Below are 113,581 nucleotides of genomic sequence, written 5' to 3'. Positions count from 1 at the left end.
AGTGGCTCAGCCTGCCGATGATCGCGATCGGACTGGCGCTGCTGGCATTCTCGAGGCGCGCTGCGCCGGTGGAGGAACGGAAATGAACCAGGTCGGTGCAGTGTTCGAACGCTTCCGGAAGGCCCGGAAGGACGCCCGCGAGCGGGCCGCACTCGATCAGCTGCTCGACGACGCGCGGCAGCTGATGACCGAGCGCGGCGAGTCGAACAGCATCGCGATCGCGACCCGCGCGCTCGGCCACTACCGCCATCTGGGCGCCGACGCGGTCCAGCGTTTCTTCGAGGTGCTGGCGAGCGAGTACGACCCCGACCCGGCCGAGATGCTGGCGCTCGCCCAGCAGTACGCCGAGACCCGCTCGCCCGAGGCGCTGATCGCGCTGCAGAGGGTGGCCGATCCGCCCCGCCAGGCGCTGCTGCGCAGGCTGAACCTGGCGCCCGGCGGCACCGGCACGCTGGTCGCGATGCGCGCCCGGCTGCTCGAGCGCCTGAAGGGCGACGCGTCGCTGAAGGCGGTCGACGCCGACTTCCAGCACCTGCTGTCGTCGTGGTTCAACCCGGGCTTCCTGCAGCTGGCCGAGGTCGACTGGAACTCTCCGGCGCAGCTGCTCGAGAAGATCATCCACCACGAGGCGGTGCACGAGATCGACGGCTGGGCCGACCTGCGCCGCCGGCTCGAGCCCGACCGCCGCTGCTTCGCCTTCTTCCACCCGGCGCTGCCCGACGAGCCGCTGATCTTCGTCGAGGTGGCGCTGCTCGAGGAAATGCCCTCGGCGATCGCGCCGCTGCTCGACCGCAAGGGGGAGCCGCAGGCCGACGCCGACCGCTTCCGGGTGGCGGCGTTCTACTCGATCTCGAACTGCCAGCCCGGGCTGCGCGGGGTCAATCTCGGCAACTTCCTGATCAAGCGCGTCGCGGATCGCCTGAAGCAACAGTTCCCGAAGCTGAAGACCTTCTGCACGCTGTCGCCGATCCCGGGCTTCGCGGGCTGGCTGGCCAAGGTCGAGACGCTCGAGTCCTCGCGGCTCAAGCCGGCAGCGGTGGCCGGCCTGCAGGCCGGGCTCGACGAACTGCGCGAGCGCTACGGCAAGGACTGGTCGCTGCTCGCCACGCCGCCCGAAGAGGGCGGCGCGCGCACCGCCGAGGCCAGGCGGCTGGACGCGGACCGTCAGATGCTGCACCGGCTGTGCGCGTTCTTCCTGCTGCACACGGCGCCGGGCGATGCCCGCGGCTCCGACCCGGTGGCGCGCTTTCACCTGAACAACGGCGCCCGGCTCGAGCGGATCAATCCGGCGGCCGACCTGTCGCGCAAGGGGATCAGGCAGTCGCACGGCCTGATGGTCAACTACCTGTACGACCTCGACGAGATCGAGGCCAACCACGAGAAGTTCGTCGACGGCCGGGTCAGCGCGTCGCGCGCGGTGCTGTCGATGCCCTGATCCCTGTCCCGCGCCCCGGAGCGGCTGCGCGGCCGGGTCCGCCCGCGCCCGGACGAAGCCCGGGCGGGCCCGCGATCAGATGACCTTGTTGGCGCGAAGCGCGGCGATCTCGTCGGCCGACAGGCCGAGCTCCTGCTGGAGGATCTCCTCGCTGTGCTGGCCCAGCACCGGCGGCGCCTTCGCGTACTCGACCGGCGTTTCCGAGAAGCGCAGCGGGCTGGCGATCAGCCGCGCCGTGCCGGCCAGCGGGTGCGGTATGTCGAACAGCGCGCCGCGCGCCACCGCCTGGGGCTCCTCGAAGGCCTGGCCGATCGTGTTGATCGGGCCGTTGGCCACGCCCGCCTCGTCGAGGATCGCGCACCACTCCTTCGTGGTCTTCCGCTTCATGATCCCGTCGAGGATCGGCGTGATGATCGCGCGGTTCTCGACCCGCTTGGCGTTGGTCGCGAAGCGCGGGTCGTCGGCGAGCTCGGGGTGGCCGGCCGCCGCGCAGTACTTGCGGTACAGGTTGTCGTTGCCGCAGGCCACGATGACGCTGCCGTCGGCGGTCGGGAACACCTGGTAGGGCACGATGTTCGGGTGCGCGTTGCCGATGCGGCCCGGCGATTCGCCGGTCGCGATCCAGTTCATGCCCTGGATCGAGGTGAGCGCCAGCGCCGAGTCGAGCAGCGAGATGTCCAGGTGCTGGCCCTTGCCGGTCTCGGCGCGGTGCGCGAGCGCCGCGCAGATCGCGATCGTTCCGTACATGCCGGTCAGGATGTCGATGATCGGCACGCCGAAGCGCACGCCGTAGCGGTCGGTCTCGGACTCGGGCGAGCCGGTGATGCTCATCAGGCCGCTCATGCCCTGCGCCATGAAGTCGTAGCCGGGGCGCTCCTTCCAGGGGCCGGTCTGGCCGAATCCGGTGATCGAGCAGTAGACGATGCCGGGATTCACCGCCTTGATGTCCTCGTAGCCCAGGCCGTAGCGCGCCAGGTCGCCGTACTTGTAGTTCTCGATGACGACGTCGCACTTCGCGGCGAGCTTGCGGATCATCTCCTGCGCTTCGGGCTTCGAGATGTCGGCCGTCAGAGAGCGCTTGCCGCGGTTGGCCGCGCAGAAGTAGGCCGCCTCGCTGGTGTCCTTGCCGTCGGCGTCCTTCATCCAGGGCGGGCCGAACGCGCGCGAGTCGTCGCCCTTGACCGGGCGCTCGATCTTGATCACGTCGGCCCCCATGTCGGCCAGGTTCTGGCCCGCCCAGGGGCCGGCAAGCACCCGGCTGAGGTCGAGAACCTTGATGTGGGAAAGGGGGCCGCTCATGTTCACTCTCCGGATTGGCGATCCGCGCGGATCGGGACGGGTCGGTTTCGAAGCCGGCGATGATAACGCCGAAGGCCGGCGCTCATCGCCCGCCGTGCGCCGACCCGGAACGCGGGGGATGCCCGAAGGCGCGCAATGCGCGGGCGAGCCGAACGCCCGAATGCGGCGAACGCCCGGTTCTGCCGAACGCTCGAGCGCGGCGAATGCCCGTCAGACGATCGGGCCGATCTGCCGGTCGGCCAGCCAGGCCTCGGCCCGGCGAAAGGCCAGCAGGCGCGCGTGGCCGTCGAGACCCGTGGCGAGTGCGCCCCGAGGATCGGGACGGGCCGGGGATCCGGCGCGGCCCTTGCGCACGGAATCGGAATGGAGGCTGCCGGCTGCCGGCCCGGCCGGATGGTCGGGCCCGGTGGAGCAGGCAGCGGGGGCGTCGGCGCTGGTCACGGCCGTCTCCCACGGGGCGAAAAGGGGGTAAGGGAGATTCTGCCCCCGTTCCTGTCTTTCCGCACCCCCTTTTCGGGTGATTCCCGGTCTTCGGGGCCCGCCCGGACCGCGGTGCCGGAGCCTGCCCGGACCTCGAGGCCGGCGCGAACCGGCCCGGGGCGGGACCGCCGGCGCCTGCCGGCCGGCCCCTTCGAGCGAGGTCAGCCCGCCAGGCCCTTCCAGAGCATGTACAGGCAGAGCGCGTAAAGCAAAAGCGCGAACACGCGCTTGAGGCCCGCCACCGACATCGCGTGGGCGGTCTTCGCGCCGAAGGGCGCGGTCAGCATGCTCGTGGCAACGATGCACACCAGCGCGGGCAGGTACACGTAGCCGACCGTGCCCGCCGGCAGCTCGAGGTTCCAGCCCGCGATGACGTAGCCGAGCGTGCCCGCCAGCGCGATCGGGAAGCCGCAGGCAGCGCTGGTGGCGACCGCCTCGTGGATCCTGACGTTCGAGCGGGTCAGGAAGGGCACGGTGACGAAGCCGCCGCCGGCGCCGACGATCGCCGAGATCACGCCGATGATTCCGCCGGCGCCGAGCATGCCGCGCGGGCCGGGCAGCACGCGGTCGGCCTTCACTTCGCGCTTGAACAGCATCTGCGTTGCCATGAAGCCGACGAACACCGCGAAGGAGATCGCGAGCAGGTTGCCCTTGAGCAGGTGCGCGACCTGGGCGCCGGCCAGCGAGCCGATCACCATGCCGGGAGCCAGCGTGCGGACCACGTCCCATCGGACCGCGCCGCGCTTGTGGTGGGCGCGAACGCTGGACAGCGAGGTGAACAGGATGGTGGTCAGCGAGGTGGCGATCGCGACCTTGACGACGATGTCGATCGGGAAGCCGCGCGTGGACAGCAGCATCGTGATGAAGGGAACCATCAGCATGCCGCCGCCGATGCCCAGCAGGCCGGCGGCGAAGCCGGTGAAGCTGCCCAGCAGCAGGAACCAGAAGAGCAGCGGGAAGTCGATCACGGGAAAATCTCCGGCCTGGCGAGGTGCGCGCATCGGGCCTGCCCCGGCTTTCCGGGCGGCGGCGCGCCGCGCAAAGCCGGCAATGCTATCACCGGGCCGCGCGGCGAGGGCAGGGCGGCAGCGGCCGGCGGCAGCGCGTCAGCGTTCCGGCAGCAGCACCTCGGTGACGAATCGCCACTCGGCCTCGGTAAGGGGCGTGATCGACAGCCTGTTGCCCCGCCGCAGCACCAGCATGTCGGCGAGCTCGGGGTGCGCGCGCATTTCGGGCATCGCGAGCAGGCGGGTCTTGCGCAGCGCGCGGACGTCGACCAGCAGCCAGCGCGGCGAGTCGGGCCGGCTCTTCGGGTCGAAGTACGGCGAAGCGGGATCGAACTGCGTGGGATCGGCGCGCGGGCCCGAGGCGACTTCGGCGATGCCGGCAATGCCCGGCTGCGCGCAGCCCGAGTGGTGGAACAGCACGCCGTCGCCCGGGCGCATCGCGTCGCGCATGAAGTTGCGGGCCTGGTAGTTGCGCACCCCTGTCCAGGGCACGGTGGCGCCCGGCGCCGCGAGGGCGTCGTCGATCGAGCACTCGTCGGGCTCGGACTTCATCAGCCAGTAGCGCCGGGTCATGGCAGGCAGGGCAGGGGGCTGCGCGCCCGGGCGGGCGCGAGACGTTTATTGCTCGCCCGAGCGGGCGCGCACTGTGAAGAGTAAGGAGACCCCGCCTGTGCCGGCGGACCGGCATCCTGAACCGTGAAGTTCAGTTCGGCCGCAGTAGGCGCCGCATCAGGTTCGTCCGGCGAAGGGACGATCACAACAGCAGCGCACCATGAACCGCGACCTGATGCATCGCATTGGTTCAAGGAATATATGGCCCAATCGAACACCGCAGGGTCTGGGACGCATTCTACCCGCTCGACGCCGGCAGGGGCCACCCGGCCATTGGTCCTAGAACAGGCTTTCCTGGCGCTTGATCTCGGCGTCGATGTCCTCGGACATCTTGCGGATGCGGTGCGCCATCTCGGCCGACTTGGGGCCGACGGCCGAGTTGTCGCCGCCCAGCAGCTCGTGCGCGAGCTGCAGCGCCGCCATCACGGCGATCCGGTCGACGCCGGAGATGCGGCCCGCGTCGCGGACCGAGCGCATCTTCTCGTCGACCATCCGGACCGCTTCGAGCAGCCGCGGCTTGTCGTCGTCCGCGACCGAAAGGCGGAATTCGCGGTCGAGGATCTTGACGTCGATCTGTGGCATCGGAGTCTCGCCGTGAACCGCGTCAGGGCGCGGCGGTATCGGAGCCTGCAGTGGCCGCGGGCGGCGCCGGCAGGCGGGACAGGGCCGCCTCGACCCGCGCGCGGGCCTCGGCGATTCGCTGCTGCAACTGCTCGTTGGCCACCTTCGCGGCGGCGAGCTGGTCGCGCAGCGTGGCGTTCTCGTCGGCAAGGCGGCGAGACAGCGAGAGCATGCGTTCGACGCGCTCGCCGAGTTCCTGCAGTTCCTGATCCATTGCGCGATGTTATGGAGCGGCCCGAGGGGGGTCAAGTCGGGCAGGATTCGGGCACGGCCGGGTCGCGCCGGCCGCCGGGAACAGCGCGCTGCAAGGGGCCGCGGCACCGTCCGACGCACGGCAGGCCGACGCTCGGGCCCCGCTCCGGTAGCATTGTCCGGCTTGGCAGTCCCTGTTCCCGAGATCCGCGATGTTCCCCTCCCCGGTTCGCCCCTCCATTTTCGCCTCCGATCGAGCCTCGGCTGGCCCCGCTGCGCGTGCGGGCTTGCGGCCCTTCTCCCGGCTTGGCGGGGCGCTCGCCTGGCTGGTGCTCGCCGCGGCCCTGCTGCTCTCGGCGCTGCCGGCGCCGGGCTTCGCGCAGGCGAGGGGCGCGCAGGGGGGTGCGGTTCGCGTCGAGGCGGTCGAGGTCGAACTGGTCGCGCGCGAGGCCGCCGTGGTGCCTGGCAAGCCGCTCACGCTCGGCCTGCGGATCCTGCACGATCCCCACTGGCACACCTACTGGAGGAATCCCGGCGACTCGGGCCTGGCCACCCAGCTCGAGCTGTCGCTGCCGGCCGGTTTCGCGGCGGGCCCGATCCAGTGGCCGGCGCCCGAGCGCCTGTTCATCCCGCCCCTGGCCAACTACGGCTACGAGGGCGAGATCGTGCTGCCGCTGCAGGTCGCGGTGCCGGCATCGATCGACGGCGATTCGGTGCGCCTGGCGGGCAAGGCCTTCTGGCTGATGTGCCGGGACGTCTGCATTCCCGGCGAGGCCGAGCTCTCGCTGGCGCTGCCGGTCGCGCGCGGCGCGGCGCCGCCGCCGTCACGCCACGCCGCGCTGTTCGAGGCCGCGCGGGCAAGGATGCCGGCGGCGGCCCTGCCGGTCTCGGTGTCCGTCGATGGCGACCGCATGTCGATCGGGTTCGACGACGCGCTCGCGTCGGCCGAGTTCTTTCCTTACCGGGAAGGACTGCTCGCCCACGCCGAGCCGCAAGCGCTGTTCGAGCTGCCGGCTGCCGGCAGGCCGGCCCGCCGGCTCGAGGTGCGTCTCAGCGCCGAGGGCGCCCAGGCTGCCGCCGACCCGGCGGCGCGCCAGGCGGCGGCCGAGGGCATCGTCGTGTCGGGCGACAAGGTCTTCGAGCTGAAGCCGGTTGCGGCCTCGTCACCGCTCGCCGGCGGCACCGAGATCTTCCGGGTGGCTGGAGCGCCCGCCTCGGCGGCGCCTGCCGGCGGCGGTTTCCAGCTTCCCGGGCTCGGCGGCCCGGGCGCTGCGTCGACCGGGGCGCCGGTGATCTCGCTGCCGGGCGGCGCCGCGGGACCGGGCAACCAGGCCAGCGCATCGGGCGCGGGGGTGCCCGCCGCCGGCCTGACGCCGATGAACCTGCTCGTGGCCGCGGTCTTCGCGGCGATCGGCGGGCTGATCCTGAACCTGATGCCCTGCGTCTTCCCGGTGATCGGGCTGAAGGTGCTCGGTTTCGCGCGGCACGGCGGCGGCGGCGACGCCGCGCACGCGCAGGCGGCGCGCGGCGCGTCGCGGGCCGGCGCCTTCGCGTTCTCGGCCGGCGTGGTCGTGTCGTTCTGGCTGCTGGCCGGCCTGCTCCTCGCGTTGCGCGCGGCCGGGCAGGCTGCCGGCTGGGGCTTCCAGCTGCAGTCGCCGGTCTTCGTCGCGGCGATGGCACTGCTCTTCGTGGCGATCGCGCTTAACTTCTCGGGCGTGTGGGAGTTCGGCGCGGCGATGACCCGGCTCGGTCAGTACGACCCGGCCTCGCGCGGGGCGCCGGCCGAGCGGCCGGGCGCCGGCGGCGGCTCGCCGCTGCTCGGTTCCTTCGGCTCGGGCGCGCTCGCGGTGCTGGTCGCCACGCCCTGCACCGCGCCGTTCATGGGTTCGGCGCTCGGGTTCACGCTTTCGGCCACGGCCCTCGAGACGCTGGTCGTGTTCACCGCGCTGGGCCTCGGCATGGCGCTCCCCTATCTGCTGCTCGGTCTCTTCCCCGCCTGGCTGCGCTGGCTGCCCAGGCCAGGCCGCTGGATGGAGAGCTTCCGCCAGGCGCTGGCCTTCCCGATGTACGCCACCGCCGCCTGGCTCGCCTGGGTGCTGGGCCAGCAGGCGGGGATCGACGCGGTGCTGGCGCTCGCGATCGGCGCGGTGCTGGTCGGTTTCGCTGCCTGGCTCTACGGGCGCTTCGTGCAGCAGGCCGCGCCGGCGCGAGTCGACCCGGCGGCGGCGCGACGGCGACGGGTGGTGGCGGCATCGCTCGCGGTGCTGTCGTTGGCGGGTGGCCTGCTGGTGGCCTGGCCGGACGATGACGTTGCCACCGGGGGCCAGGGGGCCTCGGGTGGGAGCGCCGTCCCGGCCGCGGTTTCCGATGCCGCGGCCTGGCACACCTGGTCGGCGCAGGCAGTCGCCGAGGCGCGGGCGGCCGGCCGGCCGGTCTTCGTCGACTTCACCGCAGCCTGGTGCGTCAGCTGCCAGGTCAACAAGAAGCTGGTGCTCAACGGCGACACGGTCGTCGAGGCGATGCACCGTGCCGGCGTCCTCAGGTTGAAAGCCGACTGGACCAACCGCGACCCCGAAATAACGGCCGAGCTGGCGCGCCACGGTCGCAATGGCGTGCCGCTCTACCTCGTTTACCTGCCGGGAGCCGAGCAGCCGCTGGTGCTGCCCGAACTGCTGACCAACGGGATCGTGCTCGATGCGCTCGCGGGCAAGGGGCGCAGCGGCTAGCGGTTCGCGGTTCGCGGCCGCGCCTGCGCGGCAGGAACGAGTGGCCGCCTGTGTGAACCGACCCAGGAGCCCCGAGCAATGAAGAACGACCTCGAGTCCATCGACCCCCTGCGCAGGCTGGCGATCGCCGGCGCCGCCGCGATGCCGGTCGTCGCGGCCTTGCCTGGAACCGCGCGCGCCGCGGTGCTGCCCGGAGCGCAGGCCCCGGACTTCGCGCTGCGGACGGTCGACGGAAAGGAGATCGGTCTGTCGGCGCAGCGTGGCCGCCACGTGGTGCTGGAGTGGACCAACCCGGGTTGCCCCTTCGTGCAGAAGCACTACGACTCGGGGAACATGCAGGCCCTGCAGAAGCGCTACCGCGAGCAGGGCGTGGCGTGGCTAGCAATCAGCTCGACCAACCCGTCCAGCCGCGATTGGCTCGAGCCGGCGAAGCTCGCGGCGCGCATGATCGGCGACTGGGGGGCGTCGCCCACCGCGCTGCTGCTCGACGAGGACGGCAAGGTCGGCCGGGCCTGGGGCGCGAAGACCACCCCGCAGATGTTCGTGATCGATCCGCAGGGCAAGGTCGTCTACGCCGGGGCGATCGACGACCGGCGGTCCACCGACCCGGCCGACGTCGCCCGGGCGAAGAACTGGGTGGTCGCGGCCTTCGACGACATCGCGGCGGGGCGCGCGGTGGCGACCGCATCCACCGTGCCTTACGGCTGCTCGGTCAAGTACTGACGCCAGGGTCACCGTCTACAATCGCGGCGCTTCCGGTGCCGCGCAGGCCTCTCTCGGCCAGGCGGTCAAACGGGAAACAGGGAGCGCATCGCCCAGCGCGAGCGCCAACCTGTGCTGCCCCCGCAACGGTAAGCAGCGGCGCCGCCTCGCGCGGCCCGCCGGACATCCAGCAGGCCACTGGTCGCGCGCGGCGTTCTGCGCCGGCGTTCTGGGAAGGCCCGTCCGGCGTACGCACCGGTCTGTTGGCCGGCGCGTTCCGCTGCCAGCCCGGATACCGGCCGGAAGGGAGGAATTCGCCCCGGGCGAATCCCGTTTCCTGAACCGCGCGCCTTACGGTGGGTAAGGCGCAGGAGGCCTTCCGTGTCCTTTCCCTCTGTGTCGTCGTTTAGAGCGCCGTCGGCGCGCCTCGCCCTGGCCGTCGCCGCCGGCTTCGTTCTGCCCCCATCGGCGGCAGCCCAGTCCCCGCTCGACGCGGTCGTCGTGACCGCCACCCGCAGCGACACGCCGGTCGAGCGCACGCTCGCCGACGTGACGGTCGTCGACGCGCAGGCGATCCGCGACGCGGGCGCTTCCACGCTGCCCGAGCTGCTGCGCAGCGCCGGCGGCATCGAGATCTCGCAGAACGGCGGGGCCGGGTCGGTGTCGGGCGTCTTCCTGCGCGGCGCGCGCACCTCGCAGACCCTGGTCCTGATCGACGGCATCCGGATCGAGAACCCGGCCAGCGGCGGCGGACTGACCGAGTTCCTGCCGCTGTCGGCGATCGACCGGATCGAGATCGTCAGGGCGCCGGCCTCGTCGCTCTACGGCTCGGCGGCGGTCGGCGGCGTGGTCCAGATCTTCACCCGCCGGCCGGCCGGCGACGGGATCGTGCCGTTCGCCTCGGCCGGCTTCGGCAGCCGCGGCACGCGCCAGCTGCAGGCCGGCGTGAGCGGGCGGCAGGGCGATACCGGCTTCAGCCTTTCGCTGTCGCAGGAGGCCACCGACGGTTTCGACGCCACCTTGCCCGGCAGTCCCGACCGGCAGGCCGACCGCGACGGCAACCGGGTCGGCGTGCTGACCGCCTCCCTGACGCACAGGCTGTCGGCCGACTGGCGCCTGGGCGCGAACCTGCTGGTGTCCGACGGGCGTGTCGAGTACGACGATGCCTTCTCGACGCCCGAGACGGCGAAGATGGACTACCGCTCGGCCGCGGTCTCGGCCTTCGTGACCGGCCGCCTGTCGTCGCAGTGGGAGAGCACGTTTCGCGTGGGCAACAGCTCGATCGACTACTCGTTCGCGGCCTTCACCTTCGCGCCGCGAACCGACTCGCGCACCGTCGCGTGGGAAAACCTGGTCGAGGCGGGCGGCTCGCGCTGGCAGTTCGGCCTCGAGACGGTCGAGCAGAAGATCGCCGGCGAGGGGATGACGGTCGGCGCCTTCGTCTACGCGCGCGACGAGCGCGACACCGACTCGGCCTTCGCGGGCTGGGAGAGGGACTTCGGCGCGCACCTGCTGCGCGCTTCGGTGCGCCACGACCGGATCGAGGCGGTCGGCTCCGAGACCAGCGGCTCGCTCGGCTGGGGCTGGCGGGTCTCGCCGCAGTGGCTGCTGCGCGCCGGCTGGGGCAGCGCCTTTCGCGCGCCGACCTTCGACGACCTGTACAACCCGTGGTCGCCGAACCCGACGCTGCGGCCGGAGCGCTCGATCGGCGTGGAGCTGGCCGCCGAGTGGCGGCGCGGCAGCGACCTGTTCAAGGCGACCGCCTTCTCCAACCGGATCCGCGACGCGATCGAGCTCGACGCCTTCTACACCGCGCAGAACCTCGAGGTGGCCAGGGTGCGCGGCCTCACGCTGGAGGGCCGGCGAAGCGTCGGCGATTTCGCGTTTCGCGCGAGCGTGACCTTCCAGGATCCCCAGGCCGAACGCACCGATTCGCTCACCGGCATCACGACCGACAGCGACCTGGCCCGGCGCGCGCGCCGGCACGCCACGCTCGGCGCGAGCTGGCGCCACGGCCCCTGGCGACTGGGCGCCGATGCGATCGCGCAGGGCGAGCGCGTGGACACCACGGGCGCGCGCATGGCCGGCTACGCCTTCGTCGACCTGTGGGGAAGCTATCGCCTGGACCGGCGCTGGCAGCTGTTCGGCCGGCTCGGTAACGTCGCCGACCGCGAGTACGAGACCGCCTCCGGCTACCGGGCCGCGCCCCGGGCGCTGTTCGTCGGCGTTCGCTACGAAGGACGCTGAAGCGGTGCGAGGCCGGTCGCGCGCCGCCCTCGCAGCCCTGGCGGTGCTCGCCGGGCTCGCGCTGCCGAGCGGGCCGGCGGCTGCGGGTGCGGGTGCGGGTGCGGCCGGGGCGGCGGGCGCGGCTGGCCCGGGGAGCGACGGCAGCGCTCCGATCTCGCTGGTCGACGATACCGGCGCATCGATCCGCCTCGAGCGCTTGCCGCGGAGGATCGTGTCCCTCGCGCCGCACGCGACCGAGCTGCTGTTCGCCGCCGGCCTGGGCGGGCAGGTCGTCGCGGTCGATCCGGACAGCGATCACCCGCCCGAGGCCAGGGGGCTGCCGAAGGTCGGCGCGCTGCCCGAGCCCGCGGTCGAGCGGCTGGTCGCGATGCGCCCCGACCTTGTCGTCGCCTGGGCGCCCGCGGTGCGGCCGGGTTTCGTCGGGCGCATGGCCCGGCTGGGCGTGCCGGTCTTCGTTTCCGATCCGCGCACGCTCGATTCGATCGCCGGCAGCCTCGCGCGCTTCGCGCGGCTGGCGCCCGACGGCGGCGCCGCGGGGCGCGCCGCTGCCGGGCGTTTCGCCGCGGAGCTGTCGGCGCTTCGCGCCCGCTGGGCGGGCAGCGTGGCGCTGCCGGTCTTCGTGCAGGTCTGGGGGAATCCGCTGATCACGATCAGCGATCGCGACATGATCGGCGACGCGATCGCGGCCTGCGGTGGCGTCAACGTGGCCGGGTCGCTGCCCGGCGCCGCGCCGCGGATCGACGTCGAGCGGGTGCTGGCGGCCCGCCCGGCGCTCGTCGTGGCCACCGACTCCCCGGGGGCGATCGCGCGGTGGCGACAGCTGGGGCTCGTGGAGCCCGCCGGGCCGGCGCGCTTCGCCTACCTGGACCCGGTCGTGCTGCAACGGCCGGGCCCCAGGGCCCTGGCCGCCGTCGCCGCGCTGTGCGAGGCGATCGACGCGGCCCGTTCGCCGCCGAGCGCCGGCCAGGGGCGGCCTGCGCGCTGATTTCCCGCGCGACCGGTCCGCGAAGCGATGCGACCGCGCAGCCTGCGCTAACATCGAACGCGTTGCCGCATTCGGGAGTTCGGGACATGCCGGTCGTGGCCGTGGTCAATCCGAAGGGCGGGGTCGGCAAGACGACCCTCGCGACGAATCTCGCCGGCTATTTCGCCGGCTCGGGGCGCCGGACGATGCTCGGCGATTTCGACCGTCAGCAGTCGTCGGTGCACTGGCTGCGCCTGCGCCCCGAGGCGCTCCCCGCCATCGAGACCTGGGCGATGGACGGCCGCGTGGCGCGGCCGCCCAAGGGCGTCACGCACGTGGTGCTCGACACGCCTGCCCAGATCGATGCCCGGCGGCTCGCCGACGTGGTGCGCGTGGCCGACCGGATCGTCGTGCCGCTTCAGCCCTCGATGTTCGACGTGCTGGCCACCGGCGCCTTCCTGGAGAACCTGCGCAAGGCCTTCCGGAGCCCGGGCGAGTATCGCGAGACCGTCGCGGTCGTGGGCATGCGGGTCGATCCTCGCACGCACTCGGCCGAGCAGCTCGGCCGCTTCGTCGAGACGCTCGAGCTGCCGGTGGCGGGCATGCTGCGCGACACGCAGAACTACCTGCACCTGGCCGCGCACGGCCTGACGCTGTTCGACGTGCCGAACCAGCGCGTGGAGAAGGACCTCGCTACCTGGCGGCCGCTGCTGGACTGGGTGGAAGGCCGGTCGGGTCGGTGACGAAGCCGATGTTCGTCACGCCGGCCGACCGTGCGGCGGACATCACCTCGGCGATCCGCTGGTAGCGCGTGTCGCGATCGGCGCGCAGGTGCAGTTCCGGCGGCGGCGTGCGCGTGGCCGCGTCGGCGAGCCGCGCCGACAAGGTCGCGATGCCGTCGAGCGGATCGTTGTTCCAGTAGAGCCCGCCCGCCGCGTCGATCGACAGCGCGATCGTCTCCGGCTTCTCGGCCGCGGGCGGCGCCTCGGCCCTCGGCAGGTCCAGCCTGATCGCATGGGTGAGCAGCGGCGCGGTGATGATGAAGATCACCAGCAGCACCAGCATCACGTCGACCAGCGGGGTCGTGTTGATCTCGGCCATCGGCTGGCCGTTGCTTCCAGAACCGAGCGATCCGAATGCCATTGCGCGTTCTCCTCGCGGCTCAGCGGACCATCGCGCCGCCGGTCAGCGGCGCCACCGGCCCTTTCAGGCCGTCGCGCTCGCCCGATTCCTTCAGCCTGCTGCCGGTGAGCAGCAGCGCCAGCAGGTCGTGCGCGAAGCCGTCGAGCTCGGCCAGCGCGATCCGGTTGACCCGCACGAAGGCGTTGTAGGCCAGCACCGCCGGGATCGCGACCGCCAGGCCGGCCGCGGTCATCACCAGCGCCTCGCCTACCGGGCCGGCGACCTTGTCGATCAGCACCTGGCCGCTGCTCGCGATCGCGATCAGCGCGTGGTAGATGCCCCAGACCGTGCCGAACAGGCCGACGAAGGGGGCGGTGCTGCCGACCGAGGCGAGGAAGGTCAGGCCGCTCTCCATCCTCGACGAGATCTGCGTGATCTCGCCGCGCAGCACCCGGGTCAGCATCTCCTCGCGGTCGACCGAGGCCGCCAGCGACTGGTCCGGCCGCATCGTCGCGGCGGCGACGGCCTTCTCGGTCATCGGCAGCAGCACGCGCTCGGTGTCGGTGTCGCGCATCGTGGCCAGCGCCTCGTCGAGAGAGCGCGCGTTCCAGAATCGCTCGAGCGCCGCCTTCGCGCTGCGCCGCTGGCGCCACGCGGTCCAGGCCTTCGACAGGATGAAGTACCAGCTGACCAGCGACATCGCCAGCAGCAGGTAGGCCACGCCGTGCGTGACCGCGTCGCCGGCCTGCCAGAAGTGCATCAATCCGAGTTCCCGTTCCTGCATTCGCTCTGTCCTCGATGAAGCCCGGTCGGTCGGGGCGCCTTGCCCGTCAGCCGTTCAGGCGGAATACCCATTTCCAGTCGCGATACCACTCGGCCACCGGCTCGCCGTCGACGGTGGCGGGCGTGAATCGCCACTGCCGCACCGTGTCGATCGCGGTCCTGTCGAGCAGCTCCGAGCCGCTCGAGCGCTTGAGCCGGACGTCGGTCACCCGGCCGTCGGCGCCCACCCGCACGTCGAGCAGTACCTCGCCCTGGTCGCCCATCCGCCTCGCACGCATCGGGTAGGGCGGCGGGGTGTTGCCGGCCCAGCTGGCGTCGACGCGCGGCGCGGTGCGGCGCGGCCCGGCCGGCGCCGCGGCGCTCGCGACCGCCGGGGCCTGCGCGGCCGCCCCTGCCGAAGGCGCAGCCGCGGGTCGCGATGCCGCGCTCGACGGCGTCTCGGCCGTCGGCGCCGGGGCGCTCGGCGTCGCCGTGCCCTCCGGGGGCGGTGCCGGGCTCGGCGCCGGCGTCGGCGCGGGCGCAGGCATCGGCGCCGGCGCGGGCCTCGGTTCCGGCGCGGGCCTCGGTTGCGGCGCGGCAGACGGCCGCGCCTGCGGGGCCGGCCGGAGTGTGGTTTCCGTCTTCTGTTCGGGCTTCGGCCTGGGAGGGGGCGTCGGCTCCTTCCGGACCGGGGCGGGCTTCGCCGTGAGCGGCGCCGGCTCCGGCTTCGGTGGCGGCGGCGGTTCCGACCTCGGTGCCGGCGGCGGCTCGGCCTGCCGAGGCTGCGGTGCCGCTGCGGCAGACGGGAGACCCGGCGCAACGGTCGGCGGAACGACCGGCGCAGGTTCCGGCACCGGCGGCGTCAGCAGGGTCACCCGCAGCGGCTCCACCGGCTCGGGCACGCCGGGCGCGTCGGCCAGCATCGCCACGCCGGCGAGCACCGCGAGGTGCAGGGCGACGGTGGCCGCGGCAGGGACGAGCGCTCGACGGTTCATCCTCGAAATCATATTGCAAACTAGAACCATTCTCGGTGATGGCGCGGGGGCACAGGTGCCGGATTCGCCGTCTGCCGCATACTTTAACGATGTGTCGGCCAACCGAATCCCCTCTCGCGCCTTCGCCCGCCGGCGAGCCGGCGCCCTGCGCGGTCCGCAGGCGCGCGCTCGGGTCGCTCGCCGGCCTCGCGCTCGCCGCCTGCGCCGCGCCGTCGCAGCGGTCCGTCGACGGGGTCGACGGGTCGCCGCCGCTGCCCGGGGCGCTGGCCTCGGCTCGGTTCGCGCTGCTCGGAGAGGTCCACGACAACCCGGCCGGCCATCGCCTGCGACTCGACTGGCTGCGCGAGATGACTGCCGCGCGCCGCTGGGCGATCGCGCTGGAGCAGTTCGACGCGCCCGCGCAGGCGCGGCTCGACGAGGCCCGCGCGAGGCTCGGCGGCCGGGTCGCCGCCGATCCGCGCGCGGCCGCCCGCGAGCTGGCCGAGTCGGCCGGTTTCTCGTTCGAAGGCTGGGACTGGGCCCTCTACGAGCCGGTCGTCGCGCTCGCGCTCGAACGCGGCCTGCCGCTGGTGGCGGCCAACCTCCCGGTGCGCCGGGACAGGCCGGTCGTCGAAGTCGGTCCGCCGGGCGGCTGGAGCGCGGACGATGCCGGGACGATGGCCGCGGCGATCCGCGACGGCCACTGCGGCTTGCTGTCCGAGCGGGCCGTGGCGGCGATGGTCCGCGTGCAACTGGCGCGCGACGCCACGATGGCCCGCGCGATGGTCGATGCGCATCGGCGCACCGGCCTGCCGGTGGTCCTGCTGGCCGGCAACGGGCACGTTCGCACCGACATCGGCGTGCCGCGCCATCTCGCCGACCTGCTGCCGGGCGAGCGAGGGGTGGCGGTGGGGATCGGCGAACGCGGCTCGGCTCCGGAAGGGCGCTTCGACCACTGGTTCGCGGTGGAGCCTGTCGAGCGCGAGGATCCTTGCGAGGCGCTGCGCCGCCGCTTCGGCGCCCGCAGCACGCCCGGCGGCGCGATGCGCTGACCCGGCCGGCCTCGGGGCGGCCCTAGCGCAGCCCCAGCACGTCCTGCATGTCGTAGAGCCCGGTGTCGCGGCCGGCCAGGAAGCGGCAGGCCCGCAGCGCCCCGTGCGCGTAGGTGACGCGGCTGGCCGAGCGGTGCGTGATCTCGATCCGCTCGCCGATGCCGGCGAACATCACCGTGTGGTCGCCGACGATGTCGCCGCCGCGCACCGTGGCGAAACCGATCGTGGACGGGTCCCGCTCGCCCGTGACGCCCTCGCGGCCGTACACGGCCACCTTCTTCAGGTCGCGGCCCAGCGCCTGCGCGACGACCTCGCCCATCCGAAGCGCCGTGCCGGACGGCGCGTCGACCTTGTGGCGGTGGTGCGCCTCGATGATCTCGACGTCGTAGCCGCTGGCGAGGATCTTCGCGGCGACCTCCAGGAGCTTGAAGGTGGCGTTCACCCCTACAGCCATGTTCGGCGCGAAGACCACCGCGGTGCGCTGCGCCGCAGCCTCGATCGCGGCCTTCCCGTCGGCGTCGAAGCCGGTGGTGCCGATCACCGCCTTCACGCCGTGCTTCAGGCAGGCCTCGAGGTGGCGCAGCGTGCCCTCTGGGCGGGTGAAGTCGATCAGGAAATCGGCGCCGGCCAGCGCCGCGTCGAGGTCGGCGGTGATCGCGATGCCGGTGGTGCGGCCGGCGAACTCGCCGGCCTCGCGGCCCAGCAGCGGGCTGCTCGCCACGTCGAGCGCGCCGACCAGCTCGGCGTCTTCGGCGTCGGCCACGGTCTCGATCAGCATCCGGCCCATGCGGCCGGACGCGCCTGCGATCGCGATGCGCATCGTCATCGGTCAGGATCCCTTCTTGTCGTCGGCGGGACGGAAGCCGGGCAGCGCCGGATCGCTCGGATCCTCGCGCAGCGGCAGCTCGTCGGCCTCGATTGCGCTGACCCGGTCGTTGGCGAAGCGCACGGTGACCCGGCGCAGCTCGGTCCGCCCGTTGGGGTGCTTGAAGCTGAAGACGTAGTCCCAGCGATCGGTGTGGAAGACGTGGCCGAGCAGCGGCGTGCCGAGCAGGAAGCGGACCTGGTCGCGCGACATGCCCTCGCGCACCTGGTCGACCTGCGTGCGGGTCAGGTAGTTGCCCTGCGGCAGGCCGCTGCGGTAAGGCTCGAACAGGCCGCTTCGCGAAGCGTCCTTCGACGCGCAACCCGCCGAGCCGAGCGCGACGCCGGCCGCAAGGCAGGCGATCGCCAGCCGGGCAGCGCGGCTGCGCGCCGTGAATGCAGTATCCGTGTTCATCTTGCCGGCAAGGGGCGGGCCCGAAACGAAAGTCGATATCATACGTCCACCCGTTTGCACGCCAGGCGACCGCCATGTCAGCCACCCTAGAACTGAAGAGCATGGGCCTGAAGGCCACGCTGCCGCGGCTGAAGATCCTCGAGATCTTCCAGCAGGGCAAGCAGCGCCACATGAGCGCCGAAGACGTCTACCGCGAGCTGCTGGCCGAGAACCAGGACATCGGCCTGGCCACCGTCTATCGCGTGCTGACCCAGTTCGAACAGGCCGGCCTGCTCAAGCGCAGCAACTTCGAGGCCGGCAAGTCGGTCTTCGAGCTCGACGAGGGCAAGCACCACGACCACCTCGTCTGCCTGCAGTGCGGGCGGGTCGAGGAGTTCTTCGACGCCGAGATCGAGAAGCGGCAGCAGAAGATCGCCCAGGAGCGCGGCTTCGAGCTGCAGGACCACGCGCTCGCGCTCTACGCGAACTGCGTCCGCAAGAACTGCCCGCATCGCCGCGGCTGATGCGGCCGGCCGCCTCGCGTCGTGGAGCCCGAGCAGCGGCGCGTGCCGCAGCCGAGTGCTGACAACGGGCACGCCGCTTGCTAAGTTGCGGGCATGAGCGCGACGAACCTGACCCCGATCCACCCGCCGCCGGGCATCTTCGACGAGATGCTCGATGCGCGCGGCGAGTGCCGGCCGCACTATGGCGCCTATGGCCGCTGGCTCGCCGCGACCAGCGCCGACTCCATGGCGGCCAAGCGGGCCGAGGCCGACCTGCTGTTCCGGCGCAGCGGGATCACCTTCGCGGTGTACGGCGACGAAGGCGGCACCGAGCGGCTGATCCCCTCGGATCCGGTTCCGCGGATCATCCCGGGCTCGGAGTGGTCGATGCTCGAGCGCGGGCTGGTCCAGCGGGTCACCGCGATCAACCGCTTCCTGGCCGACATCTACCACGGCCAGGAGATCCTGCGGGCCGGCGTCATTCCGGCCGAGCAGATCCTGGTCAACGACCAGTACCAGGTCGCGATGATCGGCACCCGCGTGCCCCGCGACATCTACGCGCACATCGTAGGCGTCGACATCGTCCGCGATGCCGACGGCCAGTACTACGTGCTCGAGGACAACCTGCGGGTGCCGTCGGGCGTGTCGTACATGCTGAGCAACCGGCGCACGATGATGCGCCTGTTCCCCGACCTGTTCCGCAGCCACGCGGTGCGCCCGGTCGAGCACTATCCCGCGCTGCTGCTGCACACTCTTCGTGCATCCACCGAGGTCGACAACCCCACGGTGGTGCTTCTCACCCCGGGCCGCTACAACAGCGCCTACTTCGAGCACGCCTTCCTCGCCCGGCAAATGGGCATCGAGCTGGTCGAGGGGCAGGACCTGTTCGTGCGCGACGGCTTCGTGTGGATGCGCACCACGTCGGGGCCCCAGCGGGTCGACGTGATCTACCGGCGGATCGACGACAGCTTCCTCGATCCGCTGGCCTTCCGGCCCGACTCGATGCTCGGGGTGCCCGGGCTGCTCGCCGCCTACCGGCTCGGCAACGTGGTGATCGCCAACGCGATCGGCACCGGCGTGGCCGACGACAAGTCGATCTACCCCTACGTTCCCGAGATGATCCGGTTCTACCTCGGCGAGGAACCGATCCTGAAGAACGTGCCGACCTGGATCTGCCGCAGGCCCGACGACCTGAAGTACGTGCTCGACCACCTGCCCGAGCTGGTGGTCAAGGAAGTGCACGGGGCGGGCGGCTACGGCATGCTGGTCGGCCCGACCAGCACCGCCGACGAGATCGCCCGCTTCGCGCAGGCCCTGAGGGCCGAGCCGGCCAACTACATCGCGCAGCCGACGCTGTCGCTGTCCACCTGCCCGACCTTCGTCGACGAGGGGATCGCGCCGCGGCACGTCGACCTGCGGCCCTTCGTGCTGGTCGGGCGCGATGTCCGGATGGTCGCCGGCGGGCTGACCCGGGTCGCGCTGCGCAAGGGCTCGCTGGTGGTCAACTCTTCGCAGGGCGGGGGCACGAAGGACACCTGGGTCGTCGACGAGCCGGGCAGCGCGGCGGCGCGCGATCACGCCGAGGCGGCGGCCGGTCTCGCGATCGAGCCGGTGCCGCCGGTCATGCCCGAGGAGGCCCACGAGCTGACGCCGCCCGAGCCGCCGGCGGGCATCGCGCCGACCGCGCACGGAGAGCGCTGATGCTGTCGCGCGTCGCCTCGCACCTGTACTGGATGTCGCGCTACCTCGAGCGCGCCGAGAACATGGCGCGGATCCTCGACGTCGGCCAGTCGCTCGCGCTGCTTTCGGCCGAGGACGGCGGCGACGCGATCGAGCCGCTGGTCATCACCGACACGCTCGCAGCCTTCGAGGCGAGCGGCCTGCCGGCCACTTCGGAGGGGGTCGCCCGTTTCCTGGCCTGGGACCCGCAGCATCCGTCGAGCATCGCCAACTGCCTGGAGGCCAGCCGCGAGAGCGCCCGCACCGTGCGCGGCGTGATCACCTCCGAGATGTGGGAGACGATCAACGACACCTGGCTGCAGCTGCAGCAGAAGCGCCGGGCCGGCGGCCAGCCGGTCGACTCGCCGTTCTTCGAATGGGTCAAGGAACGCAGCCACCTGTTCAACGGCGTCACGTCGGCCACGATCAGGCGCGACCAGCCGCACCTGTTCATCCTGCTCGGCGCCTACATCGAGCGGGCGGACAACACCGCGCGCATCCTGTCGGTCAAGCAGTACGCGGCCTCGCGCCGGGCCGCCGCGGCCGATGCCGAGACCGAGTACTCCGACTACTACCGGCTCACCTCGGTGCTGCGTTCGGTGTCGGCCTTCGAGGCCTATCGCGACACCTACCGCGACGCGGTCGACGCGCGCCGGGTGGCGGAGCTGCTGATCTTCGATCCGAGGCTGCCGCGCTCGCTGCGGTTCTGCTTCGACCGGATCGAGGGCATCCTGCGCCAGCTTCCCCAGCAGTCGGGCCGGCCCGCGCGCCGGCTGGCGGCCACGATCCACGCCAGGCTGGCCTACGGCGACGTGTCCGAGGTGCTCGCGCTGGGCATGCACGAGTTCCTCGAGATGTTCCTGCGCGACAACGTGCAGCTGGGCGAGGCGGTCCACGCGGCCTACCTCGAGATGAAGTGAGCGCCGTCCGACCATGCAGCTGACCGTCTTCCACGAGACCACCTACCGCTACGCGGACCCGCCGAGCCGCAGCACGCAGTACATCCGGCTCTCGCCCTATCCGTCGGCCCGCCAGCGCGTGCTCGAGTGGGCGGTCGAGATGCCGGCCCCCGCGCTGGTCATGAAGGACGCCTTCGACAACGTGACCCACGTGCTGGCGCTCGACGCGCCGCCGGCCGAGATCTCGCTGGTGGCCCGCGGCCGGATCGAGGTCGACGAGATGGACGACGGCGAGCCGGCCGGTCGCATCGATCCGCGCGTCTTCCTGCGCGAAACGGCGCTCACCGAGGCCGACGACGCGATCCGGGCCTTCGTCGAGCCGATGCGGCGCACCGTGGCCGGCAGGCCGCTGATCGGGATCACCGACCTGATGAACGCGATCGTCGACCGGATGCCGTACACGCCGGGCGTCACCGAGGTCCACCACACCGCCGCCGAGGCCTTCGAGGCCGGCGCCGGGGTCTGCCAGGACCACAGCCACGTCTTCATCGCCTGCGCGAGGGCGCTCGGCGTGCCCTGCCGCTACGTGAGCGGCTACGTCTACTCGTCCGATTTCGAGCAGGTCGCCAGCCACGCCTGGGCCGAGGTCTGGATCATGAACCGCTGGGTCAGCTTCGACATCAGCAATGCCCGCCATGCCGGCGGCGCCCACGTCAAGCTCGCGATCGGGCTCGACTACCTCGACGCCTGCCCGGTGCGGGGCGTGCGCCTGGGCGGCGGGCACGAGCGCCTGTCCACCAAGGCCTGGGTGCGCGCCGCCGACCAATGAACCCCATCCCGCCTCGATGACCTACTGCGTCGCCATGGCCCTCGACGAGGGCCTTCTCTTTGCCTCGGACTCCCGCACCAACGCGGGCGTCGACCACGTGTCGACCTTCTCGAAGATGTCGGTCTTCGAGACGCCCGGCGAGCGCGCGATCGTGCTGCTGAACTCGGGCAACCTGGCCACGACCCAGGCGGTGGTGAGCACGCTGCGCCAGGCGCTGCACACCGACCGGCCGAACCTGATGAGCGTGGCCACGATGTTCGACGCGGCCACGCTGGTCGGCGATGCGGTGCGGCGGGTGATCCACCACCACTCGACGAGCCAGCTGTCGCAGGCCGGGGTCGACTTCAGCTGCAACTTCCTGGTCGGCGGCCAGATCGCCGGCGACGCGCCGCGGCTCTTCCTCGTCTACGCCGAGGGCAACTTCATCGAGAGCAGCCCCGACACGCCGTACTTCCAGATCGGCGAGAGCAAGTACGGCAAGCCGATCATCGACCGGGTGATCCGGCCGTCGACGCCGATCGACGAGGCGATCAAGTGCGCGCTGGTCTCGTTCGATTCCACGATAAAGAGCAACCTGTCGGTCGGCCTGCCGATCGACCTGGCCTTCGTCAGGCGCGACGAGTGCCGGGTCGGCTTGCGTCACCGGATCGAGCCCGACGACGCCTACTTCGGCCACATCCGGGTCGCGTGGGGCCAGGGCCTGCGCAAGGTGTTCAACGAGCTGCCGGCGCCGGAGTGGCTGGCGGCCGATCGCGGCTGAGCCCGGAGCGCCGAAGACGCGGTGGCGGGCGCTCGGGGAGCGGGCCACCCCGGGGCGTTCAGCCCTGCGCGAGCATCTCCCGCGCGTGCTTGCGGGTGGTGGCGGTGATCTCGGCGCCGCCGAGCATCCGGGCGATCTCCTCCACCCGGCCCGGGCGATCGAGCGGCTCGATCCGGCTCACGGTGCGGCCGTCGGCGGTTTCCTTGGTGACCCGGTAGTGGCGGTGCGCCTTGGCCGCCACCTGCGGCAGGTGCGTCACGCAGAGCACCTGCCGGTCGTCGCCCAGCCGGCGCATCAGCGCGCCGATCGCGTCGGCCACCGCGCCGCCCACGCCCGCGTCGGCCTCGTCGAAGATCAGCGTGGGCACCGGGTTGGCCTGCGCCGCGAGCACCGAGATCGCCAGGCCGATCCGCGAGAGCTCCCCGCCCGAGGCCGCCTTGGCAAGGGGCCGGGGCGTGGCGCCGGCGTGGGCCGCCACCCGGAACTCGACCGAATCCGAGCCCGAGGCCGAGGGCTCGGCCGGCTCGCAGCGGATCTCCAGCCTGCCGCCTGCCATGCCCAGCTCGGACAGGTGCGAGGACACGCCGTCGGCCAGGCGCACGGCAGCCTTGCGGCGGGCCGCCGAAAGCTTGCCGGCGAGCGCGTCGTAGCGCTCGCGGGCCGCGCCGGCCCTGGCCCGCAGGCCCTCGATGTCCTGCGCGGCCTCGAGCTCGGCGAGCCGTCGCCGCATCGACTCGAGGGCGTCGGGGATCTCGTCGGGCGTCATGCGCATCTTGCGCGCGGCTTCGAAGATCGCCGAGATCCGCTGCTCGGCCTGCGCGAGCCTGTCCGGGTCGAGGTCGACCCGGTCGGCATACGCGGAGAGCGTCGAGGCGGCCTCGTCGACCTGGATCGCCGCGCTGTCGAGCAGTTCGATCGCCTCGCCGAGCCGGCCGTCGATCGCCGCGAGCGGGCGCAGTCGCTGGAGAATCTGGTGCAGCCTGCCGGCCAGCGCGTCGTCGCTGTCGGCCAGCGCATCGGCGGCGCCGCGCGTGCCCTCGATCAGCGAAGCCGCGTGCGCGAGTCGCTTCTGCTCCTCGTTCAGTTCCTGCCACTCGCCAGGCGCCAGCCGCAGCCTGTCGAGCTCGCCGACCTGCCAGGCCAGGCGGTCGCGCTCGAGCGCGAGCTCGCGCTGCCCGGTCTCGGCCGCCTCGATCTCGCGGGCCAGCGCCCGCCAGGCCGACCAGGCCTCGCCGAGCGCGCGCGCATCGTCGGTCAGGCCGGCATAGGCGTCGAGCAGCAGGCGCTGGCCGTCGGCCCGCAGCAGCGATTGCGCGGCATGCTGGCCGTGGATGTCGACCAGCCGCTCGCCGAGCTCGCGCAGCAGGGCGGCGGTGGCCGGATTGCCGTTGACCAGCGCCCGCGAGCGGCCGTCGGCGTCGACGACCCTGCGCAGCAGCACGCTGCCAGGATCGCCGGCGAGCTCGCGCTCGGCCAGCCAGGCGTCGAGCCCGGGCTCGCTGCTGAACACCGCGCAGATGTCCGCCCGGCTCGCGCCTTCGCGCACCACGCCGGCGTCGGCCCGTCCGCCCATGGCCAGGGCGAGCGCGTCGAGCAGGATCGACTTGCCGGCGCCGGTCTCGCCGGACAGCACGGTGAAGCCGGGGCCGAACTCGAGCTCGGCCTCGTCGACGATGACGAAATCGCGCAGGCGCAGGGCGAGCAGCATGGTCAGCGGCGTCGATGCTGCAGGATCGGCAGTTCGTGCCAGTTGAGCTTGCCGCGCAGCGTGGCGTAGTAGGTGTAGTCGGGCGGGTGCAGGAAGCGGCTGCGGAAGGGCGCGCGCTGGATGATGATGTCGTCGCCCACGTGCAGGTCGCTGAACACCTGCATGTCGCCTGCCACGCGGGGCTCGCGCCCTTCGACGACCCGGATCGTGATGGTGACGTCGTCGGGCAGCACGATCGGGCGGTTGGACAGCGCCTGCGGGGCCACCGGCACCATGACGATCCCCTGCACCTGCGGGTGCAGGATCGGGCCGTTGGCCGACAGCGCGTAGGCGGTCGAGCCGGTCGGCGTGGCGACGATCAGGCCGTCGGCGCGCTGGCTGTACATGTACAGGTCGTCGACGTGCACCTGCAGCTCGATCATGCCGGCGCGCGACGAGCGGTTGACCACCACGTCGTTCATCGCCAGCGCGTTCCAGACGATCTCCTGGTCGCGCACGACCCGCGCGGTGAGCAGCGTGCGCTCCTCGGCGTGGTAGTGGCCGTCGAGGATCATGCCCAGCGCGTCGTGCCAGTTCTCGAGCGCGATGTCGGTGACGAAGCCGAGCCGCCCGTGGTTGATCCCGACCAGCGGCACCTCGTAGGGCGCCAGCTCGCGGGCGAGGCCGAGCATGGTGCCGTCGCCGCCGATCGCGACCGCGAGGTCGGCGCGGTGGCCGATCTCCTCGGTGTCGGCCGCGTCTTCGGCCCGGCCGATCGACTCGGCGGTGCCGCGCTCGAGCAGCACCGAGAGCCCGCGCCCGCGCAGGTAGTCGCCGATCTGGGCGATCGCCGGCGCGACGCCTTCGGTCTGGTAGCGCCCGGCCAGGGCGACGGTGCGGAACGGGGGTCTCATCGGAGCGCATTACACCACAAGGACCGGGGCGGATCGCGGCCCTCGGCCTCGTGCATCGGGCCTAGGCCGAAAGCCCCCGATTCCGGAACTGGCTCTAAAATGAACGCATGCTCGACTCCCGCGCCCAGACGCTGCTCAAGACCCTGATCGAACGCTACATCGCGGACGGACAGCCGGTCGGCTCGCGCACGCTGTCGCGGCACTCCGGCCTCGACCTTTCGCCCGCCACGATCCGCAACGTGATGGCCGACCTCGAGGAAATGGGGCTGATCGCCAGCCCCCACACCTCGGCGGGGCGGATCCCCACGCCGCGTGGCTACCGGCTGTTCGTCGACACGCTGCTCACCGTGCAGCCGCTCGAGCACGAGCAGACCGAGCAGATCGAGGGCAGGCTGCGCGCCGACGAGCCGCAGAGGGTGTTGTCCACCGCGGCCTCGCTGCTCTCCAGCCTGTCGCACTTCGCCGGCGTCGTCATGACGCCGCGGCGAGCGTCGCTGTTCAGGCAGGTCGAGTTCCTGCGCCTGTCCGAGCGCCGCCTGCTGCTGATCATCGTCACCCCCGAGGGCGACGTCCAGAACCGCATCCTGACCACCGAGCGCGACTACACGTCGTCGCAGCTGATCGAGGCGGCCAACTACATCAACCAGAATTTCGCCGGGCTGGACTTCGGCGCGATCCGCGAGCGGCTGCAGCGCGAGCTGGCCACGCTGCGCGACGACATCACCGCGCTGATGCAGAAGGCGGTCGAGACCAGCACCCGGGCGCTCACCGAAGAGGCCGATCCGGTCGTGATCTCGGGCGAGCGCAACCTGGTCGGCGTGGCCGACCTGGCCGACAACGTCGACCGGCTGCGCCGGCTGTTCGACCTGTTCGAGCAGAAGACCGGCCTGGTGCAGCTGCTCGACGCCTCCAGCCGGGCGCAGGGCGTGCAGATCTTCATCGGCGGCGAGTCCGAGCTGGTGCCGATGGACCAGCTGAGCGTGGTCGTCGCCCCCTACGAGGCCGACGGCCGGATCATCGGCACGCTGGGCGTGATCGGCCCCACCCGCATGGCCTACGAGCGGGTGATCCCGATCGTCGACATCACCGCCAGGCTGGTGTCCTCTGCGCTGAGCCACGGCGCGGCGCCGACCCGAGGCCAAGACACCGGCTGAGCCACGGACGGCCCGGCCGGCCGCGCGCCGCCGCACATTGTTCCCTTCCCCCTTCCCCATTCCCCCTGCCCACCCAAGAAAATGCTGATCGACCACCGCACCTACCAGGTCCACCCCGGCAAGCTCAACGAGTTCCTGAAGATCTACGGCGAGCAGGGCCTGCCGATCCAGAAGCGCTACCTGGGCGAGCCCTTCGGCTGGTTCGTGTCGCACGACATCGGCCCGCTGAACCAGGTCGTCCACATGTGGAAGTACGAGAGCCTGGCCGACCGCGAGCAGCGGCGCGCCGGGCTGGCGGCCGACCCGGACTGGCAGGCCTACCTGGCGAAGGCCTCGCCGCTGCTGGCGTCGATGGAGAACAAGATCCTGCGCCCGGCGCCGTTCTTCCAGCTGGCCTGAGGCGGCGCGCGATGCCCTTCACCTCGGCTTCGGCCTTCGACCACTCGATGCCCGAGCGCACCGCGGTGCTGCTCGTGCAGCTCGGCACGCCCGATGCGCCCGAAACCGCCGCGGTGCGCCGCTACCTGCGCGAGTTCCTGTCGGATCCGCGGGTCGTGGAGATCCCCGCGGCGGTCTGGAAGCCGATCCTGCACGGCGTGATCCTGCGCACGCGCCCGGCCAAGTCGGCGCACAAGTACGCGACGATCTGGACGCCCGAGGGCTCGCCGCTGATGGTGAACACCGCGAAGCAGGCCACGCTGCTGCGCGGCTGGCTCGGCAATGCCGGTCACGAGGTCGACGTGGCGTTCGCGATGCGCTACGGCAACCCCTCGATCCCGAAGGTATTGCGCCAGCTGCGCGAGCGCAACACGAAGCGGATACTGGTCCTGCCGCTCTATCCGCAGTACGCCGGCTCGACGACGGCCACCGCGATCGACGCGGTCAATGCCGAGCTCGCCGGCTGGCGCAACCAGCCCGAGCTGCGCTGGGTGCGCGACTTCCACGACGACGACGCCTGGCTCGACGCGCTGGCCGCCCGGATCCGCGACCAGTGGGAGAAGGACGGCCCGCCCGATCGGCTGGTCATGAGCTTCCACGGGGTGCCGAAGCGCACCCTGCTGGCGGGCGACCCCTACCATTGCGAGTGCCTGGCCAGCGGCCGGCTGCTCGCCCAGCGCCTGGGGCTCGGCCGGTCGGACTGGACGGTCACCTTCCAGTCGCGCTTCGGCCGGGCCGAGTGGCTGCAGCCGTATACCGAGCCCACGCTTCGCGAGCTGGGCAAGTCCGGCGTCCGGCGGGTCGACGTCGTCTGCCCGGGCTTCGTGTCCGACTGCCTCGAGACCCTCGAGGAGATCGCGATCGAGGGCAAGCAGGCCTTCCTCGAGAGCGGGGGCACCGACTATCGCTACATCGGCTGCCTGAACGACTCGCCGGCCTTCGTCGACGCGCTCGGCAGGCTCGCCTTGCGCCACCTGTCGGGTTGGGACACGCTTCGGCCCGATCCGGAGCAGGCCGCCCGGCGCAGCGAAGCGCTGGCGCGCCGCCGCGAACGGGCGCTCGCGGCCGGCGCGAAGGCCTGACCCGGTTTACGGCCGGCGCGCGCGGCTGCGCGGGCGCCCGTGCCGGTCTCGGCCGCCGTTTCCGTGCCGGCGGCGTGCGCCGGGCGGCGGCGCGGCTTGAAATCGCCGGCGACCGCCCCGATATTTCGGTTTTGAGCCGGCGCAAGCCCGGCAAGTCTTTGATTTTTCTCGAGAGGATTGCATGACCGACGAGCAGCGAGCAGGGCCCGACGCGGCTCCCCAGCGTTCCGGAAACGAGACGGCAGCGCAGGCCGAGGCCTCCCGGCCGGCAGCCGGCTCGCAGCAGTCCGGCGAGGGGGCGCCGCCGCCGGGCGCCGACCGGCTCGCCGAGCTCGAGGCGAAGTGCGCCGAGCTCGAGGCGCGGTGCGCCGAACTCAGGGACCAGCACCTGCGCGCGGTCGCCGAGGCCGAGAACGTCCGCCGCCGCGGCCAGGAAGAGGTCTCGAAGGCCCACAAGTACGGGATCGAGTCCTTCGCCGAGGCGCTGCTGCCGGTGCGTGACAGCCTGGAGCTGGCGCTGGCCACCGAGTCGCCGTCGATCGAGAACCTGAAGGAAGGCGTCGAGGCCACCTTGCGCCTGCTCGCCTCGGTCTTCGAGAAGAACAAGCTGCTCGCGATCGAGCCGGCAGGCCAGAAGTTCGACCCGAACCTGCACCAGGCGATCTCGATGGTGCCGGGCAATACCGCCAATCCGCCGGTGGCGGCCAACCACGTGGTGGCCGTGCTGCAGAAGGGCTACCTGATCAACGACCGCGTGCTGCGTCCGGCGCTGGTCACCGTGGCGCAGGGCTGAACGGGACAGGCCGCCGGCGCGCAGCGGTTGCGACTTGAAATCCGGCCCCGAACACGCATCTTGAATCGCAAGTCATCCAGACACTGAGGAATCCACAGATGGGCAAGATCATCGGCATCGACCTGGGAACCACGAACTCCTGCGTCGCGATCATGGAGGGCGGCCAGCCCAAGGTCATCGAGAACTCGGAAGGCGCGCGCACCACGCCGTCGATCATCGCCTACATGGAAGACGGCGAGATCCTGGTCGGCGCGCCGGCCAAGCGTCAGGCGGTCACCAATCCGAGGAACACGCTGTACGCGGTCAAGCGGCTGATCGGCCGCAAGTTCCAGGAAAAGGAGGTCCAGAAGGACATCGCGCTGATGCCTTACGAGATCGTCAAGGCCGACAACGGCGACGCCTGGGTCAAGGTGCGCGACAAGCAGCTCGCGCCGCCGCAGGTGTCGGCCGAGGTGCTGCGCAAGATGAAGAAGACCGCCGAGGACTACCTCGGCGAGGAAGTCACCGAGGCCGTGATCACGGTTCCGGCCTACTTCAACGACAGCCAGCGGCAGGCCACGAAGGACGCCGGCCGGATCGCCGGCCTGGAAGTGAAGCGGATCATCAACGAGCCGACCGCGGCCGCGCTCGCCTTCGGCCTGGACAAGGGCGGCGGCAAGGATCGCAAGATCGCGGTCTACGACCTGGGCGGCGGCACCTTCGACATCTCGATCATCGAGATCGCCGACGTCGACGGCGAGCAGCAGTTCGAGGTGCTGTCCACGAACGGCGACACCTTCCTGGGCGGCGAGGACTTCGACCAGCGCCTGATCGACTACATCATCGCCGAGTTCAAGAAGGAGCAGGGCGTCGACCTGGGCAAGGACGTGCTCGCGCTGCAGCGGCTCAAGGAAGCCGCCGAGAAGGCGAAGATCGAGCTGTCCTCGGGCCAGCAGACCGAGATCAACCTGCCCTACATCACGGCCGACGCCAGCGGCCCGAAGCACCTGAACCTGAAGATCACCCGCGCCAAGTTCGAAGCGCTGGTCGAGGAACTGGTCGAGCGCACGATCGAGCCTTGCCGGATCGCGCTGAAGGACGCCGGCCTGAAGGCCTCGCAGATCGACGACGTGATCCTGGTCGGCGGCATGACCCGCATGCCCAAGGTGCAGGAGAAGGTCAAGGAGTTCTTCGGCCGCGAGCCGCGCAAGGACGTCAACCCCGACGAGGCGGTGGCGGTCGGCGCCGCGGTGCAGGGCGCCGTGCTGGCGGGCGAGAAGAAGGACGTGCTGCTGCTCGACGTGACCCCGCTGTCGCTCGGCATCGAGACGCTGGGCGGCGTCATGACCAAGATGATCCAGAAGAACACCACGATCCCGACCAAGTTCTCGCAGACCTTCTCCACCGCCGAGGACAACCAGCCGGCGGTCACGATCAAGGTCTTCCAGGGCGAGCGCGAGGTCGCCGCGGGCAACAAGCTGCTCGGCGAGTTCAATCTCGAGGGCATCCCGCCGGCCGCGCGCGGCACGCCGCAGATCGAGGTCGGCTTCGACATCGACGCCAACGGCATCCTGCACGTGTCGGCCCGCGACAAGGCCACCGGCAAGGAAAACAAGATCACTATCAAGGCCAATTCGGGCCTCTCGGAAGACGAGATCCAGAAGATGGTCAAGGACGCCGAGGCCAACGCCGAGGAAGACCACAAGCGGGTCGAGCTCGCGCAGGCGCGCAACCAGGCCGACGCGCTGGTGCACTCGGTGAAGAAATCGCTGGCCGAGCACGGCGAGAAGATCGACGCCGAGGAAAAGGCGAAGATCGAGGATGCGATCATGGCCGCCGAGCAGGCGCTCAAGGGCGACGACAAGGCCGAGATCGAGGCGAAGACCAACGCGCTGATGACCGCGTCGCAGAAGCTCGGCGAGATGATGTACGCCGACATGCAGCAGGCGGCCGGCGAAGCGGGCGGCGCCGAGGGCGCGGCCGAGGCCAAGCGTCCGAAGGACGACGACGTGGTCGACGCGGACTTCAAGGAAGTGAAGCGGGACGCTTGAGGAAGGGAAGTCCCTGGGCATCGCCGCCGGGTCGCTGTCAGAGCTCGATACGCTGATCGAGCTCGCGCAGCGACTCGGCTATTTGAACGACTCACAGGAGTTGAGGAAGACGGCGGAAGATGTGAGCGGGATGCTGATGGGTCTGCAGACGTCGATTCGGCGCCGTGCGGAAGCCTGAACCCCTTCTCCCTTCTCCCTTCTCCCTTCCCCGACAGAAATGGCCAAACGCGACTACTACGAAGTCCTCGGCGTCGCCAAGAACGCGAGCGACGATGAGCTGAAGAAGGCCTATCGCAAGCTGGCGATGAAGTACCACCCGGACCGCAATCCGGACAGCAAGGAGGCCGAGGAGAAGTTCAAGGAGGTCAAGGAGGCCTACGAGACGCTCTCCGAGCCGCAGAAACGCGAGGCCTACGACCGCTTCGGTCACGCCGGCGTCGACCCGAACGCCGGCTTCGGCGGCGGCCCCGGCGGTTTCGGCGCCGGCGCGGGCGGCTTCGCCGACGTGTTCGGCGACATCTTCGGCGACATCTTCGGCGGCGCCAGGCAGGGCGGCGGCGGTCGCGCCGGCGTCTACCGCGGCGCCGACCTGCGCTACGCGATGGAGATCACGCTGGAGCAGGCCGCGCGCGGCTACACCACCGAGATCCGCGTGCCGAGCTGGGAGGGTTGCGACGCCTGCGGCGGCACCGGCGCCAAGCCCGGCACCAAGCCGAAGACCTGCGGCACCTGCAACGGACAGGGCGCGGTGCGGGTGCAGCAGGGCTTCTTCTCGATCCAGCAGACCTGCCCGACCTGCCACGGCTCCGGCAAGGTGATCCCGGATCCCTGCACCGCCTGCGACGGCGTGGGCCGGGTCAAGAAGACCAAGACGCTCGAGGTGAAGATCCCGGCCGGCATCGACGACGGGATGCGGATCCGCTCGGCAGGCAACGGCGAGCCCGGGCTCAACGGGGGCCCGCCCGGCGATCTGTACGTCGAGATCAGGGTGCGCGAGCACCCGGTGTTCCAGCGCGACGGCGACGACCTGCACTGCGAAGTGCCGATAGGCATCACCACCGCCGCACTGGGCGGCAAGATCGAGGTGCCCACGCTCGACGGCAAGGCCGAGATCGAGCTGCCCGAAGGCACGCAGTCGGGCAAGCAGTTCCGGCTGCGCGGCAAGGGCATCAAGGGTCTGCGGTCCAGCTACCCCGGCGATCTCTACGTGCACATCGCGATCGAGACGCCGGTGCGGCTCACCGACCAGCAGAAGAAGCTGCTGCGCGAGCTCGACGCGTCGCTGAAGGACCCCCGCCACAGTCCCCAGCACAAGGGCTGGATGGACCGGGTCAAGGAGTTCTTCCAGTAAGCCTCGCCCGGGAACGGCCGAAGGAATCGCAGCGAGCCGCGCGGCAGGTTCACCTGGCCGTTCTCATTCGACGCGCGCGCCCGACTCCTTGACCACCTTCGCCCACTTGGCGATCTCGGCGGCCTGGAACTTCGCAAGCTCGTCGGGCGTCGAGAGGATCGGGTCGAGGCCCAGCTTGGCGAGGCGCTCGGCCACGTCGGGCAGCTTGTAGATCCGCTGCGCCTCGGCGGCCAGCCTGTCGACGACCGCCTGCGGCGTGCCTGCCGGCGCGAACAGTGCGAACCACGATGTCGCCTCGAAGCCGGGCAGGCCGCTCTCCGCGACGGTCGGCACGTCGGGTGCCGCGGCCGAACGCTTCGCGCCGGTCTGCGCCACGGCGCGGATCTTGCCGTCGCGCGCCATCGGCAGCGCCGAGGGCATGTTGTCGAACATCAGCTGGATCTGTCCGCCGACCAGGTCGGGGATCGCGAACTGTCGGCCCTTGTACGGCACGTGCGTCATCTGCACGCCCGCCATCGACTTGAAGAGCTCGCCCGAAACGTGGACCGAGGTGCCGATGCCGGGCGAGCCGAAGGACAGCTTGTTCGGGTTCGCCTTGGCGTAGGCGACCAGGTCCTGGACAGTCTTGACCGGCACGTCGTTGTTCACGACCAGCAGGTTCGGCGTCGAGGCGATCAGCGAGACCGGCGTGAAGTCCTTGACCATGTCGTAGGGCATCTTCGCGAAGACCGAGCCATTGATCGAGTGGGTGCCCACGGTGCCCATCACGACCGTATAGCCGTCGGCGGCCGACTTTGCCACGATGTCCGCGCCGATGTTGCCGCCCGCGCCCGGCTTGTTGTCGACGATCACCGGCTGGCCGAGCTGGGCCTTGTCGCTGAAGATCCGGGCCAGGATGTCCGGCGCGCCGCCGGTCGGGAAGGTGACGACGACCTTGATCGGCTTCGAGGGCCAGGCCTGGGCGCCGGCGATGGGGGCGGACAGGGCCAGCGAGGCGCCGAGCGCCAGGGCCGCTGCGCGGAAGATGCTCATCGGGATCTCCATGACGATGAATGCCGGGAATCGGCGATCGGCAATCTACCAGCGGCGGCATCGTGCGACCATTGAAGACCCGACAGGAACTGCCGACTTCGAAACGCCTCGACGATGAAGCTCACTTTCGCCGGCGCCGCCGACACCGTCACCGGCTCGCGCTACCTGATCGACACCGGCGAGGCGCAGGTCCTCGTCGACTGCGGCCTTTTCCAGGGCTTCAAGAAGCTGCGCGAGCGCAACTGGCAGCCCTTCCCGATGCCGCTCAGGCACATCGAGGAGGTGGTGCTCACGCACGCGCATCTCGACCACAGCGGCTGGCTGCCGGTGCTCGCCCGCAGCGGCTTTCGCGGCCGGGTGCTGGCCACGCGCGGTACCGCCGAGCTCTGCGGGATCCTGCTGCGAGACAGCGCGCGGCTGCAGGAAGAGGAGGCCGAGTACGCGAACCGGCACGGCTACTCGAAGCACGCGCCGGCCGAGCCGCTGTACACGGTGCGCGACGCCGAGCTCGCGCTGTCGCTGATCGAGCCGGTCTCGTTCAACGAGCCGTTCGGCCTGAGCGGCGGGCTCACCGCCGAGCTGGTCCCGGCCGGCCACCTGCTCGGGGCGTCGATCGTGAAGATCCGCCGCGGCAAGCGCTCGCTGGTCTTCAGCGGCGACCTCGGGCGCAGCCACGACCTGCTGATGAGGCCGCCCCGCACGATCGACGGCGCCGACACGCTGGTCGTCGAGTCGACCTACGGCGATCGCAGGCACGTCGACGAGGACACCGTCCAGCTGCTCGCGAAGGTGATCGTCGAGACCGCCGCGCGCGGCGGCACGGTCCTGATCCCTTCCTTTGCGGTCGGGCGGGCGCAGTTGCTGATGTACGCGATCTGGCTGCTCAAGCAGCGCGGCGAGATCCCCGATCTGCCGGTGTTCCTGGACAGCCCGATGGCGATCGACGCCACGAAGCTGTACCGGCGCTTCCGGCACTACCACCGGCTGTCGGCCGACGAAACCGCAGGCATGTTCCAGGTCGCGAAGCTCGCGAACACGCCCGAGCAGTCGAAGGCGATCGCGGGGGTGCACGTGCCGTCGATCATCATCTCGGCCAGCGGCATGGCCACCGGCGGCAGGGTGCTGCATCACCTGAAGCGGCTCGCGCCCGATCCGGCCAACCACATCGTGTTCGCGGGCTTCCAGGCGGGTGGCACCCGCGGTGCGCACATGGTGGGCGGCGCGAGCGAGGTCAAGATCCACGGGGAGTGGTTCCCGGTGCGGGCCTCGGTCACCCAGCTCGAGGGCTTCTCGGCCCATGCCGACGCCGACGAGTTGATCGATTGGCTCGCCGCGATCAAGCGCCCGCCCGAACAGGTCTGGGTCACCCACGGCGAGCCGGAGGCCGCCGACGCGCTGCGCCAGCGCATCAGCGAAACCTTCGGCTGGCGGGTGCGCGTGCCCGAGCATCTCGAAACGGTCGACCTCGCGTTGTGAGGGATTTCCCGGCGCTGCTAGAGTCCGGGAGATGGATCGAAAACCGCAGGGGAGCCCGCCGGTGCACCAGAATCGGCTCGACCAGGATAGCCCGTCCGCGTATCGCCGCCCGCCGGGCAAGCCGAAGGGGCGCCAGCCGGACGAGGGCGGCCGCGAGCGCCTGCGTGCGCTGCTCGGCGACGCCCCGCGCCGCCGCGACCTGCTGATCGAGCACCTGCACCGGATCCAGGATGCCGAGGGCTGCCTGAGCGCCTCGATGATCGCGGCGCTGGCCGACGAGATGCGGCTCTCGCAGGCCGAGGTCTTCGAGGTCGCGAGCTTCTACCATCACTTCGACCTGGTCGGCGACGGCGCGGCGCCCCCGCCGGCGCTGACGGTCAGGGTCTGCGAGTCGATCTCCTGCGCGATGGCCGGCGGCGAGGCCCTGGCGGACGCCTTGCCGGCCCTGCTCGGAGCCGGCGTGCGGGTTCAGCGAGTGCCCTGCGTCGGTCGTTGCGAGCAGGCCCCGGTGGCCGTCGTCGGCCGCTTCCCGGTCGGCGCGGCCACGACCGACTCGGTCCGCGCCGCGGTCGACGGCGGGCTGCGCGAGTGCCCGCTGCCGGATGCCCAGGACCTCGACGCCTACCTGGCTGCCGGCGGCTACCGTGCGCTCGCGGCGGTGCTGGCAGGCTCCGGTGCGCAAGGCGGGGCGATGGGCGGGGCCGGCCCGGCGATGACGCGCGAGCAGGTGATCGACAGGCTCGAGGCCGCCGGGCTGCGCGGCCTGGGCGGCGCCGGTTTCCCGGCGGCCCGCAAGTGGCGCGCGGTGGCCGGTGAGCCCGGGCCGCGAATGCTCGTGGTCAACGCCGACGAGGGCGAGCCTGGCACCTTCAAGGACCGTCATTGCCTCGAGACCGCGCCGCACCGCATGCTCGAGGGCATGCTTATCGCCGCCGCCGTCGTCGGCTGCGACGACTGCTGGATCTACCTGCGTGACGAGTACGCGGGCGTGCGCGCGCTGCTCGAGCGCGAGCTCGCCGCGCTGCGGGCGCGCCCGCCGGTGCCGGGCATGCGGCTGCCGGGCATCCACCTGCGCCGCGGCGCTGGCGCCTACATCTGCGGCGAGGAGAGCGCGCTGATCGAGTCGCTGGAGGGCAAGCGGGGCATGCCGCGGCTGCGGCCGCCCTACGTGGCGCAGGTCGGCCTGTTCGGCCGTCCGACCCTGGCCCACAACGTCGAGACGCTGGAGCGCGTGGCGGCCATCCTCGCCGAGCCGGCGGGCGCCGACGGCCGGCCCGACGGCTCGGGCTGGGCCGCGCACGGCCGGCGCGGACGGCGCGGCCTGCGATTCTTCTCGGTCTCCGGGCGAGTGCGCCAGCCCGGCGTCAAGCACGCGCCGGCGGGCATCAGTCTTCGGGAGCTGATCGACGAGCACTGCGGCGGCATGGCCGACGGGCACGAGCTCTACGGCTACCTGCCCGGCGGCGCATCGGGCGGCATCCTGCCCGCTTCGCTCGCCGACCTGCCGCTCGACTTCGACACGCTGCAGCCCTACGGCAGCTTCATCGGCTCGGCCGCGATCGTCGTACTGTCGCGGCAGGATCTCGCGCGCGAGGCGGCGGTCAACCTGATGGACTTCTTCCGGCACGAGTCCTGCGGCCAGTGCACGCCCTGTCGCGCCGGCACCGCGAAGGCCTCGAAGCTGCTCAGGGCGCCGGACTGGGACACCGGCCTGCTGGAGGAATTGTCCGGCGCGATGGCCGATGCCTCGATCTGCGGGCTCGGCCAGGCCGCGCCGAACCCGGTCCGGTCGGTGATCCGCTGGTTCGGCCACGAGCTCGGCGGGCAGGCCGCGCCCGACCGGGCGCGCGGGGCCGGCGATTCGCGCGGGCCCGGCGACAGCGGAGGGGGACGATGAGCCCGATCGCCTTCGAGCTCGACGGCAGGCCGGTCGAGGCGCTGCCCGGCGAGTCGATCCTCGAGGCCGCGCGCCGCCATGGCGTCGAGATCCCGCATCTTTGTCACCGTCCGGGGCTGCGGCCCGACGGCAACTGCCGCGCCTGCGTCGTCGAGATCGACGGCGAGCGCGCGCTGGCCGCCTCGTGCTGCAGGGCACCCGCGCCCGGCATGAAGGTCAGTGCCGCCGGCGAGCGGGCGCGCCGATCCCAGAAGATGGTCGTCGAGCTGCTGCTCGCCGACGCGCCCGGCGGCGGCCACGGCGAGGCCTCCGAGCTTCGGCACTGGGCCGATGCGCTGGGGGTCGGCGAGCCGCGCTTCGCGGCGCGCGAGCAGCCGGCCGCCGACTTCAGCCATCCGGCGATCGCGGTCCAGCTCGACGCCTGCATCCAGTGCGGGCGCTGCACCCGGGCCTGCCGCGAGGAGCAGGCCAACGACGTCATCGGCTACGCCTGGCGCGGCGACGCGGCCCGGATCGTGTTCGACCAGGCCGACCCGATGGGCGCGTCGAGCTGCGTGGCCTGCGGCGAGTGCGTGCAGGTCTGCCCGACCGGCGCGCTGCTGCCCAGAAGGCTCGACGCCCGGCCAGGCGTGGCCCCGCTCGCGCACGCCGCCGCCTCGGTACCGGCGGACGCCGCCGACGTCGCCGGCGTCGGTGCACCCGGACCCGCGGTCGTCGCCGGCCCCGGCGATCGCCAGGTCGACTCGCTGTGCCCTTTCTGCGGCGTCGGCTGCCAGCTGACCTGGCAGATCGAGACGGGGCCGGGTGGCGACCGGATCGTCCGCACCGACGGACGCGACGGTCCGGCCAATCGCGGCCGCCTGTGCGTGAAGGGACGCTTCGGCTTCGACTACGTGGCCAGTCCGGAACGGCTGACCGTGCCGCTGGTGAGAAGGCCCGGCGCGCGCAAGGAGCCGGAGTTCGGCCGCGTGCCCGAGAACTGGCGCGAGCAGTTCCGCGAGGCGAGCTGGGAGGAAGCGCTGGCGATCGCCGGCGGCGGGCTGGCGGCGATCCGCGACGTCCATGGCCCGCGCGCGCTGGCGGGCTTCGGTTCGGCCAAGGGCAGCAACGAGGAGGCCTACCTGTTCCAGAAGCTGGTGCGCACCGGCTTCGGCTCGAACAACGTCGACCACTGCACGCGGCTGTGCCACGCCTCGTCGGTGGCGGCGCTGCTCGAGGGCATCGGCTCGGGCGCGGTGTCGAACCAGGTGTCCGACGTGCTGAAGGCCGATTTCATCCTGGTGATCGGGGCCAACCCGACCGCCAACCATCCGGTCGCGGCCACCTGGATCAAGAACGCCGCGCGGCGCGGCGCCACGCTGGTGGTGGCCGATCCGCGCCGCACCGAGCTCGCCCGTCACGCGTCGCAGGTGCTGCAGTTCCGGCCCGACACCGACGTCGCGCTGCTAGACGCGATGCTGCACGCGATCATCGACGAGGGCCTTGTCGACGAGGCCTTCGTTCGCGAGCGAACCCGCGATTTCGACGCGCTGCGCGAGGCAGTCGCCCGCTGCTCGCCCGAGGCGATGGCGCCGGTCTGCGGCATCGACGCGGCCACGATCCGCTCGGTGGCGCGCGCCTACGCGACCAGCGGCGCATCGATGATCCTGTGGGGCATGGGCGTGTCGCAGCACGTGCACGGCACCGACAATGCGCGCTGCCTGATCGCGCTGGCGCTGGCCACCGGCCAGATCGGCCGTCCCGGCACCGGCCTGCATCCGCTGCGCGGCCAGAACAACGTGCAGGGCGCGTCCGACGCCGGCCTGATCCCGATGATGCTGCCCGACTACCACCGGGTCGCCGACCCGGGCGCCGCCGATCCGTTCGAGCGAGCCTGGGGCGTGGCGCTCGACCGCGAGCCGGGGCTCACCGTGGTCGAGATCATGCACGCGGCGCTGGCCGGCCGGATACGCGGCATGTACGTGATGGGCGAGAACCCGGCGATGTCCGACCCCGACCTGCATCACGCGCGCGAGGCGCTCGCGAAGCTCGACCTGCTGGTCGTGCAGGACATCTTCCCGACCGAGACCGCGGTGCTGGCCGACGTGATCCTTCCGGCCTCGGCCTTCCCCGAGAAGACCGGCAGCTTCACCAACACCGATCGGATCGTCCAGCTCGCGCGCCAGGCGCTCGAGCCGCCGGGGCAGGCGCGGCAGGACCTCGCGATCATCGTCGACATCGCGCGCCGCCTCGGGCTCGACTGGTCTTACGCCCACCCGCGCGAGGTCTTCGAGGAGATGCGCGCGCTGATGCCGTCGATCCGCGGCATCTCGTGGGAGCGGCTCGAGCGCGAGGGCGCCGTCACCTATCCGTGTCCCGACGACTCCTCGCCGGGCGAGCCGGTCGTCTTCCGCGAGCGATTCCCGACCGACGACGGGCGCGGCCGCTTCGTGCCGGCGCTGCCGGTCCCGGGGGCCGAGCTGCCCGATGCCGAATGGCCGATGGCGCTGATCACCGGACGGCAGCTCGAGCACTGGCACACCGGCGCGATGACCCGGCGGGCCACGGTGCTCGACGCGATCGAGCCGCAGCCGACCGCCTCGCTGAACCCGCGCGACCTGGCCCGTCTCGGGCTGGCCGCCGGCCAGCGCATCCGGGTCGAGTCGCGGCGCGGCGCGATCGAGCTGCTGGCGCGCGCCGACGACGGCGTGCCGGCGGGCAGCGTGTTCGTGCCCTTCGCGTACGCCGAGGCCGCGGCGAACCTGCTCACGCACCCGGCGCTCGATCCGTTCGGAAAGATCCCCGGCTTCAAGCACTGCGCGGTTCGGGTCGGGCCGGCATCGATCCATTAGACTTCGGGGGCTAGGCCCGCCCCGCGCGGGTCCTCTCCGCAACCCTTTCTTATTGCCTCTCGCATGAGCACCAACGCATCGGAATTCGAGCGCGCGCAGCGTGTCCTGGTCGGCGGCGTGAACTCCGCAGTGCGCGCGTTCCGCGCCGTCGGCGGCACCCCGCGCTTCATCGCCCGCGCCGAGGGCGCCTACATGTGGGACGTCGAGGGGCGCCGCTACATCGACTACCTGGGCTCCTGGGGGCCGATGATCGTCGGCCAGTCGCACCCGAAGGTCGTCGAGGCGGTCACGCGCGCGGCGCGCGACGGGCTCTCCTACGGCGCGCCGAACGTCATGGAGACCGAGCTCGCCGAGCGGATCTGCCAGATCTTCCCGCACGTGGAGCGGGTGCGCTTCACCAGCTCCGGCACCGAGGCCGCGATGTCCGCGCTGCGCCTGGCGCGCGGATTCACGAAACGCGATGCGATCGTCAAGTTCGAGGGCTGCTATCACGGCACCGCCGACAGCCTGCTGGTCAAGGCCGGCTCCGGCGCGCTGGCCTTCGGCACGCCCAGCTCGGCCGGCGTGCCGGCGGACCTCGCCAAGCACACGCTGGTCGCGCAGTACAACGACCTGGCCAGCGTCGAGGCGCTGTTCGCCGAGCACGGCGAGCGGATCGCCTGCGTGATGGTCGAGCCGATGCCCGGCAACATGAACCTGATCGTCCCGAAACCGGGCTTCCTCGAGGGCCTGCGCGAGCTGTGCACCAGGCACGGCGCGCTGCTGATCTTCGACGAAGTGATGTCGGGCTTCCGCGTCGCGCTGGGCGGCGCCCAGGAGCTGGTCGGCATCACGCCCGACCTGTCGGCCTTCGGCAAGGTGATCGGCGGCGGCATGCCGGTCGGCGCGATCGGCGGCCCGGCCAGGGTCATGGAGATGATGGCCCCGCTGGGTCCGGTCTACCAGGCCGGCACGCTGTCGGGCAACCCGATCGCAATGGCCGCCGGCATCGCCACGATCGACCTGATCCGCGAGCCGGGCTTCTTCGAGCGGCTGGGCCAGCGCTGCGGCCGGCTCGTCGCGGGCCTGAACGACGCCGCGCGCGAGGCCGGCGTGGCCTTCTGCGCCCAGCATCGCGGCGGCATGGCGGGCATCTACATGCTGTCCGCGCCGCCCGCCAGCTTCGCCGAAGTGCAGCGCCAGGACGTCGAGCGCTTCAAGCGCTTCTACCACCTGATGCTCGATGCGGGCGTCTACCTGCCGCCTTCGCCGGTCGAGGCCTTCTTCTTCTCGTCGGCACACTCCGACGCCGACATCGACGCCACGATCGCCGCCGCCCGCAGCGCGCTGAAGGCCGTGGCCTGAGCGATGGGCGCCGCGAGTCCGTCGGCGGGCGCCCCGGCGCCCGCCTCGTCGTCGTACCTGAAGGTCCTGCTGTTCGGCTGCGCGATCCTGGTCATCTCGACCGGGGCGCGCTCCTCGTTCGGCCTGTTCCTGCCCGAAATGACGATGGCGCGAGGCTGGTCGCGCGAGACCTTCTCGTTCGCGATCGCGATCCAGAACCTGATGTGGGGCATCGGCGGCTCCTTCCTGGGCGCGATGGCCGACAAGTACGGCTCGCTGCGCACGCTGCTGCTCGGCGGCGTGCTGTACGTGCTCGGCCTTCTGGGCATGGCCTGGGCCGAGACCGGACTGGGCCTGAACCTGTCCGCCGGCCTGCTGATCGGGGTCGCGATCGGCGGCACGAGCTTCGGCATCATCCTCGCCACGCTCGGCAAGCTGGTGCCGCCCGAGAAGCGCAGCCTCGCCTTCGGCATCGGCGTGGCCTCGGGGTCCTTCGGGCAGTTCCTGTTCCTGCCGCTGGCCGGCTGGATGATCGCCGACCTGGGCTGGCAGACGGCGCTGGTCCTGCACGCCGCGATCGTGGGCGCGATCGTCGTGCTGGCCTTCGGCGTGCGCGGCGACACGCCGGCCGCGGGGCAGGGCGGCGAGGTCAGGCTGGCCGACGGCATGCGCGACGCCTTCGGCGACCGCAGCTTCCACCTGCTGTTCTGGGGCTACTTCGTGTGCGGCCTGCAGATCGTGTTCCTGCAGCTGCACCTGCCTGCCTACCTGCTCGACAAGGGCATGCCGGCGAACGTCGGCGCGGCCGCGATCGCGCTGATCGGTTTGTTCAACGTGATCGGCTCCCTGGGTGCCGGCATGCTCGGCCAGCGCTATCCGAAGAAGTGGCTGCTGTCGGGCATCTACGTCGCCCGCTCGCTCGTCATCGGCCTGTTCCTGCTCGCGCCGCTGACCACCTGGTCGGTGTGGCTGTTCAGCGCCGCGATCGGGCTGCTGTGGCTGTCCACCGTGCCGCTCACCAACGCGCTGGTCGGGCAGGTCTGGGGCGTGAAGTACCTGGGCCTGCTCGGGGGCATCGTTTTCTTCGGCCACCAGATCGGCAGCTTCCTGGGGGCCTGGCTGGGCGGGCGCTTCTTCGACCAGTTCGGGAACTACGACCTGGCGTGGGCGCTGGTGATCGGCTTCGGGGTCTTCGCCGCGCTGGTGCACGCGCCGATCGACCAGCGGCCGCTTGGGGAGCGGCGCATCGTTTCGGCGGCCTGATCGCTCGCTAGTAGCAGTGCGCGGGCGCGGCGAGCCGGCAGCCCGGCGCCTGCCCCGGCGCGCTGTCGCCTTCGGCGAAACGCTTGGTCGCGCGGACGCTCAGCCCCGTCGCGGACCCCAATTCGCCGGCCCTTTGGGCCGGCTCAGACAAGGGTCCGCTCGCGCTTCGCGCGCCGGGTCTTCGCTGCGCTCCCGCGCCAGCGCACAGGGGCAGGCGCCGGGCTGCCGGCTCGCCGCGCTCGGACGGTGGGCGGCGCGATCAGGCTCGTGCCGCGGCTCGCGCTTGGCGAGCGTCCGCTGGTCGATCGACACGTGCGGTAGCGCGTGCTGCGAGTAATGGTCTTCGAGAGCAAGTCGCTGCCGGGTCTCGCGTGCCAACTACGCATCCTCGGCGGGCGGACGGCCTTCCGGGCTCGGGCCCTTCGGCGCTGGCGCGGGAGCGCAGCGAAGACCCGGCGAGCGAAGCGAGAGCGGAACGCTGTCTGAGCCCGCCGCAGGCGGGCGAGTTGCGTTCCGCGACGGGGCTGAGCGTCCGCGCGACCAAGCGTTTCCGCGAAGCGGACAGCGCCGCCGGGCCCGAGCCCGGAAGGCCGTCCGCCCGCCGCGCAACGCCGTCTCGCGAGCCCGCCGCGTGACACCGTCGCACGATGGGCGCGTGACGCCCGCGCGAAGTACGCGAGACGTCGTCGCCCCAGGCCACGAGCTCAGACGCGCTCGAAGATCGCCGCGATCCCCTGGCCGCCCCCGATGCACATCGTGACGAGCGCATAGCGCCCCTGGATGCGCTCCAGCTCGTACAGCGCCTTCACCGTGATCAGCGCGCCGGTGGCGCCGACCGGGTGGCCGATCGAGATGCCCGAGCCGTTCGGGTTCACCTTGGCCGGGTCGAGCCCGAGGTCCTTCGAGACCGCCAGCGCCTGCGCGGCGAAGGCCTCGTTGGCCTCGATCACGTCCATGTCCGAGGCCTTCAGGCCGGCCTTCTCGAGCGCCTTGCGCGACGCGGGCACCGGGCCGATGCCCATGTACTCCGGGTCGACGCCGGCGTGCGCGTAGCCGACCAGCCGGGCCATCGGTTTCAGGCCGCGGGCCTGCGCGGCCTTCGCTTCCATCAGCACCAGCGCGGCGGCGCCGTCGTTGATGCCCGAGGCGTTGCCGGCGGTCACGGTGCCGTTCTCCTTCGCGAACACCGGCTTGAGCTTGGCCATGTTCTCGAGCGAGGCGTCGGCGCGCACGTGCTCGTCGGTGTCGAACACGGTGACGCCCTTGCGGGTCTTCAGCTCGATGCCCAGGGTCTGCGAACGGAAGCGGCCCTCGGCGATCGCGGCGGCGGCGCGGCGATGGCTCTCGACGGCCAGCGCGTCCTGCTCGTCGCGCCCGATGCCCCACTTCTTCGCGACGTTCTCGGCGGTCACGCCCATGTGGATCGTGTGGAACGGGTCGTGCAGCGCGCCGACCATCATGTCGACGATCTTGCCGTCGCCCATCCGGGCGCCCCAGCGGGCGCTCGGCATGTGGTACGGGCCGCGGCTCATCACCTCGGCGCCGCCGGCCACCGCCGCGTCCGCGTCGCCCAGCAGGATCGCCTGCGAGGCCGACACGATCGCCTGCAGGCCGGAGCCGCACAGGCGGTTGAGCGTCATCGCGGGCACGTCCTTCGACAGGCCGCCTTCGAGGGCGGCCACCCGCGCCAGGTACATGTCGCGCGGCTCGGTGTTGATCACGTGGCCGAATACCACGTGATGGACGTCCTCGGCGCCCAGGCCGGCGCGCGAGACCGCCTCGCGCACGACTGCCGCGCCGAGCTGGGTGGGGGTGTGGTCCTTCAGGCTGCCGCCGAAGGTGCCGACCGCGGTGCGAACGCCGCTGACGATGACGACTTCACGAGTCATTGCAGAGTCTCCGATCGAAGGTAGGAAAAGGGAAGGCGTTTGCGCGAGCGGCCGCGGAACAGCGTCTGCAGCACGCGCGTGGTGCCGAGGTTCACGAGCGCCTGGCCGATCGCATGAGTTTCGTCGAGCGCGATGTCGAGCGACACGTCGGTGCCGGCCGCCCGCAGGTGACGGTAGCTGCGCTCGGAGTGGGCGGTCGGCACGACGCTGTCGAGCTCGCCGTGGATCAGGTGGATGGTCGGGGCGACGGTCTCGCCCTGCCGGACCGGCCGCGCCAGCCGCCCGGCGTAGGCGACGACGATGGCCGCCGAGCCCGGCGCGCGGCGCGCGAGCTCGAGCGCCACGGTGGCCCCTTGCGAGAAGCCGACCACGACCGTCTCGCTGCCGGCCAGTCCGGTGGCGGCCTGCAGCGCGTCGAGCCGGCGCGCGACCTCCTCGGCGGCTTCGACGACGCGCTCGGCGTGCCCGCAGGAGGCGCCGGCAGGGTCGTACCAGTCCTTGCCCGCGCTCGCGCTGGACGGGCGCAGCGCCTCGACCACCGCGGCCGTCGCGCCGGGGAACTTCAGCTGCCAGGCCAGCGCGATCGGCACGAAGGCCTCGGGCGAGGAGCCGGCGCCGTGCAGGAAGACGAGCAGCCGGCGGGGCGCCGACTCCGACATCGGCGGCAACTCGAGCCACAACTGCTCGCCCGGCTGGCGCCGATCGGCTTGCATCGGTCCGCTCCTACAGAAGCATGCGGCCGAGCCACCAGGCCACGGCGGCCATGATCGCCGAGGCCGGGATGGTCAGGATCCAGGCCCAGATGATCGTCCCGGCCAGCCCCCACCGGACGGCCGAAACGTTGTGGGACGAGCCGACGCCGACGATCGCCCCGGTGATCGTGTGGGTGGTCGACACCGGGATGCCGAAGCCCGAGGCCAGGAACAGCGTCATCGCGCCGCCGGTCTCGGCGCAGAACCCGCCGACGGGCTTGAGCTTGGTGATCTTCTGGCCCATGGTCTTCACGATTCGCCAGCCGCCGAACATCGTGCCGGCCGCGATCGCCAGGTAGCAGGAGATCACGACCCATTCGGGGGGGCGCTTGGCGGCCATGTCGGTCACGCCGGCGGCGATCAGCAGCAGCCAGATGATCCCCATCGTCTTCTGCGCGTCGTTGCTGCCGTGGCCCAGGCTGTACAGCGCCGACGACGCCAGCTGCAGCCGCCGGAACCAGCGGTCGGTGCCGCGCGGCGTGGCCTTGAAGAAGGTCCACGAGGTCGCCAGCATCAACAGCCCGCCCAGCAGGAAGCCGAGCGTCGGAGAGACGAGGATGAACAGGGCGGTCTTCGTGATCCCGCTGGCGACCAGCGAGTCGGCGCCCGAGCCCGCCAGCGTGGCGCCGATCATGCCGCCGATCAGCGCGTGCGAGGAACTCGACGGAATGCCGAACAGCCAGGTGATGACGTTCCACGCCAGCGCCCCGGCCAGCGCGCCGAAGATCACGTAGTGGTCGATCGACGCCGCCTCCACGATGCCCTTGCCGACCGTCGCCGCCACGTTCAGGTCGAACACGAACAAGGCCAGGAAATTGAAGGTCGCGGCCCAGGCCACCGCCTGGTAGGGCTTCAGCACGCCGGTGGACACGATCGTCGCGATCGAGTTCGCGGCGTCGTGGAAGCCGTTCATGAAATCGAAGGCGAGCGCCAGGACCACCAGGAACACCAGCACCGAGAAGGTGATCTGCACCGAGCTCATCGCGCGCGGCCGATCAGGCGTTCTCGAGGACCACGCCCTCGATGACGTTGGCCACGTCCTCGCACTTGTCGGACACGGACTCGAGCAGCTCGTAGATCGCCTTGAGCTTGATCAGCTGGCGCACGTCGGTCTCGTCGCGGAAGAGCTTGGACATCGCCGAGCGCATCACCCGGTCGGCGTCGGACTCGAGGCGATCGATCTCGGTGCAGACCTTCAGGATCGCCTCGGCGTTCTCCATGTCGTCGAGCATCCGGACCGCCGCCTGGACCCGCTCGGCGCACATCGCGTTCAGGTCGGCGAGCTGCTGGGCCTCGGGCGTGATCCGCTGCAGGTCGTAGAGGATCGCCGACTCGGCGACGTCCTGGATCAGGTCCAGGATGTCGTCCATCGTGGTGATCAGCTTGTGGATGTCGTCGCGATCGAAGGGGGTGATGAAGGTCTTGTGCAGCAGGATCACCGCTTCGTGGGTGATCTTGTCGGCGTCCTTCTCGGCCGCGTCGATCGCGTCGATCCGGGCGCGGCGCAGCGACACGTCGGCATAGTCGCTCATCAATCCGGCGAGCTCGCCGGAACCCGCGACGATGCGATCCGCGTGGCGGTTGAACAGGTCGAAGAACTTGCCCTCGCGGGGCATCAGGCGTCCGAACATCTCGGTCTTCCGTCGGGGTCTCGGTCTGCCGGGGAACAGTGTGGGAAACGGGGCCCGACTGCCGGCACGCGCTGCGGGCGGGCGGCCGAACCTCGAGTGCGAGCGGCCTGACCGGTGGGAAAGCGTAACAGAATCGTCATCCGGCCTGACGGCGGATGCATTCCAGGTAGGCCTGCGCGTCGGGCGTCGTGCGGTCGCGCTGGGCCCGCCAGATCGTCTCGCCGAGGCACTCCATGATCCGGTGCGCCGCCTCGTGCCGCGAGTCCAGCCTGCGGGCGAGCGCGTCGTGCGCCGCCCGGATGCCGGGCGGCTGGTCGATCTGCACTTGCTCCGAGATCGACAGGTGCATGGCCAGGTGCAGGAAGGGATTGCTGCGCCCGCCCTCCACCGGGTACTCGGCCGCGAGCGCCCGCTCGAGCGACTCGAGGTCGGGGTGGTACTCGGGGTGCTCGACGATCCAGTCCGCGGCGATCGTCTCGAGCGGCGTGAGCGGCAGCGCCTCGCGCTGCTTGCGCCAGGCCTCGCAGAAGAAGCGGCGGACGTCGTCGCGGGAGGGGTCGAACATGGTCGTCTTCAGTCGTCGGCGGCGCGCCGGCGGACGGCTTTCTCGCCCGGCGCCGGCGTCTTGCCGCGGTACTCGCACAGGTCGGCGATCGGGCAGCGCCAGCACTCCGGCTTGCGCGCCTTGCAGACGTAGCGGCCGTGCAGGATCAGCCAGTGGTGGCAGTCGCGCAGGAAGGGCGCCGGCACGAACTTCAGCAGGCCCTTCTCGACGGCCAGCGGCGTGGCGCCCTTCGCGATGCCTGTCCGGTTGGCGACCCGGAAGATGTGGGTGTCCACGGCCACCGTGGGCTCGCCGAACGCGGTGTTCAGCACCACGTTGGCGGTCTTGCGGCCCACGCCGGGCAACTGCTCCAGCGCCTCGCGGGTGCGCGGCACCTCGCCGCCGTGCCGCTCGACCAGGATCCTGCAGGCCGCGATCACGTGGCGGGCCTTCGAGCGGTAGAGCCCGATCGTGCGGATGTATTCGCACAGGCCTTCCTCGCCCAGCGCCAGCATCGCTTCGGGCGTCGGGGCCACGGCGAACAGCTTGCGGGTGGCCAGGTTGACGCTCTTGTCGGTCGCCTGGGCCGACAGCGTCACGGCCACCAGCAGTTCGAAGGGCGTCGAGTACTCGAGCTCGGTGGTCGGGTGCGGGTTCAGCGCCTGCAGGCGCCGGAAGATCTCGGTGCGACGCTCGCGGTTCATCGCGCACCCTCCAGCCTCTCGCGAGCGCGACGCATCGCCGCCTCGATCGCCGCGCGCTTGCGCGCCTGTGCGTCGTCGTGCGCGGCGGAAGCGCCGCGGGCCGCCAGCCGCTGCTGGCGGGCGCGCCGGTCACGCTCGAGCCGCAAGCCGCGCGCGCGATAGCGGCCGCGCGCCGCCGCCGCGTCGGTGTCGGTCCACCGGGCGTCGTCGGCCCCGAGGGGAAGCATCTCGATGCAGTCGACCGGGCAGGGGGGCACGCACAGGTCGCAGCCGGTGCACAGCGCCGCGATCACCGTGTGCATCCGCTTGCGCGCGCCGATGATCGCGTCGACCGGGCAGGCCTGGATGCACTTGGTGCAGCCGATGCACAGGTCGGGATCGATCCGGGCGACCCGCCTGGGCGCCTCGACGCCGCACTCGGGGTTCAGCGGCAGCTCGGGCCGCCCCAGCAGGCGGGCGAGACGCGCGATGCCGGCCGCGCCGCCCGGCGGGCAGCGGTCGATCTGCGCGCGCCCGGCCGCGATCGCCTCGGCATAGGGCCGGCAGCCGTCGTAGCCGCACTTCGTGCACTGCGTCTGCGGCAGCAGCGCGTCGATCGCGTCGGCCAGCGTCGCGCCGGACGGTTCTGCGGACATCGGGTCCGGGTCAGCCGACCAGCTTGAGCTGCCCCCCGTCGCGGCGGTGCTGCTGGATGAACGCGCGCACCTCGGGGCAGACCATCTCGCGCCAGCGCCGGCCGCTGAAGATGCCGTAGTGGCCGGCGCCCGGCACCACGAAGTGCTGCTTGTTCTTCTTCGGGATGCCCGAGCACAGTCCCTGCGCCGCCTCGGTCTGGCCGAGCCCCGAGATGTCGTCGAGCTCGCCCTCGATCGTGAACAGGGCCACGTCGGTGATGTCGGCCGGGTTCACGCGCCAGGTCTTGCCTTCGAACTCGACGTCCCAGGTGCCCAGCGGCAGCGCGTGCTCCTGGAAGACCAGCCGGATCGTGTCCAGGTAGTACTCGGCCGGCATGTCCAGCACCGCGTTGTACTCGTCGTAGAAGCGGCGGTGCGACTCGGCGTCGTCCATGTCGCCGCGCACCAGGTCGAGATAGAAGTCCCAGTGCGAGGTCATGTGCCGGTCGGGGTTCATCGCCACGAAGCCGGCGTGTTGCAGGAAGCCGGGATAGACTCGGCGGCCGGCGCCCGGATAGCGGCTCGGCACGCGGTGGATCAGCATCCGCTCGAACCAGTCGTGGCTGCGGGTCATCGCCAGGTCGTTGACCTTGGTCGGGCTGCTTCGCGTGTCGATCGGCCCGCCCATCATCGTCATCGTGCGCGGCTGGTGCGGGTCCTTCATCGAGGCCATCAGCGACACCGCCGCCATCACCGGCACCGTGGGCTGGCAGACCGACAGCACGTGCACCTCGGGCCCGAGGTGCCGGATGAAGCGGATCGCGTAGCCGATGTAGTCGTCGAGATGGAAGGGGCCGTGCCAGGTGGACACCATCCGCGCATCGACCCAGTCGGTGATGTACACGTTGTGATCCGGCAGCAGCGCGCGCACCGTGTCGCGCAGCAGCGTGGCGTGATGCCCGGACAGCGGCGCGAAGACCAGCACCGCGGGGTCGGTCGAGCGATGCGCCAGCGACTTCGGCAGCAGCCGCTCGAACTTCAGCAGCCGGCAGAACGGGAAGTTCATCTCGACCCGCTCGACGATCGGCACCTCGGTGTCGTCGATCCGGGTGGCGCTCAGCCCGAACTCGGGCTTCTCGTAGTCCTTGCCGAGCCGGTACAGCAGCTCGAAGCCGGCCGAGATCCGGTTGGAGAACGGGAACATCGCCATCGGGCTGTAAGGATCGCCGTACAGAAGGCTCATCGAGTCGGCCCAACTCGACAGCGGCTTGAGCACCGCCCGCTGGGCTTCGCGAATCTGGTAGAGCATGGTCGGGGTCCTGATTGCGAACGATTTCGGCAGGGGGTCTGCTGCAATGCGCAAACCCCCACGACTGTCATGAGTATGACACGAGGCCCCGGATCCAGCTCGCGGCGAGCTTTTCCTGCAGCGAGTTCTGGGCCAGCCGTTGTTGCAGAGCGGCGAAATCGACCCTTTCCAGCGGCTGGTCCTGCTCGAAGCAGGAGAAGACCAGTTCGATCTTTCCGGTGGCCGGGTCCTTCTGCGGCTGGAGGCACTGGCCGCAGATCTCCTTCAGCATGCACTGCATCGGCGAGTTGACCGAGCCGATGCCCCGGTGGCCGGGCTTCAGGAAGGGCTTCAGCGCGCCCTCGCGGGCGGCGGCGACCGCCGCCATCATCCGGTCGGAGCCGATCGCCAGGATCCGGTCGGCTTCCTGGAGCCGCGGCGAGCCGGCCTCCGGCGCCAGGCGGCCGTCCGCCCACGCCTGCATCGCTTCGACGATGTTGCCGACGAAGGCCCGGTCCTGCGGCCGGCCGGGCACGAAGCCGGGCGCCTCGTCGCAGCACCAGACCACCGCGTCGGCCGCCGACTCGATGTCGGCGACCCGGTAGCGGTCTTCCGCCCGCCGGTAGCCGGCGAAATACAGCACCCGGGAACCCGCGGCCCGGAACGCCGCGCCGATCGAGAACAGCACCGCGTTGCCGAGGCCGCCGCCCGCCAGCACCACGGTTTCGCCGGCGGCGATCTCGGTCGGCGAGCCGGTCGGCCCCATCAGGACCACCGGCTCGCCCGGCTGCAGCCGCTCGCAGAGGTTGGACGAACCGCCCATTTCCAGCACGATCGTCGACACCAGCCCGCGCTCGCGGTCTACCCAGGCGCCGGTCAGCGCCAGGCCTTCCATGGCCAGCCGGGTCGCCTGCGCCCCGCTGCCCAGCACCGGTGCCAGCGTCTCGTAGTTCTGCAGCCGGTAGAACTGGCCGGGCGCGAAATTTCGGGCTGCGAGCGGCGCGCGGACCACGACCTCGACGATGGTCGGCGTGAGCCGCTCGACGCGCTCGACACGGGCGCGCAACAGGTCGCCGATCCGCTCCGCGAACGCCTCGAAGCCGGCCGGATCGGCCGGGGCGCGCCGCCGCAGCACCCGGTCCACGACCGGATGGCCGCGCAACGCGGAGGCCATCGCCTTGACGACGTTGCCCGACCAGCCCGGATGCAGGTCGCCGAAGAAGGACATCATCCGGCCGTCGCCGGGCCCGGCCAGCAACACCTGCGGCGACTCGGGCTTCGGATTTCCGTGCTCGGGCCGGACCGGGCGGCCTTCCTCGTCGACCGCTGCGAAGTGCCGGCCGTCGAGCGAGAAGCGGCCCGGCGCCTCGCGCGCGGCGACCGTGTTCGGCCGGGTGCCGGCGGCGATCAGCACGGTGCGCGCGGGCCAGGACAGGCGCTCTGCGTCGGCGGCATCGGCGGCATCGGCGGCATCGGCGGCATCGCGGGCATCGCGGGCATCGCGGGCATCGCGGGCATCGCGGGCATCGCGGGCGTCGTCCGCGCCCGCGTCCACCCCGGTCCGCGCGAACACGATCGCGCTCGCCGCGCCGCTGTCGTCGACCTCGATCCGCCGCGGCTCGAGCCCCTCGGCGAAGTGAACGCCTTCCTCGAGCGCCTTCTCGAGCTCCTCGTGATTGAGCCGGTAGGCCGGACTGTCGACCAGCCGCCTGCGGTAGGCGATCGTCACGCCGCCCCAGCCGGCCAGCAGCTCGGCCAGGCGCGGCGCGCGGCCCTCGCGGCGGGCGGCCTCGCGCTCGGCCCGGATCGTCCGGCCGTGGGCCAGGAATTCGTCGGCCAGCGCCGCCTCCTCGGCGGTCCAGCCCGACCGCGTCGCCGCCTCCCCCTGGCGGGCGACCAGCGATTCGTGCCGCAGCAGGAACTTCTCGACCTGGGAGACGTAGTAGGCCTGCGCCTCGGTGGCGGCGTCGATCGCGGTCAGGCCGCCGCCGATCACCACGACCGGCAGCCGCAACTGCAGGTTGGCCAGCGAGTCGGCCTTCGCGGCCCCGGTCAGCTGCAGCGCCATCAGGAAGTCGCTGGCCGTGCGCACGCCGCGCGCCAGCCCGTTCGGGATGTCGAGCACCGTCGGGCGGCCGGCGCCCGTCGCCAGCGCCACGTGGTCGAAGCCGAGCGCGAAGGCGCCGTCGGCGTCCAGCGTGCCGCCGAAGCGCACCCCGCCGAACAGTGCGAAGCGCTCGCGCCGCTCGAGCAGCAGGCGGACGATCGTCAGGTTGTTCTTGTCCCAGCGCGCGGTGATGCCGTACTCGGCCACGCCGCCGAAGCCGGCCCCGATCCGGGTCTCGAGCGGCTCGCGCAGTTCGGCGACGTCGCGTACCGGCTCGAAGGGCACGCGATGGCCGTCCAGCGTCGTGCCCGACAGCCGCCCGGGAAGCGGCTCGATCTTCAGCCCGTCGATGCCGACGACACCGTGGCCGTCGTTCAGCAGGTGGTGGGCCAGCGTGAAGCCGGCCGGCCCCAGCCCGGCCACCAGCACCTTGCGCCCGCTGTCGGGGGCGGGCAGGGGCCGCGCCAGGTTCATCGGGTTCCAGCGGGTCAGCAGCGAGTAGACCTCGAAGCCCCAGGGCAGCGCGAGCACGTCGTTCAGCGTGCGGGTCTCGGCCTGCGGGATGTCCACCGGCGTCTGCTGCTGGTACACGCAGGCCTTGACGCAATCGTTGCAGATCCGGTGGCCGGTCGCCGCCACCATCGGGTTCTCGACGACGATCGCCGCCAGCGCGGCGATCGGATGGCCGGACTTCTTCAGCGTCTGGAATTCGGAGATCCGTTCTTCCAGCGGGCAGCCGGCCAGGGTCGTGCCGAGCGCGGAGCGGCGGAATCGCGAGACGCCGGCGGGCCCGCTGCCGTCGTGGGCGGCGCCTGCCGTGCCGGGGCTGGCTCCGCCGGGCGCCCCGGCCCGCCCGGCCGCAGCGGGCAGGCCGTGCGAGCAGGAGTCCGTGCCCTGCTTGTGGCAGAGCAGGCAGTAATGAATCTCGTCGAGCGCCGAGGCCAGCGTCGGCCCGGGGTCGGTCAGGCCGAAGCCGTCCCGGCGCCGGATCGCCTCGGGGCGGATCGTGTGGACCGTGGCGCCGCCGGCCAGCTCGCTGCGGGTCTGCTCGGGCAGCGCCCAAGGCTCGACCTGGCGCGGATGGCGGAACAGCACGCCTTTGCCGTGGCGCCGCCGGCCGGCCTCGGTCAGCACGGCCCAGGCGCTGTAGTGCCTGGCCGTTTCCAGCAGGGATTCGGCCCGGGCCCGCTCGGCCTCGCCGGCCGAGTCGTCGGCCGCCAGCGCCTGCCAGCCGAGCACCGCGCGCGCGAAGCCGGCTTCGTCGAGGTCGTCGCTGGCGGCGGGGGCGTCGGAATCGATCGGCGCGTGCGCGAGTGCGGCGCCGGCCGCGGAAGTGGCCGGGCGCAAGGCCGCGACGAGCCGCTCGCGCGCCGCGTCGGCGTCGAAGCCGGCCAGGTCGTCGAGCGTCAGCGACAGCAGGGCCTGCCGCTTCACGAACTTGTACTTGACGCGCCACAGGGGCGCCAGCGCCTGCTGCGACGCGACCAGGCCGGCCAGCGCGTCGGCGATGCCGAACAGCTCGGCGACGAAGGCTTCGAGGTGGGGCGCGAGCGCGATCAGCAGCGGCGCCTGTTCGCGGGCCGAAGCCGGCGGCGCGGCCCTGGCCTGGACGAGCCGTTCGGCCAGCGCCGCGTCGCGCGCGGCCAGCGAGTCGAGGAAGGCGCGGTCGAGCCTCAGCAGGCCGTCGCGGCGGTACAGGTCCTCGAAGGACAGCCCGAAGGCCAGGGACAGCCCGCCGGCCGGACTCAACGCTGCAGGTGCTCCAGCTTGCCCTTGACGTCCTTCCAGTCGTCGGCGTCGGGCAGGGAATCCTTGGTGCGGGTGATGCTCGGCCAGACCTTGGCCAGCTCGGCGTTCAGCTCGGTGAACTGGCGCTGGTCGGCGGGCACGTCTTCCTCGGCCACGATCGCCTCGACCGGGCACTCGGGAATGCAGACCGCGCAGTCGATGCATTCGTCGGGGTCGATGACGAGCATGTTCGGCCCTTCACGGAAGCAGTCGACCGGGCAGACGTCGACGCAATCGGTGTACTTGCACCGGATGCAGGAATCGAGGACGACGTGAGTCATGGCGGAGGGGATCTCGGAGCTGTGTCGGATTGGGCGGATTTTACTCCCGCCGTCAATGCGCGCCGACCACGACCGGCACCTCGGTGGCCGGGGGCGTGTTGCGGCTGCGCCCGCAGCGCACGATGCCGTCGATCATCACCATGCCGACGCCAGGGATGTCGCCGAGCTGCACGCTCTCGAGCAGCGTGCGGCCGGCCGTGTGCTGGGCGCGGTCCATGAACACGAAGTCGGCCGCGCGGCCCGGTTCGACCAGCCCGCAGTTCAGGTTGCGGATCCGGGCGGTGTTGCCGGTGGCGAAGCAGAAGACCAGCTCGGCCGGAATGCCGGCCATGCTCGAGAGCAGCGCGATCATCCGCAGCATGCCCAGCGGCTGCACGCCCGAGCCGGCCGGGCCGTCGGTGCCGAGGATCACACGGTGGGGGCACTTCAGCTGCAGCGCGGCCTGCGCGGCGGCGATCGCGACCTTCTCGTTGCCGTTGTGCACGATCTCGATCGCCCGCGACGACTTCTCGCAGAGCTCGCACACGTGCGCCTCGGGCAGCGAGGTGTGGCCGCCGTTGATGTGCCCGATCACGTCGGCGTCGGCCTCCAGCACCACGTCCTTGTCGATCAGCCCGGAGCCCGGGATCGAGGGCCCGCCGGTGTGGATCGTGCTCTGGATCCCGTGCTTGCGCGCCCAGGCGACCATCTGCTTCGCCTCGTCGCCGGCCTTCACCGATCCCAGGCCCACCTCGCCGAGCAGCTTCACGCCGGCCTGCGCCAGGTCGGCGAAGTCCTGCTCGGTCATGCCCTTCTCGATGACCGGCGCGCCGGCAAGCACCTTCACGCCGCCCGGCCGGAAGTTGTCGAAGGCCCGCTGCGCGGTGATCGCCAGCGCCTTCAGCCCGACGATGTCCTTGGGTCGGCCGGGCAGGTGCACCTCGCCGGCGGAGATCATCGTGGTCACGCCGCCGTTCATCGTGGAATCGATCCACCCGAGCTGGTTCTGGCGCGGGGTCCAGTCGCCGAAGACCGGGTGCACGTGGCTGTCGATCAGGCCCGGGCACACGCAGGTGCCGCGCGCGTCGATCAGCGTGTCGGGCTGGCCGGTGTCGCATTCGGCTTCGCGTCCGACCGCGGCGATGATGCCGTCGTTCACGACGATCGTGTCGGCGTCGAGGATCGGGCGATCGATGTCGCCGGACAGGAGCAGGCCGATGTTCCTGATGACGACCTTGCCGGATTTTCCGGCGCTCGCGGCTTCAGCCATGTTCGGTCTCCGATGCGGTGGGGCGGGGGGTGGACGGCGAGACGACGCGCAGCACCGAGTCGATGATGAATCGCTCCCAGTAGGCCAGCGCCTCGGGCGCCTCGAGGTTCTCGCCGAGGAAGGTCGACAGCGTGTGACGGTTCGACAGGTAGAAATAGCCGAGCGAGGCGATCAGCAGGTAGACGTCGCGCGCCCGCAGCTCGGCGCGGAAGCGGCCCCGTTGCGCGCCGCTTCGCAGCACCCGTTCGAGCAGCGAGATCGCCGGCGACGAGTACTCGCCCGGCCGGCGCGACTTGGAGATGTGCCGCCCGCGGTGCAGGTTCTCCGAGTTCAGCAGCGTGATGAACTCGGGGTGCCGGTTGTAGTAGGACCAGATGAACCGGATGATCGTCTCGAGCGCCTCGACCGGGCGATCGAGGTCGAGCGCGAGCTCGGACTCGGCCTCGTTGAAGCGACGGTAGATCTCCTCGATCACCGCGATGAACAGGCCTTCCTTGCTGCCGAAGTAGTAGTAGATCATCCGGTCGTGCGACCGGGCCGCCTTCGAGATCTGCTCGATCCGGCCGCCCGCGAAGCCGTGCCGGGCGAAGACCCTGATCGCGGCGCGCAGCAGGCTTTCCCGGGTCGCCTGCGCGGCGAGCTCGCGCGTGCCGGGCTTGCGGGCCGTGCCGGGCGCGGCGCGCTTCCTCGGGCCGGCGGCGCCCGGCCTGGACGCGGCCGGGCGCGCGGTGCCCGCCGGGGCGGTGGAGCGGGCCGGCCGGGACATCGGCTACTGCTCGGCGAACGCGCGCTCGATGACGAAGTCGCCGGGCGTGGAAGTGTTGCCCTCGGTGAACCCGCGCTCCTCGAGCATGCGCTTGAGGTCGCGCAGCATCGCCGGGCTGCCGCAGATCATCACGCGGTCCTCCTTCGGGTCGAGCGGCGGCACGCCGAGGTCCGCGAACAGCTTGCCCGACTCGATCAGCTCGGTGACGCGGCCCATGTTCTGGTACTGCTCGCGCGTCACCGTCGGGTAGTAGCGCAGCTTGCTCGACACCATCTCGCCGATGAACTCGTGGTGCGGCAGCTGCTCGACCAGCATGTCGTGATAGGCGAGCTCGTCGACCTGTCGCACGCCGTGCACCAGGATCACCGTGTCGAACTTCTCGTAGGTGTCCGGGTCGCGGATGATGCTCATGAAGGGCGCCAGCCCGGTGCCGGTCGACAGCAGGTACAGCCGCTTGCCGGGCAGCAGGTAGTCGATCACCAGCGTGCCGGTGGGCTTGTGGCCGACGATGATCGAGTCGCCCGGCTGGATGTGCTGCAGCCGCGATGTCAGCGGGCCGTCGGGAACCTTGATGCTCAGGAACTCGAGGTGGTCCTCGTAGTTCGGGCTCACGATGCTGTAGGCGCGCAGCAGCGGCTTGCCGTCGACCCTGAGCCCGATCATCGTGAAGTGCCCGTTCCTGAACCGCAGCGCCTGGTTGCGCGTGGTGGTGAAGGTGAACAGGCGATCGGTCCAGTGGTGGACGCTGAGCACGCGTTCTTCGTCGAAGGCGGCCATCCGGGCGGCTCCATGGTGCCGCGGGCCGTCGCTCTCGGGGCCCGGGGCGGGGGTTCGAAAAAGCCGTTGCGCGGGCGCCGGCTTTCGTGTTTAACTTTCCGCCAATGTAGCGTTCACAACATCAACGTTAAGTGAATCCTACATAAAACCGGGCGGCAGGCGCAACAGGCGCGCAGGCCGCCGCGGCAGGCGGCCGCGGCACGAAGCCGGCCGCTACGGGGGCACCCATCCAGGCCATGAAGGCGCGCAGGCGATGACCGAGCACACGAAGACCGACGGCTTGCCCGAGGTCGAGCCGATCCCGCAGGTACTCGAGAAGGCCAGGCCGCGCAACGAGCGCATGGCCGCCGACAAGATCGAGTGCAACGCCTGCCCGGTGCTGTGCCAGATCGGCGAGGGCAGGGTCGGCGCCTGCGACCGCTACGCGAACTCCGGCGGCACGCTGGTGCGCGTCGATCCGGTCGTGATGCTCCGGCGCACCGTCGAGGACGCGGGCGCGAAGCTGGTCCGGTTCGCGGGCCGGCCGGCGCTGCCTGCCGGCCTTGCCGAAGCCGCCGGGGCGGACGGCGATGCGAGCGGGCTCGACCCCGCCGGCGCCGAAGCCGGGGTCGCCGACTGGGACGGCGACCTGCTGCGCGCCAACGAGGTCTTCGTGACCGGCATCGGCTCGTCGACCACCTACCCCGACTACAAGCCGGCGCCCTTCATCGTGGCCTCGCAGGCCGACGGCGTCGACATGGTCACGGTGGTCACCGAGGGGATCTTCAGCTACTGCAGCCTGAAGGTGAAGATCGACACCGACCGCTACCTCGGCCCCGAGCAGGCGAACGTGCGTTGCCGCGGCGAGGTGGTCGGCCATGTCACCACCGCCGAGTACGGCTCGCAGATGCTGTCCCTCGGGGGCGTGCATCACCTGACCGGCGGCAGCAAGAAGGAAGGCCGCGTCACCGTCGAGATGATGCAGGCGCTGGGCAACCGCCAGCCGGTCGAGCTCACGATCGACGGCGGCGCGCAGCTGCTGGTGCAGGCCGGCAGGCCGCCGGTGGTCAACGGCGTCGAGGAGCAGCGGATGCGCGTCGGCTGCGGCTCGGCCACCATCGGCATCTTCGCCAAGCAGTTCTACGGTCGGGTCGACGAGGTCGTCGTCGTCGACGACCACATCACCGGCGTGCTGACCGAGCACCAGGCCGGCCGTTGCCTCGACATGAGGCCTTCGGGCCTGAGGATCCGCGGCCGGAAGTCCACGCCGGGCCGCTACTTCCAGGTCGCCAATCCCGGCACCGGCTGGGGAGGCACCGACATCGCCGACCCGCTGTCGATCGTCGAAGGCTGGGACCCGAAGCTGGCCTGGCCGGGCCAGCGCGTGCTGATGGTGTCGACCACCGGCGAGCACGCCGCCTGGTACGAGCTCGACGAGGCGCTGGCGCCGCGCGAGGCCGAGATGCCCGAGGCGGTGCGGCGGATCGTCGAGCGGATCGGCGAGAACTGCGAACCCTCGCTCACCTCGGTGCTGTTCCTCGGCGGCGCGGGCGGCAGCCTGCGCGCCGGCGTCACCGAGAACCCGGTGCTGCTCACCCGCTCGATCAAGCAGAGCCTGGTCAACGTCACATGCGGCGGCGCGCCGGCCTACGTGTGGCCGGGCGGCGGCATCACGGTGATGGTCGACGTGATGCGCATGCCCGAGAACGCCTTCGGCACCGTGCCGACGCCCGCGATCGTCGCCCCGATCGAGTTCACGATGCGGGCCGACGACTTCGCCGCGCTCGGCGGCCACGTCGAAGAGGTGCGCACGCTCGGGCAGGCGCTGCGCAGCGGCGCCTGGCACGACGAGGGCGCGCCGGTCGCGCGCCGCTGGCTGGCCGCCGACCCGGCCAACCCCTGGCCGATCGGCCATGCGCCGATGCTCGGCTGAGGACCGACCGATGACCGCGCAGCGCGCGCCGCTTTCCGGAAACCGCTGGCACTTCTCGCACGGCCCGATCGACCTGGTGATCGGCGCCGACGGCGAGCCGGCCGCCGTGCGGGCCGCCCACGAGGCCGCGTGGGCGCGCTTCGCCACGGTGCTGCAGGAGCTGGTCGGCGAGTTGCCGGCGCTGCGCGCGCCGTTGTTGCCGGCCGCGATCGAAGACGGGCAGGCCGGTTCGCGCTGTCCGCTTCGCGGGCCGGTCGCCCGGCAGATGTGGGCCGCCTGCCTGCCCTTCGCAGACGAGTTCATAACCGCGATGGCGGCGGTCGCCGGCGCGGTCGCCGACGAGATCGTCGCCTCGTACCGCCGCCCCGGCATCGCTCGCGCCTGGGTCAACAACGGCGGGGACATCGCGCTGCACCTGGCCGAGGGCAACTCGGCCAGAGTCGGCCTGTTCGCCGACCTGGCGCGCCTCGCCCCGCTTTCGGGCATCGTGCCCGGCCGCGGCGCACCGCTCGGGCTCGACGGCCGATTCGAGATCGGCGCCGCGATGCCGGTGCGCGGCATCGCCACCAGCGGTTGGCGCGGTCGCAGCTTCTCGCTGGGCATCGCCGACAGCGTCACCGTGCTCGCCGGAACCGCCGCGCAGGCGGACGCCGCGGCCACGATGGTGGCCAACGCGGTCGATGTCGACGATCCGCGCATCGTTCGCCGCGCGGCCAGCGAATTGCGCGACGATACCGATCTCGGCGACCGGCTCGTCGTGGTCGACGTGCCGACGCTCGGACGGACTGCGGTGGCGCATGCGCTGCACGCGGGCGTGCGGCGGGCACGGGACTTGCACGGACGCGGATTGTTGCGGGCGGCCGTGCTGGTCTGCCAGGGACAGGCGGCCGTCGTCGGCGAGCCCGGCGCCAGGCCCGACGCGGCGGCGTCCGGTGCGGTGGCCGGAGGGCGGGTCGACACGGCGGCCGGGCAGTCTGCACCGCCCGTGCGGTCCCGGGCCGGCGCGGCGGCGGCCGCTCCGGGCTTCGCCTGAACGGTGGCCACCAGGAGCGACGGGTGCGGGAACAGCGAGGAGTGATTCGGGAATGATCGAGATTCGTCGGGTCTTCACGCAGGTCGAGGACATCTTCCACGAGTTCGGGCCGCCGCCGGAGCGGCCCCAGCGGCGTGGCGCGATCGTCGCGGTGCTGCGCAACCCGTACTCGGGGCGCTACGAGCCCGACATCCTGCCGATGATGGACGCGCTGCAGCCTGTCGGCGTGCAGATGGCGCACCGGTTGCTGGCGGCGATGGACGAACCGGTCGAGCGCATCGAAAGCTACGGAAAGGGCGCGATCGTGGGCGCCGACGGCGAGCTCGAGCACGGCGCGCTCTGGCACGTGCCCGGCGGCTACGCGATGCGCGAGCTGCTCGGCTGGAAGGGTAACGCCGCCGCGTATGCCCAGGGTCAGGGCGCCGCCGAGGGCGGCCAGCCCGGCAACGCGCTGGCGATCGTGCCCTCGACCAAGAAGGTCGGCCCGCCGGGCGCCACGCTGGACGTGCCGCTCACCCACATCAACGCGGCCTACGTGCGAAGCCACTTCGACGCGTTCGAGGTCCGCGTTCCGGGCGCGCCGCTGCCCGACGAGCTCGCGCTGGTGCTGGTGATGAGCACCGGGGCCCGCGTGCACGCGCGGGTCGGCGGGCTGAAGGCGTCCGAGATCTCGCGCTGGGACGGCCAGCGCTGAACGCAGCAGACGAGGAGAAACCGAAGATGTCGGCAAGGATCAGGAAGCTCGTCGTGCAGGTCGACGAGACCCGCGTCGAGATGGGCAAGGCGATCGAGCCGCCGATCCGGCGCGCCGTGGCGATCGCCGTGATCGAGAACCCTTGCGCCGGGCGCTACGTCGAGAACCTCGACGAGCTGATCGCGATCGGCGAGGAGCTCGGCGGGCTGCTCGGCGAGAAGTGCGTGAAGGCGCTGGGCATCGAGCCGGGCCGGGCGCACAGTTACGGCAAGGCGGCGATCGTCGGCGAGGCCGGCGAGCTCGAGCACGCCGCGGCGATCCTGCACCCGAAGCTGGGCGCGCCGCTGCGCAAGGCGGTCGAGAAGGGGGCGGCGCTGGTGCCGTCCGCCAAGAAGCGCGGCGGCATGGGCACCGCGATCGACGTGCCGCTCGGCCACAAGGACGCCGCCTACGTGCGCAGCCACTTCGACGCGATCGAGGCGCGGGTGGGCGACGCGCCGCGCGCCAACGAGATCGTCGTGGCCGTCGCGGTCACCGACGGCGGCCGGCCGCTGCCGCGAATCGGCGGCCTGCAGGTCGGCGAAATCCAGGGCACCGACGGGTTGCGCTGAAGTTGTCTGATCCGATTTCATCCAGGGAGAGCAGGACGATGCACACGAAACGAATCCTCGCGGCCGGCATCGCCGCGCTGGCCGCCACGCTCGCCGCCCCGGCGAGCGCGCAGGGCGTCATCAAGATCGGCGAGGTCAACAGCTACAAGGCGCAGCCCGCCTTCCTCGAGCCCTACCGCAAGGGCATGGAGCTCGCCGTCGAGCAGGTCAACGCGGCCGGCGGCGTGAACGGCAAGAAGATCGAGCTGGTGATCCGCGACGACAACGCGAACCCGGGCGACGCGGTCCGCGCCGCCGAGGAGCTGGTCTCGCGCGAGCGCGTCGACCTGCTCACCGGGACCTTCCTGTCGCACATCGGCCTGGCGATCACCGACTTCGCCAAGCAGAAGAAGGTGTTCTTCCTTGCCGCCGAGCCGCTCACCGACAAGATCACCTGGCAGAACGGCAACCGCTACACCTTCCGGCTGCGCCCGTCGACGTACATGCAGGTCGCGATGCTGGTGCCCGACGCGGTGGCGATGAAGAAGAAGCGCTGGGCGCTGGTCTATCCGAACTACGAGTACGGCCAGTCTGCGGCCGCCACCTTCAAGCAGCTGATGAAGGAGGCGCAGCCCGACATCGAGTTCGTGACCGAGCAGGCGCCGCCGCTGGGCAAGGTCGACGCGGGCAGCGTCGTGCAGGCGCTGGCCGACGCGAAGCCCGACGGCATCTTCAACGTGCTGTTCGGCGCCGACCTGGCGAAGTTCGTTCGCGAGGGCAACACCCGTGGCCTGTTCAAGGACCGCGAGGTGGTCAGCCTGCTGACCGGCGAGCCCGAGTACCTCGATCCGCTGAAGGACGAATCGCCCAACGGCTGGCTGGTCACCGGCTATCCGTGGTACGGGATCGACACGCCCGAGCACAAGGCCTTCCTCGCGGCCTATCAGAAGAAGTTCAACGACTATCCGCGCCTGGGCACGGTGGTCGGCTACAGCTCGATCATGTCGCTGGCCGCGGGCCTGAAGAAGGCCGGTTCCGCCGACACCGAGAAGATGATCGCCGCCTTCCGCGGGCTCGAGGTCGACACGCCCTTCGGACGGATCACCTACCGCCCGCAGGACCACCAGTCCACGATGGGCGGCTACGTGGGCCGCACGAAGAACGAGGGCGGCAAGGGCGTGATGGTCGACTACCGCTACGTCGACGGCACCAAGGTGCTGCCGTCCGACGAGGTCGTCAAGAAGCTGCGTCCGGCCGACTGATGAGCTTCTCGGGCTTCATCGTCCAGTTGCTGAACGGGCTGGCCGGCGCGTCTTCGCTGTTCCTGGTGGCGGCCGGGTTGTCGCTGATCTTCGGCGTCACCCGGATCGTCAACTTCGCGCACGGCTCGTTCTACATGGTCGGCGTCTACATCGCCTGGTCGCTGGTCGAGCGGATGGGCGCCGGCATCGGGTTCTGGCCGGCGCTGCTGCTGGCCGCGCTGGCGGTGGGCCTGCTCGGCGCGCTCGTCGAGATCCTGCTCCTGCGCAGGATCTACCGTGCGCCCGAGCTGTTCCAGCTGCTCGCCACCTTCGCGCTGGTGCTGGTGGTCAAGGACGCGGTGCTTTGGCTGTGGGGCCCGGAAGAGTTGCTCGGGCCGCGCGCGCCGGGGCTGGCCGGATCGGTCACGATCCTCGGCCGCCAGTTTCCGGAGTACGACCTGTTCCTGATCGTGGTCGGGCCGGTGGTGCTCGGCCTGCTCTGGCTGCTGCTCACCAGGACCCGATGGGGGACGCTGGTGCGCGCCGCCACGCAAGATCGCGAGATGGTCGGCGCGCTCGGCGTCAACCAGGCCTGGCTGTTCACCGCGGTGTTCGCGCTCGGCGCGATGCTCGCGGGCCTCGGCGGCGCGCTGCAGCTGCCGCGGGAGCCGGCCAACCTGGAGATGGACCTGCACACGATCGGCGCGGCCTTCGTGGTGGTCGTGGTGGGCGGCATGGGCTCGATCCCCGGCGCCTACGTGGCCGCGCTGCTGATCGCCGAGCTCAAGGCGATCTGCATCTGGCTCGGCGTCGTCGACGTGTTCGGCTTCGAGGTGTCGTTCTCCAAGCTCACGCTCGTCGTGGAGTTCCTGGTGATGGCGGTCGTGCTGGTCTGGCGGCCATGGGGACTGCTCGGGCGCCCGCAGGGGGCGAGCCGGCACGCGGGCGCGGTCGAGCCGCCGCTTCGCGCGGCCACCCGGCCCTTCCTGTACGCGAGCCTCGCGGTGCTGGCCGGGCTGGTGGTGTTCCCGCTGCTGACGAAGGCCTCGCCCTACCTGACCGTGCTGGCGATCGACCTGCTGATCGCGGCGCTGTTCGCGACCAGCCTGCACTTCATCATGGGGCCGGCCGGCCTGCACTCGTTCGGCCACGCGGCCTACTTCGGGCTGGGCGCCTACGGCGCGGCGCTGCTCGTGCGCGCGCTGGGGGTGCCGATGGAGCTCACGCTGCTGCTCGCGCCGCTGGTCGCGGCGATCGGCGCGGTGATCTTCGGCTGGTTCAGCGTCCGGCTCTCGGGCGTCTACCTAGCGATGCTGACACTGGCCTTCGCGCAGATCGCGTGGGCGATCGTCTACCAGTGGGACGACTTCACCGGCGGCAGCAACGGGCTGACCGGGGTCTGGCCCTCGGAGTGGCTGTCGGACAAGGTCAACTACTACTACCTGACGCTGGCCTTCGTGGCGGCGGGCGTGCTGCTGCTGCGCCGGATGCTGTTCTCGCCCTTCGGCTACGCGATGCGCGCGGGCCGCGACTCGCCGACCCGGGCCGACGCGATCGGCATCGACGTCAAGCGCGTGCAGTGGGCCGCCTTCGTGATCGCCGGCCTGTTCGCCGGGGTGGCCGGCGCGCTGTTCGCGTTCTCGAAGGGCAGCATCTCGCCCGAAACGCTGCACGTGGCGCGCTCGATCGACGGGCTGGTCATGGTGCTGCTGGGCGGCCTGCAGACCCTGGTCGGACCGGTCGTGGGCGCGGTCACCTTCACCTGGCTGCACGACACGGTCGCACGCAACACCGACTACTGGCGCGCGATGCTGGGCGCGATCATCCTGCTGCTGGTGCTGCTGTTCCCGCAGGGGATCGCCGGCTTCGCCAGGCAGGTCGCGGCGCGCAGGCTGGGCGAGGAGGCCTGAGCGAATGAGCCTGCTGAAAGTCACCGGGCTGGGCAAGTCCTTCGGCGGCGTGCGCGCGGTCGACGGCATCGACTTCGAGCTCGCCCGGGGCGAGCTGCTTGCGCTGATCGGGCCGAACGGCGCCGGCAAGTCCACCACCTTCAACATGGTCAACGGCCAGCTGCGCGCCGACTCGGGCTCGATCCGGCTCGACGGCACCGAGCTGATCGGGCTGAAGCCGCGCGAGATCTGGCGGCTCGGCGTGGGCCGGACCTTCCAGATCGCCGAGACCTTCTCCTCGCTGACCGCGGTCGAGAACGTGCAGATGGCGCTGATGTCGGCGGACCGGCGGCTCTACTCGATGTGGGCGCGCGGCGCGCGGCACCGCCGCGCCGAGGCGATCGAACTGCTCGACCAGGTCGGCATGGCCGCGCAGGCCGACCGGCCCTGCAGCGTGCTCGCTTACGGCGACGTCAAGCGGGTCGAGCTGGCGATCGCGATGGCCAACGCGCCGAAGCTGCTGCTGATGGACGAGCCGACCGCCGGCATGGCGCCGAAGGAGCGCAACGACCTGATGGCGCTCACCAAGCGCCTGGTGGTCGAGCGCGACATGGCGGTGCTGTTCACCGAGCACAGCATGGACGTCGTCTTCGCCTATGCCGACCGGATGATCGTGCTGGCGCGCGGCCGGTTGATCGCGGAGGGGCAGCCGGCCGAGATCCGCGACCATCCGAAGGTGCAGGAGGTCTATTTCGGTTCCGGCAAGACCTTCGAGAAGAAGCGTCCGGCGGCCGGGCAGGGCGCCGGGCCGGCGAGCGTCGCGAGCGAGGCGATCCGATGAGCCTCGGCAGCGGGGAGGGGGGTGCAGTGGACGCGCGGATCGAGCGGAGCGAACGGGTCGCGCAGCGCCATTCGCCGCAGGACGGGTCGCTGCTCGAGGTCGACGGGCTGTCGGCCTGGTACGGCGGCGCGCGCATCCTGTTCGACGTGTCGCTGAACGTAAGCCGGGGCGAGGTCGTCGCGCTGATGGGCCGCAACGGCGCGGGCAAGTCGACCACGCTCAAGGCGATCATGGGCATGGTGCCGCGCCGGCGCGGCCGGCTCGCGTTCATGGGGCGCGACATCTCGAACGCGGAGTCCCACCAGGTCGCATCGGCCGGGCTGGGCTTCGTGCCCGAGGACCGGCGGATCTTCACCGACCTGACCGTCACCGAGAACCTCGAGGTGGGCAGGCAGCCGCCCCGGCGCTGGCCCGACGGCGCCGCCGCGCCTTCCTGGACGCCCGGCAAGCTGTTCGAACTCTTCCCGAACCTCGGCGAGATGCCGGATCGCCCCGGCGGCCGGATGAGCGGCGGCGAGCAGCAGATGCTCACCGTGGCGCGCACGCTGATGGGCAACCCCTATCTCGTGCTGCTGGACGAGCCCTCCGAGGGCGTCGCGCCGGTCATCGTCGAGCAGATGGCGCAGATGATCCTGGAGCTCAAGGCCCAGGGCGTCAGCATCCTGCTGTCGGAGCAGAACATGCACTTCGCCGAGATCGTGTCCGATCGCGCCTACGTCCTGGAGAAGGGGCAGATCCGCTACGAGGCGACGATGCAGGAGCTCTCCGACAACGAGGAAGTGCGCCGCGCCTACCTGTCGGTGTAGGGCGCGTCGGCGCGCCACGGGCGATGACAGCGAACGGCGAACCGATCGAGCTCACGGTCAACGGCCGCCGGCACGCGCTGCAGGTGCCGGCCGATGCGCCGCTGCTGGCGGTGCTGCGAAACGACCTCGGTCTGAACGGCCCGAAGTACGGCTGCGGCCTCGGGCAGTGCGGCGCCTGCACCGTGCTGGTCGACGGCCGGGCGGCGCGTGCCTGCGTGATGCCGGTGAGCGGCGTGGCCGGGCGCAGCGTGACCACGCTCGAGGGGCTCGGCAGCCGCGAGGCGCCGCACCCGGTCCAGCGCGCCTTCATCGAGGCGCAGGCCGCGCAGTGCGGCTACTGCCTGAACGGCATGATCATGAGCACGGTGGCGCTGCTCGCCCGGAACCCCGCTCCCACCGAGGCGCAGGTGCGCGACGCGCTGTCGCACAACCTGTGCCGCTGCGGCACGCACCTCGAGATCCTCGCGGCGGTCGGGCTGGCGGCGAAGCTGCTCGCCGATGCCCAGGAGCCGCTGCGATGACCCGGCGCGCCGCGCAGGCGCTGAGCCGCGCCGACTTCCGCGCGGCCGCCGGCGTGCTGCTGGTGATGCGCGACCCGCCGCCGCCGCCACCGCCGGCGCCGGGACAGCCGCCGGCGGTGCCCGGCAATCCGGCCGAAGGGCCCGAGATCCTGGTCGCGGTCTGGGACGACGGCAGCGTCACCGCGCTGAACGGCCACGTCGACCTCGGCACCGGCATCCGAACGGCGCTCGCGCAGATCGCCGCCGAGGAGCTCGACGTGGCGCTCGACCGCGTCGAGATGGTGCTCGGCGACACGACCCGGGCGCCGAACCAGGGCGCCACGATCGCCAGCGCCTCGATCCAGATCCACGCGGTGCCGCTGCGCAAGGCCGCGGCCCAGGCGAGGGCCTGGCTGGTCGACGAGGCGGCAGTGCGGCTCGGCGTGGCGCCCGACGCGCTCGCGGTCGAGGACGGCACGGTGCGTGTGGCCGGCGATCCGTCGCGTGCGATCGGCTACGGCGAGCTGGTCGCCGGCCGTCACGTCGAGCTGATGCTGGCCGCCGAGGTCGGGGTCAAGCCGCCCGAGGCCTACCGGATCGTCGGCCAGCCGGTGCCGCGGGTCGACATCCCTGCCAAGGCCACCGGCGAGACCGTATTCGTGCACGACGTGCGGGTGCCGGGCATGCTGCACGGCCGCGTCGTGCGGCCGCCCTGGTCGGGCGCCGACCACGGGCCCTTCATCGGCAATTCGCTCGAGTCGGTCGACGAGTCCTCGATCGCGCACATTCCGGGAATCGTCGCCGTCGTCGTGGTCCGCGATTTCGTCGGCGTGGTGGCCGAGCGCGAGGAGCAGGCCGAACGCGCGATGCGCGAGCTGAAGCTCGGCTGGAAGCCTTGGCCGGCGCTGCCGCAGCTCTCGGACCTCGAGCAGGCGATCCGCGACAACCCGTCGAAGCGCCGGGTCGTGGCCGAGCGCGGCGACGTCGACGCTGCGCTCGCCGGCGCGGCGGTCACGATGCAGCGCACCTACGTCTGGCCCTACCAGATGCACGCGTCGATAGGGCCTTCGTGCGCGCTGGCCGATTGGCGCGGCGACCGGATGACGGTCTGGGCCGGGACCCAGTATCCGCACGCGCTGCGCGCGGACCTGGCGAAGCTCACCGGCCTGCCCGAGACGTCGATCGACCTGATCCGGATGGAGGCCTCGGGCTGCTACGGCCGAAACTGCGCCGACGACGTCGCGGCCGACGCGGCGCTGCTGTCGAAGGCGGTCGGCCGGCCGGTGCGGGTGCAGCTCACGCGCGAGCAGGAGCATTTGTGGGAGCCGAAGGGCGCGGCCCAGCTGATGGACGTGTCGGGCGGGCTGAACGCCGACGGCACCGTGGCCGGCTACGACTTCCGAACCGCCTACCCGTCCAACGGCGCGGTCACGCTCGCGCTGCTGCTGACCGGCGCGGTGCCGCCCGAGCCGGTCGCCTACGAGATGGGCGACCGGACCTCGGTGCCGCCCTATCGCTACGACAACCTGCGCGTGTCGATCGACGACATGGCGCCGATCCTGCGCGCGTCGTGGCTGCGCGGCGTGTCGGCGCTGCCCAACTCCTTCGCGCACGAGTCCTTCGTCGACGAACTGGCCACCGCCGCGGGCGTCGACCCGGTCGAGTTCCGGCTGCGCCACCTCGACGACCCGCGGGCGGCCGAGCTGATCCGGGCGACCGCCGACCGGGCCGGCTGGGTGCCGCACGACCGCCCGATGCTCAGGCCGCCCGAGGGCGACATCCTGAAGGGGCAGGGCTTCGCCTACGCCCGCTACGTGCACAGCCGCTTCCCCGGCTTCGGCGCCGCGTGGGCTGCCTGGGTCGCCGACGTCGAGGTCAACCGGGTCACCGGCGACGTGCACGTGAGCCGCGTGGTCGTCGGCCACGATGCGGGGCTGATGATCAACCCGGCCGGGGTGAAGCACCAGATCCACGGCAACGTCGTGCAGACCACCAGCCGCGCGCTGAAGGAGCAGGTGCGGATCGACCCGGCGACCAACACGGTGGCGAGCCGGGAGTGGGGCAGCTACCCGATCCTCAGCTTCCGCGAGGTGCCGGTCATCGAGGTGATGATGATGCCGCGGCCCGACCAGCCGCCGCAGGGCGCCGGCGAGTCCTCGTCGGTGCCGGGCACCGCGGCGATCGCCAACGCGATCTTCGACGCGACCGGCGTGCGCTTTCGCAAGCCGCCGTTCACGCCCGAGGTGGTGCGCGCGGCGCTGAATCCGCCGCCCCCGGAGCGGGCCGATCCGCCGAAGCCGCGCCGGCGCTGGTGGGGAACGCTGGGCGCGCTCGCCGCGGGCCTGGTCGCGCTCGGCGGCGCGGCGCTCGGATGGAAGCCCGCGATCGCGCCGGTGAGCCGGCCCGATCCGTCGATCTGGACCGCCGCCGTGATCGAGCGCGGTCGCCAGCTCGCCGCGGCCGGCGACTGCGTCGTGTGCCACACCGCGCCGGGCGGCGTGCCGAATGCCGGCGGGCGCGCGATGGAGACGCCGTTCGGCATCGTGCATTCGACCAACCTGACGCCCGATCCCGAGACCGGCATCGGCAACTGGTCGTTCAGCGCTTTCCAGCGCGCGATGCGCGAGGGGATCTCGCGCGACGGCCGCCACCTGTATCCCGCCTTCCCGTACACCGCGTTCACCCGGGTCACCGACGACGACCTGACCGCGCTGTACGCCTACCTGATGTCTCAGCCGGCGGTGCGCGCCGAGCCGCCGGCCACGAAGCTCGCCTTCCCGTTCGGCGCGCGGCCGCTGATGGCGCTGTGGAACGCGCTGTACCTCGACCCCGGCCCGGTCGCGGCCGACCCGGCGCGCAGCGCGCAGTGGAACCGCGGCGAGTACCTGGTCAACGGCCTCGGCCACTGCGGCGCATGCCACACGCCGCGCAACGCGCTGGGCGCCGAGCGGCGCGGCGAAGCCTGGCTCGCCGGCGCGGTGATCGACGGCTGGGAAGCGCCGGAGCTGACCGCCGCCAGCCGCGCGCCGGTGCCCTGGACCGAGGGCGATCTCTACGACTACCTGCGCGAAGGCTTCAGCGACCGTCACGGCGTCGCGGCCGGCCCGATGGCCGCGGTGGTGCGCGAGCTGTCGCAAGTGCCCGACGAAGACGTCCGCGCGATCGCGCACTACCTGGCCTCGGTCTCGACGCCTGCCGGCATGCCGCAGGCGGCGGCCGCGGCGCAGGCGGCGGTCGATCGCGCGACGGCGCAGGCCGCGCTGCTGCGCGGGCCCGAGCAGCGGATGTTCGAGCGGGCCTGCGGCGCCTGCCACCACGACGGCGACGCGCCGGTCGAGACCGGCCGCAACATCCCGCTGGCGCTCGCCACCAGCCTGCACAGCGACCGGCCGGACAATCTGGTGCGGACGATCCTCGAGGGCATCCGCGAGCCGGCGACGCCGGCGCTCGGCTTCATGCCCGGCTTTGCAGACAGTCTCGACGACCGCCAGGTCGCCGCGCTCGCGGCCTGGATGCGCGCCCGGTTCGCGCCCGGTGCGCCGGCGTGGACCGGGCTCGACGCCGCGGTCTCGCGAATCCGCGCGAAGCCGTCGGCGCCGTGACCCGGTCGCGGCGATGAGCGAGGTCTGCGCGCTGGTGCTCGCGGCCGGGGAAGGACGCCGCTTCGACCCGGACGGCCGCGCCTGGAAGCTGGCCGCGCCGCTGCCCGACGGCAGGCCGGTGCTGCGGGCCGCCTGCGAGGCACTGGTCGGCGTGGCCGACGAGATCGTCGTCGTCTGCGGCGCGCGGCAGCAGGAGGCCGAGCGCCTGCTGGCGGGCCTGGCAGTGCGGCTGCTGCGCTGCCCCGAGGCCGCGCTCGGCATGGGCGCGACCCTGAAGTGCGGCGTGCGCGAGACCCGGCCCTCGCTCGGCTGGCTGGTCGCGCTCGGCGACATGCCCTTCGTTTCGCGCGCCACGCACGCTGCGGTCCGGGCTCGGCTCGAGGCCGGCGCGGCGATCGCGAGGCCCTTCGTCGAGGGTCCGCCCGGGCATCCGCTGGCGGGTCGGGCCGGCCATCCGGTCGGCTTCGCGGCCTCGCTGCGGCCGCGGCTGCTCGCGATCGGCGACGAGGCGGGGGCGGCGGCCCTGCTGCGCGAGTCGCCCGACGCGCTCGCGCGGGTGCGCTGCGACGACCCGGGGTGCGTGAGCGACGTCGACGTCCCTGCCGACCTGGCGCCGCCGGCCTGAGGCGGTCCTGACCGGGCCTCGCGCGCACGCCGGGCCGCGAGTAATGGGCGCCGGTCCGGGCGCGGGCGGGGGGTATCATCGCGACGGGGGAGCGCCCGCCGGGCGCCGAATGCGCCGCAAAGCGGCATCGCGCCGATTCCGATGATCATCACCTCGCTGCTCGACACCGACCTGTACAAGTTCACGATGATGCAGGTCGTGCTGCATCACTTCCCCGGCGCGCAGGCCGAGTACCGGTTCAAGTGCCGCACCCCGGGGATCGACCTCAGGCCGCACGTGCCCGAGATCGTCGAGGAGATCCAGAACCTGTGCTCGCTGCGCTTTCGCGAGGCCGAGCTGGATTACCTGCGCGGGCTGCGCTTCATCAAGAGCGACTTCGTCGATTTCCTCGGCCTGTTCCAGATGAACGGCAAGTACATCTCGATCGCGCCGTCCGCGCAGGACGACGGCGAGATCGAGATCACGATCCGCGGGCCCTGGCTGCACACGATCCTGTTCGAGATTCCTGTGCTGGCGATCGTCAACGAGGTCTGGTTCCGCAACCTCGCGCCCGAGCCCGACTACGCGGAGGGCCGCCGCCGGCTCGACGAGAAGGTCGCGATGATCACCGGGCGGCCCGAGCTGGCCGGCATGAAGATCGCCGACTACGGCACCCGGCGGCGCTTCTCGCGCGTCTGGCACGAGGAAGTGCTGCTGACCGCCGCCAAGGGCCTCGACGGGCAGCTGGCCGGCACCTCGAACGTGCTGTTCGCGATGAAGCACGGCCTGATCCCGCTCGGCACGATGGCACACGAGTACATGCAGGCCTGCCAGGCCCTCGGCCCGCGGCTGCGCGACTCGCAGGCCTTCGCCTTCGAGATGTGGGCGCGCGAGTATCGCGGCGACCTCGGGATCGCGCTGTCGGACACCTACGGCTTCGACGCCTTCCTGCGCGACTTCGACATGTACTTCTGCAAGCTGTTCGACGGCGCGCGGCACGACTCCGGCGACCCCTACGACTGGGGCGAGCGGCTGATCCGCCACTACGAGGCCAACCGGGTCGATCCGAAGACCAAGACGCTGGTGTTCTCCGACGCGCTGACCTTCCCGCTGATGGTCGAGCTGTACCAGCGCTTCCGCGACCGCGCCCGGCTGTCGTTCGGCATCGGCACCAACCTGACCAACGATCTCGGCTACCAGCCGCTGCAGATCGTCATCAAGATGGTCCGCTGCAACGGCCAGCCGGTGGCCAAGCTGTCGGACACGCCCGAGAAGACGATGTGCGACGACCCGGCCTACCTGAACTACCTGAGGCAGGTGTTCGAGATCGGGCGGTGACTATAATCCCCGGTCATTCGCCCGAGGGGGAGACGATGGACACTTCGAAAGCGCGCGGCGCGATCCTCGCGCGCATCCGCAAGGCGCAGGGCCGCCCCGAGGCGGTCGGCGCGCTGGAGCGCCACGAGGCCGAGGCCTGGGTCGCCAGCCATCCGGTGGCGCCGCAGCCCTCGATCGGCGCCGACACGGTCGCGCACTTCGAGGCGCAGGCCCTGCGGATGATGTGCACGGTCGAGCGGGTGCGCGCGGCCGACGATGCGCCCGCCGCGATCGCCGCCTGGCTGCGGGCGAGCGGACTGGGCGAGCTTGCCGTCTGCTGGCCCGCGCTCGGCGATCTGCCCTGGGCGCAGGCGGGGCTGTCGGTCGAGGCCCGCGCGCCCGGCGGCGACGACAAGGTGGGCATCACCGGCGCGTTCGCCGCGATCGCCGAGACCGGCACGCTGATGCTGCTGTCGGGCCCCGACACGCCGGCCGCCACCCACCTGCTGCCCGAGACCCACGTCGCGATCGTGCCCGCCTCGCGGATCGTGCCGCACTACGAGGACGGCTTCGCGCTGATGCGCTCCGAGCGCGGGCAGCCGCCGCGCGCGATGAACCTGGTGTCCGGCCCCTCGCGCACCGCCGACATCGAGCAGACGATCGTGCTCGGCGCGCACGGCCCTTACCGGGTCCACGTCGTCATCGTCGAGGAGGCCTGATCGATGGGCGCCAGGCCGAAGCTGCTGATCACGCGCAGGATCTTCCCCGAGGTGCTCGAGCGCCTCGACGCGAATTTCGACATCGTGTCCAATCAGGCCGACGACGAGTGGTCGGCGGCCGACCTGCTGGCGCGCGTCGCCGACCGCGACGCGCTGTTCGTCGTCGCGTCCGACCGCGTCGACCGCGCGCTGCTCGACGCCGCGCCGAAGCTGCGCGTCGTGTCGACCGGTTCGGTCGGCTACAACCACATCGACCTCGCCGCCTGCAAGGCGCGCGGCATCGCGGTCGGCAACACGCCCGAGGTGCTCACCGAGGCCACTGCCGACATGGCCTGGACGCTGCTGATGGCGGCCGCCCGGCGCGTGTCGGAGTCCGAGCGCTGGCTGCGCGACGGCCAGTGGAAGCGCTGGGCCTTCGACCAGTTCCTCGGCGCCGACCTGTTCCGCAGCACGCTCGGCATCATCGGCATGGGCCGCATCGGCTCCGCGGTGGCCCGCCGCGCGCGCGGCTTCGAGATGACCGTGCTCTACAGCAACCGCAGCAGGGCGGCCAACGAGGCCGAGGTCGGCGCGCAGTACGTTGAGCGCGACGAGCTGCTGGCGCGCGCCGACCACGTCGTGCTGGTCCTGCCCTACTCGCAGGCCACCCACCACACGATCGGCGAGCGCGAGCTGTCGCTGATGAAGCCCACCGCCACCCTGGTCAACATCGCGCGCGGCGGCATCGTCGACGACGCTGCGCTCGCGCGCGCGCTGAAGGCGGGGCGCATCGCGGCGGCCGGGCTCGACGTCTACGAGAACGAGCCCGCGCTGAATCCCGAACTGCTCGACGCGCCCGGCGTCGTGCTGACCCCGCACATCGGCAGCGCGACCCGCAGTTCCCGGGTCGGCATGGCCATGCTCGCGGCCGACAACCTGATCGCCTTCTTCGAAGGCAGGCCGATGCCGGCGCAGGTGCCGCTCGGCTGACGCGAACGGAGGGACCGGCGATGTCGAAGATCCACCTGCAGAGGCCCCACGTCCTCGGTCTCGACGGCGCGCGCCAGGCGGTGCAGCGCGTCGCCGACGAGATGACCGCGAAGTACGGGCTGCAGTGCGAATGGGCCGGGGACGTCCTGAGCTTCTCGCGCGCCGGGGTGTCCGGAACCCTGGCGGTCGCCGAAGCGGAGATCCTGCTCGAGGCCGAGCTCGGCGTCCTGCTGTCGGCCTTCAGGCCGCGGATCGAAGAGCAGCTTCAGAAGAACTTCGACCACTACTTCAGCTAGGAACGCGCGGGCGCGCTCGCCGGAGACCATCTTGACCGAAGCCACCCCGGCGCAGATCGTCGGCGCCGTCCTGTTCGCCGTCGCGCTCGTCCACACCTTCTCGGCGAAGTTCTTCGAGAAGCTCGCCCATCGCCATCCCGCCCACTCCGGCGTGCTGCACATGCTCGGCGAGGTCGAGATCGTGTTCGGCTTCTGGGCGATGGTGCTGGTGGCCTTCATCGCGATCGTCGGCGGCCCGCACCGGGCGCTCGAGTACCTGGATTCGCGCAACTTCACCGAGCCGATGTTCGTGTTCGTGATCATGGTCGTGGCGGCGAGCCGCCCGATCCTGCGCTTCGCCCAGGGCTCCGTGGCGCTCGCCTCGCGGGCCATGCCGATGCCCAGGCCGATGGCCACCTACTTCGTCGCGCTGTCGCTGGTGCCGCTGCTCGGCTCCTTCATCACCGAGCCGGCCGCGATGACGCTGGCGGCGCTGCTGCTGCGCGACCGCTACTACGCCACCGGCATGCTGTCGACGCGGCTGAAGTACGCGACGATCGGCGTGCTGTTCGTCAACGTCTCGATCGGAGGCACGCTGACGCCGTACGCGGCGCCGCCGGTGCTGATGGTCGCCGGCAAGTGGGACTGGGACCTCTGGTTCATGCTCACGCACTTCGGCTGGCGATCGGCGCTGGCCGTCGTGGTCAACGCGCTCGGGGTCACCCTGCTGTTCGCCCGCGAGCTGCGCAACCTGAAGCTGGCGGGCGACGAGAAGGTCGAGGGCGTGCCGCTGCCGCTGATGCTCGTGCACCTCGCGTGCCTGGTCGGCGTGGTGCTGGGCGCCCACCATCCGGTCGTGTTCGTCGGGCTCTTCCTGTTCTTCATGGGCATCGCCAGCGCCTATCCGCGCTGGCAGGACCGCCTGATCCTGCGCGAGGGCCTGCTGGTCGCATTCTTCCTGGCCGGCCTGGTGGTGCTGGGCGGCTACCAGCAATGGTGGCTGCAGCCGCTGCTGTCGTCGATGAGCCCCACCGCCGTCTACTACGGCGCCACCGCGCTGACCGCGATCACCGACAACGCGGCGCTGACCTACCTCGGGTCCCTGGTCGGCGGGCTGACCGACGAGTTCAAGTACGCGCTGGTCGCCGGCGCGGTGACCGGCGGGGGCCTGACGGTGATCGCGAACGCGCCGAACCCGGCCGGCTACTCGATCCTGAAGAGCCGCTTCGAGGACGAGGAGATCAGCGCGCTGGGCCTGCTGGCCTCGGCGGCAGTGCCCACGCTGGTGGCGATCGCGGCCTTCCGGCTGATTTGACGGGAGTCGGCCGCGACGGCAGGGCGGCCCGGATGGACGCGCGGCGGCGTCGGCGGGGGCGTCAGCCCTTCAGGTCGTCGACCAGCGCGATGTAACGCTGCATCGCGTCGGGCGCGCTGGTTCCCTTCAGCGCGGCCCAGGCGTCCCACTTGGCGCGGCCGACCATGTCGGTGAAGCCGGGTCGCTCGCCCTCGACGTCGCCGCTGCTCGCCTGCTTGTAGAGCGCGTACAGGCGCAGCAGCGTCATGTTGTCGGGACGCTCGGTCAGGGCCTTGGAATCGGCCACCGCCTGCTCGAACTGCTTCTGGAGATCCGCCATCTTCGCGCTCCACCGATCCGGGTCGTTGCCGGGCCTATGATATCAACCGGTATCCCTGCCCGGACGAACACGGGCACTGGCGAAACGGTGGAGCGACGATGAGGGAAGTCTGGCTGTTGGCGCATCTGGTCGCCGTCGTGGTCTGGATCGGCGGCATGTTCTTCGCGCATTTCTGCATGCGCCCGGCGGCGGTCGCCAGGCTGGAGCCGCCGCAGCGGCTCCCGTTCATGTCGGCAGCGCTCGGGCGGTTCTTCACCGCCGTCGCATGGTCGCTGGTTCTGCTCTGGGGCAGCGGCATCGCGATGTTCGCGCAGTTCTCGATGGCGGGCGGCAAGCCGCCGCTGTCCTGGAACCTGATGGCGGCGATCGCGGTGGTGATGACCGCGGTGTTCGCGGTGATCTGGCTGCGCAGGCATCCGGCGATGCAGTCGGCGCTCGCCGCCGGCGAGCTCAAGGCGGCGGCCGCCGCCCTCGACGGCATTCGCAGGCTGGTCACGCTGAACCTCGCGCTGGGCTTCGCCACGATCGCGGTCGCGACCGTCGGCCGGCTCGCCAACTGAGTCGCCGCGCCTCGCGCCCGGTTCCTTCGCCGCCGCCGCGCCGATGCCGCTGTCGATCCGCTTCGACAACCGACTCGACCGCCTTGCCGATGCGCTGATCGAGCGGGTCGCGGCCCCGGCTGCCGGCCATCCGCTCGCGCTGCACCCGGTCATCGTGCCGAGCGTGGGCGTCGGGCGCTGGCTGCAGCAGCGGGTCGCCGCGCGCCTCGGCGTGTGCGCCAGGCTCGAGCCCGAGCTGCCGGGCCGCCTGCTCTGGCGATGGCTGCGCGAGCTGATGCCCGCGCTGCCTGCCCGGTCGCCCTTCGAGCCGGAGGTGGTCCGCTGGCGCCTGCTCGCGATGTTCGATGCGTTGCCCGAAGACGAGGCCGCGCTCGCGCCGCTGCGCGAGCGGGTGGCCGGCGCGCCGGCGCGGCAGCGGCTGGCGGTGGCGACCGAGGTCGCGGGGCTGTTCGATCGCTATCTCGCCTGGCGGCGCGACTGGCTAGAGCGCTGGCGGCGCGGCGAGCCCGCGGCAGGGGCGCAGGCCGACCTGGGTCCGCACGAGGCCTGGCAGGCCTGGCTCTGGCGAGGCCTGCTCGATTCGATGCCCGGGCTCGCCGACGAGCATCCCTACGAGCGGCTCGAGCGGCTGGTGCTCGAGGACCCCGGCGCGGTGCGCGCCGCGCTCGGCGGGCGCCGCGTCAGCCTGTTCGGGATGCCGGGCATGTCGCCGGCCCAGTTCGCGCTGTTCGGACTGCTCGGCGAGGTCGCCGACGTGGCGTTCTTCGCGCCCGATCCGTGCCGCGAGTGGTGGGAGGACCTGGCCGACAGCCGCCAGCGCGCCAGGGTGCTCGCCGAGCGGCCCGACCAGGCCTGGCTGTACGACGGCGAGCCCGCCGTGCTGGGCGACTGGGGACGCGCGCAGCGCGACTTCGTCGCGCAGGTCGCCGCGCTGCAGGAGCGCTTCGGCGTGCAGGCGAGCGAGCCGTTTCGCGAGCTCGACGATCCCGACGGGCGCGCCGACGATCCGCCCGGCTGCCTCCGGGCGCTCAGGCAGTCGGTGTTCCTGCGCAGCGACGCGCCCTGGCAGCGGGTGCCCGGCCCCGACCACTCGATCGTCGTGCACGCGGCGCACAGCGCGACGCGGCAGGCCGAGGTGCTGCACGACTACCTGCTCGACTGCTTCGCGCGTCTGCCCGGGCTGCACCCGTCGGAGGTGGCGGTGTTCTGCGCCGACATCGAGAGCGCCGCGCCCGCGATCGACGCGGTCTTCTCCACTGTCGGCGAGGCCCGCCGCATCCCGGTGTCGATCTCCGGCCTGCCGCCCGGGACCGAGCCGCTGCTGCGCGCCGCGCGCGAGCTGCTGGAACTCGCCGGGCCCGGGCCGTCGCTGCCCGCCGTCGAGGCCTGGCTGCTGAACCCGGCGGTGGCCGAGGCGACCGGCCTCTCGGCCGACGACGTGGCCGAGCTGGTGCGGGTGTTCGACGCGGCGGGCGCGCGCTGGGGCCTCGACGCCTCCGACGGAGCGGTCAAGCACGGCTGGCGGGATGCGATCGACCGGCTGCTGATCGGGGCCGCGGTCTCGGACGAGCTGCCGCTGGTTGCGGGCATGGCGCCGGTGCAGGGCCTGCGCGGCAGCCGGGCCTTGCGCATCGAGCCGGTGCTCCGGCTGCTCGACACGCTCGCGTCGCTGCGCGCGTTCGCCGGGCGCGAGCGCCCGGTCGCGCAGTGGTGCGAACGTTTCGCCGCGGCGGTCGAGCGGATCTTCGGCCGCACCCGCCGGCACGAGGCGGCGCTCGCGCGGCTTCGCGAAGCGCTGGGCGGGCTGGCCGAAGCCGCCCGCGAGGCGGCCGAGGGCCCGACCTGGCCGGCCGGCGGCGAGGGCGCGCGGGGTGGCGAAACGCCGCGAATCGACGGCAGGGCCTTCGCGCTGGCGCTCGACGAGGCGCTTCGCGCATCGGCGCCGGCCGCCACCGCATCGGGGGCGGTCAGCGTCTGCCCGCTCGGATCTCTGCGTGGCGTGCCCTTCAGGGTGGTCTGCCTGTTCGGAATGGACGAGGGCGTCTTTCCGCGCCGCGGTGCGCGGGCGGAGGCCGACCTGATGCCGCGTGCGCCACGCTTCGGCGATCGCTTTCCCCGCACCGACGAGCGGGGCGTCTTCCTCGACGCGGTGCTCGCCGCACAGGACCGGCTCGCGATCCTGTTCCGCGGTCGCGACGTTCGCGACGACGCCCCGCTGAATCCCTCGCCGGTGGTCCTGGAGCTGATGGGCTGGCTGCGCGAGCGGCTCGGGCTCGACGCGCAGGCGCCGGCCCGGCGCAGGATGCCGGCCACCGCCGACGCGTCGACGATCGTCGAGCATCCGCTGCATCCCTTTTCGCCGCGGGCCTTCGCGCCGGCGCTCGGCGGCAGCCACGCGCGCGAGTGGCTGGGCGCCGCCGTCGCGCTGGCCGCGCCCTTCGCGGCGAGGGCCCGGCAGGCGGGGCCGGTGCGCGAGACCGGGGCGCAGCCGCAGATTCGCCCCGCTGCCGGCGCGACCGCGACCGCGGACGCGGGGGCGGTGCCGGAAGCCGGCCCGCTCGCCCTGGACGAATTGCGCTCGGCCCTCGCCGACCCGATTCCGTTCTGGCTGCGCCGACGGATCGGGGCGAGCCTGCCGTCGCTCGCGCCGCAGGCCGATGCCCGCGAGCCGCTGTGGCCGCGCGACGCCGACGACCGCGACCTGCTGGGGGCCACGGCGCGCCGTCTGCTGGCCGGCGAGGACCCGGCGCGCGTCGAATCGCTGCTGTGCGCCGCGCCGCGCACCGCCGGCGGCGCGGTCGGCGAACGACAGGCGCGCGCGATCGTCGAGCATGCGCTCGGGCTGGTCGAGCGTGCCGGCGGAGCGCAGTCGAGCCGGTCGGCCGAGATCGAGGTCGCGCTGGCGGACGGCCCGGCGATCCGCGCAAGGCTGCCGTTGCCTGCGCCCGACGGCCGCCTGCGTATCGTCAGCGGCTTTCCGCTCAATCTGCACGGCCTGGTCGAGGCCTGGCTCGCGCACGCGCTGATCGCGGCATGGCTGGGCGCCGACGACACCGCGGCGGCGGTGTCCGGCGGCGCGCCTCGCCGACCGCCGGGCCTCGCGCTGGCCGAGACCGTCGTCGCGGCGCCCGATGCGACCGCCGTCGTGCGGATCGACGACCCGGTCGCCGCGCTCCGGCACGCGGTCGACGCGGTCGACGCGATCCTCGCCGGGCCGCCGGCGGCCTTCCCTCGCGCCTGGCTCGCGGCGTGGCGCGAGTCGAGGCAGGGCGGGCCGCTTTCCTCCTGCCTCGACGCCGACCCCGAGCGCGCCGCAAAGCTGCTGCGCACGCTGCGCAACGCGATCGTCGGCGGGCCGTGGGCGGCAGGCGAGCTCGACAAGCCCTGGCAGGCCGTGTTCTGGCGCGACGCCGAGCCCGACCTGCGCAGGGTCGTGTCGGACGGCGACAGGCTCTGGGCGCCGGTGGTGGCCGGCATCGCGATCGAGGTGCTGCGGTGAGCACGCCGGCCGCGCTCGACGCCCATCCCGTCTTCGATCCGGGAATCCTGCGCGGTTTCCACTTGCTGGAATCCGATGCGGGCACCGGCAAGACCTGGACGATCGCCGGCCTCGTCGTGCGAGCGCTCGTCGAGGAAGGGCTGGAGATCGACAGGATCCTGGTCGTCACGTTCACCAACGCGGCGACCGCCGAGCTGGCGGCGCGCATCCGCGAGCGGATCGCCGCGATGGCCGCGCTGCTCGAGGCGTCGATCGCCGGCGCGCCGTCGCCGGTCGACGAGCTGTTCTGCCGCGAGTACCTCGCGCGAATCGACGATCGCGAGGCCGCGCTCAGGCGGCTGCGGATCGCGCACGCGCGGATCGACGAGGCGGCGGTTCGAACGATCCACGGCTTCTGCCAGCGCGTCATCGACGAGCACGGGCTGACGATCGGCCTGGCCGGCGGCGTCGAGGTCGGCGAGGGCGACGACGGCTGGATCGATGCGATGGTCGACGACTGGTGGCGCCGCCGCGTGGTGCCGGCAGACGCCGCCGGGCTCGCGCTGCTCGCCGAGAGCGGCGTGGACCCCGAGTCGCTCGCGCGGCGGGTCCGGGCGATCCACGAGAACCCCGACGCGCTGCGCGCGGTCCCGGCCGGCGACTGGCGGGCGCTGTCGGTCGAGATGTCCGGGCTGCGCGCGCGGCTGGCCGCCGCGCTGGCGGCCGAGGCGGCGCCGCTGCTCGACTGGATCGGTGCCAAGGGCAACGTCAGCGGGAAGTTCTTCCAGTCCGGCTGGACACGGGGCTGGCTGGCGAAGCTGGCCGACTGGGCGAATCGGCCGGCCGGCGTGCCGATGACCCGCAGCGCGCGCGGGAAGTTCGCCGATACGGTCGGCAAGCTGGCGCGCGACCGATTCGAGCAGGCGCTGGCAGGCCGGCCGATGCCGGCGTACGCGCTGCCCGATCTCTGCAGCGAGCTGCTCGGCCTGTTGCCCCGCTGCGACGACGTCGCTGCCGAACTTGCCGAGGAGGTCTGGCGCGACGGCGAGCCGCGCCGGCTCGCGCGCCGCACCGGCGGCGAGCGGCTGGCCTTCGACGATCTGCTCGCGATCGTCCACGACGCGCTCGACGCGCCGGGATCCGGCGCCAGGCTCGCGCGCGCGCTGCGCGAGCGCTACCCGCTCGCGCTGATCGACGAATGCCAGGACACCGACGCCAGGCAGTGGGCGATCTTCCGCCGGATCCATCTCGACGGGCCGGGCGCGCCCGGCGGCGGGAGCCATGGAGGCCTGGTGCTGGTCGGCGACCCGAAGCAGGCGATCTACGCGTTCCGCGGGGCCGACGTCTACTCCTACCTCGAGGCGCGCGACGCCGGCCCGGCCGGGCACGCGCTGCGCGAGAACCAGCGATCGGTGCCGGGCCTGGTCGAGGCGGTCAACGCGCTGTTCGAAGCCGGCGACGCCTTCGGCGTGCCCGGGATCGAGTTCCGGGCGGCTCGCGTCGGCACCCGCAGGCGCAGGGCCCTGGCGGGCGGCGAGGGCGGCGACGACCGGGCCGTCGCGGGTGCGCCGCGCGCGCCGCTCACCGTGCTCCGGCTGGCCGGCGGGCCCGGCGGCGCGGCGCTTTCGGCCGATCGCGCCGGCGACCTGGCGGTGGCGGCCACGGTGGCCGAGATCGGCCGCCTGCTGGCAGCGGGCCTGAGGCTCGACGACGCGCCGGTCGCGCCCTCCGACATCGCGGTGCTGGTCGATTCTCACCGCCAGGGCAGCCTGGTCAAGCGCGCGCTCGGCGCGGTCGGCATCGGGGCGGTCGAGGTTTCCCGCGAGCGGGTGGTGGACTCGGCGCAGGCCGAGGAGCTGGCGCGCTGGCTGGCGGCGGTCGCCGAGCCGGCCGACGGCGGCCTGGTCCGTGCGGCCCTGCTGGCGACGCCGGCGGGGCTGGACGCGGCGTCGCTCGAGGCGCTGCCGGCCGAGCCCGCGCGCTGGAATGCCTGGGTGGAGCGCTTCTCCGACTGCCGCGACACCTGGGCGCGACGCGGTCCGCAGGCGGCGCTGCGCGGCCTGCTGTTCGGCAGCGGCGCCGCGGCGCGGTTGGCCGGTCTGCGCGACGGCGAGCGGCGGCTGACCAACTTCCTGCACCTGTTCGAGTTGATCGCGGCGTCGCACGAGGCCGCCCAGGGGCCGCGCCAGGCCTGGCGCTGGCTGATGCGCGAGCGCGGCAGCGATGCGCGGGGCGGCGAGGCGCTCGAGCTGCGCCTGGACAGCGACGAGAACCTGGTGCGGATCCTCACGGTCCACAAGAGCAAGGGGCTCGAGTTCCCGTTCGTGTTCCTGCCCTTCGCCTGGCAAGGCCGGGAGGCGAAGGCCGAAGCGCCCTTCGTCCATCATCCGGACCCGGCCCCGGGCCCCGACCGCGCCGCCCGAAGGCGGCCGGTGCTGGAGTTGTCCGACCGCCCCGCCGACGAGGCGGTCGCCCAGCGCATGCACGAGATCCGGGCCGAATCGGTTCGCCGGCTCTACGTGGCGCTGACGCGCGCCGAGCAGCGCTGCTACCTGCTGTGGGGGCCGGTCGACGCGGCGGCCGACGCGCCGCTCGCCGGGCGCCTCGCCGCGCTGGGCGGCTTCGCCGGCGATCCGGAGAGATCCGGCGATCCGGTCGTGCTGTCCGGCGCGGTCGAGGCCTGGCGCGACGCGGCGCCGGGCGGCAGCGTGGCGGTGGTCGATCTCGCGGCGGCCGGGCTGCCGTTCACGGCCGAGGCCAAGGCGGGCGCCGCTGCCGAAGAGGACGTCGCCGCCGACGCGGACGCCATCGTTGCCGGCAGCCGCACGCCTGCCTCGATGCCGGTCGTCCGGGGGTTCCAGGGGCCGATTCCGGCGCCGTGGATCCGGACCAGCTTCAGCGCGCTCGCGCAGCGCATCGCCGACGCGGGGGGCCGGACGGATGCCGGGACCGGGCCGGTCGCCGACGAGCGTCCCGATCACGATCAGGTCGATGCCGGCGGGATCGGCGCCGGATACGAGGCCGGCATCGCCGAGCCCGAAGGCGGCAGCGCCGAATCCGAGGCCGGCATCGCCGAATCCGAGGCGACCCCGGGCTCCGGGGCGCCCGGCGAGGGGCGGGAGGCGGCAGAAGCCTCGGGGCAGGCGCTGCGCTTCGCCTTTCCCGCCGGGGCGCGCGCGGGCAGTTGCCTGCACGGCATCCTCGAGCACTGCGAGTTCGGCGCGCCGATCGATCGCCGCCTGGTGTCGGCGCAACTCGGCCGGGCCGGTTTCCCGCTTTCCGCGACCGAGGGCGTGGCCGGCTGGCTCGACGAGGTCCTCGACACCGGGCTGCGCGCACCCGGCGACGGCCGCGCGGTCTCGCTTCGCGGGATCGATTCCCGCGCCGCGGTGCGCGAGATGGATTTCCTGCTGCCCGGGCGCGACGTCGACGATCGCGCGCTGGTCGAGGCGGTCGCCGGCGAGTACCCGGTCGACGCGCTGGTCGCCGGCTCGCGCTGGAGCGGCTTTCTGCGCGGCTTCATCGATCTCGTGTTCGAGCAGGACGGCCGCTGGTACGTGCTCGACTGGAAGAGCAACCGGCTCGGCGGCGGCTTCGCCGACTACGGCGCGCCGGCGCTCGACGCGGCGATGCGCGACCACGCCTACTCGCTGCAGGCCTGCCTGTACCTGCTGGTGCTGCATCGCTTCCTGCGCCGGCGCCTGGCCGGCTACGACTGGGACCGGCACGTCGGCGGCGCCTTCTGGGTGTTCCTGCGCGGCGTGCGGCCGTCGCCCCCGGGCGGGTCGGTGCCCGGCGTGCACGCGAGCAAGCCGTCCCGGGCGCTGATCGAGCGCCTCGACCGGCTGTTCGACGGGGAGGCGCGATGAACGGGGCACGCGGGCAGCCCGGCGCGCCCGGCGCGCTCGTCGCCGAGGCCTTCGCGCAGGCGGTGCTTCGCCTGCACCGCACCGGCGCGGAGGTCGATCCTGGCAGCGAGGCGCCGATCGCCCGCTGGGCCCGCCGGGCCTGGCTGGCCGCCGCCGACGGCCACGCCTTCGTGCCGGTCGACGACCCGGACGAGCGCGCGCGCCTGGCGGCGAGCCCCGCCGTGGCGGCAGCGGCCGGCGCCGCGCCGGTGGTCGCTCCGCTGGTCCTGGACGGCGCCGCGCTGTACCTGCACCGGCTCTGGCGGGCCGAATCGGTGCTGGCCGAGCGGCTGGTCGCCCTCGACGCTGCGGCGCCGGTGGCAGACGCCGCCGCGCTCGATGCGGCGCTCGACGCGGCCGCGCCGCAAGCCGAGGTCGATCCGCTGCAGCGCGAGGCGATCCGCACCGCGCTGACTCGGCGGCTCGCGATCGTCACCGGCGGCCCGGGCACCGGCAAGACCACGACGATGGCCCGCCTGCTGGTCGCTTTCTCCCGGCTGGCGCCCGGCGCGCGCGTGGCGATCGCTGCGCCGACCGGCAAGGCCGCCGCGCGGCTCGCGCAGGCGCTCGCAGGCCAGCTCGCGCACCTCGATCCCGAGGGCGCGCTGGCCGGGCGGCTTCCGGCCACCGGGATGACCGTGCACCGCCTGCTCGGCTTGCGCGGCGACGAGGCACGGGCCGCCCCGGGCGCGGTTCGTCACGACCTGGTGATCGTCGACGAGGCGTCGATGCTCGACCTGGAGCTCGCGCGCGCGATGGTCGAATCGCTGCCCGACGGCGGGCGGCTGGTGCTCGCCGGCGACCGCGACCAGCTGGCGTCGGTCGAGGCGGGCGCGGCATTCGCCGAGGCCTGCGCGAGCGGGCTGGCCGCGGTCGTCAGGCTGGAGCGCAATTACCGTCAGTCGTCGGTTCCCGGCCTGACCGCCTTCTCGGGCTGGCTTCGCGACCGCTGGACCCGCGGCGAGGCCGCATCGCCGCCGCCCGTCGTCGAGGGCGTGGCCTTGCACGGCCCGGCCTCGGCGGCGGCGATCGCCGAGCAGGCGATGGCCGCGTGGGCGACGGCGCTCGCCGCGCTGGCCGACGGCGAGCCGGCCGAACGGATCCTCTCCGCCTTCGACGCCCACCGCGTCCTGTGCGCGCTGCGCGACGGTCCGCTCGGGGTCGCGGCGATCAATGCTGCGGTCGCGGCCCGGCTCAGGCGCCGCGTCGGCGCACCGGCCGGCGCCATCTGGTATATCGGCAGGATCGTGATCGTCAACCGCAACCGCCCGGAGCTCGGCCTTTTCAACGGCGACGTCGGCCTGTGCCTGCCCGACCCGTCGGCGGCAGGCGAGGACGCGGGCGCGCGAGGCGCATCGACCGGGCCCGCGTCGCCGCTGGCCGTCGTCTTCGACGCCGGTGGATCGCTGCGCTGGCTGCCGGTCAGGCAGATGCCGGCGCACGACGATGCCTTCGCGATCACGGTCCACAAGTCGCAGGGTTCCGAGTTCGACTCGGTGGCGCTCGTGCCGGCGCCGCCGGCCCACGGGCTCAACAACCGCGAGCTGCTCTACACCGGCGCCACCCGCGCCCGCAAGCGGGTCGAGGTCTGGGCCGATGCCGCCGCGCTCGAAGACGGCGCGCGCCGCCGCACCGACCGCCACGGGCGGCTCGCCGATCGCATCGCCGCGCTGCTGGCCACGCCCGCCGCGACGGCCTCGGCCGACGCATCCGCCGCGGCCGGCGGCGAGGGAGCGGGCCGATGAGCCGCCGCCTGCTGCTGGCGCGCCTGTTCCCGCCGCTGCGCTGGTGGCACCTGGTCGACCGCAGCAGCCTGCCGCGCGACCTGGTCGCCGGCGCGATCGGCGCGCTGATCGTGCTGCCGCAGGGCATCGCGTTCGCGACGCTCGCGGGGGTGGCGCCCGAGTACGGGCTCTACGCGGCCATGGTGCCGACCGTCGTGGCCGCGCTGTTCGGGTCCTCGCTGCACACGGTGTCCGGCCCCACCAACGCGGTGTCGATCATGACCTTCGCGGCGCTGGCCTCGCTCGCGGTGCCGGGCAGTCCCGAGTACCTGAGGCTCGCGTTCACGCTGGCCTTCCTGATGGGCTCGTTCATGCTGCTGCTGGGCCTGCTGCGGCTGGGCACGCTGGTCAATTTCATTTCGCAGCCGGTGATCGTGGGCTTCATGGCGGGCGCCGGCCTGCTGATCGTCGTCAGCCAGTTGCCGGCGCTGCTCGGCTTGCCGGCCGAGCCGGGCGGCGGCATCGCGGGCGCGCTGGCGCAGGTGGCGGCGCAGGCCGCGCAGATCGAGCCCGGCGCGCTGACCGTCGCCGCGGTCACGGTCGCCGCCGGGCTCGGCTGTCGCCGCTGGCGGCCGCGCTGGCCGCACATCGTGGTCGCGATGCTGGCGGGCACCGCCGCGGCAGCGGCGTTCGATGCGCTGGCGCGGGTCTCGGACGGCGATAGCGGCCTGCGCTATCTCGACGCGATCCCGCGCGGCCTGCCGCCGCTGTCCTGGCCGCTGCACGACCTGGCGAGCCTCGGCGAACTGTTCGGCCTGGCGGTGGCGCTGTCGATCGTGGCGCTCACGCAGTCCGTGTCGATCGCGCGCGCGGTGGCGTTGCGCTCGGGCCAGCGGATCGACGGCAACCAGGAGTTCATCGGGCAGGGCCTGTCGAACATCGCCGCGGGTTTCTTCTCGGGCCTGCCGGTCAGCGCCTCGGTGAACCGCTCGGGGCCGAATTTCGAGGCGGGCGCAGTCACGCCGCTGGCCGCCGTGTTCTCGGCGCTGGTGCTGGCGGCGATCGTCGTGGCCTTCGCACCGGCGGTCCGCTGGCTGCCGCAGCCGGCGATCGCCGCGGTCCTGCTGCTGGCGGCGATCTCGCTGATCGACGTGCGCCGGATCCGGCAGACGATGGCCGCCAGCCGCTCGGAAGGCGGCGTGCTTCTGCTCACGCTGGCCGCCACGCTGGTGCTGCGGCTCGACGTGGCGGTGCTCAGCGGCGTCGCCGCCTCGCTGGTCTTCTACCTGAACCGCACCTCGCGCCCGGTGATGCGCAGTCAGGTGCCCGACGTGCGAGACCCGGCCCGTACCTTCGTGCCGCTCGACAAGGATCGGCAGGAATGCCCGCAGCTGAAGATGCTCACGATCGAGGGATCGATCTACTTCGGCGCGGTCGACCACGTTGCCACGCACCTCGACATCCTGCGCGAGATCTCGCCCGACCAGAAGCACCTGCTGCTGCTGGCCAGGAACATGAACTTCGTCGACGTGGCCGGCGCGTCGCTGCTCGCGCAGGAGGCGGCGCGACGCCGGGCCGGCGGCGGACGCCTGTACCTGCACGGCCTGCGCCAGAACGCCGAGTCCCTCATGCGCCGCGCGGGCCTGCTGGAGGCGATCGGCGAGGAGAATCTCTTCCCGACCAAGGACCAGGCGATCGCCGCGATCTACGAGCGGCTCGATCGGCAGGTGTGCGCGCGTTGCAGCGCCCGGATCTTCTACGAGTGCCAGGCCGCCGCGCAGGCGGTGCGCGACGAACGGGAGCGCGAGGAGCGGGATGAGCGGGATGAGCGGGGCGAGGCCTCCCCGAACGGCGGCTGAGCCCTCGGCCAGCGGTTAAGATCCGCGGCTCGCCCCACCACCTGCAGAGTTCCCGATGTCGCTTCCCCCGATCCTGCGCGACCGCCTGCGCCTGCCCGTCGTCGGCTCGCCGATGTTCATCGTCTCCAATCCCGAACTGGTGATCGCGCAGTGCAAGGCCGGCATCGTCGGTTCGTTCCCGGCGCTGAACGCGCGGCCGAAGGAGGCCTTCGCGCAGTGGCTCGAGCGGATCGAGGCCGAGCTCGCCGAGCACGACCGCCGGCACCCGGACGCGCCCTCCGCGCCCTATGCGGTGAACATGATCGTGCACCGGTCGAACGACCGGCTCGAGCACGATCTCGAAGTGCTGGTGAAGCACAAGGTGCCGATCGTCATCACCTCGCTGGGCGCGCGGCCCGAGGTCAACGAGGCGGTCCACTCGTACGGCGGCATCGTGCTGCACGACGTCATCGACGACACGTTCGCGCGCAAGGCGATCGAGAAGGGCGCCGACGGGCTGATCGCGGTCGCGGCGGGCGCCGGCGGCCACGCCGGCGTGCAGTCCCCGTTCGCGCTGGTGCAGGAGATCCGCGGCTGGTTCGACGGCCCGCTGCTCTTGTCGGGCTGCATCGCGCGCGGCGATGCGATCGTGGCGGCGCTGGCCATGGGCGCCGATCTCGCCTACATCGGCTCGCCGTTCATCGCCACCGTGGAGGCCAACGCGCCCGAGGCGTACAAGCAGATGATCGTCGAAAGCGGCGCGCAGGACATCGTGTACACCGACTACTTCTCCGGCGTGCACGGCAACTACCTGAAGCCGTCGATCCGGGCCGCCGGGCTGGATCCCGAGGCGCTCGACAGCCGCAATGCGAACCGGATGAACTTCGGCAGCGAGCGCGAGAAGCCCAAGACCTGGAGCCAGATCTGGGGCGCCGGCCAGGGAATCGGCGCGGTCGACGCGATCGTGCCCGCCGGCGAGCTGGTCGACCGCCTGCGCCGCGAGTATCGCAAGCGGCTCGACGAGATCGCCGCGCTGGCGAAGGCGGCCTGAGCCGCCGGCCCGCGCGGCGGCCGCCTCAGGCGCGCAGGTCGCGGCCCCACTCGCGCCGGCGGTCGCGCAGCCGGAACTTCTCGCGATAGGCCGACGGCGTCATGCCGGTCGACTTCTCGAAGACACGCCGGAACATGGCCGTGTCGCGATAGCCGCACAGCTCGGCGATGCCGTCCACCGGCAGGTAGGAGGTCTCCAGCAGCATGCGCGCGCGCATGGCGCGCACCTCGTGCAGGTACTGGAGCGGGGTCGTGCCGAGCGCGGCCCGGAAGTGCCGCAGCAGCGAGCGGCTGCTGGTCGCCGCGGCCCGGGCGGTTTCCTCCAGGCTGTAGGGCCGGTCGAGGTGGTCCTCGAGCCAGCGGCGGGCCCGCTCCAGCGTGCCGGCGCCGATCCGCGTCGTGCTGGTCGCGGCGACCTGCCCCGACAGCCGCTGCCGCTCGCGCGAGTGCAGCAGCACATGGCCGACCGAGTCGGACAGCGCCTGCAGACCGAGCTCCCTGAGCACCGACACCATGGCCTCGGTGACCAGAGCCGGCGAGTCGCAGGTCCATATCCGGTCGCGGCAGATCCATCCCTCGCCGGCCTCCAGCCTGAGCAGCGGCGCCTGCCGCTTGACCGACTGGACGAACGGCCAGGGCACGACCGCGTCGCGGCCGTCGAGCAGGCCCGCGGCGCCCAGCATCGCCACGCCCGTGTAGATGCCCAGCACATGGCCGCCGGACTCGTGGACCTCGCGCACTCGGGCGATGGCGGCGCGGTCCCTGCGGACCAGTGCGTCGAGGTGCGGGCCGTTGCGCGCCTGCCAGCCCGGCACGATCAGGAGGTCGGCCGCGCGGCCGCGCGCGCCCGATGCGGGCAGGTTTCGCGGGGCCGCCTTGCCGTCCGGTCTTCGCCACTGCCAGTGCACGGCCGCCGACCGCCGGCCTCGCATCGACGCGAGGATGTTGGCGATCGCCATCACGTCGATCGCTGCCATTGCCGGGCCGTGCATCGCGTCGTCGCAGGCGAGGATCTCGACCCGGAGCGGGCGGCGCGGCGGCGGTGCCTGTTCGCCTGACCCATGGCCCGGCCTGGCGGCGCGCGCCGCGCGTGGAGACGTGACCGGCTTCGGGACGGGCTTGGACATGGTGGCGATTCTGCCATGCAGCTTGGCGAAAATGCCTCTTACCACGAAGTCTCGCCCGGTTCAGGATCGCGGTGCATTCCAGCGAGGAGACCACCCATGACGAACCGGACCACCCGACGCCACTTCTTCGCGGTCGCCGCCGCTTCCGCCGTCGCTGCCGCGCTTCACGGCGCCGCGCTCGCGCAGCCGGCCTGGCCGTCGCGGCCGATCACGCTGATCGTGCCCTACAACGCCGGCGGCGCGTCCGACTTCGGTGCCCGGCTGATCGCTTCCGATCTCTCGAGCCGGCTCGGCCAGCCGGTGATCGTCGAGAACGTCGCGGGCGCCGGCGGCGCGCTCGGCGTGCAGAGGCTGCTTCGCGCCGAGACCGACGGGCACACGCTGCTCTACGGCAGCCTCAGCGAAACGGTGATGGTGCCGATCGTCAACGCGGCCGCGGCGCGCTACCGCAGCCAGGACCTGCTGCCGATCGCGATGACCGGAAAGACACCGGTGGCGTTCGTGACGCGCCCGGACTTCCCGGCCAATACGATGGACGAACTGGTCGCGATGCTGCGCAAGCGCCCCGGCGGTCTCACCTACGGATCGCCCGGCGTGGGCACCTTCCAGCACGTGATGGCCGAGACCGTGAAGGCGCGCACCGCCACCTTCATGGTCCACATCCCTTATCGCGGCGGCTCGAACATCGTCAACGACGTCGTCTCCGGGCAGATCGACGTCGGCGTGACCACCGCGCCCAACGTCGCACCGCTGGTCGGCGCCGGCCGGATCAAGGCGCTGGGCGTGTCGTCGCGCGAGCGCATCCCGGCGCTGAAGGACACGCAGTCCTTCGGCGAGACCGAATCGCTGAAGTCGCTCGACCTGCAGACCTGGGGCATGGTCTTCGCGCGCTCGGGCACCCCGGACGCCGTGGTGCGCAGGCTCAACGCGGCGATCAACGAGGTCCTGATGCAGCCGAAGACCCAGGCGACCCTGCAGAAGGCCGGCGCAGCGCTGGCCCGGCCGCTGTCGGTCGAGGAGGCGAAGGCCTTCTTCGAGGCCGAGGCCGCCGCCTACCGGCCGATCGCCGAACGCATCAAGCCGGAGTGAGCGATGTCCGCCTCGAAGTCGCGCGCCGGCGCGCCCCGGGTGGGCATCGCGGGCTTCTTCATCGAGTGCAACCGCTGGTCGCCGGTCACCACGCGCGAGTCCTTCGAACAGGCCATCGATCTCGCCGGTGAGGCGCTCGCAGAGCAGTTTCGGGCGGCCGCGCCGCGCACGCTGCCAGACCTCGCCGGCTTCATCGATCGCATGGACCAGGGCGGCGACTGGACGCCGGTCGCGCTCAGGATGGCTGCCGCCCAGCCCGGCGGGCCGGTCGATCACGCCTACTTCGAGTCGCTGGTCGCCGACATCGAATCGAGGCTGCGCGCGGCGATGCCGCTGGACGCGCTGTTCGTCTCCTCGCACGGCGCGGCGCTGACCACCCGGGTCGACGACCCCGACGGCGAATTCTTCGCGCGGCTGCGCGCAGTCGTGGGGCCCGACGTCCCGATCGTCGCGGTCTTCGACCTGCACACCAACGTGTCGCGCAGGATGACCGATGCGCTGTCGGCCTTCGTCGCCTATCGCACCAATCCGCACGTCGACCTGCGCGAGCGGGGCGAAGAGGCTGCGGCCCATTTGCTGACCCTGCTGGCCAAGGGGCCCGGGGTCGTCGAGATGGTCAAGCTGCCGCTGGTGCCGCCGGCGACCTCGCAGCTGATCGCGCCGGGCAGCGTCTACGCCGAGCTGGTCGAGATCGGCCAGTCGCGCGTGGGCGGCGACGTCCTGAACGTGTCGATGTGCGGCGGCTTCGCGCTGGCGGACTGCACGAAGTGCGGCTTCTCGGTGGTCGTCTCTGCCGCGCGCGGCGCGCGCGACCTGGCCAGGCGCACGGCGCAGGCGCTCGCCGGCGAGGTCTGGGCGCGTCGCGGGCGATTCGAGTCGCGGCTGACGCCGCTGGCCGAGGCGGTCTCGGCGGCCGTGGAAGCAGGACAATGCGCTGCGCTGCCGCCGCTGATCCTCGCCGACGTCGCCGACAATCCCGGCGGCGGCGGCGGCGGCAACACCGTCACGCTGCTGCGCGCCTTGCTGCAGGCGGGCGCCGCCGGCGTGGTCTGCGGCGTGCAGACCGATGCGGCGCTCGCCGCCGAGGCCCGGGAACTCGGTGCGGGGGCCCGGTTCGTGGCCCGCTTCAATCGCGACTGCGAGGCCGACCGCTTCGCCGAGCCCTTCGAGTGGCCGGCCCGGGTGCTGGCCACGAGCGACGGCCGATTCGTCGGCAAGCGCGGTCTGCTGGCCGGCTCCGCGTTCGAGATGGGGCCCTCGGTGCTGCTCGAGCTCGACGGCATCCGGGTCGCGGTGATCTCGAAGCGGCAGCAGCTTCTCGACCCGGCACAGCTGGAGGCGCTCGGCGTCGACACGAGCCAGGTGCGCACGCTGGTCGTCAAGAGCCGCGGGCACTTCCGCGCCGCGTTCGACGGCTTCGCACCGCCCGACAGGATCCTCGAGGTGGACTGCCCGGGGCTCACGACGCCCAATCTCAAGACCCTGCCCTGGACCCGGATGCCGCGGCCCGTCTGGCCGATCGACGACGAAGTCCGCTGGCCCTGAACCCGCGGCCGGCCGCGCGGCTCGGGCCGACGGCGCGGCGACCGCGAACCCTTTCCTGAAGGAAGAACGATGGATCTCTCACGCTTTCCCCGGCGTCGCTACACGCAAGGCGCCACGCCGCTCGAATTCATGCCCAACTTCAGCCGCGCGCTGGGCGGGCCGAACGTGTGGGTCAAGCGCGACGACATGCTCGGCCTGACGCCGGGCGGCAACAAGACGCGCAAGCTGGAGTTCCTGGTGGCCGACGCGCTCGAGAAGGGCGCCGACACGCTGGTGACCTGCGGCGCGCCGCAGTCCAATCACTGCCGGATCACGCTGGCCGCGGCCGCGCGCGAGGGGCTGAAGTGCCGCTTCGTGATCGAGGAGCGCGTCCCCGGCAGCTACCGCGTCGACGCCAGCGGCAACAATTTCCTCTTCCGGCTCATGGGCGTCGAGGCGGTGACGGTGGTGCCCGCCGGCACCGACATGCATCGCGAGATGGCGCGGGTGGCCGAGGAGCTCGCGGCGCAGGGCCGCAAGGCCTACGTGATCCCGGGCGGCGGCTCCAACGCGCTGGGCGGGCTCGGCTACGTTGCCTGTGCCCAGGAGATGCAGCAGCAGTTCTTCGAGCAGGGGGTGCGCATCGATCGCATCGTCGTCGGCTCGGGAAGCTCGGGCACGCACGGAGGCCTGATCGCGGGTTTCCTGGGCAACAACATCGACATCCCGATCGTGGGTATCGGCGTGAGCCGCGACCCCGCGGACCAGGACCCGCTGGTCCATCGCGAAGCCCAGGCAGTCGCCGATCTGCTGGGGCTGAAGGTCGACGTGCCGGCCAGCGCGGTGCTGACCTTCGGCGAGTACTGGCGGCCGAAGTACTCGGTACCCAACACCAGGATGGTCGAGGCGGTGCAGATGCTCGCGCGGACAGAGGGGATCCTGCTCGACCCGGTCTACACCGGCAAGGCGATGGCCGGGCTGATCGACCTCAGCCGCCGCGGCTACTTCCGGAAGGGCGAGAACGTGCTGTTCCTGCACACCGGCGGCGCGCCGGCGCTGCACGCGTTCGAGCCGCAGCTCCTCGGCGAGGCGCCGGTGGCCGACTGAGCGGGCGGGCCGGCAGTCGGGCGGCGACCGCCGCAGTCGCGCGCCCCGATCGATGTCATCATCGCGGACGGTGCCGCCGCTCGGCGGCCCCGCCTTTCGAAGACTCTCGAGGCCCGCGCCATGCCGATCGATCTGCGCCCGTCCTGGATGGACGACTCGCTGGAGACCTTCCGGGACACGGTGGTCCGCTTCGTAGAGCACGAGATGCAGCCGGGCGACGCCGAGGCCCGCGAACGCGGTCACGTCGGCCACGCGCTGTGGCGGCGCGCCGGCGAGCTCGGGCTGCTGTGCACCGACATTCCCGAGACGTACGGCGGCGGCGGGGGCGACTTCCGGCACGAGGCGATCCTGTGCGAGGAGATGTCGCGGCGCGCGCTCTCGGGGATGAACGCCTCGGTGCACAGCATCGTCGCCCACTACGTGCTGAACCACGGCACCGAGGCCCAGAAGCGTCGCTGGCTGCCCCGCATGGCGCGCGGCGACCTGGTGGGCGCGATCGCGATGACCGAGCCGGGCGCGGGCTCGGACCTGCAGGGAATCCGCACGCGCGCCGAGCGGCGCGCATTGCCCGACGGTCGCCAGGAATATCTGCTGAACGGCGCGAAGACCTTCATCTCGAACGGATTCCTGGCGGGCCTGGTGCTGGTGGTCGCGAAGACCGACCCTTCGCAGGGCGCCCGCGGCATGTCGATCCTCGCGGTCGAGACCGAGGGGCGCGAAGGCTTCCGGGTTGGCCGGCTGCTCGACAAGATCGGCCTGAAGGCGCAGGACACTTGCGAGCTCTTCTTCGACGACGTCCGGGTGCCGGCGGCGGACCTGCTCGGCGAGAAGGAAGGGCAGGGCTTCTACCAGCTGATGGCCGACCTGCCCTACGAGCGCGCCTTCATCGGCGTGGGCGCGGTGGCGGCCATGGAAGGCGCCTACCAGGCCACGCTCGCCTACGTTCGCGACCGACAGGCCTTCGGGCGACCGCTCGCCGACTTCCAGAACACGAAGTTCAAGCTCGCCGAGATCGCGACCTCGGTCAGGGTCGCCCGCGTCTTCATCGACCGCTGCGTCGAGGACCTCGTCGCGGGCCGGCTCGACACGGTCGGCGCCTCGATGGCCAAGCTGTGGACGTCCGAACTGCAGGGCAAGGTCGTCGACGAATGCCTGCAGCTATTCGGCGGCTACGGCTACATGAACGAGTACCTGGTCGGCCGGCTCTACGTCGACGCGCGCATCCAGCGCATCTACGGCGGCACCAGCGAGATCATGAAGGAGGTCGTCTCGCGCGGCCTGTGAGCCGCGCGATCCTTCCCCGGATACCGGGCCGCCGGGGGGCCTCTCGCCGCGACCCGCGTCGGGCCTCACTTGCGCGCAGCCTTCCCCTTCTTCGCGAAGATCTTCTCCATCTCGCGTCGGAACTTCACCGCCGGCGCGTTCGCGTCGAAGGCCACGTCGGCCCAGCGGACCGGCTGGCCCGCCTTCACCGCGCGCTTGAGCTTCACGCCGTGCGCCAGGCCCAGCGGCAGCCCGCCCACGGCCAGCGAGTCGGCGGCCGGCATCAGCTTGCCGTAGACGGTGAACCCGCCTTCGCCGTCGAGCGTCTCGCCGGCCTTCAGGTCGCGCTTGGCGGTCGCCACCACGTCGCCGTGCCACGCCTCGGGCGCGCCGGTGGGTTCGCCGCGCAGCCCCGCCGAGGCCACCGAGATGCCGAGCTCGAGCCCGATCAGGTGGTAGGGCTTGTACATCGCGGTGTAGTTGCCGGTCTTGTCGGTGACCAGCCCGTACTCCCTGAAGCAACGGCGCACGTAGTCCGAGTCGCCGGCGAAGGTCACGTACACGCCCCAGCGCAGGTCGCGGAACACCGGCCGGCCGTCGCGCTCCACGCTGGAGATCACCTCGACCTGGCCGCGGTGGTGCAGGTGCCCGCCCTCGGCCGCCGGGCGCAGCACGTGCGCCAGGTCGTCGACGCCGCAGGGCGGGAACTCCAGCCCCTGCGGCGCGGGCGTCAGGCCGGTGGCGTTGGCCACTGCCGCCATCTCGATCGCCGACTTCGTGCCGTCGAGGAATGAGTTGAACATCTGCGGGTTCATTCCGCCGGCCTTCGCGTCCTCGGGGCTGATGCCGTAGTGCGGCCAGACCGTGGCCGGCGTCGACGCGTGGTACTCGGGCAGGTACTTCGTGCCCTTGCCCGCGGCCACCACCTCGAAGCCGGCGGCGCGCGCCCAGTCGACCATCTCGCAGATCAGCGCCGGCTGGTCGCCGTAGGCGAGCGAGTACACGATGCCCGCCTCGCGCGCCTTCCTGGCGAGCAGCGGGCCGGCCAGCGCGTCGGCCTCGACGTTGACCATCACGACGTGCTTGCCGTGCTCGCAGCAGGCCAGCACGTGCGCGATGCCGGCCGACGGATGGCCGGTCGCGTCGATGACCAGGTCCACGTGCGGGCTCGCGATCATCGCGAACGCGTCGTCGAGCACGTGCGTGGTGCCCTTCTTCGCCGCATCGGCCAGGCTGCGCGCGCCGAGCGCCGCAGCCGGCCAGCCGACGCGCTTGAGCGCGGCCTTCGCGCGGGGCGGCGACAGGTCGGCGACGCCGACCAGGTGCATGCCCGGCGTGCGCCGGACCTGCGACAGGTACATCGATCCGAACTTGCCGGCGCCGATCAGGCCGATGCGGATCGGGTTGCCGTCGGCGGCGCGCTTCTGGAGCATGCGGTGCAGGTTCAACTTCTTCTTCCTCTTCTTGGTGACGGTGCGGGTGCCGACGTGCGGGCGAGGCCCGTCGTTTCGCGCCCGGGTGCTGCGGCCCCGCTGCGCGGGGCTTCCCTCGTCTTCCTCGTCCGCGCGGGGGCGCGCAGAACTCGCCCGCTTCGCGGGCTCAGACAGGCTGCGCGCCTTCTCCCGCGCTCCCTTCGGAAGCACTCGGCTTGCACAAGGGCGCGAAACGACGGGCCTCGCCCGCACGCCGGCACTCGATGCGTCCTGGCTTCACGGTTGGATGAATTGTGCCGACCTCCGCGCGTTGTGGCATCCGGAAGCGCCCTGCACTTCGGCTGGCTGAGGCTCGGGCGCAGTGGTGTCGGCCGCGCGCGGGAGCGGATCGGAGCTTCCCGTTTTCGCGCTTCAATGACGTGTCCGGCTGGCTGGCGAGGCGCCGCGCTTTCCGCTCCTTGTGCAAGCCGAGCGCTTCCGAAGGGAGCGGCGATCAGGGAGGGCGCTGTCTGAGCGGGCCGGTAGGCCCGCGAGTTGCGCCCGACCCGCCGCGGACGAGGAAGGCGAGGGAAGCCCCGCGCAGCGGGGCCGCAGCACCCGGAGCGGAAAGCGCGGCGCCTCGCCAGCCAGCCCGCGCGAGGCTCGCCAAGAGAAAACGGGCGACTCACGTTCGGTGCGGCGGCCAGTCAAGCCGCCCGCGCGGCCGTAGGCCAGGGCAGGCCGCGGACGTCGTCGCGCAGCAGGCAGTCGTCCGGCAGGCACTGGATCGGCGTGAAGTCGCGGTGCGCGATGTAGTCGGGGCGCTTGAACTGCGTGATGTGGTTCGACACCGCGCACAGGCTCAGGTAGACGATCACGCGGTTCCACGGGCTCATGTTCGACGGCGAGCCGTGCACCAGGCAGCCGTGGAAGATCATCATCGACCCGGGCGGGCCCTTCGGCGCGACGATGCCGCCGCGCGCGACCAGCTCGGACACCTTCGCGTTGTCCAGCGTCCACAGCGGATAGCTGGTGGTGGTCACGTCGTGGCCGGCCTCGACGACGCCTTCGCGGTGCGAGCCGGGAATGAAGTACAGCGGGCCGTTGAACTCGTTGACCTCGTCGAGGAAGATCGCCACGTTCATCGCGCGCGGCTCGGGCATGCCGTCGTCGCGCTGCCAGGTGCCGTAGTCCTGGTGCCACTGCCAGACGTCGCCGTCGAAGGCCTGCTTGCCGTTGATCTTGAACTGGTGCATGTAGACGTCTTCGCCGAAGATCTGGGTGACCGGCTCGACCATGCGCGGATGCCGGCCCAGCTTGGCGAAGGCGTCGTTGTAGGTGTGCGCCGCGAAGCTGGTGCGCGGCGTCACGCCGTCCTTCTCGCGGACGATCTCGGGCCGGTGCTCGGCGTAGATCTTCGGCACCTCGTCGAGCAGCACCTTCATTTCCTCGGGGCTGAACAGCGACGGAAAGAACAGGTAGCCGTCGCGCTCGAATTGCGCGAGCTGTTCGGGGCTCAGTTTCATGTGGGTCTCCTCGTTGTCGTTGGTGGAGGCTCAGGCGGCGGGGCGCCCGAGCCGGGTCGAGCGGCCGGCTTCGGCCTCGGCAGGCCCCTCCCGGGGGGCCGCCAGCAGTTGCCTGACCGAGTTGGCCGCATGGTCGTGCGACAGCCGGGCCGCTCGCTCGGCATCGCCGGCGACGATCGCTTCGAGGATCGCCGCGTGCTCGGCCCACACCTTGCGCATCGGTCCGGCGCGCCGCACGTAGGCGCTCATCGCGCGCCGGGTGTGGTGCCAGTGCTGGCGGGCGGTCTCGAGCAGCAGCGGGTTGCCCGCCGCTTCGTAGACGAACAGGTGAAAGCGCAGGTCGGCGCGCACCAGCGCTTCGAGGTCGCCGGCGGCCGCGGCGGCGCGGCCCTCGCGCAGGATCGCGGCGCCTTCGGCGCGAAGCTCGGGGCGCGGCGCGCGGGCGGCGGCCCGCGCGGCCGCGGCGTCGAGCGCGGCGCGAAGCTCGTACAGCCAGCCGACGAAGGCTTCGTCGAGCGGCGCGACCTCGACGCCGCGACGGTTGGCGGTGTCTACGATCAGCCCCTGCATCCGAAGCAGCCGCAGCGCCTGGATGACCGGCTGGCGGGAGACGCCGAGCCGCTCGGCCAGCGCTTCCTGCGTGTAGCGCCGACCCGGCTCGAGCTCGCCGGAGAGGATCGCCTCGAGCAGCGACGCATGCGCCTTGTCGACGAGGTCGGGCTCGGGAACGAGCGGGCGGATCATCGTGGCCTCTGGATTCTGTATACAAAGAATCCTAGCCGTCGTTCCTTGCCCTGTCCAGACGGCGCCGGCCGCTCTCCGACAGCCAGGGGCGCAGCAGCGCGAGCAGCTGGCCGACGCCGCGCTCGATCGACGCCCGCGCGAAGCCGGGGTCCCCGAAGCGGCGCGCGCCGCCGATGTACTCGAAGGGCAGCCAGCCGGTGGCCACCACGACCAGGTTCGTGGTCAGGGCCGAGACCTCGTCGGGCGTGGCGGACAACTCGCCGTCTTCGGCGAGCACCCTGCACAGCATCGCGGCGGCTTCGGTCTTGCGTGCGACGATCGCCTGCAGGCCGAGCTCGAGCGAACGATGGCGCGACAGCAGGTCGTTGATGTCGCGGTAGACGAAGCGGTAGTCCCAGATCGCCTCGAACAGCAGCTTCAGGAAGGGCGCGACGTCCTCCAGCCGGATCTCGCGGCGCCCGGCCTCGTCGAGCAGCGCGCCGATCCGCGTGTCGAAGCGCGCGAACAGGGCGGTGACGATCTCTTCCTTGTTCGCGAAGTGGTAGTAGAGATTGCCGGGACTGATCCGCAGGTCCTCGGCGATCGCCGCCACGGTGACGCCCGGCTCGCCGAGCTCGTTGAACAGCGCCAGCGAGCGTTCGAGGATCCGCTCGCGGGTCCGCCGGGGCGCCTTGCCGGTCATCGCGCGGACTCGGCCCGCGCCAGCGCCTCGGCCAACACGGGGCGCACGGCCGGCGACTGCGCGAGCGACATGTGCCCGACGCCCGCGATCACGTGCAGGCGGGCTCCGGCCAGCGTCTGGGCCGCCTGCGGCATCACGATGTTGTCGTGAAGGGTCAGGATCACCGTGAACAGCGCCCTGGCCTGCGGCGACTCCGAGGCCTCCAGCGAGCGGAGCCAGGGGCTGCCCGCGCGCATCTGGGCGACGTTGCGGCCGATCCCGAACCGGGCGCTCCAGGTGCCCTGGTGCGGGCTGCCCAGCGTCACGACGCCGGCGACCCGGTCGTGGCCGTGGCGCGCGATCCAGGCCCGGATCACGATGCCGCCCATGCTGTGCCCGACCAGCGCGACCCGCGCCGCGCCGGTGCGGGCCCGCAGGCGCTCGACCGCCTGCTCGAGCGTCGGCAGGTAGTCGTCGATCGCGGCGAACGGCGGCTCGAGGTTCACGCCTTCCAGCGGGTGGCCGCGCGTGGCCAGCCAGCCGGCCAGCGGGCGCCACACTGCCCGGTTGCAGAAGTAGCCGTGCACCAGGACGATCGGCACCCGCCGGGGATCGGCGCCAGAGGGCAGCGGCGCGTCGCCCGACCAGGGCATCAGCAGCGCGAAGCTGCGAATCGAGGCCGCGGTCTCGCCCAGCCAGGCGCGGACCGCCGCCACGGGCCCCCCGGCTGGCGGGGCCGACCCCGCGCGATGCCAGGCCCCGGCCAGCGACTGCATGCCGATCGTCCAGGCATGGGAGAAGGGCGGAACCGCCGCCCCGGCGAGCGCCGCCGCCCAGGCCGGCCAGCCCGCCCGCTCGGCCAGCCACCAGCCGACCGCCAGCGCCGCCAGCAACTGGGCGGCCAGCACGCCCCGGACGAGCCAGGCGATCACCTGGCCCGGCCCCGGGTGCGGCCGGCCCGGTGGTGCCGGGCCGTCAGGCTTGAGAAATCTCGGTTCATCCGCTATTATTTCGGGTTCCTCGCCGCACGGTGAATCGACGCTTGTCGCCGGCGGCCTTTGTCCACGAGGCACAGCGCGTCGCACCCTGCCCGGGCGCCGGTATTCGGTGTCCTAGTCGGGCTTTCTCTTTGGGCGTCCTCTTATGGTTTGGGCGTCCCCTTTGAGCGGGTGCAGCGTTCGTGCGAATACAAGGAGAAACGATGCGTCATTACGAAATCGTGCTGATCGTGCATCCCGATCAGAGCGAGCAGGTTCCGGCAATGATCGAGCGTTACAAGACGCTGGTCGAGAGCCAGGAAGGCAAGCTGCACCGCCTCGAAGACTGGGGCCGCCGCCAGCTCACCTACCCGATCCAGAAGATGGCCAAGGCGCATTATGTGCTGATGAACATCGAGTGCGGCCAGCCCACGCTCGATGAGCTCGAGCACGCCTTCCGCTTCAACGACGCCGTGCTGCGCCATCTGGTCGTGTCGATGAAGAAGGCCGAGACCGGCGCTTCGCCGATGCTCAAGCAGATCCAGAAGGAAGAGGCCCGCAAGGCCGTTTCCGAGCCGCAACAGGGTTGACGCGAAAGGTCGCCAGGCTGCCGCGCGGCATGACCGAGTGACGGGGCGCCAGCAAGGCCCAGGCAGCGAATCTCGGGCGGGATCCACGATCGATCCGGCCAACGAGATCCGCCTCACGGGCGAACTGGTCGGCAGGGAAACGCTGCGCTACACGCCGGCGGGCATCCCGATCCTCGACGCAAGGCTCGCGCACCGCAGCGAGGTGACCCAGGCGGGGCAACGCAGGCAGGTGGAATTCGACATCGCACTGAGCTTTTCCGGGCCGGCCGCGCAGCGCGCCGACGGCCTGAGGCTCGGCCAGGCGATCGCGGCGTTCGGCTTTCTCGCGCCGCGCCGCAAGCTGTCGAAGACGCTGGTGCTCCACGTGACCCGCTTCGCCGAACTCGAACCGACATCGAATTGACAGGGGTACTGAAATGGCTTTTGCCCGTCGTGGTTCCAAGGACAAGAAAACGCGCCGTCCGGCGCAGGCCGCGCTGTTCAAGCGCAAGAAGTTCTGCCGGTTCACGGCCGAGAAGATCGAGCAGATCGACTACAAGGACGTCGACCTGCTGAAGGACTTCATCACCGACACCGGCAAGATCATCCCGGCCCGTCTCACGGGCACCAAGGCGCGCTACCAGCGCCAGCTGCAGGTCGCGATCAAGCGCGCGCGCTTCCTCGCCCTGCTGCCGTTCACCGACAACCACTGAGCCGCGGGAGAACGAGAACATGCAGATCATCCTGCTCGAAAAGGTCGTGAACCTCGGCCAGCTCGGCGACGTCGTCCGGGTGAAAGACGGCTACGCCCGCAACTTCCTGATCCCGACCGGCAAGGCGCGGCGCGCTACCCAGGCCGCGATCCAGGAATTCGAGGCGCGCCGCGCCGAACTCGAGAAGATCCAGGCCGACAAGCTGGCCGCCGCGCAGGCGATGGGCCAGCAGCTCGAGGGCCTGGCGGTCGAGATCACCGAGAAGGCCGGCGTCGACGGCCGCCTGTTCGGCTCGGTCGGCAACTTCGACATCGCCGAGGCCCTTAAGAAGAAGGGCTTCGCCGCGGTCGAGAAGGCCATGGTGCGCATGCCCAACGGCCCGCTCAAGGCGATCGGCGAGTACGAGGTCGAGGTGGCGCTGCACACCGACGTGCTGGCCAACATCAAGGTCACGGTGATCGGCGAGACCGCCTGATCCCTGCGCCGGCGGCGGCCTGCCGCCGGCGAGCCGGTCCTCCCCGCGAGCTTCGCGGCCCGGACGGCACCTGACGACGGGGCGCTTCGGCGCCCCGTTCGTCTTTCCGGGCCGTCGCAAGGCCCTGCCGCGTGACGGCGCGCGAAGGTTCCGCTCCCTGACATCGCGCCCGGTGAATTTGCTCTAACATCGATCCTCTTCGCGGCCAGCCCGATCCCGATGTCATCCGTTCCCGAAAGCCGAGCGCCCCTCGACCCGCAGATCGCCGCGCTGCGCGTGCCGCCGCATTCGATCGAGGCCGAGCAGGCGGTGCTCGGCGGGCTGCTGCTCGACAACAACGCCTTCGACCGCGTGGCCGACGTGCTGCGCGAGGACGACTTCTACCGCCACGACCACCGGCTGATCTGGCACCAGGTGGCGCGGCTGATCGAGCGCGGCCAGCCGGCCGACGTGGTCACCGTGCTGGAGGCGCTGCAGAACGCCGGCAAGGCCGACGAGGCGGGCGGGCTGGTCTACCTGAACGCGCTCGCCCAGGAGACGCCGTCGGCGGCCAACATCCGGCGCTACGCCGAGATCGTTCGCGACCGCGGCATCCTGCGCCGGCTGATTTCCACGGCTGACGAGATCTCGTCGGCCGCGCTGAACCCGCAGGGCAAGGACACCCGCCAGCTGCTCGACCAGGCCGAATCGAGGATCTTCCAGATCTCGGAAGAGGGCTCGCGCGGCCAGGCCGGCTTCCACCAGCTGCCCGACCTCCTCGGAAAGGTCGTCGAGCGGATCGACGAGCTGTACAACCAGAACAACCCGAACGATGTGACCGGCGTGCCGACCGGGTTCGTCGACCTCGACCGGATGACCTCCGGCCTGCAGCAGGGCGACCTGATCATCGTGGCCGGTCGCCCGTCGATGGGCAAGGCCCAGCCGCTCGACGCACGGGTTCGCACGCCTTCAGGGTGGAAGACGATGGGCGAGCTCGCGGTCGGCGACGCGCTCGCCTCGGTCGACGGCGCACCCTCGATCGTCACTGCCGTCTACCCACAGGGCGAGCGGCAGATCTGGCGTGTCACCTTCTCCGACGGCCGCGGCGCCGAGTGCTGCGACGAGCATCTCTGGACGGTTCATCATCGCGCGTGGAGCGCGCCCCGCACGCTGACGCTCGCCGAATTGCGCGAATTGCTCGGCGAGCGCCGCTACCAGCGGCGGCTGTGGATCGACATGCCATCGGGCGACTTCGGCCATCGTGATCCGCTGCCGGTCGATCCGTGGGTGCTCGGCGCGCTGATCGGCGACGGCAACCTCAACGGGACCTCGGTCGGGTTCTCGAACGTCGCCGACGACGTCCTCGAGCGGATGCGCGAGCGCGTCGGTGAGTCGCTGACCCTGGTGGCGGCCGGCGGGCCGGATTGGCGGATCACCAGGCGAATCGGGCAGCCTGGCCGGCCGGCACGCAATCCATTGAGGTGCGCGCTCGAGACGCTCGGGCTCTGGGGCACCGATTCGTCGACGAAGTTCATTCCGCGCTGCTACCTCGACGCGAGCCGCGCCGCGCGCCTCGACCTGCTGCGCGGCCTGCTCGACACCGACGGATGGGTCGAGCGCTGGGGCACCGTGCGGTTCTCGACGGCCAGCGAGCGGCTCGCTCGCGACGTGCAGGAACTGGCTCGCTCGCTGGGCGGCTGGTGCACGGTGCGGGGCAAGCGCACCTCGTTCACGGTGGACGGCCGGCGCAAGCCCGGCGCGCCGGCCTGGGTCTGCACGATCGCACATCCGGACCCCGCCAGCCTGTTCCTGATGAGCGCGAAGTGCGAGCGGCTGCAGGGCGGGCGCAGCCGGCGTCGCCAGCCGGTGATCGTGTCGATCGAGCCGAGCCGGCGCGCGCAGGCGCAGTGCATCGCGGTGTCGCATCCGTCGCGGCTCTACCTGACCGACGACTACGTCGTCACGCACAACACCGCGTTCTCGCTGAACATCGGCGAGCACGTCGCGGTCGACCAAGGCTTGCCGGTCGCGGTCTTCTCGATGGAGATGGGCGCGACCCAGCTCGCGATGCGGATGGTCTGCTCGGTGGGACGGCTCGACCAGCAGCGGCTGCGCACCGGACGGCTGCTCGAAGACGACTGGCCGCGGCTGACCAACGCGATGCAGAAGATGCAGGACACGCAGCTTTTCATCGACGAGACGCCGGCGCTCAGCGTGCTCGAGCTGCGCGCCCGCGCGCGAAGGCTGTCGCGCCAGTGCGGCCAGCTCGGCCTGGTCATCATCGACTACCTGCAGCTGATGGCAGGGTCATCGTCCGGAGAGAACCGGGCCACCGAGATCTCCGAGATCTCGCGCGGCCTGAAGGGGCTGGCCAAGGAGCTGAACTGCCCGGTGATCGCGCTGTCGCAGCTGAACCGCTCGCTCGAGCAGCGGCCGAACAAGCGGCCGGTGATGTCCGACCTTCGGGAGTGCGTGCCTGGCGACACCCTGGTCATGCTGGCCGACGGTCGCCGCGCGCCGATCGCGAGCCTGGTCGGCGCCGAGCCCGAGGTACTGGCCATGGACGCGTCGCAGCGGGTGGTTGCGGCCCGCAGCGATCGCGTCTGGCCGGTCGGGCGCAAGCCGGTCTTCAGGCTGTCGCTCGCCAGCGGCCGAACGCTGCGCGCCACCGCAGGGCACCGCATCTTCACCGGCGCGGGATGGCGCACGCTGGACGATGTCTCGGTCGGGGACCGGATCGCCCTCGCGCGCCGGGTACCGGAACCGGCCTCGCTCGTCGTCTGGCCCGAGGAGCACGTGATCCTGCTCGGCCAGATGATCGGCGACGGCAGCTACCTGTCGGGCCAGCCGATGCGCTACACGACCGCTTCCGAGGAGAACTCGGAGGCGGTACGGCGAGCGGCGGAGTCCTTCGGCTGCACCGTGACCCGCCATGCGGGCCGCGGCAACTGGCACCAACTGGTCATTTCCGGCAACGGCGACCGCTGGCATCACAAGGGCGTCAATGCCTGGCTGCGCAAGCTCGGCATCTTCGGCCAGCGCTCGCACGAGAAGCGGATTCCGGGCGAGGTGTTCGGCCTGTCGAACGCGCAGGTCGCGCTGCTGCTGCGCCACCTGTGGGCCACCGACGGCTCCATCCTCTTGCGCCCCGCCGGCCAGCGCGGGGCGGCGCGCGTGTACTTCGCGACCGCGAGCGAAGGGCTGGCGCGCGACGTCGCCGCGCTGCTGCTGCGCTTCGGCATCGTGGCCCGCATTCGCGCGATGAAGCCGGCCACCGGCAGGACGGTCTGGAATGTCGACGTGTCGGGCAGCGAGCAGCAGCGGGAGTTCCTTGCGAGCGTCGGGGCCTTCGGGCCTCGCGCCGAGCCTGCGAGGCAACTGGCCGCGCGACTCGAGGTGCTTGTGCCCCGGGCGAACGCGAACGTCGACGCGCTTCCTCGCGAGGTGTTCGCGCAGGTGCGCGCGGTCATGGGCGATCGCGGCGTCACGCAACGGGAAATGGCTTCGTTGCGCGGCACCTCTTACGGCGGCGCCTCTCACTTCCGATTCGCCCCGTCGCGCGCCACGCTGGGCCACTATGCCGAGCTGCTCGACGACGACGCGCTGCGCACCTGGGCCGATTCCGACCTGTTCTGGGACCGGGTCGTGGCGATCGAGCCCGACGGCGACGAAGAGGTCTTCGACCTGACCGTGCCGGGTCCGGCGTCCTGGCTGGCCGACGGAATCGTGAGCCACAACTCGGGCGCGATCGAGCAGGACGCGGACGTGATCCTGTTCATCTACCGCGACGAGGTCTACAACCCCGATTCGCCCGACAAGGGCACGGCCGAGATCATCATCGGCAAGCAGCGCAACGGTCCGATCGGCACGGTGCGGCTGACCTTCGTCGGCCAGTACACGAAGTTCGAGAACTTCGCCGGCGGCGGATTCGAGCAGAGTTGAGCCCGCGAGGCGCGGCCGCGCGTCAGCGGCTCGCTGGCGCAGCGGGTGCCGCCGGTTACGGCCGGACGGCTTCGGCGATCTCCCACGGCAGGGTGCGGCCCCGCTCGGCGCAGTCGCGCACTGCCGCCGCCGCCGGCGCGACGTCGTAGCCGTTGGCCGCCAGCCAGTCCGGGTTGTAGTAGCTGTGCGCGTAGCGCTCGCCGCCGTCGCACAGGATCGCCACGATCGAGCCCGATTCGCCGGCCTCGTGCATCCGGCGGGCGAGCTGCAGCGCGCCGACCAGGTTGGTGCCGGTGGAGCCGCCGCAGCGCCGGCCGAGCACGCCGCGCAGGTAGTGGATCGCGCCCAGCGACGCCAGGTCGGGCACCTTCAGCATCGTGTCGATCGCGCCGGGCACGAAGGACCGCTCGACACGCGGCCGGCCGATGCCCTCGATCCGCGAGCCGCAGTCCAGCCGCAGGCCCTCGTCGCCGGTCGCGTAGGCGTCGAAGAATACCGAGTTCTCGGGGTCGGTCGCGCACACGCGGGTCGGGTGGCAGCGGTAGCGGATGAAGCGCCCGATCGTGGCGGTGGTGCCGCCGGTGCCGCAGCCGCAGACGATCCATGCCGGCACCGGGTGCGGCTCGTGCGCCATCTGCGCGAAGATCGACTCGGCGATGTTGTTGTTGCTGCGCCAGTCGGTCGCGCGCTCGGCGTAGGTGAACTGGTCCATGTAGTGGCCGCCCAGCTCGCGCGCCAGCCGCTCCGATTCGCCGTAGACCTGCCCGGGCTGGTCGACGAGATGGCAGCGTCCGCCGTAGAACTCGATCGCCGCGATCTTCTCGGGCGAGGTGGTCCGCGGCATCACCGCCACGAAGGGCAGGCCAAGCAGGCGCGCGAAGTAGGCTTCGGACACCGCGGTCGAGCCCGACGAGGCCTCGACCACGGTGCTGCCCTCGTGCAGCCAGCCGTTGCACAGCGCGTACAGGAACAGCGAGCGCGCCAGACGGTGCTTGAGGCTGCCGGTCGGATGGCTGGACTCGTCCTTCAGGTACAGCTGCACGCCCGGGAAGGCGGGGAGCGGCACCGGAATCAGGTGGGTGTCGGCCGAGCGGTTGAAGTCGGCCTCGATCCTTCGGATCGCCTGGGCTTCCCAGCTTCGCGGATTCATCGGTGCACGCAGTGGTCGTCGGATCGGGGAATCGTACCCGAGCGCCGGTGGTCGATCCCTGCGCGTGTCCTTGCCGCCGGCGGCCGGGGCAGGGCATAGAATTCCCGGATTCGTCGCAGTCGTCCCGAAAACGAGAAAAGGAATCCGGACATGTCCGCTGCAGCCCGCGCGCCGTCGACCGCACACCACGGTTCGATCTGGGCCGCCACCGCGCCGCCCGGCCCGGCCTGCCCGAAGCTGGAGGCGAGCGTCGAAGCCGACGCGGTCGTGATCGGCGCCGGCTTCACCGGCCTGTCCACCGCGCTGAACCTGCGCAAGTCGGGCGTCGACGTCGCAGTCGTCGAGGCGGCCGAGCCGGGCTGGGGCGCCTCGGGCCGCAACAACGGGCAGGTGATTCCCACGTTGTCCCGGCCCGATCCCGACGACATCGAGGCCAAGCACGGCGAGGCCGGCGAGCGATTCGTCGCGCTGCTGCGCGACTGCGCGTCGATCCTGTTCGATACGGTCCGCGAGCACGCGATCGTGGCCGAGGCCGAGCAGACCGGCTGGGTGCAGCCCGCGCACAGCCCGGGACGCATCGCGATCTCCGAGCGCCGGGTGCGGCAATGGTCGAAGCGCGGCGCGCCGGTCGAGCTGCTCAGCCGCGCCCAGGCGAGCGAGATGCTCGGCTCCGACGCCTGGCACGGCGGCTTCTGGAACCGCACCGGCGGCCACGTCAATCCGCTCGCGCTGGCGCGCGGGCTCGCGCACGCCGTCGTCGAGGCCGGGGGGCGCATCTTCGCGCAGTCGCCGGCGCTGTCGTTCTCTCGGGTCGGCGACCAGTGGCTGGTCCGAACGCCCGCCGGGCAGGTGCGCGCCCGCGCGCTGGTGCTGGCCACCAATGCCTACACCGGCGAGTTCGCCCCTGCGCTCGCGCCGCGGATCGCGCGCGAGGTGGTGCCGGTGCTGTCGTGGCAGATGGCCACCCTGCCGCTGCCCGACGCGGTGCGGGCCACGGTGATCCCGGGCCGCCAGGCGATGTCCGACACCCATGGCGACCTGCACTTCGCGCGCTACGACGCCCGCAACCGGCTTGTGACCGGCGGCGCGATCATCGTGCCCTTCAACCAGGCGGAGCGGCTGAAGGCGATGATCGGCGAGCGGCTGAAGCGGCTCTGGCCGCAGATCGGCGAGGTCCGTTTCGACCACGTCTGGAACGGTTACGTCGGGATGACCGACGACTTCCTGCCGCGCTTCCACCGGCTCGGTCCCGATGCCTGGGCCTGGGCCGGCTGCAACGGCCGGGCGGTCGGCCTTTCGGTGGCCCTGGGCGGAGAGTTCGCCAAGGCGGTCCGCGGCGTGCCCGAGAACGAGCTCGCCCTGCCGTTCACCGAACCGGCGCCGCTGCCGCTGCACTCGCTCGCCCGGCGCGTCGCGCCGCTGATGCTGCTGCGCTACCGCCAGCTGGACCGGCGCGAGTTCCGCGCCGGTTGAGCGCGCCGATAACGATATTCGCGGAACGGATTCCGTCGACACGCGCCGCGGCAGCGGGGTAAAAAGTCCGATTCGCCGACCGTGGTCGGCGCCGACCAGGAATCTCGAAAAGGGGAACCGACATGAGCTTCACACGCCGCGATGCACTGAAAACCGGCCCGGCGGTCGCGCTGGGCGCCTCCATCCCGGCGCTCGCCCAGGCGCAGGCGAAGGGCGAGCCGCGCCGTGGCGGCACCGTCACCGTCCACATGCAGGGCGAGCAGCGCATCCTGAATCCGGCGCTGCGCGCGTCCACCGGCGTCTACGTGGTCGGCGGCAAGATCATGGAGCCGCTGGTCGACCTGAACGCCAAGGGCGAGCCCGACCCGGTGCTGGCCACCTCGTGGGAGTCGTCGCCCGACGGCAAGACGATCACCTTCAAGCTGCGCCAGGGCGTGAACTGGCACGACGGAAAGCCCTTCACCTCGGCCGACGTCCAGTTCACGGCCATGGAGATGTGGAAGAGGCACCTGAACTACGGCACCGCGCTGCAGCTCTACCTCGACGGCGTCGACACGCCCGACGCGCACACCGCGGTGTTCCGCTATTCCCGGCCGATGCCGATGGACCTGATGCTGCGCGCGATGTCCGACCTCGGCTACATCGCGCCGAAGCACGTCTACGAGGGCACCAACGTGCTCGAGAACCCGGCCAACACCGCGCCGATCGGCACCGGCCCGTTCAAGTTCTCGAAGTACGAGCGCGGCCAGTACGTGATCGCGGTGCGCAACGAGAACTACTGGCGCAAGGGCTTCCCCTACCTCGACCAGATCGTCTGGCGCTTCATTCCCGATCCGGCCGCCGCGGTGGCGGCGATCGAGTCCGGCCAGATCCAGATCAGTGCCGAAGGCGCGCTGCCGCTGGCCGACCTCGACCGCCTGAAGAAGGACCCGAAGTTCGAGGTGTCCAGCCGCGGCAACGAGGGCAACGCGGTGATGAACACGATCGAGTTCAACTTCCGCCGCAAGGAGCTCGCCGACCGTCGGGTGCGCGAGGCGATCGTGCGCGCGCTCGACGTCGAATTCTTCTGCGAGAACTTCCTGTACGGCTTCGCCAAGCCCGCGAAGGGGCCGATCCCGAGCTCCTCGCCGAAGTTCTTCCCGAAGGACGCGCCGGCCTATCCCTTCGACAAGAAGAAGGCCGAGGCCCTGCTCGATGCGGCCGGCTACAAGCGCGGCGCCGACGGCAAGCGCTTCAGCATCCGGCTGGTGCCTGCTCCCTGGGGCGAGGACATCACGCTTTGGTCGACCTTCATCCAGCAGTCGCTGCAGCAGGTCGGCATCGGCGTCGAGATCGTCCGCTACGACGCGGCCGGCTTCCTCAGCAACGTCTACAAGGACTGGAACTTCGACCTGGCCACCGGCTGGCACCAGTATCGCGGCGACCCGGCGGTGTCCACCACCGTCTGGTACCGCTCGGGCAGCCCGAAGGGCGCGCCCTGGACCAACCAGTGGGGCTGGCAGTCGGACCAGGTCGACAAGCTGATCGACGCGGCGGCCTTCGAGACCGATCCGGCGAAGCGGCGCCAGCTGTATGCGGACTGGGTCAAGCGGGTCAACGACGAGATTCCGCTCTGGATGGCGATCGAGCGGCTGCTGATCTCGGTGACCAACAAGTCGCTGCAGAACCACCACAACCAGCCGCGCTGGATCTCCAGCAGCTGGCACGACCTGTGGCTCTCCGCCTGACGTGAGGATCCTCTCTCTCGCTCTGCGTCGGCTGGCGGCGAGCCTGCCGACGCTCTTCGTCATCCTGGCGGGGCTCTTCCTGCTGCTGCAGCTGGCGCCGGGCGACACGGTCGACGCGCTGGTCGCGCAGATGGGCGGCGGCGACGCGGCGATGATCGAGGAGCTGCGCCGCCACTACGGGCTCGACCTGCCGGTGGCGGTGCAGTTGGGCAACTACCTGTGGCGGCTGGTCAGCCTCGACCTGGGCCACTCGGCGATCTACGGCAAGCCGGTCGTCGACGTGATCCTCGAGCGGCTGCCGGCCACGCTGCTGCTGATGGTCTCCGCGCTGTCCTTCGCGTTCGCCGCCGGCATGGCGCTGGGCGTGATCGCCGCGCGGCGCGTCAACAAGTGGCCCGACACCGCCATCTCGACGCTGGGCCTGGTCTTCTACGCCACGCCGTCCTTCTGGTTCGGGCTGATGGGCATCGTGGTGTTCGCGGTGCGGCTGGCCTGGCTGCCGCCGGGCGGCTTCGAGACGATCGGCGCCGGCTACACCGGCGTCGCGCGCGTGCTGGACATCGCCCGCCACCTGCTGCTGCCCACGGTCACGCTCGCGCTGATCTTCCTGGCGATCTACCTGCGGATCATGCGCGCGTCGATGCTGGAGGTGCTCACGCTCGACTTCGTGCGCACCGCGCGCGCCAAGGGCCTGAACGAGACCGCCGTCGTCGTGCGCCACGTGCTGCGCAACGCGCTGCTGCCGATGGTCACGCTGATCGGCCTTCAGGCCGGCGCGATGCTCGGCGGCTCGGTGGTCGTCGAGAGCGTGTTCGCGCTTCCCGGGCTCGGGCGGCTCGCCTACGACTCGGTCGTGCAGCGCGACCTGAACACCCTGCTGGGCATCGTCTTCGTCTCCGCGCTGCTGGTCATCGTGATCAACTTCGTCGTCGATCTCGCCTATGCGCGGCTCGATCCGCGCATCGGCGCCGGGCACTGAGGCCATGGAGTTCCTTCGCCTGTACGTTCGCAATCCCGGCGCGGTGATCGGGCTGGTGCTGCTGGCGCTGGTAATGGCGATGGCCGCCAGCGCGGACGTGCTGTATCCGCGCGATCCGCTGAGCCTGGCCGGCCGCCCGCTGCAATGGCCGTTCGCGACCGATCGTTTCCTGCTCGGCACCGACGCGTCGGGCCGCGACATCGCCGCGCAGATCTTCCACGGCGCGCGGATCTCCCTGCTGATCGGTTTCGTGGCCACGCTGGTCGCGATCGCGCTGGGAATCGTGGTCGGCGCGGTGGCGGGCTATTACGGCGGCTGGGTCGACAACGCGCTGATGCGGATCACCGAAGCCTTCCAGACCGTGCCGAACTTCCTGCTGCTGCTGGTGCTGGTGGCGGTGTTCGGCTCGGGCCTCACCACGGTGATGCTCGCGATCGGCCTGGTGTCCTGGCCGGCGCCGGCGCGGCTGACCCGCGCCGAGTTCCTGTCGCTGCGCAACCGCGAGTTCGTGCAGGCCTGCCGGACGATCGGACTGCGCGACGGCGCGATCATCTTTCGCGAGATCCTGCCCAACGCGATGCCGCCGCTGATCGTCTACGCCAGCGTGGTCATGGCGCTGGCCATCCTGATGGAGAGCGCGCTCGCCTTCCTGAACCTGTCGGACCCGAACGTGGCCTCGTGGGGCAACCTGATCGGCCACGGCCGCGGCGTGCTGCGCACCCAGTGGTACGTGTCGGCGATTCCCGGCGTGGCGATCCTGCTCACCGTGCTGGCGGTGTCGCTGGTCGGCCAGGGCCTGAACGACGCGCTGAACCCGCGCCTGAGGTCGCGATGAGCGCCGCGCCTGCATCCGGGCTGCCGGGGGCGGCGCCGAGCGCGCCGCTGCTGCGGGTCCGCGGCCTCGACGTCGCGCTGCCGCCGGGCGCCGATCGCGCCCACGCTATCCGGGGGCTCGACCTGGAGCTGGCGGCCAACGAGATCCTCTGCGTGGTCGGGGAATCCGGTTCGGGCAAGTCGATGACCGCCAGCGCGCTGATGCGGCTGTTGCCCACCGGCGTGAGGGTCGTCTCGGGCGGCATCGAGTTCGACGGGCATGACCTGCTGGCGCTGTCCGAGGCTCGGATGCGCGAGGTGCGCGGCGCGCAGATCGCGATGGTGTTCCAGGAGCCGATGACCGCGCTGAACCCCTTGCGCACAGTGGGCGACCAGATCGGCGAGATGTTCCGCATCCACACCGATCTCGACGCGGCGGCCATCGACGAGAAGGTGCTCGCGCTGCTGGCCGAGGTGCGCATTCCCGATCCCGGGGCCTCGGCGCGCGCCTATCCGCACGAGCTCTCCGGCGGCCAGCGCCAGCGCGCGATGATCGCGATGGCGCTCGCGCTCGAGCCGCGCGTGCTGATCGCCGACGAGCCGACCACCGCGCTGGACGTGACCACGCAGGCGCAGATCCTCGCGCTGATCCGCGACCTGCAGCGGCGCAAGGGCACCGCGGTGCTGTTCATCACGCACGACTTCGGCGTGGTCGCCGAGATCGCCGACCGGGTCGCGGTCATGCAGCACGGCGAGCTGGTCGAGCAGGGGCCGGTGCGGCAGGTGCTCGAGTCGCCGCGCCATCCGTACACGAAGCAGCTGATCGCGGCAGTGCCGCCACTGGCGCCGCCGCCCGCCAGGGCGGTCGGCGACGTGCCCGCGCTGGTCGTGGAGAACCTGGGCAAGACCTACCGCACAGGCGGCTTCCTCGGGCGCGGCGCGCGCGTCACCCGCGCGCTCGACGACGTCTCGCTGGCGCTGCCCAGGGGGGCGACGCTGGGCGTGGTCGGCGAGTCCGGGTCGGGCAAGTCCACGCTGGCGCGCTGCATCGTGCGCCTGCTCGACCCCGACGCGGGCCGGATCCTGATCGGCGACGCCGACCTCGCCGCGATGTCGCGACGCGAGCTGCGCTCGGCCACGCAACGGGTGCAGATGGTCTTCCAGGACCCGTTCGCGTCGCTGAACCCGCGGCGGCGCGCCGGCGACCTGGTCGCCCAGGGGCCGGTCGCCCACGGCGTGCCGCGCGCCCGGGCGCTTGCGCGCGCTCGCGAGTTGTTCGAGCTGGTCGGGCTGGACCCGAACGCGGTCGACCGCTATCCGCACGAGTTCTCCGGCGGCCAGCGCCAGCGGATCGGGCTCGCCAGGGCGCTCGCGCTGGAGCCGGAGATCCTGGTGGCCGACGAGCCGGTGTCGGCGCTCGACGTGTCGGTGCAGGCGCAGGTGCTGCAGTTGCTGGCCGACCTGAAGTCGCGGCTCGGGTTGTCGATGATCTTCGTCACCCACGACCTGCGGGTCGCCGCGCAGATCTGCGACCGGGTGGCGGTGATGCAGCACGGCAGGGTGGTCGAGACCGGCCCTGCCGCCGAGGTGTTCACCGCGCCCACCCACGAGTACACGCGCGCGCTGATCGACGCGATCCCGGGCCGCCACTGGTCCGAGCGCGTCGCCGCCGAGGCGGCGCTCGCGGCCGCCGCCACGGAGCCCCGCGCCGGGGCCGTTGTCCCTTTGCACCCCTCGCACGCCGAAGGAGGCGATCGATGAGCGATGACACGCAAGCCCGGCCGGCAGCGCCGGCCCATCCCGAGAACCTGTCGATGCTCGCCAAGCGGCGCATCGAGGCCGAGATCCTCGGCCACGTCTACCAGGTGCTGAAGGCCAGCCACGGCAAGGAGGTCGCGATGAAGACGATCGGCGACGCGGTGCGCCGCTCGGCGATCGAGCAGGCTCAGCGCTTCGCGGCCGAGTCGAAGGAGGGCACCTCGCTGCAGCACTTCGTCGACATGAGCAAGCTCTGGCAGAAGGAAGACGCGCTGAGGATCGAGGTGCGTCGCAAGACCGACACCGAGTACGACTTCGACGTCGTCCGCTGCCGCTACGCCGAGATGTACCGCGAGATGGGGCTCGGCGAGATCGGCCACCTGCTGTCCTGCCAGCGCGACGGCAGCTTCTGCGAGGGCTACGACCCGAAGCTGAGGATGAAGCGCTCGCAGACCATCATGGGCGGCGCGAGCCACTGCGACTTCCGCTACACCTACGAAGACGACGGCGAGGCCGCGGCCGTGCCGGGACGGCGAGAGGGCTGAGCATGGCCTTCGTTCCCCGCCCGGTTTCCGAAGCGCTGGCCGGCGCCTGCTTCGCGCCCGACTACGCGAGCGCGCGGGCCCGCTTCCTTGCGGCGGCCGCGCGTGCGGGCGCGCGCGTCGACGTGTTCGTCAACGACCTTGCCGCCGGCCCCGACGGCGGCTCGCTGAGCACCGACGTCGCGGTGCTGGGTCCGGCCGACGCCGAGGCTGCGCTGCTGGTGGTCAGCGGCACGCACGGGCCGGAGGGTTTCGTCGGATCGGCGGCGCAGGTCGCGCTGCTCGACGCGCTGGCCGGCGGCGCGGCGTCGCCGCCGGTGCGAATCGTGCTGGTCCACGCGATCAACCCGTTCGGCTTCGCGCACCTGAGCCGCACCACCGAGAACAACGTCGACCTGAACCGCAACTTCATCGACTGGTCGGCGGGCGCTCCAGCGAACCCGGCCTACCTGGCGCTGCACGATGCGCTGTGCCCGTCGGCGTGGACGCCCGAGGCGCTCGCCGCGGCGGATTCGGCTCGACTCGATTGGATCGCGCGCAACGGCGACAGTGCCTTCGTCGACATGACCAGCCGCGGCCAGTACTCGCACCCCGCCGGCCTGAACTACGGCGGCAGCGGGCCCGAGTGGTCGAACCGCACGCTGGAGGCCGTCGTTCGCCGGCACCTGTCGACGGCGAGGCGGATCGCGCTGATCGACTGGCACACCGCGCTGGGCGAGCGCGGCCAGCCCTTCTTCCTGTGCTTCAACGAGCGCGGCGGTCCGGCCTGGGAGCGCGCCTGCGACTGGTGGGGGCGCGACCGGGTGGAGACCACCGGCGGCTTCGGCGGCGCGGCGCGGCCGAACTACACCGGCCTGCTGTTCCACGGCGTGCAACGCTTCGCCGCGCACGCCGAGCTCACCGGCGCGGTCATCGAGTTCGGCACGGTGGAAATGGACGATGCCCGGCTCGCGCTGCAGGCCGATCGCTTCCTGCGCTTCGATGCGGGCGCCGCGCCGGACGCATTGAAGGCCGAACTGCGGG

At 71.9% G+C, this 113,581-nt stretch carries 97 protein-coding genes, 1 other RNA gene, 1 pseudogene and 1 riboswitch (2 of these 100 only partly in view); of the genes and pseudogenes, 63 read left to right on the top strand and 36 right to left on the bottom strand.

Annotation, left to right across the window (positions count from 1 at the left end):
- Window positions 1-86, top strand: partial view of a prolipoprotein diacylglyceryl transferase gene (lgt, locus tag M6I34_RS16970; protein WP_272486994.1) — the end only. It extends 724 nt beyond the left edge of the window; 86 of the gene's 810 nt are visible here — the last part of the coding sequence; its start codon lies beyond the left edge, outside the window; it ends in the stop codon at window positions 84-86.
- On the top strand, window positions 83-1,435 hold the full coding sequence (locus M6I34_RS16965; protein WP_272486993.1) for a malonyl-CoA decarboxylase: 1,353 nt from the start codon (window positions 83-85) through the stop codon (window positions 1,433-1,435). The genes lgt and M6I34_RS16965 overlap by 4 nt, the downstream gene beginning before the upstream one ends.
- Before the next feature lie 75 nt (window positions 1,436-1,510).
- Here M6I34_RS16965 and M6I34_RS16960 read toward each other — a convergent pair whose 3' ends face one another.
- From M6I34_RS16960 to M6I34_RS16930, 7 genes are all read right to left on the bottom strand, one after another.
- Window positions 1,511-2,734 (bottom strand): CaiB/BaiF CoA transferase family protein, encoded by a 1,224-nt coding sequence (locus M6I34_RS16960; protein WP_272486992.1) that lies wholly within the window; start codon window positions 2,732-2,734, stop codon window positions 1,511-1,513.
- 210 nt (window positions 2,735-2,944) lie between these two features.
- Entirely contained in the window at window positions 2,945-3,175 is a 231-nt protein-coding gene (locus M6I34_RS16955) for a hypothetical protein (protein ID WP_272486991.1), read from the bottom strand.
- A 200-nt stretch (window positions 3,176-3,375) separates the two neighbouring features.
- Window positions 3,376-4,215, bottom strand: coding sequence for a sulfite exporter TauE/SafE family protein (locus tag M6I34_RS16950; RefSeq protein WP_418953562.1), 840 nt, complete (start codon window positions 4,213-4,215; stop codon window positions 3,376-3,378).
- Window positions 4,216-4,320: 105 nt separating this feature from the next.
- Window positions 4,321-4,794 (bottom strand): EVE domain-containing protein, encoded by a 474-nt coding sequence (locus M6I34_RS16945; RefSeq protein ID WP_272486989.1) that lies wholly within the window; start codon window positions 4,792-4,794, stop codon window positions 4,321-4,323.
- 84 nt (window positions 4,795-4,878) lie between these two features.
- Window positions 4,879-5,062, bottom strand: a non-coding RNA gene (gene ssrS / locus M6I34_RS16940) — 6S RNA.
- A gap of 50 nt (window positions 5,063-5,112) precedes the next feature.
- Window positions 5,113-5,415, bottom strand: coding sequence for a cell division protein ZapA (locus tag M6I34_RS16935; RefSeq protein WP_272486988.1), 303 nt, complete (start codon window positions 5,413-5,415; stop codon window positions 5,113-5,115).
- A 22-nt stretch (window positions 5,416-5,437) separates the two neighbouring features.
- Window positions 5,438-5,668, bottom strand: coding sequence for a DUF904 domain-containing protein (locus M6I34_RS16930; RefSeq protein WP_272486987.1), 231 nt, complete (start codon window positions 5,666-5,668; stop codon window positions 5,438-5,440).
- A 265-nt stretch (window positions 5,669-5,933) separates the two neighbouring features.
- Between M6I34_RS16930 and M6I34_RS16925 the strand changes: the two genes are divergently transcribed.
- From M6I34_RS16925 to M6I34_RS16905, 5 genes are all read left to right on the top strand, one after another.
- A complete protein-coding gene (locus tag M6I34_RS16925; RefSeq protein ID WP_272486986.1) occupies window positions 5,934-8,372 on the top strand; it encodes a protein-disulfide reductase DsbD family protein in 2,439 nt (812 codons plus the stop codon).
- Between the two features lie 78 nt (window positions 8,373-8,450).
- Complete coding sequence (locus tag M6I34_RS16920; protein ID WP_272486985.1) at window positions 8,451-9,095, top strand: thioredoxin family protein; 645 nt, start codon at window positions 8,451-8,453, stop codon at window positions 9,093-9,095.
- A gap of 16 nt (window positions 9,096-9,111) precedes the next feature.
- A riboswitch (cobalamin riboswitch) is annotated at window positions 9,112-9,392 on the top strand.
- 63 nt (window positions 9,393-9,455) lie between these two features.
- Window positions 9,456-11,321 carry a TonB-dependent receptor domain-containing protein gene (locus M6I34_RS16915; RefSeq protein ID WP_272486984.1) on the top strand — a complete coding sequence of 622 codons (1,866 nt, stop codon included), beginning with the start codon at window positions 9,456-9,458 and terminating at the stop codon, window positions 11,319-11,321.
- Between the two features lie 211 nt (window positions 11,322-11,532).
- Window positions 11,533-12,306 carry a helical backbone metal receptor gene (locus tag M6I34_RS16910; protein ID WP_272486983.1) on the top strand — a complete coding sequence of 258 codons (774 nt, stop codon included), beginning with the start codon at window positions 11,533-11,535 and terminating at the stop codon, window positions 12,304-12,306.
- Window positions 12,307-12,392: 86 nt separating this feature from the next.
- A complete protein-coding gene (locus M6I34_RS16905; RefSeq protein ID WP_272486982.1) occupies window positions 12,393-13,028 on the top strand; it encodes a ParA family protein in 636 nt (211 codons plus the stop codon).
- Here M6I34_RS16905 and M6I34_RS16900 read toward each other — a convergent pair.
- Genes M6I34_RS16900 through M6I34_RS16890 form a run of 3 tightly spaced genes read right to left on the bottom strand, consistent with a single transcriptional unit; the run spans window position 12,979 to window position 14,717 of the window.
- Window positions 12,979-13,428: an ExbD/TolR family protein gene (locus M6I34_RS16900; protein WP_272486981.1), complete on the bottom strand. Its 450-nt coding sequence runs from the start codon at window positions 13,426-13,428 to the stop codon at window positions 12,979-12,981. The genes M6I34_RS16905 and M6I34_RS16900 overlap by 50 nt on opposite strands.
- Before the next feature lie 19 nt (window positions 13,429-13,447).
- Window positions 13,448-14,191, bottom strand: coding sequence for a MotA/TolQ/ExbB proton channel family protein (locus M6I34_RS16895; protein ID WP_272486980.1), 744 nt, complete (start codon window positions 14,189-14,191; stop codon window positions 13,448-13,450).
- A 46-nt stretch (window positions 14,192-14,237) separates the two neighbouring features.
- The gene (locus M6I34_RS16890) at window positions 14,238-14,717 is read right to left on the bottom strand and encodes an energy transducer TonB (RefSeq protein WP_272486979.1); all 480 of its coding nucleotides are present in this window, start codon (window positions 14,715-14,717) and stop codon (window positions 14,238-14,240) included.
- 536 nt (window positions 14,718-15,253) lie between these two features.
- On the opposite strand from M6I34_RS16890, the gene M6I34_RS16885 reads away from it, so the two are divergent.
- Window positions 15,254-16,195 carry a ChaN family lipoprotein gene (locus tag M6I34_RS16885; protein WP_272486978.1) on the top strand — a complete coding sequence of 314 codons (942 nt, stop codon included), beginning with the start codon at window positions 15,254-15,256 and terminating at the stop codon, window positions 16,193-16,195.
- A gap of 22 nt (window positions 16,196-16,217) precedes the next feature.
- Here the strand turns inward: M6I34_RS16885 and dapB are convergent, their stop codons facing one another.
- A complete protein-coding gene (dapB, locus tag M6I34_RS16880; RefSeq protein WP_272486977.1) occupies window positions 16,218-17,021 on the bottom strand; it encodes a 4-hydroxy-tetrahydrodipicolinate reductase in 804 nt (267 codons plus the stop codon).
- Window positions 17,022-17,024: 3 nt separating this feature from the next.
- On the bottom strand, window positions 17,025-17,474 hold the full coding sequence (locus M6I34_RS16875) for an outer membrane protein assembly factor BamE (RefSeq protein WP_272486976.1): 450 nt from the start codon (window positions 17,472-17,474) through the stop codon (window positions 17,025-17,027).
- A gap of 74 nt (window positions 17,475-17,548) precedes the next feature.
- Between M6I34_RS16875 and fur the strand changes: the two genes are divergently transcribed.
- From fur to M6I34_RS16850, 5 genes are all read left to right on the top strand, one after another.
- On the top strand, window positions 17,549-17,977 hold the full coding sequence (gene fur / locus M6I34_RS16870; RefSeq protein ID WP_272486975.1) for a ferric iron uptake transcriptional regulator: 429 nt from the start codon (window positions 17,549-17,551) through the stop codon (window positions 17,975-17,977).
- Between the two features lie 147 nt (window positions 17,978-18,124).
- Window positions 18,125-19,657, top strand: coding sequence for a circularly permuted type 2 ATP-grasp protein (locus M6I34_RS16865; protein ID WP_272487225.1), 1,533 nt, complete (start codon window positions 18,125-18,127; stop codon window positions 19,655-19,657).
- Window positions 19,657-20,595, top strand: a complete 939-nt coding sequence (locus M6I34_RS16860; RefSeq protein WP_272486974.1) for an alpha-E domain-containing protein — start codon at window positions 19,657-19,659, stop codon at window positions 20,593-20,595. The genes M6I34_RS16865 and M6I34_RS16860 overlap by 1 nt, the downstream gene beginning before the upstream one ends.
- A 13-nt stretch (window positions 20,596-20,608) precedes the next feature.
- Window positions 20,609-21,403 carry a transglutaminase family protein gene (locus tag M6I34_RS16855; RefSeq protein WP_272486973.1) on the top strand — a complete coding sequence of 265 codons (795 nt, stop codon included), beginning with the start codon at window positions 20,609-20,611 and terminating at the stop codon, window positions 21,401-21,403.
- Window positions 21,404-21,419: 16 nt separating this feature from the next.
- Entirely contained in the window at window positions 21,420-22,163 is a 744-nt protein-coding gene (locus M6I34_RS16850) for a proteasome-type protease (protein ID WP_272486972.1), read from the top strand.
- 58 nt (window positions 22,164-22,221) lie between these two features.
- Here M6I34_RS16850 and recN read toward each other — a convergent pair whose 3' ends face one another.
- The gene (recN, locus tag M6I34_RS16845) at window positions 22,222-23,871 is read right to left on the bottom strand and encodes a DNA repair protein RecN (protein ID WP_272486971.1); all 1,650 of its coding nucleotides are present in this window, start codon (window positions 23,869-23,871) and stop codon (window positions 22,222-22,224) included.
- A gap of 2 nt (window positions 23,872-23,873) precedes the next feature.
- Window positions 23,874-24,764 carry an NAD kinase gene (locus M6I34_RS16840; RefSeq protein ID WP_272486970.1) on the bottom strand — a complete coding sequence of 297 codons (891 nt, stop codon included), beginning with the start codon at window positions 24,762-24,764 and terminating at the stop codon, window positions 23,874-23,876.
- A gap of 107 nt (window positions 24,765-24,871) precedes the next feature.
- Here M6I34_RS16840 and hrcA point away from each other — a divergent pair, with 107 nt between their 5' ends.
- The 7 genes from hrcA to dnaJ all read left to right on the top strand — a co-directional run bounded on the left by hrcA (window position 24,872) and on the right by dnaJ (window position 31,612).
- Window positions 24,872-25,918 (top strand): heat-inducible transcriptional repressor HrcA, encoded by a 1,047-nt coding sequence (gene hrcA, locus M6I34_RS16835; protein ID WP_272486969.1) that lies wholly within the window; start codon window positions 24,872-24,874, stop codon window positions 25,916-25,918.
- Window positions 25,919-25,999: 81 nt separating this feature from the next.
- Window positions 26,000-26,317 (top strand): NIPSNAP family protein, encoded by a 318-nt coding sequence (locus M6I34_RS16830; protein WP_272486968.1) that lies wholly within the window; start codon window positions 26,000-26,002, stop codon window positions 26,315-26,317.
- Window positions 26,318-26,328: 11 nt separating this feature from the next.
- Window positions 26,329-27,438, top strand: coding sequence for a ferrochelatase (hemH, locus tag M6I34_RS16825; RefSeq protein WP_272486967.1), 1,110 nt, complete (start codon window positions 26,329-26,331; stop codon window positions 27,436-27,438).
- A gap of 181 nt (window positions 27,439-27,619) precedes the next feature.
- Window positions 27,620-28,231 carry a nucleotide exchange factor GrpE gene (gene grpE / locus M6I34_RS16820; protein WP_272486966.1) on the top strand — a complete coding sequence of 204 codons (612 nt, stop codon included), beginning with the start codon at window positions 27,620-27,622 and terminating at the stop codon, window positions 28,229-28,231.
- Between the two features lie 98 nt (window positions 28,232-28,329).
- Window positions 28,330-30,261, top strand: a complete 1,932-nt coding sequence (gene dnaK, locus M6I34_RS16815; RefSeq protein WP_272486965.1) for a molecular chaperone DnaK — start codon at window positions 28,330-28,332, stop codon at window positions 30,259-30,261.
- 13 nt (window positions 30,262-30,274) lie between these two features.
- On the top strand, window positions 30,275-30,439 hold the full coding sequence (locus M6I34_RS18285) for a four helix bundle protein (protein WP_418953570.1): 165 nt from the start codon (window positions 30,275-30,277) through the stop codon (window positions 30,437-30,439).
- A gap of 39 nt (window positions 30,440-30,478) precedes the next feature.
- Window positions 30,479-31,612 (top strand): molecular chaperone DnaJ, encoded by a 1,134-nt coding sequence (dnaJ, locus tag M6I34_RS16810; protein ID WP_272486964.1) that lies wholly within the window; start codon window positions 30,479-30,481, stop codon window positions 31,610-31,612.
- 63 nt (window positions 31,613-31,675) lie between these two features.
- Here dnaJ and M6I34_RS16805 read toward each other — a convergent pair whose 3' ends face one another.
- Window positions 31,676-32,644, bottom strand: coding sequence for a Bug family tripartite tricarboxylate transporter substrate binding protein (locus tag M6I34_RS16805; RefSeq protein ID WP_272486963.1), 969 nt, complete (start codon window positions 32,642-32,644; stop codon window positions 31,676-31,678).
- Window positions 32,645-32,758: 114 nt separating this feature from the next.
- On the opposite strand from M6I34_RS16805, the gene M6I34_RS16800 reads away from it, so the two are divergent.
- The 5 genes from M6I34_RS16800 (at window position 32,759) to M6I34_RS16780 (ending at window position 41,434) form a co-directional block, all read left to right on the top strand.
- Window positions 32,759-34,120: an MBL fold metallo-hydrolase RNA specificity domain-containing protein gene (locus tag M6I34_RS16800; RefSeq protein WP_272486962.1), complete on the top strand. Its 1,362-nt coding sequence runs from the start codon at window positions 32,759-32,761 to the stop codon at window positions 34,118-34,120.
- Between the two features lie 61 nt (window positions 34,121-34,181).
- Window positions 34,182-36,017, top strand: coding sequence for an NAD(P)H-dependent oxidoreductase subunit E (locus tag M6I34_RS16795; RefSeq protein ID WP_272486961.1), 1,836 nt, complete (start codon window positions 34,182-34,184; stop codon window positions 36,015-36,017).
- Window positions 36,014-38,848: a formate dehydrogenase subunit alpha gene (gene fdhF, locus M6I34_RS16790; protein ID WP_272486960.1), complete on the top strand. Its 2,835-nt coding sequence runs from the start codon at window positions 36,014-36,016 to the stop codon at window positions 38,846-38,848. The genes M6I34_RS16795 and fdhF overlap by 4 nt, the downstream gene beginning before the upstream one ends.
- A 63-nt stretch (window positions 38,849-38,911) precedes the next feature.
- Window positions 38,912-40,192 carry a glutamate-1-semialdehyde 2,1-aminomutase gene (gene hemL, locus M6I34_RS16785; RefSeq protein ID WP_272486959.1) on the top strand — a complete coding sequence of 427 codons (1,281 nt, stop codon included), beginning with the start codon at window positions 38,912-38,914 and terminating at the stop codon, window positions 40,190-40,192.
- 3 nt (window positions 40,193-40,195) lie between these two features.
- The gene (locus tag M6I34_RS16780) at window positions 40,196-41,434 is read left to right on the top strand and encodes an MFS transporter (protein WP_272486958.1); all 1,239 of its coding nucleotides are present in this window, start codon (window positions 40,196-40,198) and stop codon (window positions 41,432-41,434) included.
- A gap of 704 nt (window positions 41,435-42,138) precedes the next feature.
- Here M6I34_RS16780 and bktB read toward each other — a convergent pair.
- The 13 genes and pseudogenes from bktB to M6I34_RS16715 form a co-directional block, all read right to left on the bottom strand.
- Window positions 42,139-43,323, bottom strand: coding sequence for a beta-ketothiolase BktB (bktB, locus tag M6I34_RS16775; protein ID WP_272486957.1), 1,185 nt, complete (start codon window positions 43,321-43,323; stop codon window positions 42,139-42,141).
- The gene (locus M6I34_RS16770; RefSeq protein ID WP_272486956.1) at window positions 43,320-44,036 is read right to left on the bottom strand and encodes an alpha/beta hydrolase; all 717 of its coding nucleotides are present in this window, start codon (window positions 44,034-44,036) and stop codon (window positions 43,320-43,322) included. The genes bktB and M6I34_RS16770 overlap by 4 nt, the downstream gene beginning before the upstream one ends.
- A 10-nt stretch (window positions 44,037-44,046) precedes the next feature.
- Window positions 44,047-45,057 carry an inorganic phosphate transporter gene (locus M6I34_RS16765; protein WP_272486955.1) on the bottom strand — a complete coding sequence of 337 codons (1,011 nt, stop codon included), beginning with the start codon at window positions 45,055-45,057 and terminating at the stop codon, window positions 44,047-44,049.
- A 13-nt stretch (window positions 45,058-45,070) separates the two neighbouring features.
- Complete coding sequence (locus M6I34_RS16760; protein WP_272486954.1) at window positions 45,071-45,706, bottom strand: DUF47 domain-containing protein; 636 nt, start codon at window positions 45,704-45,706, stop codon at window positions 45,071-45,073.
- Window positions 45,707-45,842: 136 nt separating this feature from the next.
- Window positions 45,843-46,271, bottom strand: coding sequence for a DUF1841 family protein (locus M6I34_RS16755; protein WP_272486953.1), 429 nt, complete (start codon window positions 46,269-46,271; stop codon window positions 45,843-45,845).
- A gap of 8 nt (window positions 46,272-46,279) precedes the next feature.
- A complete protein-coding gene (gene nth, locus M6I34_RS16750; RefSeq protein WP_272486952.1) occupies window positions 46,280-46,954 on the bottom strand; it encodes an endonuclease III in 675 nt (224 codons plus the stop codon).
- 8 nt (window positions 46,955-46,962) lie between these two features.
- A pseudogene (gene rsxB, locus M6I34_RS16745) lies at window positions 46,963-47,589 on the bottom strand (electron transport complex subunit RsxB); the annotation flags it as partial.
- Window positions 47,590-47,599: 10 nt separating this feature from the next.
- Complete coding sequence (locus M6I34_RS16740) at window positions 47,600-48,877, bottom strand: polyhydroxyalkanoate depolymerase (protein WP_272486951.1); 1,278 nt, start codon at window positions 48,875-48,877, stop codon at window positions 47,600-47,602.
- A gap of 67 nt (window positions 48,878-48,944) precedes the next feature.
- Window positions 48,945-52,712: an FAD-dependent oxidoreductase gene (locus tag M6I34_RS16735; protein ID WP_272486950.1), complete on the bottom strand. Its 3,768-nt coding sequence runs from the start codon at window positions 52,710-52,712 to the stop codon at window positions 48,945-48,947.
- Complete coding sequence (gene fdxA / locus M6I34_RS16730; protein ID WP_272486949.1) at window positions 52,709-53,032, bottom strand: ferredoxin FdxA; 324 nt, start codon at window positions 53,030-53,032, stop codon at window positions 52,709-52,711. Before fdxA ends, M6I34_RS16735 begins: the two co-directional genes overlap by 4 nt.
- A 52-nt stretch (window positions 53,033-53,084) precedes the next feature.
- A complete protein-coding gene (locus tag M6I34_RS16725; RefSeq protein ID WP_272486948.1) occupies window positions 53,085-54,281 on the bottom strand; it encodes an amidohydrolase family protein in 1,197 nt (398 codons plus the stop codon).
- Complete coding sequence (locus tag M6I34_RS16720) at window positions 54,274-55,047, bottom strand: TetR/AcrR family transcriptional regulator (RefSeq protein WP_272486947.1); 774 nt, start codon at window positions 55,045-55,047, stop codon at window positions 54,274-54,276. Before M6I34_RS16720 ends, M6I34_RS16725 begins: the two co-directional genes overlap by 8 nt.
- 3 nt (window positions 55,048-55,050) lie before the next feature.
- Entirely contained in the window at window positions 55,051-55,824 is a 774-nt protein-coding gene (locus M6I34_RS16715) for a ferredoxin--NADP reductase (RefSeq protein WP_272486946.1), read from the bottom strand.
- A gap of 253 nt (window positions 55,825-56,077) precedes the next feature.
- Here M6I34_RS16715 and M6I34_RS16710 point away from each other — a divergent pair, with 253 nt between their 5' ends.
- The 16 genes from M6I34_RS16710 to M6I34_RS16635 all read left to right on the top strand — a co-directional run bounded on the left by M6I34_RS16710 (window position 56,078) and on the right by M6I34_RS16635 (window position 74,131).
- Window positions 56,078-57,736: a 6-hydroxynicotinate reductase gene (locus M6I34_RS16710; RefSeq protein WP_272486945.1), complete on the top strand. Its 1,659-nt coding sequence runs from the start codon at window positions 56,078-56,080 to the stop codon at window positions 57,734-57,736.
- Window positions 57,737-57,746: 10 nt separating this feature from the next.
- The gene (locus M6I34_RS16705; RefSeq protein WP_272486944.1) at window positions 57,747-58,769 is read left to right on the top strand and encodes a UPF0280 family protein; all 1,023 of its coding nucleotides are present in this window, start codon (window positions 57,747-57,749) and stop codon (window positions 58,767-58,769) included.
- A gap of 52 nt (window positions 58,770-58,821) precedes the next feature.
- Window positions 58,822-59,463: an amino acid synthesis family protein gene (locus M6I34_RS16700; RefSeq protein ID WP_272486943.1), complete on the top strand. Its 642-nt coding sequence runs from the start codon at window positions 58,822-58,824 to the stop codon at window positions 59,461-59,463.
- A gap of 26 nt (window positions 59,464-59,489) precedes the next feature.
- A complete protein-coding gene (locus M6I34_RS16695) occupies window positions 59,490-60,074 on the top strand; it encodes an amino acid synthesis family protein (RefSeq protein WP_272486942.1) in 585 nt (194 codons plus the stop codon).
- 38 nt (window positions 60,075-60,112) lie between these two features.
- Window positions 60,113-61,315, top strand: a complete 1,203-nt coding sequence (locus M6I34_RS16690; RefSeq protein WP_272486941.1) for an ABC transporter substrate-binding protein — start codon at window positions 60,113-60,115, stop codon at window positions 61,313-61,315.
- Window positions 61,315-63,204 (top strand): ABC transporter permease, encoded by a 1,890-nt coding sequence (locus M6I34_RS16685; RefSeq protein WP_272486940.1) that lies wholly within the window; start codon window positions 61,315-61,317, stop codon window positions 63,202-63,204. Before M6I34_RS16690 ends, M6I34_RS16685 begins: the two co-directional genes overlap by 1 nt.
- 4 nt (window positions 63,205-63,208) lie before the next feature.
- The gene (locus tag M6I34_RS16680; protein ID WP_272486939.1) at window positions 63,209-64,024 is read left to right on the top strand and encodes an ABC transporter ATP-binding protein; all 816 of its coding nucleotides are present in this window, start codon (window positions 63,209-63,211) and stop codon (window positions 64,022-64,024) included.
- Window positions 64,021-64,830, top strand: coding sequence for an ABC transporter ATP-binding protein (locus M6I34_RS16675; RefSeq protein ID WP_272486938.1), 810 nt, complete (start codon window positions 64,021-64,023; stop codon window positions 64,828-64,830). The genes M6I34_RS16680 and M6I34_RS16675 overlap by 4 nt, the downstream gene beginning before the upstream one ends.
- Window positions 64,831-64,853: 23 nt before the next feature.
- Window positions 64,854-65,351 (top strand): (2Fe-2S)-binding protein, encoded by a 498-nt coding sequence (locus tag M6I34_RS16670; RefSeq protein WP_272486937.1) that lies wholly within the window; start codon window positions 64,854-64,856, stop codon window positions 65,349-65,351.
- Window positions 65,348-68,932 (top strand): molybdopterin cofactor-binding domain-containing protein, encoded by a 3,585-nt coding sequence (locus M6I34_RS16665; protein ID WP_272486936.1) that lies wholly within the window; start codon window positions 65,348-65,350, stop codon window positions 68,930-68,932. The genes M6I34_RS16670 and M6I34_RS16665 overlap by 4 nt, the downstream gene beginning before the upstream one ends.
- Before the next feature lie 13 nt (window positions 68,933-68,945).
- Window positions 68,946-69,557 carry a nucleotidyltransferase family protein gene (locus M6I34_RS16660; protein WP_272486935.1) on the top strand — a complete coding sequence of 204 codons (612 nt, stop codon included), beginning with the start codon at window positions 68,946-68,948 and terminating at the stop codon, window positions 69,555-69,557.
- 141 nt (window positions 69,558-69,698) lie between these two features.
- On the top strand, window positions 69,699-70,874 hold the full coding sequence (gene pncB / locus M6I34_RS16655) for a nicotinate phosphoribosyltransferase (protein WP_272486934.1): 1,176 nt from the start codon (window positions 69,699-69,701) through the stop codon (window positions 70,872-70,874).
- A gap of 35 nt (window positions 70,875-70,909) precedes the next feature.
- Window positions 70,910-71,572 (top strand): LutC/YkgG family protein, encoded by a 663-nt coding sequence (locus M6I34_RS16650; protein WP_272486933.1) that lies wholly within the window; start codon window positions 70,910-70,912, stop codon window positions 71,570-71,572.
- A 3-nt stretch (window positions 71,573-71,575) separates the two neighbouring features.
- Window positions 71,576-72,541 carry a 2-hydroxyacid dehydrogenase gene (locus M6I34_RS16645; protein WP_272486932.1) on the top strand — a complete coding sequence of 322 codons (966 nt, stop codon included), beginning with the start codon at window positions 71,576-71,578 and terminating at the stop codon, window positions 72,539-72,541.
- A 20-nt stretch (window positions 72,542-72,561) separates the two neighbouring features.
- Window positions 72,562-72,837: a polyhydroxyalkanoic acid system family protein gene (locus tag M6I34_RS16640; protein ID WP_272486931.1), complete on the top strand. Its 276-nt coding sequence runs from the start codon at window positions 72,562-72,564 to the stop codon at window positions 72,835-72,837.
- Window positions 72,838-72,868: 31 nt separating this feature from the next.
- Window positions 72,869-74,131: a putative Na+/H+ antiporter gene (locus tag M6I34_RS16635; RefSeq protein ID WP_272486930.1), complete on the top strand. Its 1,263-nt coding sequence runs from the start codon at window positions 72,869-72,871 to the stop codon at window positions 74,129-74,131.
- 61 nt (window positions 74,132-74,192) lie between these two features.
- Here the strand turns inward: M6I34_RS16635 and M6I34_RS16630 are convergent, their stop codons facing one another.
- Entirely contained in the window at window positions 74,193-74,450 is a 258-nt protein-coding gene (locus M6I34_RS16630) for an acyl-CoA-binding protein (protein ID WP_272486929.1), read from the bottom strand.
- 98 nt (window positions 74,451-74,548) lie between these two features.
- Between M6I34_RS16630 and M6I34_RS16625 the strand changes: the two genes are divergently transcribed.
- From M6I34_RS16625 to M6I34_RS16600, 6 genes are read left to right on the top strand one after another with little or no spacing between them, the layout of a single operon-like run.
- On the top strand, window positions 74,549-75,010 hold the full coding sequence (locus M6I34_RS16625) for a hypothetical protein (protein WP_272486928.1): 462 nt from the start codon (window positions 74,549-74,551) through the stop codon (window positions 75,008-75,010).
- A 43-nt stretch (window positions 75,011-75,053) separates the two neighbouring features.
- Window positions 75,054-78,509, top strand: a complete 3,456-nt coding sequence (locus tag M6I34_RS16620; protein ID WP_272486927.1) for an exodeoxyribonuclease V subunit gamma — start codon at window positions 75,054-75,056, stop codon at window positions 78,507-78,509.
- Window positions 78,506-82,357: a UvrD-helicase domain-containing protein gene (locus M6I34_RS16615; RefSeq protein WP_272486926.1), complete on the top strand. Its 3,852-nt coding sequence runs from the start codon at window positions 78,506-78,508 to the stop codon at window positions 82,355-82,357. Before M6I34_RS16620 ends, M6I34_RS16615 begins: the two co-directional genes overlap by 4 nt.
- Window positions 82,354-84,141 (top strand): AAA family ATPase, encoded by a 1,788-nt coding sequence (locus M6I34_RS16610; RefSeq protein ID WP_272486925.1) that lies wholly within the window; start codon window positions 82,354-82,356, stop codon window positions 84,139-84,141. Before M6I34_RS16615 ends, M6I34_RS16610 begins: the two co-directional genes overlap by 4 nt.
- On the top strand, window positions 84,138-85,979 hold the full coding sequence (locus tag M6I34_RS16605) for a SulP family inorganic anion transporter (protein WP_272486924.1): 1,842 nt from the start codon (window positions 84,138-84,140) through the stop codon (window positions 85,977-85,979). The genes M6I34_RS16610 and M6I34_RS16605 overlap by 4 nt, the downstream gene beginning before the upstream one ends.
- Before the next feature lie 55 nt (window positions 85,980-86,034).
- Window positions 86,035-87,009 carry an NAD(P)H-dependent flavin oxidoreductase gene (locus tag M6I34_RS16600; RefSeq protein ID WP_272486923.1) on the top strand — a complete coding sequence of 325 codons (975 nt, stop codon included), beginning with the start codon at window positions 86,035-86,037 and terminating at the stop codon, window positions 87,007-87,009.
- 25 nt (window positions 87,010-87,034) lie between these two features.
- Here M6I34_RS16600 and M6I34_RS16595 read toward each other — a convergent pair whose 3' ends face one another.
- Window positions 87,035-88,135 (bottom strand): GlxA family transcriptional regulator, encoded by a 1,101-nt coding sequence (locus M6I34_RS16595; protein ID WP_272486922.1) that lies wholly within the window; start codon window positions 88,133-88,135, stop codon window positions 87,035-87,037.
- 96 nt (window positions 88,136-88,231) lie between these two features.
- Between M6I34_RS16595 and M6I34_RS16590 the strand changes: the two genes are divergently transcribed.
- The 4 genes from M6I34_RS16590 (at window position 88,232) to M6I34_RS16575 (ending at window position 93,139) form a co-directional block, all read left to right on the top strand.
- Entirely contained in the window at window positions 88,232-89,224 is a 993-nt protein-coding gene (locus M6I34_RS16590; protein WP_272486921.1) for a Bug family tripartite tricarboxylate transporter substrate binding protein, read from the top strand.
- 3 nt (window positions 89,225-89,227) lie between these two features.
- The gene (locus M6I34_RS16585) at window positions 89,228-90,769 is read left to right on the top strand and encodes a M81 family metallopeptidase (protein WP_272486920.1); all 1,542 of its coding nucleotides are present in this window, start codon (window positions 89,228-89,230) and stop codon (window positions 90,767-90,769) included.
- A 69-nt stretch (window positions 90,770-90,838) separates the two neighbouring features.
- Window positions 90,839-91,855, top strand: a complete 1,017-nt coding sequence (gene cuyA, locus M6I34_RS16580) for a D-cysteate sulfo-lyase (RefSeq protein WP_272486919.1) — start codon at window positions 90,839-90,841, stop codon at window positions 91,853-91,855.
- A gap of 120 nt (window positions 91,856-91,975) precedes the next feature.
- Entirely contained in the window at window positions 91,976-93,139 is a 1,164-nt protein-coding gene (locus M6I34_RS16575) for an acyl-CoA dehydrogenase family protein (RefSeq protein WP_272486918.1), read from the top strand.
- A gap of 65 nt (window positions 93,140-93,204) precedes the next feature.
- On the opposite strand, the gene M6I34_RS16570 is transcribed toward M6I34_RS16575, so the two are convergent.
- The 5 genes from M6I34_RS16570 to M6I34_RS16550 form a co-directional block, all read right to left on the bottom strand.
- A complete protein-coding gene (locus M6I34_RS16570; protein ID WP_272486917.1) occupies window positions 93,205-94,566 on the bottom strand; it encodes an NAD(P)H-dependent oxidoreductase in 1,362 nt (453 codons plus the stop codon).
- Window positions 94,567-95,237: 671 nt separating this feature from the next.
- Window positions 95,238-96,056, bottom strand: a complete 819-nt coding sequence (locus M6I34_RS16565) for a phytanoyl-CoA dioxygenase family protein (RefSeq protein WP_272486916.1) — start codon at window positions 96,054-96,056, stop codon at window positions 95,238-95,240.
- Between the two features lie 30 nt (window positions 96,057-96,086).
- A complete protein-coding gene (locus M6I34_RS16560) occupies window positions 96,087-96,800 on the bottom strand; it encodes a GntR family transcriptional regulator (RefSeq protein WP_272486915.1) in 714 nt (237 codons plus the stop codon).
- A gap of 31 nt (window positions 96,801-96,831) precedes the next feature.
- Entirely contained in the window at window positions 96,832-97,482 is a 651-nt protein-coding gene (locus M6I34_RS16555; RefSeq protein ID WP_272486914.1) for a TetR/AcrR family transcriptional regulator, read from the bottom strand.
- Window positions 97,479-98,393: an esterase/lipase family protein gene (locus tag M6I34_RS16550; protein ID WP_272486913.1), complete on the bottom strand. Its 915-nt coding sequence runs from the start codon at window positions 98,391-98,393 to the stop codon at window positions 97,479-97,481. Before M6I34_RS16550 ends, M6I34_RS16555 begins: the two co-directional genes overlap by 4 nt.
- Window positions 98,394-98,662: 269 nt before the next feature.
- Here M6I34_RS16550 and rpsF point away from each other — a divergent pair, with 269 nt between their 5' ends.
- From rpsF to dnaB, 5 genes are all read left to right on the top strand, one after another.
- Window positions 98,663-99,028, top strand: a complete 366-nt coding sequence (rpsF, locus tag M6I34_RS16545; RefSeq protein ID WP_272486912.1) for a 30S ribosomal protein S6 — start codon at window positions 98,663-98,665, stop codon at window positions 99,026-99,028.
- Window positions 99,029-99,065: 37 nt separating this feature from the next.
- Window positions 99,066-99,431 (top strand): primosomal replication protein N, encoded by a 366-nt coding sequence (gene priB / locus M6I34_RS16540; protein WP_272486911.1) that lies wholly within the window; start codon window positions 99,066-99,068, stop codon window positions 99,429-99,431.
- Window positions 99,432-99,444: 13 nt separating this feature from the next.
- Complete coding sequence (rpsR, locus tag M6I34_RS16535) at window positions 99,445-99,720, top strand: 30S ribosomal protein S18 (RefSeq protein WP_272486910.1); 276 nt, start codon at window positions 99,445-99,447, stop codon at window positions 99,718-99,720.
- Between the two features lie 19 nt (window positions 99,721-99,739).
- Entirely contained in the window at window positions 99,740-100,195 is a 456-nt protein-coding gene (gene rplI, locus M6I34_RS16530) for a 50S ribosomal protein L9 (RefSeq protein WP_272486909.1), read from the top strand.
- 219 nt (window positions 100,196-100,414) lie between these two features.
- On the top strand, window positions 100,415-104,116 hold the full coding sequence (gene dnaB / locus M6I34_RS16525) for a replicative DNA helicase (protein WP_272486908.1): 3,702 nt from the start codon (window positions 100,415-100,417) through the stop codon (window positions 104,114-104,116).
- Between the two features lie 55 nt (window positions 104,117-104,171).
- Here the strand turns inward: dnaB and M6I34_RS16520 are convergent, their stop codons facing one another.
- A complete protein-coding gene (locus M6I34_RS16520; protein ID WP_272486907.1) occupies window positions 104,172-105,266 on the bottom strand; it encodes a PLP-dependent cysteine synthase family protein in 1,095 nt (364 codons plus the stop codon).
- Window positions 105,267-105,416: 150 nt separating this feature from the next.
- Here M6I34_RS16520 and M6I34_RS16515 point away from each other — a divergent pair, with 150 nt between their 5' ends.
- The 7 genes from M6I34_RS16515 to M6I34_RS16485 form a co-directional block, all read left to right on the top strand.
- Window positions 105,417-106,739: an NAD(P)/FAD-dependent oxidoreductase gene (locus M6I34_RS16515; protein WP_272486906.1), complete on the top strand. Its 1,323-nt coding sequence runs from the start codon at window positions 105,417-105,419 to the stop codon at window positions 106,737-106,739.
- 122 nt (window positions 106,740-106,861) lie between these two features.
- A complete protein-coding gene (locus M6I34_RS16510) occupies window positions 106,862-108,466 on the top strand; it encodes an ABC transporter substrate-binding protein (RefSeq protein ID WP_272486905.1) in 1,605 nt (534 codons plus the stop codon).
- 1 nt (window position 108,467) lies between these two features.
- Window positions 108,468-109,445, top strand: coding sequence for an ABC transporter permease (locus tag M6I34_RS16505; RefSeq protein ID WP_272486904.1), 978 nt, complete (start codon window positions 108,468-108,470; stop codon window positions 109,443-109,445).
- A 4-nt stretch (window positions 109,446-109,449) separates the two neighbouring features.
- Window positions 109,450-110,280 (top strand): ABC transporter permease, encoded by an 831-nt coding sequence (locus M6I34_RS16500; protein WP_272486903.1) that lies wholly within the window; start codon window positions 109,450-109,452, stop codon window positions 110,278-110,280.
- A complete protein-coding gene (locus M6I34_RS16495) occupies window positions 110,277-112,019 on the top strand; it encodes an ABC transporter ATP-binding protein (protein ID WP_272486902.1) in 1,743 nt (580 codons plus the stop codon). The genes M6I34_RS16500 and M6I34_RS16495 overlap by 4 nt, the downstream gene beginning before the upstream one ends.
- On the top strand, window positions 112,016-112,561 hold the full coding sequence (locus tag M6I34_RS16490) for an L-2-amino-thiazoline-4-carboxylic acid hydrolase (RefSeq protein ID WP_272486901.1): 546 nt from the start codon (window positions 112,016-112,018) through the stop codon (window positions 112,559-112,561). The genes M6I34_RS16495 and M6I34_RS16490 overlap by 4 nt, the downstream gene beginning before the upstream one ends.
- A gap of 2 nt (window positions 112,562-112,563) precedes the next feature.
- Window positions 112,564-113,581, top strand: the 5' portion of a protein-coding gene (locus tag M6I34_RS16485) for a DUF2817 domain-containing protein (protein ID WP_272486900.1). It continues 113 nt past the right edge of the window; the window shows 1,018 of its 1,131 coding nt (coding positions 1-1,018); it begins with the start codon at window positions 112,564-112,566; its stop codon lies beyond the right edge, outside the window.

It is taken from the genome of Zeimonas sediminis (assembly GCF_023721795.1).
In the GTDB taxonomy this organism is placed as follows: Bacteria; Pseudomonadota; Gammaproteobacteria; order Burkholderiales; family Burkholderiaceae_E; genus Zeimonas; species Zeimonas sediminis.
Note: the sequence above shows the minus strand (reverse complement) of the source record. Positions and strands in the feature narration are given on the sequence as shown.

Bases quoted from the DNA above. Each gene is read 5' to 3' on its own strand.
- M6I34_RS16510 (WP_272486905.1), top strand. From the start codon at position 106,862: ATGAGCTTCACACGCCGCGATGCACTGAAAACCGGCCCGGCGGTCGCG.
- grpE (WP_272486966.1), top strand. From the start codon at position 27,620: ATGACCGACGAGCAGCGAGCAGGGCCCGACGCGGCTCCCCAGCGTTCC.
- M6I34_RS16685 (WP_272486940.1), top strand. From the start codon at position 61,315: ATGAGCTTCTCGGGCTTCATCGTCCAGTTGCTGAACGGGCTGGCCGGC.
- M6I34_RS16865 (WP_272487225.1), top strand. From the start codon at position 18,125: ATGCTCGATGCGCGCGGCGAGTGCCGGCCGCACTATGGCGCCTATGGC.
- M6I34_RS16555 (WP_272486914.1), bottom strand. From the start codon at position 97,482: ATGACCGGCAAGGCGCCCCGGCGGACCCGCGAGCGGATCCTCGAACGC.
- M6I34_RS16515 (WP_272486906.1), top strand. From the start codon at position 105,417: ATGTCCGCTGCAGCCCGCGCGCCGTCGACCGCACACCACGGTTCGATC.
- M6I34_RS16830 (WP_272486968.1), top strand. From the start codon at position 26,000: ATGCTGATCGACCACCGCACCTACCAGGTCCACCCCGGCAAGCTCAAC.
- M6I34_RS16850 (WP_272486972.1), top strand. From the start codon at position 21,420: ATGACCTACTGCGTCGCCATGGCCCTCGACGAGGGCCTTCTCTTTGCC.
- M6I34_RS16935 (WP_272486988.1), bottom strand. From the start codon at position 5,415: ATGCCACAGATCGACGTCAAGATCCTCGACCGCGAATTCCGCCTTTCG.
- M6I34_RS16660 (WP_272486935.1), top strand. From the start codon at position 68,946: ATGAGCGAGGTCTGCGCGCTGGTGCTCGCGGCCGGGGAAGGACGCCGC.
- M6I34_RS16670 (WP_272486937.1), top strand. From the start codon at position 64,854: ATGACAGCGAACGGCGAACCGATCGAGCTCACGGTCAACGGCCGCCGG.
- M6I34_RS16760 (WP_272486954.1), bottom strand. From the start codon at position 45,706: ATGTTCGGACGCCTGATGCCCCGCGAGGGCAAGTTCTTCGACCTGTTC.
- rpsF (WP_272486912.1), top strand. From the start codon at position 98,663: ATGCGTCATTACGAAATCGTGCTGATCGTGCATCCCGATCAGAGCGAG.
- M6I34_RS16930 (WP_272486987.1), bottom strand. From the start codon at position 5,668: ATGGATCAGGAACTGCAGGAACTCGGCGAGCGCGTCGAACGCATGCTC.
- M6I34_RS16905 (WP_272486982.1), top strand. From the start codon at position 12,393: ATGCCGGTCGTGGCCGTGGTCAATCCGAAGGGCGGGGTCGGCAAGACG.
- fur (WP_272486975.1), top strand. From the start codon at position 17,549: ATGTCAGCCACCCTAGAACTGAAGAGCATGGGCCTGAAGGCCACGCTG.
- bktB (WP_272486957.1), bottom strand. From the start codon at position 43,323: ATGACTCGTGAAGTCGTCATCGTCAGCGGCGTTCGCACCGCGGTCGGC.
- M6I34_RS16895 (WP_272486980.1), bottom strand. From the start codon at position 14,191: ATGCAGGAACGGGAACTCGGATTGATGCACTTCTGGCAGGCCGGCGAC.
- M6I34_RS16755 (WP_272486953.1), bottom strand. From the start codon at position 46,271: ATGTTCGACCCCTCCCGCGACGACGTCCGCCGCTTCTTCTGCGAGGCC.
- M6I34_RS16705 (WP_272486944.1), top strand. From the start codon at position 57,747: ATGACCGCGCAGCGCGCGCCGCTTTCCGGAAACCGCTGGCACTTCTCG.
- M6I34_RS16620 (WP_272486927.1), top strand. From the start codon at position 75,054: ATGCCGCTGTCGATCCGCTTCGACAACCGACTCGACCGCCTTGCCGAT.
- M6I34_RS16675 (WP_272486938.1), top strand. From the start codon at position 64,021: ATGAGCCTCGGCAGCGGGGAGGGGGGTGCAGTGGACGCGCGGATCGAG.
- dapB (WP_272486977.1), bottom strand. From the start codon at position 17,021: ATGACGATGCGCATCGCGATCGCAGGCGCGTCCGGCCGCATGGGCCGG.
- hemL (WP_272486959.1), top strand. From the start codon at position 38,912: ATGAGCACCAACGCATCGGAATTCGAGCGCGCGCAGCGTGTCCTGGTC.
- M6I34_RS16695 (WP_272486942.1), top strand. From the start codon at position 59,490: ATGTCGGCAAGGATCAGGAAGCTCGTCGTGCAGGTCGACGAGACCCGC.
- M6I34_RS16855 (WP_272486973.1), top strand. From the start codon at position 20,609: ATGCAGCTGACCGTCTTCCACGAGACCACCTACCGCTACGCGGACCCG.
- M6I34_RS16885 (WP_272486978.1), top strand. From the start codon at position 15,254: ATGTGTCGGCCAACCGAATCCCCTCTCGCGCCTTCGCCCGCCGGCGAG.
- M6I34_RS16965 (WP_272486993.1), top strand. From the start codon at position 83: ATGAACCAGGTCGGTGCAGTGTTCGAACGCTTCCGGAAGGCCCGGAAG.
- rplI (WP_272486909.1), top strand. From the start codon at position 99,740: ATGCAGATCATCCTGCTCGAAAAGGTCGTGAACCTCGGCCAGCTCGGC.
- M6I34_RS16605 (WP_272486924.1), top strand. From the start codon at position 84,138: ATGAGCCGCCGCCTGCTGCTGGCGCGCCTGTTCCCGCCGCTGCGCTGG.
- M6I34_RS16585 (WP_272486920.1), top strand. From the start codon at position 89,228: ATGTCCGCCTCGAAGTCGCGCGCCGGCGCGCCCCGGGTGGGCATCGCG.
- M6I34_RS16710 (WP_272486945.1), top strand. From the start codon at position 56,078: ATGACCGAGCACACGAAGACCGACGGCTTGCCCGAGGTCGAGCCGATC.
- M6I34_RS16500 (WP_272486903.1), top strand. From the start codon at position 109,450: ATGGAGTTCCTTCGCCTGTACGTTCGCAATCCCGGCGCGGTGATCGGG.
- M6I34_RS16770 (WP_272486956.1), bottom strand. From the start codon at position 44,036: ATGCAAGCCGATCGGCGCCAGCCGGGCGAGCAGTTGTGGCTCGAGTTG.
- M6I34_RS16565 (WP_272486916.1), bottom strand. From the start codon at position 96,056: ATGAAACTGAGCCCCGAACAGCTCGCGCAATTCGAGCGCGACGGCTAC.
- M6I34_RS16860 (WP_272486974.1), top strand. From the start codon at position 19,657: ATGCTGTCGCGCGTCGCCTCGCACCTGTACTGGATGTCGCGCTACCTC.
- M6I34_RS16575 (WP_272486918.1), top strand. From the start codon at position 91,976: ATGCCGATCGATCTGCGCCCGTCCTGGATGGACGACTCGCTGGAGACC.
- hrcA (WP_272486969.1), top strand. From the start codon at position 24,872: ATGCTCGACTCCCGCGCCCAGACGCTGCTCAAGACCCTGATCGAACGC.
- M6I34_RS16780 (WP_272486958.1), top strand. From the start codon at position 40,196: ATGGGCGCCGCGAGTCCGTCGGCGGGCGCCCCGGCGCCCGCCTCGTCG.
- M6I34_RS16890 (WP_272486979.1), bottom strand. From the start codon at position 14,717: ATGCCTGCGCCCGCGCCGACGCCGGCGCCGAGCCCGGCACCGCCCCCG.
- recN (WP_272486971.1), bottom strand. From the start codon at position 23,871: ATGCTGCTCGCCCTGCGCCTGCGCGATTTCGTCATCGTCGACGAGGCC.
- M6I34_RS16680 (WP_272486939.1), top strand. From the start codon at position 63,209: ATGAGCCTGCTGAAAGTCACCGGGCTGGGCAAGTCCTTCGGCGGCGTG.
- M6I34_RS16945 (WP_272486989.1), bottom strand. From the start codon at position 4,794: ATGACCCGGCGCTACTGGCTGATGAAGTCCGAGCCCGACGAGTGCTCG.
- dnaB (WP_272486908.1), top strand. From the start codon at position 100,415: ATGTCATCCGTTCCCGAAAGCCGAGCGCCCCTCGACCCGCAGATCGCC.
- dnaJ (WP_272486964.1), top strand. From the start codon at position 30,479: ATGGCCAAACGCGACTACTACGAAGTCCTCGGCGTCGCCAAGAACGCG.
- M6I34_RS16715 (WP_272486946.1), bottom strand. From the start codon at position 55,824: ATGGCCGCCTTCGACGAAGAACGCGTGCTCAGCGTCCACCACTGGACC.
- M6I34_RS16590 (WP_272486921.1), top strand. From the start codon at position 88,232: ATGACGAACCGGACCACCCGACGCCACTTCTTCGCGGTCGCCGCCGCT.
- M6I34_RS16495 (WP_272486902.1), top strand. From the start codon at position 110,277: ATGAGCGCCGCGCCTGCATCCGGGCTGCCGGGGGCGGCGCCGAGCGCG.
- rpsR (WP_272486910.1), top strand. From the start codon at position 99,445: ATGGCTTTTGCCCGTCGTGGTTCCAAGGACAAGAAAACGCGCCGTCCG.
- M6I34_RS16490 (WP_272486901.1), top strand. From the start codon at position 112,016: ATGAGCGATGACACGCAAGCCCGGCCGGCAGCGCCGGCCCATCCCGAG.
- fdhF (WP_272486960.1), top strand. From the start codon at position 36,014: ATGAGCCCGATCGCCTTCGAGCTCGACGGCAGGCCGGTCGAGGCGCTG.
- fdxA (WP_272486949.1), bottom strand. From the start codon at position 53,032: ATGACTCACGTCGTCCTCGATTCCTGCATCCGGTGCAAGTACACCGAT.
- M6I34_RS16765 (WP_272486955.1), bottom strand. From the start codon at position 45,057: ATGAGCTCGGTGCAGATCACCTTCTCGGTGCTGGTGTTCCTGGTGGTC.
- M6I34_RS16840 (WP_272486970.1), bottom strand. From the start codon at position 24,764: ATGAGACCCCCGTTCCGCACCGTCGCCCTGGCCGGGCGCTACCAGACC.
- M6I34_RS16625 (WP_272486928.1), top strand. From the start codon at position 74,549: ATGAGGGAAGTCTGGCTGTTGGCGCATCTGGTCGCCGTCGTGGTCTGG.
- M6I34_RS16805 (WP_272486963.1), bottom strand. From the start codon at position 32,644: ATGAGCATCTTCCGCGCAGCGGCCCTGGCGCTCGGCGCCTCGCTGGCC.
- M6I34_RS16960 (WP_272486992.1), bottom strand. From the start codon at position 2,734: ATGAGCGGCCCCCTTTCCCACATCAAGGTTCTCGACCTCAGCCGGGTG.
- M6I34_RS16630 (WP_272486929.1), bottom strand. From the start codon at position 74,450: ATGGCGGATCTCCAGAAGCAGTTCGAGCAGGCGGTGGCCGATTCCAAG.
- M6I34_RS16800 (WP_272486962.1), top strand. From the start codon at position 32,759: ATGAAGCTCACTTTCGCCGGCGCCGCCGACACCGTCACCGGCTCGCGC.
- M6I34_RS16595 (WP_272486922.1), bottom strand. From the start codon at position 88,135: ATGTCCAAGCCCGTCCCGAAGCCGGTCACGTCTCCACGCGCGGCGCGC.
- pncB (WP_272486934.1), top strand. From the start codon at position 69,699: ATGATCATCACCTCGCTGCTCGACACCGACCTGTACAAGTTCACGATG.
- nth (WP_272486952.1), bottom strand. From the start codon at position 46,954: ATGAACCGCGAGCGTCGCACCGAGATCTTCCGGCGCCTGCAGGCGCTG.
- M6I34_RS16600 (WP_272486923.1), top strand. From the start codon at position 86,035: ATGTCGCTTCCCCCGATCCTGCGCGACCGCCTGCGCCTGCCCGTCGTC.
- M6I34_RS16920 (WP_272486985.1), top strand. From the start codon at position 8,451: ATGAAGAACGACCTCGAGTCCATCGACCCCCTGCGCAGGCTGGCGATC.
- dnaK (WP_272486965.1), top strand. From the start codon at position 28,330: ATGGGCAAGATCATCGGCATCGACCTGGGAACCACGAACTCCTGCGTC.
- M6I34_RS16720 (WP_272486947.1), bottom strand. From the start codon at position 55,047: ATGTCCCGGCCGGCCCGCTCCACCGCCCCGGCGGGCACCGCGCGCCCG.
- M6I34_RS16665 (WP_272486936.1), top strand. From the start codon at position 65,348: ATGACCCGGCGCGCCGCGCAGGCGCTGAGCCGCGCCGACTTCCGCGCG.
- M6I34_RS16740 (WP_272486951.1), bottom strand. From the start codon at position 48,877: ATGCTCTACCAGATTCGCGAAGCCCAGCGGGCGGTGCTCAAGCCGCTG.
- M6I34_RS16690 (WP_272486941.1), top strand. From the start codon at position 60,113: ATGCACACGAAACGAATCCTCGCGGCCGGCATCGCCGCGCTGGCCGCC.
- cuyA (WP_272486919.1), top strand. From the start codon at position 90,839: ATGGATCTCTCACGCTTTCCCCGGCGTCGCTACACGCAAGGCGCCACG.
- M6I34_RS16875 (WP_272486976.1), bottom strand. From the start codon at position 17,474: ATGAACACGGATACTGCATTCACGGCGCGCAGCCGCGCTGCCCGGCTG.
- M6I34_RS16560 (WP_272486915.1), bottom strand. From the start codon at position 96,800: ATGATCCGCCCGCTCGTTCCCGAGCCCGACCTCGTCGACAAGGCGCAT.
- M6I34_RS16640 (WP_272486931.1), top strand. From the start codon at position 72,562: ATGTCGAAGATCCACCTGCAGAGGCCCCACGTCCTCGGTCTCGACGGC.
- M6I34_RS16645 (WP_272486932.1), top strand. From the start codon at position 71,576: ATGGGCGCCAGGCCGAAGCTGCTGATCACGCGCAGGATCTTCCCCGAG.
- M6I34_RS16610 (WP_272486925.1), top strand. From the start codon at position 82,354: ATGAACGGGGCACGCGGGCAGCCCGGCGCGCCCGGCGCGCTCGTCGCC.
- M6I34_RS16950 (WP_418953562.1), bottom strand. From the start codon at position 4,215: ATGCGCGCACCTCGCCAGGCCGGAGATTTTCCCGTGATCGACTTCCCG.
- M6I34_RS16700 (WP_272486943.1), top strand. From the start codon at position 58,822: ATGATCGAGATTCGTCGGGTCTTCACGCAGGTCGAGGACATCTTCCAC.
- M6I34_RS16900 (WP_272486981.1), bottom strand. From the start codon at position 13,428: ATGGCATTCGGATCGCTCGGTTCTGGAAGCAACGGCCAGCCGATGGCC.
- M6I34_RS16650 (WP_272486933.1), top strand. From the start codon at position 70,910: ATGGACACTTCGAAAGCGCGCGGCGCGATCCTCGCGCGCATCCGCAAG.
- M6I34_RS16520 (WP_272486907.1), bottom strand. From the start codon at position 105,266: ATGAATCCGCGAAGCTGGGAAGCCCAGGCGATCCGAAGGATCGAGGCC.
- M6I34_RS16725 (WP_272486948.1), bottom strand. From the start codon at position 54,281: ATGGCTGAAGCCGCGAGCGCCGGAAAATCCGGCAAGGTCGTCATCAGG.
- hemH (WP_272486967.1), top strand. From the start codon at position 26,329: ATGCCCTTCACCTCGGCTTCGGCCTTCGACCACTCGATGCCCGAGCGC.